107 protein-coding genes (2 of these 107 cut by a window edge) are annotated in these 110,583 nt (G+C 68.7%); 41 read left to right on the top strand and 66 right to left on the bottom strand.

The features are described 5' to 3' along the window. From FB547_RS13430 to hpaR, 14 genes are all read right to left on the bottom strand, one after another. Positions 1-816: the 5' portion of a 2-dehydropantoate 2-reductase gene (locus tag FB547_RS13430; protein WP_145742937.1), read on the bottom strand. 162 nt of this gene lie to the left of the window's left edge; the window shows 816 of its 978 coding nt (coding positions 1-816); its start codon is at positions 814-816; its stop codon lies beyond the left edge, outside the window. 1 nt (position 817) lies between these two features. Then, positions 818-1,615: a class II aldolase/adducin family protein gene (locus FB547_RS13425; RefSeq protein ID WP_145742936.1), complete on the bottom strand. Its 798-nt coding sequence runs from the start codon at positions 1,613-1,615 to the stop codon at positions 818-820. Between the two features lie 138 nt (positions 1,616-1,753). Then, positions 1,754-2,743 carry a Bug family tripartite tricarboxylate transporter substrate binding protein gene (locus FB547_RS13420; RefSeq protein ID WP_145742935.1) on the bottom strand — a complete coding sequence of 330 codons (990 nt, stop codon included), beginning with the start codon at positions 2,741-2,743 and terminating at the stop codon, positions 1,754-1,756. Positions 2,744-2,778: 35 nt separating this feature from the next. After that, a complete protein-coding gene (gene ilvD, locus FB547_RS13415) occupies positions 2,779-4,509 on the bottom strand; it encodes a dihydroxy-acid dehydratase (RefSeq protein WP_145742934.1) in 1,731 nt (576 codons plus the stop codon). Positions 4,510-4,523: 14 nt separating this feature from the next. Beyond that, complete coding sequence (gene hpaI, locus FB547_RS13410; RefSeq protein ID WP_145742932.1) at positions 4,524-5,345, bottom strand: 4-hydroxy-2-oxoheptanedioate aldolase; 822 nt, start codon at positions 5,343-5,345, stop codon at positions 4,524-4,526. Between the two features lie 10 nt (positions 5,346-5,355). After that, complete coding sequence (hpaH, locus tag FB547_RS13405; RefSeq protein WP_145742930.1) at positions 5,356-6,159, bottom strand: 2-oxo-hept-4-ene-1,7-dioate hydratase; 804 nt, start codon at positions 6,157-6,159, stop codon at positions 5,356-5,358. A 5-nt stretch (positions 6,160-6,164) separates the two neighbouring features. Next, on the bottom strand, positions 6,165-6,569 hold the full coding sequence (locus FB547_RS13400) for a 5-carboxymethyl-2-hydroxymuconate Delta-isomerase (protein ID WP_145742928.1): 405 nt from the start codon (positions 6,567-6,569) through the stop codon (positions 6,165-6,167). Between the two features lie 9 nt (positions 6,570-6,578). Beyond that, complete coding sequence (gene hpaD, locus FB547_RS13395) at positions 6,579-7,442, bottom strand: 3,4-dihydroxyphenylacetate 2,3-dioxygenase (protein ID WP_145742927.1); 864 nt, start codon at positions 7,440-7,442, stop codon at positions 6,579-6,581. Between the two features lie 21 nt (positions 7,443-7,463). Then, a complete protein-coding gene (locus FB547_RS13390; protein WP_145742925.1) occupies positions 7,464-8,438 on the bottom strand; it encodes a tripartite tricarboxylate transporter substrate binding protein in 975 nt (324 codons plus the stop codon). After that, positions 8,435-9,901, bottom strand: coding sequence for a 5-carboxymethyl-2-hydroxymuconate semialdehyde dehydrogenase (hpaE, locus tag FB547_RS13385; RefSeq protein ID WP_145742923.1), 1,467 nt, complete (start codon positions 9,899-9,901; stop codon positions 8,435-8,437). The genes FB547_RS13390 and hpaE overlap by 4 nt, the downstream gene beginning before the upstream one ends. Positions 9,902-9,921: 20 nt before the next feature. Continuing rightward, positions 9,922-10,914 (bottom strand): Bug family tripartite tricarboxylate transporter substrate binding protein, encoded by a 993-nt coding sequence (locus FB547_RS13380; RefSeq protein ID WP_145742921.1) that lies wholly within the window; start codon positions 10,912-10,914, stop codon positions 9,922-9,924. Between the two features lie 41 nt (positions 10,915-10,955). Further along, a complete protein-coding gene (locus tag FB547_RS13375) occupies positions 10,956-11,726 on the bottom strand; it encodes a fumarylacetoacetate hydrolase family protein (RefSeq protein WP_145742920.1) in 771 nt (256 codons plus the stop codon). Beyond that, complete coding sequence (locus tag FB547_RS13370) at positions 11,723-12,358, bottom strand: fumarylacetoacetate hydrolase family protein (RefSeq protein ID WP_145742918.1); 636 nt, start codon at positions 12,356-12,358, stop codon at positions 11,723-11,725. Before FB547_RS13370 ends, FB547_RS13375 begins: the two co-directional genes overlap by 4 nt. Continuing rightward, complete coding sequence (hpaR, locus tag FB547_RS13365; RefSeq protein WP_145742916.1) at positions 12,355-12,789, bottom strand: homoprotocatechuate degradation operon regulator HpaR; 435 nt, start codon at positions 12,787-12,789, stop codon at positions 12,355-12,357. The genes FB547_RS13370 and hpaR overlap by 4 nt, the downstream gene beginning before the upstream one ends. A 99-nt stretch (positions 12,790-12,888) precedes the next feature. Between hpaR and radA the strand changes: the two genes are divergently transcribed. Together radA and FB547_RS13355 are read left to right on the top strand one after the other, a co-directional pair. Beyond that, on the top strand, positions 12,889-14,277 hold the full coding sequence (radA, locus tag FB547_RS13360; protein WP_145742915.1) for a DNA repair protein RadA: 1,389 nt from the start codon (positions 12,889-12,891) through the stop codon (positions 14,275-14,277). Positions 14,278-14,527: 250 nt separating this feature from the next. After that, entirely contained in the window at positions 14,528-14,971 is a 444-nt protein-coding gene (locus FB547_RS13355; RefSeq protein WP_145742913.1) for a glycerate kinase, read from the top strand. A 24-nt stretch (positions 14,972-14,995) separates the two neighbouring features. Here FB547_RS13355 and FB547_RS13350 read toward each other — a convergent pair whose 3' ends face one another. Further along, positions 14,996-16,000, bottom strand: coding sequence for a recombination-associated protein RdgC (locus tag FB547_RS13350; RefSeq protein WP_145742911.1), 1,005 nt, complete (start codon positions 15,998-16,000; stop codon positions 14,996-14,998). Positions 16,001-16,130: 130 nt separating this feature from the next. Here FB547_RS13350 and FB547_RS13345 point away from each other — a divergent pair, with 130 nt between their 5' ends. Genes FB547_RS13345 through FB547_RS13335 form a run of 3 tightly spaced genes read left to right on the top strand, consistent with a single transcriptional unit; the run spans position 16,131 to position 17,720 of the window. Next, positions 16,131-17,084, top strand: coding sequence for a branched-chain amino acid transaminase (locus FB547_RS13345; protein ID WP_124958353.1), 954 nt, complete (start codon positions 16,131-16,133; stop codon positions 17,082-17,084). Positions 17,085-17,091: 7 nt separating this feature from the next. After that, positions 17,092-17,301, top strand: a complete 210-nt coding sequence (locus FB547_RS13340; RefSeq protein ID WP_012745419.1) for a zinc-finger domain-containing protein — start codon at positions 17,092-17,094, stop codon at positions 17,299-17,301. Beyond that, positions 17,298-17,720 carry an ABZJ_00895 family protein gene (locus FB547_RS13335; protein WP_145742909.1) on the top strand — a complete coding sequence of 141 codons (423 nt, stop codon included), beginning with the start codon at positions 17,298-17,300 and terminating at the stop codon, positions 17,718-17,720. The genes FB547_RS13340 and FB547_RS13335 overlap by 4 nt, the downstream gene beginning before the upstream one ends. Here the strand turns inward: FB547_RS13335 and FB547_RS13330 are convergent, their stop codons facing one another. From FB547_RS13330 to FB547_RS13300, 7 genes are all read right to left on the bottom strand, one after another. Next, entirely contained in the window at positions 17,721-18,980 is a 1,260-nt protein-coding gene (locus FB547_RS13330) for an O-antigen ligase family protein (protein ID WP_145742907.1), read from the bottom strand. Between the two features lie 70 nt (positions 18,981-19,050). Next, complete coding sequence (locus FB547_RS13325) at positions 19,051-20,250, bottom strand: ATP-binding protein (protein WP_145742906.1); 1,200 nt, start codon at positions 20,248-20,250, stop codon at positions 19,051-19,053. Between the two features lie 7 nt (positions 20,251-20,257). Then, positions 20,258-20,980, bottom strand: coding sequence for a response regulator transcription factor (locus FB547_RS13320; RefSeq protein WP_012745423.1), 723 nt, complete (start codon positions 20,978-20,980; stop codon positions 20,258-20,260). Continuing rightward, on the bottom strand, positions 20,977-22,683 hold the full coding sequence (locus FB547_RS13315) for an NAD(P)/FAD-dependent oxidoreductase (protein WP_145742904.1): 1,707 nt from the start codon (positions 22,681-22,683) through the stop codon (positions 20,977-20,979). The genes FB547_RS13320 and FB547_RS13315 overlap by 4 nt, the downstream gene beginning before the upstream one ends. 6 nt (positions 22,684-22,689) lie before the next feature. Continuing rightward, the gene (locus tag FB547_RS13310) at positions 22,690-23,520 is read right to left on the bottom strand and encodes a beta-ketoacyl synthase chain length factor (RefSeq protein WP_145742902.1); all 831 of its coding nucleotides are present in this window, start codon (positions 23,518-23,520) and stop codon (positions 22,690-22,692) included. Further along, positions 23,517-24,719 carry a beta-ketoacyl-[acyl-carrier-protein] synthase family protein gene (locus FB547_RS13305; protein ID WP_186454154.1) on the bottom strand — a complete coding sequence of 401 codons (1,203 nt, stop codon included), beginning with the start codon at positions 24,717-24,719 and terminating at the stop codon, positions 23,517-23,519. The genes FB547_RS13310 and FB547_RS13305 overlap by 4 nt, the downstream gene beginning before the upstream one ends. 129 nt (positions 24,720-24,848) lie before the next feature. Beyond that, positions 24,849-26,216: an AmpG family muropeptide MFS transporter gene (locus tag FB547_RS13300; RefSeq protein WP_261380273.1), complete on the bottom strand. Its 1,368-nt coding sequence runs from the start codon at positions 26,214-26,216 to the stop codon at positions 24,849-24,851. A 76-nt stretch (positions 26,217-26,292) separates the two neighbouring features. Between FB547_RS13300 and FB547_RS13295 the strand changes: the two genes are divergently transcribed. From FB547_RS13295 to FB547_RS13235, 13 genes are all read left to right on the top strand, one after another. Further along, on the top strand, positions 26,293-27,159 hold the full coding sequence (locus tag FB547_RS13295; RefSeq protein ID WP_145742899.1) for a M48 family metallopeptidase: 867 nt from the start codon (positions 26,293-26,295) through the stop codon (positions 27,157-27,159). Positions 27,160-27,297: 138 nt separating this feature from the next. Next, on the top strand, positions 27,298-29,007 hold the full coding sequence (gene atzF / locus FB547_RS13290) for an allophanate hydrolase (protein WP_145742898.1): 1,710 nt from the start codon (positions 27,298-27,300) through the stop codon (positions 29,005-29,007). Positions 29,008-29,024: 17 nt separating this feature from the next. Next, on the top strand, positions 29,025-30,029 hold the full coding sequence (locus tag FB547_RS13285) for an ABC transporter substrate-binding protein (RefSeq protein ID WP_145742896.1): 1,005 nt from the start codon (positions 29,025-29,027) through the stop codon (positions 30,027-30,029). Between the two features lie 2 nt (positions 30,030-30,031). Beyond that, on the top strand, positions 30,032-30,862 hold the full coding sequence (locus FB547_RS13280; RefSeq protein WP_145742895.1) for an ABC transporter permease: 831 nt from the start codon (positions 30,032-30,034) through the stop codon (positions 30,860-30,862). A 123-nt stretch (positions 30,863-30,985) separates the two neighbouring features. Beyond that, positions 30,986-31,819 carry an ABC transporter ATP-binding protein gene (locus FB547_RS13275; RefSeq protein ID WP_145742893.1) on the top strand — a complete coding sequence of 278 codons (834 nt, stop codon included), beginning with the start codon at positions 30,986-30,988 and terminating at the stop codon, positions 31,817-31,819. After that, the gene (gene hpxZ / locus FB547_RS13270) at positions 31,816-32,196 is read left to right on the top strand and encodes an oxalurate catabolism protein HpxZ (protein WP_145742891.1); all 381 of its coding nucleotides are present in this window, start codon (positions 31,816-31,818) and stop codon (positions 32,194-32,196) included. Before FB547_RS13275 ends, hpxZ begins: the two co-directional genes overlap by 4 nt. A 48-nt stretch (positions 32,197-32,244) precedes the next feature. Next, on the top strand, positions 32,245-33,363 hold the full coding sequence (locus FB547_RS13265; protein ID WP_145742889.1) for a BMP family ABC transporter substrate-binding protein: 1,119 nt from the start codon (positions 32,245-32,247) through the stop codon (positions 33,361-33,363). A 25-nt stretch (positions 33,364-33,388) separates the two neighbouring features. Continuing rightward, the gene (locus FB547_RS13260; RefSeq protein WP_145742887.1) at positions 33,389-34,450 is read left to right on the top strand and encodes an ABC transporter permease; all 1,062 of its coding nucleotides are present in this window, start codon (positions 33,389-33,391) and stop codon (positions 34,448-34,450) included. Then, positions 34,447-35,370, top strand: coding sequence for an ABC transporter permease (locus FB547_RS13255; RefSeq protein WP_145742885.1), 924 nt, complete (start codon positions 34,447-34,449; stop codon positions 35,368-35,370). The genes FB547_RS13260 and FB547_RS13255 overlap by 4 nt, the downstream gene beginning before the upstream one ends. Before the next feature lie 5 nt (positions 35,371-35,375). After that, complete coding sequence (locus FB547_RS13250; RefSeq protein ID WP_145742883.1) at positions 35,376-36,080, top strand: cysteine hydrolase family protein; 705 nt, start codon at positions 35,376-35,378, stop codon at positions 36,078-36,080. A 7-nt stretch (positions 36,081-36,087) separates the two neighbouring features. Beyond that, the gene (locus tag FB547_RS13245) at positions 36,088-37,683 is read left to right on the top strand and encodes an ABC transporter ATP-binding protein (RefSeq protein ID WP_145742881.1); all 1,596 of its coding nucleotides are present in this window, start codon (positions 36,088-36,090) and stop codon (positions 37,681-37,683) included. A 67-nt stretch (positions 37,684-37,750) separates the two neighbouring features. Next, positions 37,751-38,422, top strand: a complete 672-nt coding sequence (locus tag FB547_RS13240) for a cysteine hydrolase family protein (RefSeq protein ID WP_145742880.1) — start codon at positions 37,751-37,753, stop codon at positions 38,420-38,422. Further along, positions 38,419-39,183 carry a GntR family transcriptional regulator gene (locus FB547_RS13235; protein ID WP_145742878.1) on the top strand — a complete coding sequence of 255 codons (765 nt, stop codon included), beginning with the start codon at positions 38,419-38,421 and terminating at the stop codon, positions 39,181-39,183. The genes FB547_RS13240 and FB547_RS13235 overlap by 4 nt, the downstream gene beginning before the upstream one ends. A gap of 26 nt (positions 39,184-39,209) precedes the next feature. On the opposite strand, the gene FB547_RS13230 is transcribed toward FB547_RS13235, so the two are convergent. Genes FB547_RS13230 through FB547_RS13215 form a run of 4 tightly spaced genes read right to left on the bottom strand, consistent with a single transcriptional unit; the run spans position 39,210 to position 44,070 of the window. Continuing rightward, positions 39,210-41,195 carry a DUF4034 domain-containing protein gene (locus FB547_RS13230; RefSeq protein ID WP_145742876.1) on the bottom strand — a complete coding sequence of 662 codons (1,986 nt, stop codon included), beginning with the start codon at positions 41,193-41,195 and terminating at the stop codon, positions 39,210-39,212. A 35-nt stretch (positions 41,196-41,230) separates the two neighbouring features. Continuing rightward, on the bottom strand, positions 41,231-42,016 hold the full coding sequence (locus tag FB547_RS13225) for a DUF1266 domain-containing protein (protein WP_145742874.1): 786 nt from the start codon (positions 42,014-42,016) through the stop codon (positions 41,231-41,233). Continuing rightward, entirely contained in the window at positions 42,010-43,254 is a 1,245-nt protein-coding gene (locus FB547_RS13220) for a hypothetical protein (RefSeq protein WP_145742873.1), read from the bottom strand. The genes FB547_RS13225 and FB547_RS13220 overlap by 7 nt, the downstream gene beginning before the upstream one ends. Before the next feature lie 12 nt (positions 43,255-43,266). Further along, the gene (locus FB547_RS13215) at positions 43,267-44,070 is read right to left on the bottom strand and encodes an exodeoxyribonuclease III (RefSeq protein ID WP_145742871.1); all 804 of its coding nucleotides are present in this window, start codon (positions 44,068-44,070) and stop codon (positions 43,267-43,269) included. A 12-nt stretch (positions 44,071-44,082) separates the two neighbouring features. On the opposite strand from FB547_RS13215, the gene pyrE reads away from it, so the two are divergent. Together pyrE and FB547_RS13205 are read left to right on the top strand one after the other, a co-directional pair. After that, complete coding sequence (gene pyrE, locus FB547_RS13210) at positions 44,083-44,766, top strand: orotate phosphoribosyltransferase (RefSeq protein WP_124958378.1); 684 nt, start codon at positions 44,083-44,085, stop codon at positions 44,764-44,766. A 16-nt stretch (positions 44,767-44,782) separates the two neighbouring features. Further along, on the top strand, positions 44,783-45,460 hold the full coding sequence (locus FB547_RS13205) for a DUF4124 domain-containing protein (RefSeq protein WP_225612855.1): 678 nt from the start codon (positions 44,783-44,785) through the stop codon (positions 45,458-45,460). Between the two features lie 9 nt (positions 45,461-45,469). Here the strand turns inward: FB547_RS13205 and gatB are convergent, their stop codons facing one another. Genes gatB through gatC form a run of 3 tightly spaced genes read right to left on the bottom strand, consistent with a single transcriptional unit; the run spans position 45,470 to position 48,748 of the window. Continuing rightward, positions 45,470-46,960 (bottom strand): Asp-tRNA(Asn)/Glu-tRNA(Gln) amidotransferase subunit GatB, encoded by a 1,491-nt coding sequence (gene gatB / locus FB547_RS13200; protein ID WP_145742867.1) that lies wholly within the window; start codon positions 46,958-46,960, stop codon positions 45,470-45,472. Position 46,961: 1 nt separating this feature from the next. After that, positions 46,962-48,452 (bottom strand): Asp-tRNA(Asn)/Glu-tRNA(Gln) amidotransferase subunit GatA, encoded by a 1,491-nt coding sequence (gene gatA, locus FB547_RS13195; RefSeq protein WP_145742865.1) that lies wholly within the window; start codon positions 48,450-48,452, stop codon positions 46,962-46,964. Continuing rightward, the gene (gene gatC, locus FB547_RS13190; protein WP_145742864.1) at positions 48,449-48,748 is read right to left on the bottom strand and encodes an Asp-tRNA(Asn)/Glu-tRNA(Gln) amidotransferase subunit GatC; all 300 of its coding nucleotides are present in this window, start codon (positions 48,746-48,748) and stop codon (positions 48,449-48,451) included. Before gatC ends, gatA begins: the two co-directional genes overlap by 4 nt. A gap of 215 nt (positions 48,749-48,963) precedes the next feature. Between gatC and FB547_RS13185 the strand changes: the two genes are divergently transcribed. The 4 genes from FB547_RS13185 to mrdA all read left to right on the top strand — a co-directional run bounded on the left by FB547_RS13185 (position 48,964) and on the right by mrdA (position 53,627). Continuing rightward, positions 48,964-50,007 (top strand): rod shape-determining protein, encoded by a 1,044-nt coding sequence (locus tag FB547_RS13185; protein ID WP_007833435.1) that lies wholly within the window; start codon positions 48,964-48,966, stop codon positions 50,005-50,007. Positions 50,008-50,092: 85 nt separating this feature from the next. Next, positions 50,093-51,064 carry a rod shape-determining protein MreC gene (gene mreC, locus FB547_RS13180; protein WP_145742862.1) on the top strand — a complete coding sequence of 324 codons (972 nt, stop codon included), beginning with the start codon at positions 50,093-50,095 and terminating at the stop codon, positions 51,062-51,064. Beyond that, a complete protein-coding gene (gene mreD / locus FB547_RS13175; protein WP_145742860.1) occupies positions 51,061-51,582 on the top strand; it encodes a rod shape-determining protein MreD in 522 nt (173 codons plus the stop codon). Before mreC ends, mreD begins: the two co-directional genes overlap by 4 nt. A 77-nt stretch (positions 51,583-51,659) precedes the next feature. After that, complete coding sequence (gene mrdA / locus FB547_RS13170; protein WP_145742858.1) at positions 51,660-53,627, top strand: penicillin-binding protein 2; 1,968 nt, start codon at positions 51,660-51,662, stop codon at positions 53,625-53,627. A gap of 8 nt (positions 53,628-53,635) precedes the next feature. Here mrdA and fahA read toward each other — a convergent pair whose 3' ends face one another. From fahA to FB547_RS13140, 6 genes are all read right to left on the bottom strand, one after another. Further along, complete coding sequence (gene fahA, locus FB547_RS13165; protein WP_145742856.1) at positions 53,636-54,910, bottom strand: fumarylacetoacetase; 1,275 nt, start codon at positions 54,908-54,910, stop codon at positions 53,636-53,638. Positions 54,911-54,935: 25 nt separating this feature from the next. Then, on the bottom strand, positions 54,936-55,913 hold the full coding sequence (locus tag FB547_RS13160; RefSeq protein WP_145742854.1) for a Bug family tripartite tricarboxylate transporter substrate binding protein: 978 nt from the start codon (positions 55,911-55,913) through the stop codon (positions 54,936-54,938). Further along, positions 55,910-57,223 (bottom strand): homogentisate 1,2-dioxygenase, encoded by a 1,314-nt coding sequence (gene hmgA / locus FB547_RS13155; protein ID WP_145742852.1) that lies wholly within the window; start codon positions 57,221-57,223, stop codon positions 55,910-55,912. The genes FB547_RS13160 and hmgA overlap by 4 nt, the downstream gene beginning before the upstream one ends. Positions 57,224-57,271: 48 nt before the next feature. Beyond that, positions 57,272-57,472, bottom strand: a complete 201-nt coding sequence (locus FB547_RS13150) for a DUF2783 domain-containing protein (protein ID WP_145742851.1) — start codon at positions 57,470-57,472, stop codon at positions 57,272-57,274. Between the two features lie 8 nt (positions 57,473-57,480). Beyond that, a complete protein-coding gene (locus FB547_RS13145; protein ID WP_145742849.1) occupies positions 57,481-59,118 on the bottom strand; it encodes an FAD-dependent oxidoreductase in 1,638 nt (545 codons plus the stop codon). Between the two features lie 135 nt (positions 59,119-59,253). Then, positions 59,254-60,213, bottom strand: coding sequence for an MBL fold metallo-hydrolase (locus FB547_RS13140; protein WP_145742847.1), 960 nt, complete (start codon positions 60,211-60,213; stop codon positions 59,254-59,256). 145 nt (positions 60,214-60,358) lie between these two features. Here FB547_RS13140 and FB547_RS13135 point away from each other — a divergent pair, with 145 nt between their 5' ends. Together FB547_RS13135 and FB547_RS13130 are read left to right on the top strand one after the other, a co-directional pair. Beyond that, entirely contained in the window at positions 60,359-61,222 is an 864-nt protein-coding gene (locus FB547_RS13135) for an IclR family transcriptional regulator (protein WP_145742846.1), read from the top strand. After that, positions 61,219-61,965, top strand: coding sequence for an SIR2 family NAD-dependent protein deacylase (locus FB547_RS13130; RefSeq protein WP_145742844.1), 747 nt, complete (start codon positions 61,219-61,221; stop codon positions 61,963-61,965). The genes FB547_RS13135 and FB547_RS13130 overlap by 4 nt, the downstream gene beginning before the upstream one ends. Here the strand turns inward: FB547_RS13130 and FB547_RS13125 are convergent. The 7 genes from FB547_RS13125 to FB547_RS13095 all read right to left on the bottom strand — a co-directional run bounded on the left by FB547_RS13125 (position 61,962) and on the right by FB547_RS13095 (position 67,532). Then, a complete protein-coding gene (locus FB547_RS13125; protein WP_145742842.1) occupies positions 61,962-62,474 on the bottom strand; it encodes a GFA family protein in 513 nt (170 codons plus the stop codon). The two genes, FB547_RS13130 and FB547_RS13125, sit on opposite strands and share 4 nt — an antisense overlap. Positions 62,475-62,494: 20 nt before the next feature. After that, positions 62,495-62,716, bottom strand: a complete 222-nt coding sequence (locus FB547_RS13120; protein WP_012745458.1) for a hypothetical protein — start codon at positions 62,714-62,716, stop codon at positions 62,495-62,497. Between the two features lie 51 nt (positions 62,717-62,767). After that, positions 62,768-63,442: an ABC-type transport auxiliary lipoprotein family protein gene (locus FB547_RS13115; protein WP_145742840.1), complete on the bottom strand. Its 675-nt coding sequence runs from the start codon at positions 63,440-63,442 to the stop codon at positions 62,768-62,770. Positions 63,443-63,452: 10 nt separating this feature from the next. Then, the gene (locus FB547_RS13110) at positions 63,453-64,424 is read right to left on the bottom strand and encodes an MlaD family protein (RefSeq protein ID WP_145742838.1); all 972 of its coding nucleotides are present in this window, start codon (positions 64,422-64,424) and stop codon (positions 63,453-63,455) included. A gap of 14 nt (positions 64,425-64,438) precedes the next feature. Then, complete coding sequence (locus tag FB547_RS13105; RefSeq protein WP_145742836.1) at positions 64,439-65,257, bottom strand: ABC transporter ATP-binding protein; 819 nt, start codon at positions 65,255-65,257, stop codon at positions 64,439-64,441. Between the two features lie 55 nt (positions 65,258-65,312). Then, complete coding sequence (locus FB547_RS13100; RefSeq protein WP_145742835.1) at positions 65,313-66,479, bottom strand: MlaE family ABC transporter permease; 1,167 nt, start codon at positions 66,477-66,479, stop codon at positions 65,313-65,315. Between the two features lie 147 nt (positions 66,480-66,626). After that, positions 66,627-67,532, bottom strand: a complete 906-nt coding sequence (locus FB547_RS13095) for a LysR family transcriptional regulator (RefSeq protein WP_145742833.1) — start codon at positions 67,530-67,532, stop codon at positions 66,627-66,629. A 138-nt stretch (positions 67,533-67,670) separates the two neighbouring features. Between FB547_RS13095 and FB547_RS13090 the strand changes: the two genes are divergently transcribed. Further along, positions 67,671-69,299 (top strand): GMC family oxidoreductase, encoded by a 1,629-nt coding sequence (locus FB547_RS13090; protein WP_145742831.1) that lies wholly within the window; start codon positions 67,671-67,673, stop codon positions 69,297-69,299. Positions 69,300-69,415: 116 nt separating this feature from the next. Here FB547_RS13090 and FB547_RS13085 read toward each other — a convergent pair whose 3' ends face one another. Genes FB547_RS13085 through FB547_RS13055 form a run of 7 tightly spaced genes read right to left on the bottom strand, consistent with a single transcriptional unit; the run spans position 69,416 to position 76,067 of the window. Beyond that, a complete protein-coding gene (locus FB547_RS13085) occupies positions 69,416-70,489 on the bottom strand; it encodes an ABC transporter substrate-binding protein (protein ID WP_145742829.1) in 1,074 nt (357 codons plus the stop codon). A gap of 12 nt (positions 70,490-70,501) precedes the next feature. Then, entirely contained in the window at positions 70,502-71,632 is a 1,131-nt protein-coding gene (locus FB547_RS13080; protein WP_145742827.1) for an NAD(P)/FAD-dependent oxidoreductase, read from the bottom strand. Further along, complete coding sequence (locus tag FB547_RS13075; RefSeq protein WP_145742826.1) at positions 71,629-73,044, bottom strand: NAD(P)/FAD-dependent oxidoreductase; 1,416 nt, start codon at positions 73,042-73,044, stop codon at positions 71,629-71,631. The genes FB547_RS13080 and FB547_RS13075 overlap by 4 nt, the downstream gene beginning before the upstream one ends. Beyond that, the gene (locus FB547_RS13070; protein WP_145742825.1) at positions 73,041-73,349 is read right to left on the bottom strand and encodes a (2Fe-2S)-binding protein; all 309 of its coding nucleotides are present in this window, start codon (positions 73,347-73,349) and stop codon (positions 73,041-73,043) included. Before FB547_RS13070 ends, FB547_RS13075 begins: the two co-directional genes overlap by 4 nt. Further along, positions 73,350-74,144, bottom strand: coding sequence for an ABC transporter permease (locus tag FB547_RS13065; RefSeq protein ID WP_145742824.1), 795 nt, complete (start codon positions 74,142-74,144; stop codon positions 73,350-73,352). It lies immediately after the preceding gene. Positions 74,145-74,148: 4 nt separating this feature from the next. Further along, complete coding sequence (locus FB547_RS13060; protein ID WP_145742823.1) at positions 74,149-75,000, bottom strand: ABC transporter permease; 852 nt, start codon at positions 74,998-75,000, stop codon at positions 74,149-74,151. Further along, entirely contained in the window at positions 74,997-76,067 is a 1,071-nt protein-coding gene (locus FB547_RS13055) for an ABC transporter ATP-binding protein (RefSeq protein WP_145742821.1), read from the bottom strand. The genes FB547_RS13060 and FB547_RS13055 overlap by 4 nt, the downstream gene beginning before the upstream one ends. A 203-nt stretch (positions 76,068-76,270) precedes the next feature. Here FB547_RS13055 and FB547_RS13050 point away from each other — a divergent pair, with 203 nt between their 5' ends. From FB547_RS13050 to FB547_RS13030, 5 genes are all read left to right on the top strand, one after another. Then, positions 76,271-77,131, top strand: a complete 861-nt coding sequence (locus FB547_RS13050) for an IclR family transcriptional regulator (RefSeq protein WP_018903905.1) — start codon at positions 76,271-76,273, stop codon at positions 77,129-77,131. Between the two features lie 169 nt (positions 77,132-77,300). After that, positions 77,301-78,839 (top strand): aldehyde dehydrogenase family protein, encoded by a 1,539-nt coding sequence (locus tag FB547_RS13045; RefSeq protein ID WP_145742819.1) that lies wholly within the window; start codon positions 77,301-77,303, stop codon positions 78,837-78,839. A 93-nt stretch (positions 78,840-78,932) separates the two neighbouring features. Next, positions 78,933-79,835: an amino acid ABC transporter substrate-binding protein gene (locus FB547_RS13040; RefSeq protein WP_145742817.1), complete on the top strand. Its 903-nt coding sequence runs from the start codon at positions 78,933-78,935 to the stop codon at positions 79,833-79,835. After that, complete coding sequence (locus FB547_RS13035) at positions 79,832-81,061, top strand: pyridoxal phosphate-dependent aminotransferase (protein WP_145742815.1); 1,230 nt, start codon at positions 79,832-79,834, stop codon at positions 81,059-81,061. Before FB547_RS13040 ends, FB547_RS13035 begins: the two co-directional genes overlap by 4 nt. Before the next feature lie 157 nt (positions 81,062-81,218). Beyond that, positions 81,219-82,892 carry a thiamine pyrophosphate-binding protein gene (locus FB547_RS13030; RefSeq protein ID WP_145742813.1) on the top strand — a complete coding sequence of 558 codons (1,674 nt, stop codon included), beginning with the start codon at positions 81,219-81,221 and terminating at the stop codon, positions 82,890-82,892. A 5-nt stretch (positions 82,893-82,897) separates the two neighbouring features. On the opposite strand, the gene FB547_RS13025 is transcribed toward FB547_RS13030, so the two are convergent. After that, complete coding sequence (locus tag FB547_RS13025; RefSeq protein ID WP_370878894.1) at positions 82,898-83,197, bottom strand: hypothetical protein; 300 nt, start codon at positions 83,195-83,197, stop codon at positions 82,898-82,900. A gap of 409 nt (positions 83,198-83,606) precedes the next feature. Here FB547_RS13025 and FB547_RS13020 point away from each other — a divergent pair, with 409 nt between their 5' ends. Both FB547_RS13020 and chrA read left to right on the top strand, forming a co-directional pair. Next, the gene (locus tag FB547_RS13020) at positions 83,607-84,365 is read left to right on the top strand and encodes a TSUP family transporter (RefSeq protein WP_145742810.1); all 759 of its coding nucleotides are present in this window, start codon (positions 83,607-83,609) and stop codon (positions 84,363-84,365) included. Between the two features lie 20 nt (positions 84,366-84,385). Beyond that, on the top strand, positions 84,386-85,732 hold the full coding sequence (gene chrA, locus FB547_RS13015) for a chromate efflux transporter (protein WP_145742808.1): 1,347 nt from the start codon (positions 84,386-84,388) through the stop codon (positions 85,730-85,732). Positions 85,733-85,941: 209 nt separating this feature from the next. Here the strand turns inward: chrA and FB547_RS13010 are convergent, their stop codons facing one another. The 5 genes from FB547_RS13010 to FB547_RS12990 all read right to left on the bottom strand — a co-directional run bounded on the left by FB547_RS13010 (position 85,942) and on the right by FB547_RS12990 (position 89,355). Continuing rightward, positions 85,942-87,453: a tripartite tricarboxylate transporter permease gene (locus FB547_RS13010; RefSeq protein WP_145742806.1), complete on the bottom strand. Its 1,512-nt coding sequence runs from the start codon at positions 87,451-87,453 to the stop codon at positions 85,942-85,944. A gap of 13 nt (positions 87,454-87,466) precedes the next feature. Beyond that, the gene (locus tag FB547_RS13005) at positions 87,467-87,955 is read right to left on the bottom strand and encodes a tripartite tricarboxylate transporter TctB family protein (protein ID WP_145742804.1); all 489 of its coding nucleotides are present in this window, start codon (positions 87,953-87,955) and stop codon (positions 87,467-87,469) included. A gap of 194 nt (positions 87,956-88,149) precedes the next feature. Continuing rightward, the gene (locus FB547_RS13000) at positions 88,150-88,560 is read right to left on the bottom strand and encodes an RNA recognition motif domain-containing protein (RefSeq protein ID WP_145742802.1); all 411 of its coding nucleotides are present in this window, start codon (positions 88,558-88,560) and stop codon (positions 88,150-88,152) included. A gap of 180 nt (positions 88,561-88,740) precedes the next feature. After that, on the bottom strand, positions 88,741-88,974 hold the full coding sequence (locus FB547_RS12995) for a DUF3820 family protein (protein ID WP_021005079.1): 234 nt from the start codon (positions 88,972-88,974) through the stop codon (positions 88,741-88,743). Positions 88,975-88,980: 6 nt separating this feature from the next. Then, positions 88,981-89,355, bottom strand: a complete 375-nt coding sequence (locus FB547_RS12990) for a translation initiation factor Sui1 (protein ID WP_145742800.1) — start codon at positions 89,353-89,355, stop codon at positions 88,981-88,983. 64 nt (positions 89,356-89,419) lie between these two features. On the opposite strand from FB547_RS12990, the gene FB547_RS12985 reads away from it, so the two are divergent. Next, positions 89,420-90,691 carry a DEAD/DEAH box helicase gene (locus FB547_RS12985; RefSeq protein ID WP_145742798.1) on the top strand — a complete coding sequence of 424 codons (1,272 nt, stop codon included), beginning with the start codon at positions 89,420-89,422 and terminating at the stop codon, positions 90,689-90,691. Positions 90,692-90,732: 41 nt separating this feature from the next. Here the strand turns inward: FB547_RS12985 and FB547_RS12980 are convergent, their stop codons facing one another. From FB547_RS12980 to argE, 6 genes are all read right to left on the bottom strand, one after another. Beyond that, positions 90,733-91,458 (bottom strand): slipin family protein, encoded by a 726-nt coding sequence (locus FB547_RS12980; RefSeq protein WP_370878901.1) that lies wholly within the window; start codon positions 91,456-91,458, stop codon positions 90,733-90,735. 179 nt (positions 91,459-91,637) lie between these two features. Then, positions 91,638-92,798 (bottom strand): acyl-CoA dehydrogenase family protein, encoded by a 1,161-nt coding sequence (locus FB547_RS12975; RefSeq protein WP_145742794.1) that lies wholly within the window; start codon positions 92,796-92,798, stop codon positions 91,638-91,640. A gap of 158 nt (positions 92,799-92,956) precedes the next feature. Next, complete coding sequence (locus tag FB547_RS12970) at positions 92,957-93,730, bottom strand: MHYT domain-containing protein (RefSeq protein ID WP_145742792.1); 774 nt, start codon at positions 93,728-93,730, stop codon at positions 92,957-92,959. Between the two features lie 106 nt (positions 93,731-93,836). Further along, on the bottom strand, positions 93,837-95,501 hold the full coding sequence (locus FB547_RS12965; RefSeq protein ID WP_145742790.1) for a hypothetical protein: 1,665 nt from the start codon (positions 95,499-95,501) through the stop codon (positions 93,837-93,839). A gap of 99 nt (positions 95,502-95,600) precedes the next feature. Further along, positions 95,601-96,863 carry a DUF445 domain-containing protein gene (locus FB547_RS12960; protein WP_261380272.1) on the bottom strand — a complete coding sequence of 421 codons (1,263 nt, stop codon included), beginning with the start codon at positions 96,861-96,863 and terminating at the stop codon, positions 95,601-95,603. Beyond that, positions 96,856-98,022, bottom strand: a complete 1,167-nt coding sequence (gene argE / locus FB547_RS12955; protein WP_145742788.1) for an acetylornithine deacetylase — start codon at positions 98,020-98,022, stop codon at positions 96,856-96,858. Before argE ends, FB547_RS12960 begins: the two co-directional genes overlap by 8 nt. Positions 98,023-98,122: 100 nt before the next feature. On the opposite strand from argE, the gene FB547_RS12950 reads away from it, so the two are divergent. The 3 genes from FB547_RS12950 to FB547_RS12940 all read left to right on the top strand — a co-directional run bounded on the left by FB547_RS12950 (position 98,123) and on the right by FB547_RS12940 (position 101,714). Beyond that, on the top strand, positions 98,123-99,310 hold the full coding sequence (locus tag FB547_RS12950) for a glycerophosphodiester phosphodiesterase (RefSeq protein ID WP_145742786.1): 1,188 nt from the start codon (positions 98,123-98,125) through the stop codon (positions 99,308-99,310). Positions 99,311-99,420: 110 nt separating this feature from the next. Then, a complete protein-coding gene (locus FB547_RS12945) occupies positions 99,421-100,623 on the top strand; it encodes a M20 aminoacylase family protein (protein WP_145742784.1) in 1,203 nt (400 codons plus the stop codon). Then, positions 100,620-101,714 carry a M14 family metallopeptidase gene (locus FB547_RS12940; RefSeq protein WP_145742782.1) on the top strand — a complete coding sequence of 365 codons (1,095 nt, stop codon included), beginning with the start codon at positions 100,620-100,622 and terminating at the stop codon, positions 101,712-101,714. Before FB547_RS12945 ends, FB547_RS12940 begins: the two co-directional genes overlap by 4 nt. Here FB547_RS12940 and FB547_RS12935 read toward each other — a convergent pair. Then, the gene (locus FB547_RS12935) at positions 101,711-102,835 is read right to left on the bottom strand and encodes an ABC transporter substrate-binding protein (protein WP_145742780.1); all 1,125 of its coding nucleotides are present in this window, start codon (positions 102,833-102,835) and stop codon (positions 101,711-101,713) included. The two genes, FB547_RS12940 and FB547_RS12935, sit on opposite strands and share 4 nt — an antisense overlap. A 56-nt stretch (positions 102,836-102,891) precedes the next feature. Between FB547_RS12935 and FB547_RS12930 the strand changes: the two genes are divergently transcribed. The 3 genes from FB547_RS12930 to FB547_RS12920 are packed head-to-tail and all read left to right on the top strand — an operon-like array spanning position 102,892 to position 106,404. Further along, positions 102,892-104,973 carry a molybdopterin-dependent oxidoreductase gene (locus FB547_RS12930; protein ID WP_145742778.1) on the top strand — a complete coding sequence of 694 codons (2,082 nt, stop codon included), beginning with the start codon at positions 102,892-102,894 and terminating at the stop codon, positions 104,971-104,973. After that, complete coding sequence (locus FB547_RS12925) at positions 104,970-106,100, top strand: aminopeptidase (RefSeq protein ID WP_145742777.1); 1,131 nt, start codon at positions 104,970-104,972, stop codon at positions 106,098-106,100. The genes FB547_RS12930 and FB547_RS12925 overlap by 4 nt, the downstream gene beginning before the upstream one ends. Beyond that, positions 106,093-106,404: a polyhydroxyalkanoic acid system family protein gene (locus tag FB547_RS12920; protein WP_145742775.1), complete on the top strand. Its 312-nt coding sequence runs from the start codon at positions 106,093-106,095 to the stop codon at positions 106,402-106,404. Before FB547_RS12925 ends, FB547_RS12920 begins: the two co-directional genes overlap by 8 nt. 11 nt (positions 106,405-106,415) lie before the next feature. Here the strand turns inward: FB547_RS12920 and FB547_RS12915 are convergent, their stop codons facing one another. From FB547_RS12915 to FB547_RS12900, 4 genes are all read right to left on the bottom strand, one after another. After that, positions 106,416-107,153 (bottom strand): SDR family oxidoreductase, encoded by a 738-nt coding sequence (locus FB547_RS12915; protein ID WP_145742773.1) that lies wholly within the window; start codon positions 107,151-107,153, stop codon positions 106,416-106,418. A gap of 109 nt (positions 107,154-107,262) precedes the next feature. Further along, positions 107,263-108,789, bottom strand: coding sequence for an FGGY-family carbohydrate kinase (locus tag FB547_RS12910; protein WP_145742771.1), 1,527 nt, complete (start codon positions 108,787-108,789; stop codon positions 107,263-107,265). Next, positions 108,786-109,922, bottom strand: coding sequence for an alcohol dehydrogenase catalytic domain-containing protein (locus FB547_RS12905; RefSeq protein ID WP_145742770.1), 1,137 nt, complete (start codon positions 109,920-109,922; stop codon positions 108,786-108,788). The genes FB547_RS12910 and FB547_RS12905 overlap by 4 nt, the downstream gene beginning before the upstream one ends. 70 nt (positions 109,923-109,992) lie before the next feature. Next, positions 109,993-110,583: the 3' portion of an ABC transporter permease gene (locus FB547_RS12900; protein WP_145742768.1), read on the bottom strand. The gene runs 390 nt beyond the window's last position; 591 of the gene's 981 nt are visible here — the last part of the coding sequence; its start codon lies beyond the right edge, outside the window; the stop codon is at positions 109,993-109,995.

The following is a 110,583-nucleotide window of genomic DNA, read 5'->3' as shown; positions in this document are numbered from 1 at the left end:
CTTGAACGCGCCGAGCTTCATCGTCACCGCATGCCGGTCTTCGGGGCTCTGGGTGATCTCGATGCCGATGCGCTGTCCGATCTCCTTGGCCTCGAGCATCACGGCCGAGATGAAGCCGCGCACGTAGTCGTCGCCCATGATCAGGTCGGTGGTGACGCCCGTGAGCGCGCTGATCGGGTTCACCGTCATGTTGCCCCAGAGCTTGAACCACACGTCCTTCTGGATCTGCGGCGACAGCGTGGCGTCCAGGCCCGCGCGCTGCAGCAGCGCGACCAGCTTCTGCACGCGCGGCGTGGCTTCGCCCGAAGGCTCGCCCACGATCAGCCCGTTGCCGAAGTGATGCCGCACCACGCCGGGCCCGTCGAGCGAACAGCTCGCGTGCACCACGCAGCCGATCACGTTGCGCGAGGGAATGGCCCTTGCGATTGCGCCGTCGGGGTCCACGGCCGCCAGGCGGTGGCCGGTGATGGCGCCGCCGAAGCCGCCTTCGAGGAACCACCACGGCACGCCGTTCATCGCCACCAGCACCAGGGTGTCGGGCCCGATCAGCGGTCCGATGCGTTCGGCCACGCCGGCCAGCGCCGGCGCCTTCACGGCGATGACCACGAGGTCCTGCGTGCCGAGCGCTTCGGGGTCGGCCACTGCGTTGACCGGCACGCGCGTGCGCACGTCGCCGCGCATCAGCGAAAGGCCGCCTTGCTGCAGTGCCTCGAGCGTGGCGCCGCGCGCCACCACGTTGAGCCGCTCGCCGGCCTGCGCCAGGCTGGCGCCGATCCATCCGCCGATCGCGCCGGCGCCGTAGATGCAGATCTTCATGTCAGTTCTTGTAGCTGGCGTCGATGCGGTCGATCTGGCGCACCAGCGCGTCGAACACGTCCTGCCCCGCGCCATGCTCGGGGCTGAACTGCAGCGCATCGCGCGTGCAGCGCTGCGCGATCTCCTCGCTCACCGGAATGGCCGCGCCCATCGAGAAGGTGGCCATCTGGATCTCGCAGGCGCGCTGCAGGGTCCAGAGGATCGCGAAGGTCTGCGGCAGCGTCTGCCCCCAGGCCAGCAGGCCGTGGTTGCGCAGGATCACGGCGTTGCGGTCGCCGATGCTCCTGAGCAGGCGCGGGCCCTCGTCGGCGTGGATGGTGATGCCCTCGAAGTCGTGGTAGGCCACCATGCCGTGCAGCTGCGCGGTATAGAAATTGGTCTGCTGCAGGCCGCCCTGCAGGCAGGCCACAGCCACGCCGGCCGTGGTGTGCGTGTGCATCACGCAATGCGCACCGGGCAGGCCGTCGTGGATGGCGGCGTGCACCGTGAAGCCGGCCGGGTTCACCGGATGCGTCGAGCCGTCGAGCACCTTGCCGTGCAGGTCGATCTTCACCAGGTTGCTGGCCGTGACCTCGCTGTAGTGCAGGCCGAAGGGGTTGATGAGGAACTGCTTCTCCCCGCCCGTCACGCTGTCGGGCAGCCGAAGGGTGATGTGGTTGTAGATCATTTCCGTCCACCCAAGCATCGCAAAGATGCGGTAGCAGGCCGCGAGCTGTTCGCGCGCGGCGCGCTCGTCGGGATGGATCGAGGGATGGACCGGCGCCGACGGCGGCACGCGGGTGGCGAGTGTGGTGTTCATTGCAGTTCCTTTCAGATGACGCTTGTCTTGTCCCCGAGCTCTTTGCGGGGAACACCGCGGAACCGGCTTTGCCGGGCCGCCGGTGTTGCCCCCTTGAGGGGGAGGCGGCTACACGCAGTGAGCCGCTTCGGGGGTGGGCTAGCCCTCCGCGGTGAAGCCGACCTCTTTCACGATCGGCGCCCACTTGGCGGTGTCTTTCTTGAGCAGATCGGTCAGCTCGGCGGGCGTGGAGGACATGGCTTCCAGGCCGAAGGTGCCGAGGCCGTCGATCACGTCCTTCTGCGCCAGCGCGTTCTTCATCGAGGTGTTGAGCTTTGCGACCAGCTCCGGCGAGGCCTTGGCGGGCAGGAAGAAGGCGAACCATTCGCTGTGCGCCATGTCCTGGATGCCCTGTTCGCCGAAGGTTGGCACCTCGGGCGCGAAGCGGCTGCGCTTGGCGCCCGAGATGCCCAGGATGCGCACCTTGCCCGAGGCCAGGTGCTGCGTGATGTCGCCGATCGGGCCCGAGACGGCCGAGATGTTGCTGCCCAGCAGGTCCAGCATGGCCGGCTGCGTGCCGCGGTAGGCCGCGTGCTTGAGCTCGACGCCGCCCTTCTTGCCCAAGAGCGCGCCGATGAAGTGCGGCGTGGAGCCCGCGGCCGGCGAGCCGAAGTTGGCGCCGGCCGGGTTGGCCTTGGCCCAGGCCAGGAACTCGGGCACCGTCTTCACGCTGGCGGGCACTGCGGGGCCGACTGCAAAGCCGAAGTCGAAGATGCAGGCGATGCTGACCGGCGTGAGGTCGACCATCGGGTCGTACGGCAGCTTCTTGTAGATGTGCGGGTAGATCGTGAGGATGGAGGTGGGCGTCTGCAGGATGGTGGCGCCGTCGGCGGGCCGGCCCTTCACGTAGCTCACGGCGATCTGGCCGCCCGCGCCGGTGCGGTTTTCGACCACGGCGGCCTTGGCGTAGTCGGGGCTGAGCTTCTGCGCGATGCGCCGGCAGGTGGTGTCCGAGGTGCCGCCGGCCGCAAAGCCGGTGACGATGGTGGCGGTTTCGAGCGAGGCCTGCGCGAAGGCGCGCTGGCCCAGGCTGGCGAGCAGCGCCGAGGCGCCGGTGGTCTGCAGCAGCTGGCGGCGGGTGAAGGTCATGGTCTGTCTCCGGGGTGTTGTGGGTTGCGTTTCACTCAAGACTCGTCGCGCAGCCAGGTGACTGCGCCCGAATGGGTCACGGCGCCCTGGTGAGCGGGCCGCACGGTGAGCGCGTATTTTTCCAGCAAGCCGCGGTGCGGGACCCCCGCGTTTACCTGACGTCGGGAGAGCCGCAGTGCAATCTCTTCCGCCGTCAGTTCCACCGAAATGGCGCGCGCTTCGGCCCGCGCGTCGATGGCGATCATGTCGCCGTCCTGCAGCGCCGCAATCGGCCCGCCGTCGGCCGCTTCGGGCCCCGCATAGCCGATGCACAGGCCGCGCGTGGCGCCCGAGAAGCGCCCGTCGGTCAAAAGCGCCACCTTGTCGCCCATGCCCTGGCCGTAGAGCAGCGCGGTGATGCCCAGCATCTCGCGCATGCCGGGACTGCCCTTCGGGCCCTCGTTGCGGATCACGATCACGTCGCCGGGCTGGTAGCGGCGGTTCTGCACGGCGGCCTGCGCTTGTTCCTCCGAATCGAAGACGCGCGCCGGGCCGCGGTGCACCAGCGTCTGAAGGCCCGCGGTCTTGAGCAGCGCGCCGTCGGGACAGAGGTTGCCCTTGAGCACGGCCAGGCCGCCGTCGCGCGTGATCGGATCGCCTGGCGCGCGCACCACGCGGCCGTCGGGCGCGGCGGCATCGGCCAGTTCCTCTGCCAGCGTGCGGCCGGTGAAGCTGAGCGCATCGCCGTGCACGAAACCCTGCTCCATCAGCGTGCGAAGGATGACGCCCGCGCCGCCGATGTAGAACACGTCGCGTGCCAGGTACTGCCCGCCCGGGCGCAGGTCGGCGATGAGCGGCGTGCGCGCGAACACCTCGGCCACGTCGTCGAGGTGGAACCTGATGCCGGCCTCGTGCGCGATGGCCGGCAGGTGCAGCGCGGCGTTGGTCGAGCCCCCGGTGGCCGACACCACGGCGCAGGCGTTCTCGAGCGCCTTGCGCGTGACGATGTCGCGCGGCAGCGGGCTGTCTCCCAGCACCGCCTTCATGAGGTTCTTCGCGGCGCGGCGCATCAGTGGTGCGCGTTCGCTGAACACCGCCGGCACCATGCTCGAGCCGATGGGCGCGAGGCCCAGCGCTTCCGACACCATGCCCATGGTGTTGGCCGTGAACTGGCCCGCGCAGGCGCCGGCCGTGGGCAGGCAGGCGCGGCTCATGGCGTCGAGCTCGCCGTGTGTGGCGGTGCCGGCCAGCACCTTGCCGATGGTTTCGTAGGTATCGACCACATTGAGGTCGCGGCCGTCCGGGCCCGGCATCTGCCCCGGCAGCGCCGAGCCGCCATGCACGAACACGCTCGGCACGTTGCAGCGCACCATGCCCATCATCAGGCCCGGCAGGTTCTTGTCGCAGGCGCCGATGGCGAAGATGCCGTCCCACTGGTGGCCGCGCGTCGAGGCCTCGACGCTGTCGGCAATCAGCTCGCGCGAGATCAGCGAGAAGCGCATGCCCGAATGCGCCATGGTGAGCCCGTCGCTCACCGACACCACCGGGCATTCGTGCGGCGTGCCGCCGCCGGCGTAGATGCCGGTCTTGGCGTGCTGCGCCTGTTCGCGCAGGTTGAGGTTGCACGGGCTCATCTCGCCGCCGGTGTGGAACACGCCGATGTGCGGGCGCTCGATGTCCTCGTCGTCCTGCCCCAGCGCATGCAGGAAGCTGCGCGTGGTCGCGCGGATCGTGCCTTCGCGGATGGTGGCGGAGCGGAATCGCTTGGGATCGGTCGGGGAGGTCATGGCGCGAAGGAGCGTCAGTAGCCGCTGGGCGTTACGGCGCTCGCGGCGCTCTTGTACCGGGACGACAGCTGCCTGGCCGCCGCCGTGAGCAGGATGGTGTCCACGCCCACCGCCACGAACTGCGCGCCGGCGGCCAGCCACTTGCGCGCCTGCTCCTCGGTGGTCGACAGGATGCCCGGCGCCTTGCCGGCCTTGCGGATGCGCGCGATGGCGTCGGCGATCATGGCCTGCACCTCGGGATGGTTCGGCTGGCCGACGAAGCCCATCGAGGCCGACAGGTCGGCCGGCCCGATGAACACGCCGTCCACGCCCGGCGTGGCCGCGATGGCGTCGAGGTTCTTCATGGCTTCCACGGTCTCGGCCTGCACCAACAGGCAGGTTTGCGCGTTGGCCTCGTGCAGGTAGCGCGGATAGGCCTGCCAGCGCGAGGCGCGCGCCAGGGCGCTGCCCATGCCGCGGATGCCTTCGGGCGGATAGCGCATGCCCTGCACCATGCGCGCCGCCTGCTCGGCGGTGTCGACCATCGGCACCAGGATGGTCTGCGCGCCGATGTCCAGGTACTGCTTGAGCAGCGTGACGTCGCCCACCGGCACCCGCACCACGGGATGCGAGCGTTCCGAATCGGGCTGTGCCGACCAGGCGCTGGAGATGCCCTGCAGCTGCGCGAGCACCGAGCGCACGTCGTTGGGCGCGTGCTCGCCGTCGACCAGCAGCCAGTCGAAGCCGGTGCCGGCCAGGATCTCGGCCGCATAGCCGTCGGCCAGGCCGACCCAGAGGCCGATCTTCTGTTCGCCGGCCTGCATGGCCTGCTTGAAGGTGTTCAGGGGTGTTTGCATGGTGTGTCTTTTAGATGAGACGAAAGGCAATGCTGCCCAGAGGGCCGTAGTCGGCATGGAAGGTGTCGCCGGGCAGGGCGGTGGTGGGCCGCGTGAACGAGCCGCCCAGCACCACTTCGCCGGCTTCGAGGCATTCGTCCCACGGCGCGAGCTTGTTCGCGAGCCAGGCCACGCCCGTGGCCGGGTGGTTGAGCACGGCCGCGGCCACGCCCGACTCCTCGATCACGCCGTTCTTGTAGAGCAGCGCGCTCACCCAGCGCAGGTCGACCGCGTCGGGCTTGACCGGCCGGCCGCCCATCACGATGCCGGCGTTGGCCGCGTTGTCGGCAATGGTGTCGAACACCTTGCGCGGCGCCTTGGTGTGGCGGTCGAACTGCTCGATGCGCGCGTCGATGATCTCGATGGCCGGCACCACGTAGTCGGTGGCGGCCAGCACGTCGAAGATGCTCACGTTCGGCCCCTGCAGCTTCCTGCCGAGGACGAAGGCCAGCTCCACCTCGATGCGCGGCGCGATGAAGCGCTTGAACGGAATGTCGCCGCCCTGCTCGAAGAACATGTCATCGAGCAAGGTGCCGTAGTCGGGTTCGTCGATCTGGCTGGACTGCTGCATGGCACGCGAGGTCAGGCCGATCTTGTGGCCCTTCACGACGCGGCCCTCGGCGATCTTCTGCCTGACCCATTCGCGCGAGATGGCGTAGCCGTCCTCGAGGGTCATTTCCGGAAAGCGCTTGGAGAAATGCTCGACCTGCACGCGCGACCTTTCGCTTTCGTGCAGTTCGGCGGCCAGCTGGGCGATGGTGTCGGCGGTGAGCATGGTTTCTACTTGTTGAAGAGCGGATGCAGGTTGCTGTGCTTGCCGTCGTACACCTGGCCCGGGCTTTCGTCGATCTGCAGTGTGATGCCGATGTGGCGCTTGTCGAAGATCGGTTCGAAATGCGTGCGCACGGCGGCCAGAAGTTCGTCGCCGGCTTTTTTCTTCACGGCCTCCGAGCGCCCCGCGGCCATGCGGATGTTGAGGTACACGAAGGCATAGTCGGCCTTGCCGTCGGCCACCGCGCAGTGCGCAGCGGGATAGGCCAGCACGCGCGTGCCGCCGATGGGGAACACCGGTTTGCCGGTCTCGTCCTGCTGCGCGAGCATGGTGTCGGCCAGCGTGCGGCACAGCGCCGACATGTCGGTCTCGGCTTCGATGTTGGGCGTGTAGAGAATGACGAGGTGGGGCATGGTGCGTGCTCAGACGGGAAGGGGTGTGACCGGGAAGATCGCATTGATCTGCCCCGTGCCCGAGCTGCCGAAGTAGGGCGTGACCACCTCCACCGGCGCGGTGTAGCGGTCCCAGCCCAGCAGGCCCAGCAGCATCGCGGTGTCGTGCATGTCGCCTTCGCCCCAGCACTTGTCGGCGTACATCGGCAGCATGCCGACGAAGGTCTGCCAGTCGCCGGCCTTCCACAGTTCGACCACGCGGCGGTCCACCTGCTCGAGGAAGGGATCGTAGACCTTGTGCATGAATTCGGGGGCGCGGCCGTTGTCCGCGAAGTGGTGCGAGAGCGAGCCGCTCGCGAACACCGCCACCGTGCCCTCGTAGCGCTCCTCGATCGCGCGGCGCACCGCGAGGCCGAAGCGGCCCGACTCGGTGAGGTCGTGCCAGTCGCACCAGCCGCTGATGCTGATCACCTTGTAGTGCTGGTCGGGGTTCATGTAGCGCATCGGCACCAGCGTGCCGTACTCCAGTTCGAGCGTGGTGTCGCTGTGCGCGCGGCTCTTCACGCCCATCTCGTTGGCCATGTCGGCGATCAGGTGGCCCAGCGCCGGGTTGCCGGGGTAGGCGTAGGGCATGTTCTTGATGAAGTGCGGCAGTTCGTTGCTGGTGTAGGTACCGCCGAACTTCGGGCCGCAGTTGATGTGGTATTCGCTGTTGACCTGCCAGTGCACGTCGAACACCACGATGGTGTCCACGCCCAGCGCGCGGCAGCGCCGGTCGATTTCCTTGTGCCCGTTGATCGCGGCGTCGCGGCAGCCGAAGTTCGGTCCCGGGAATTCCGAGAGGTACATCGACGGCACGTGCGTGATCTTGGCGGCGAGAGCGAGTTGGCCCATGTCCGTATCTCCTTGTTCCGTTCAGGCTTCGAGCTGGATGTTGGCCTTGCGGATCACGTCGCCGTACTTCGCGATCTCGCTCTGGATGAAGGCCGCGAAGCGCTCCGGCGTGCCTGGCAGCGGCGCGATGCCGCCCTTCTGGAAGGCTTCGGCCACCGCGGGGCTCGCGAGCGCGCGGTTCACCTCGGCGTTCATGCGCTGCACGATGGCATCGGGCGTGCCAGCGGGCGCCAGCAGTCCGTTCCACGAATTGGACTCGATGGGCACGCCCTGTTCCGCCAGTGTGGGTATGGCGCTCGCGTATTGCGAGCGCTGCGCGGTCGCCATGCCCAGCGCCACCAGCTTGCCGCCCTGCACGTGGCTGCGGAACTCGGGCCAGTTGCCGAACATCATCGTCACCTGCCCGCCGAGCAGGTCGGTGAGTGCGGGGCCCTGGCCCTTGTAGGGCACGTGCATGATGTCCAGGCCCATCTGCAGCTTGAGCATCTCGCCCGACAGGTGGGCCGAGGTGCCGTTGCCGAAGGAGGCGAAGCTCAGCGTGCCGGGCTTGGCCGTGGCGGCGTTGCGCAGGTCGGCCAGCGTCTTCAGGCCGCTCGCGGGATGCGTGGCCAGCACATGCTCCGACATGCCCATGAGCGCGACGGGGCGCAGGTCTTTCTGCGTGTCGTAGGGCAGCTTGCGGACCAGCGTCTGGTTGGCCGTGAAGCTGTTGGCCACGCAGACGAAGGTATAGCCGTCGGGCGCGGCCTTGGCCGCCGAGTCGACGCCGATCACCGTGCCCGCGCCGGGCTTGTTCTCGACGATCACCGGCTGGCCCAGCGCCTTCGCCACCTCGGTGCCTACGAGGCGCGCGACGAAGTCGGTGGTGCCGCCGGGCGGGAAGGGCACGATCACGCGGACCGGCTTGTGGGGCCAGGCGGTCTGTGCCCGCGCGAGCGAGGGCAGCGCGGCGAGTGCGGCCGCGCCCTGCAGCAGCGTGCGGCGCCGCGTGTTCATGCCATGCCCCAATGCGGGATGTGGTGCGAGCCCATCGATACCGCAATGTTCTTCGGCTCGCAGAACACTTCGTAGCTCCACGTGCCGCCCTCGCGCCCCGTGCCCGAGGCCTTGGTGCCACCGAAGGGCTGGCGAAGGTCTCTGACGTTCTGGCTGTTGACGAAGCACATGCCGGCCTCCACCGCAGCGGCCACGCGGTGGGCCTTGCCGATGTTCTCGGTCCACACGTAGCTGCTGAGGCCGTAGGCGATGTCGTTGGCGAGTTCGATTGCGTGCGCCTCGTCCTTGAACGGAATCAGGCAGGCGACCGGCCCGAAGATCTCGTCCTGAGCGATCTTCATGCGGTTGTCGACATCGGCGAACACGGTGGGCATCACGTAGTTGCCCTTCTTCACGCGGTCGGGCAGGTTCGCTGGCGCCTCGAGGCCACCGCACAGCAGCGTCGCGCCTTCCTTCGGCCCCAGCTCGATGTAGCTGCGCACCTTGGCCAGGTGCGCCTGCGAGATCATCGGGCCCACGATGGTCTTCTCGTCGAGCGGGTCGCCCACGGTGATGCGCCTGGCGCGCTCGGCGAACCTGGCGGCAAAGCCGGCGTAGATCGACTGCTGCACCAGGATGCGCGAGCCGGCCGTGCAGCGCTCGCCGTTGTTGCTGAAGATCATGAACACGGCCGCGTCGAGCGCGCGGTCGAGGTCGGCGTCGTCGAAGATCACGAACGGGCTCTTGCCGCCGAGTTCCATGCTGAACTTTTTCAGGCCCGCGCTCTTCACGATGCGGTTGCCCGTGGCGGTGGAGCCGGTGAACGAGATCGCGCGCACATCGGGGTGCGCCACGAGCGGCTCGCCGGCTTCCTTGCCGTAGCCGTGCACCAGGTTCAGCACGCCGGCGGGAATGCCCGCTTCGAGCGCGAGTTCGCCCAGGCGCGCAGCTGTCAGCGGCGAGAGCTCGCTCATCTTCAGTACCGCGGTGTTGCCGAAGGCCAGGCAGGGCGCGACCTTCCAGGTGGCCGTCATGAACGGCACGTTCCACGGGCTGATGAGTGCGCACACGCCCACCGGATGGAACAGCGTGTAGTTCAGGTGCGTGGGCGTGGGATAGGTGTGGCCGTCCACGCGCGTGCACATCTCGGCGAAGTAATAGAAGTTGTCGGCCGCGCGGGGGATCAACTGCTTGCCCGTTTGCGAAATGACCTGGCCGCAGTCGTTGGTCTCGGTCTGCGCGATTTCGGGCACGTGCCGGGCGATCAGGTCTCCGAGCTTGCGGATGAGCTTGGCGCGCTCGGGCGCGGGCAGGCCGGCCCACTTCGGGAAGGCCTCCTTGGCGGCGGCCACGGCCGCATTCACTTCGGCCTCGCCGCCCGAGGCGACTTCGGCCAGCACCTCCTGCGTGGCGGGGTTGACGGTTTCGAAGTAGTCGCTGCCGGCGACGGACTTGCCGCCGATGAGATGGTCGATCTGTTGCATGGAGAAATGTCCGGTCCGGTTCAATCGAGTTTGATGTCGCGCGCCTTGATCAGGGCATGCCACTTCTTGCGCTCGGCGTCGGTGTAGCGCGTCATTTCGGCGGCGTCTGCAGGGCGGGCTTCCCAGCCCGCGTCGTAGAGCTTCTGGCGCACGCCGCCATCGGCCATGGCCTTCTGCAGCTCCGCGCCCAGCTTCGCCTGCACTTCCTTCGGCGTGGCGGCGGGTGCGACGAGGCCTTGCCAGGTGTAGGCCTCGACGTTGGCGTAGCCCAGTTCCTTGGCGGTGGGCACGTTGGGCAGTTGCGCAATGCGCTCGGCCGACATCGCGAGCAGCGGCACCACCTTGCCGGCCTTCACGGCGCTCACACCGCTGGGCAGGTCGAGCATCATCAGCGGCACCTGCCCGCCCATCAGGTCCTGCAGCGCCGGCGCGCCGCCCTTGTAAGGCACGTGCAGCATCGACACGCCGGCCTCGCGCTGGAACAGTTCCATCGCCAGGTGGTGCGGACTGCCGGTACCCGGCGTCGCGATGCTGTACTTGCCGGGCGATGCCTTGAGCGCGGCGAGCAGCGCCTTCGCATCGGCGATGCCGGCATTGGGCGCGGCCGTGATGATGAGCGGCGAGCGGCCCATCATGCCGACGAGCGCGAAGTCTTTCTCGGCGTCGTAGGGCAGTTTCCTGTAGAGCGCGGGGTTGTAGATCAGCACGCCGTTGTCGGCCGAGAACACGGTGTAGCCGTCGCCGGGCGAGCGCGCCACGTTCTCCGACGCGATGATCGCGCCCGCGCCGGGCTTGTTGTCGACCAGCACCGGCTGGCCCATCTGCTGCGACACCTGCGCGCCGACCGTGCGTGCGAGAAAATCGGTGCCACCGCCGGCCGGGTAGCCCACCACCCAGCGCACGGGCTTGGCCGGGTAGGCTGCGGTTTGCGCGGACGCGCCGAGCGCGAGCACCGAGGCGCTCAGCGCCACGAGCATGGCTGCCACGCCGGGCATTTTCTTTCTGGCTTTCATGGTGCTTGTCTCCGCTTTTTTTGTGTGTGACAGGAAAAAATTCAGGCCGCGTCGATGGTGTTGACCAGGGCCCCGATGCCTTCGATCGCGCAGACGACCACATCGCCCGGCTTGCAGTCGACCACGCCGTCGGGCGTGCCCGTGAGGATCAGGTCGCCCGGCGACAGCGTCATGAAGCGGCTGAAATACTCGATGAGGAAGGGCGCGTCGAAGATCATGTCGCGCGTGCTGCCCTGCTGCGTGACGGTGCCGTTCACCGTGGTCTTCAATGCGAGCGCCATCGGATCGGGCACGTCGGCCGCATCGACGAACCACGGGCCCAGCGGCGTACAGGTGTCGCGGTTCTTCACGCGCAGGTTGGGGCGGTACCAGTTCTCCAGGTAGTCGCGGATCGCGTAGTCATTGGCCACGGTGTAGCCGCCGATGAAGTCGCAGGCGTCATCGCGCTTCACGTGCTTTGCGGTCTTGCCGATCACGATGGCGAGCTCGCACTCGTAGTGCATGAACTGCACGCCAGCCGGCCGGTGCGTGAACTGCCGGTGGCCGATCAGCGTGCTCTGGCCCTTGATGAACACCAGCGGCTCCTCGGGCGCCTTGAACTCGAGTTCCTTCGCGTGATCGGCGTAGTTGAGGCCGAGCGCGAGGATGGTGCGCGGGCGCGGCGTGGGCGCGAGCGGCGGCAGCCAGACGAGCTGTTCCTGCGGCACGACGCGGCCGTCGTCCAGCCGCACGGCGGCGTCGGCCTGGCCGTTGAAGTCGTGTGCGGTGCCGGTGTGCTCGCGGCCTTCGAAGATGACGCGTGCGTGCTTCATGCGGCGGCCTCCTGCACGAGCGTGTTGCAGAGGCTCTCGAACCCCGGCGCGGAAATCTCGATGCGGTCGCCCGCACGCGCCAGCGGCCGGCCGGCGTCGCAGCCGAGCATCAGCACGTCGCCATGCGCGAGCGTCATGAACTCGCCCACGTCGGTGAGCAGCTGCTGCGCCGGCCGCACGAGCTGCGAGAAATCGATCGATTGCTTCAACTCCCCATTGATGCGCACCTCGACGTGGAAGTGCGCGGGGTCGGCCACCTCCTGCGCATCGCGCAGCACCGGGCCGATGCCCAGGAACCCATCGACGCACTTGAACTTCACGGGCGGGCGGAAGAAGCTCGCATGCGGAATCGAGAGGTCGTTCATCAGCACGAAGCCCTCGACGTCGCCCTCGGCACCGATCACCATGCCGATGCTCGCGCCGATCTCCACTTCTGGCACGGACGAAGGCACCGCGATGGCGCTGCCGTGCGGGCTCCAGGTGTTGGCCGTCTTCACATAGAGCACCGGCGCCTTCGGCGGTGCCTTGTAGGGTGGCTGCGTCATCTGCGGCGCGAGCGCATCGAGCTCGGCGCGGAAGTTCAGCAGCGTGCCGTACACGGTGCCGGTCGGCAGGAAAGGGGAGGAGGTCATTCGGGTTGCTCCAGCGCGATCAGTTCGTCCAGCAGCCCATACAGCTGCGTCAGCTTGGTCTTGCCCAGCGACTGCTCCAGCCACTGGTAGTGCGACTCGATGCTCGAGGACAGCTTCTTCACCAGCTTCATTCCGTGCGCCGTCGCCTCGACCACGGTGCGGCGCTGGTCCTCGGGGTCGCGGCTGCGGGTGATGAGGTCGTCTCGCTCCATGCGCGCGAGCACGCCCGTGAGGCTGGGGCCGAGGATGAAGGCCTCGCGCGCCACGCGGCCGGTTTCGACCGCACCGTTCTCGCCGAGCACGCGCAGCACGCGCCACTGCTGGTCGGACAGCGCGTGCTCGCGCAGGCTGGGCCGCGTGTGGGCCATGACGGCTTCGCGCGCCTGCAGCAGCAGACGCGGGAGGTTGCGGTGGGCGAAGGTGGTGCTCAAGCGCGGTGCCTTTCCAAATTACTTAACATGTTAAATGATTGGCAAACGCTTTCCAAGCCGTTCGGCATCAGGGTTTGTGCGGACACCTAAACTCGCTGCATGGCCAAGGACAAAACAACTTTCGTCTGCAGCGAATGCGGCGGCACCAGCCCCAAGTGGCTCGGCAAGTGCCCGAGCTGCGGCGCCTGGAACACTCTCATCGAACAGGTGGCGGGCGGCAGCGGCCCGGCCAACAACCGCTTCGGCACGCAGTACGCCGCGCTCGCGGGCGTGTCCGAACTCGCGACCCTCTCCGAAATAGAAGCGACCGACGTCGCGCGCACGCCCACCGGGCTCGACGAGCTCGACCGCGTGCTGGGCGGCGGCATCGTCTCGGGGGGCGTCACGCTGATCGGCGGCGATCCGGGCATCGGCAAGTCGACGCTGCTGCTGCAGGCGGTCGATGCGCTGCAGCGCGCGGGGCAGAACGCGCTCTACGTCACCGGCGAGGAAAGCGGCGCGCAGGTGGCGCTGCGTTCCAGGCGCCTCGGCCTGGACCACTCGCAGGTGCAGGTGCTGGCCGAGATCCAGCTCGAGAAGATCATCGCCACGCTCGACGCCACGCGTCCGGCCATCGCGGTGATCGACTCGATCCAGACGGTGTATTCCGACCAGCTCACCTCCGCGCCAGGCTCGGTGGCCCAGGTGCGCGAATGCGCGGCCCACCTCACGCGCTTTGCCAAGACCAGCGGCACGGCCGTGGTGCTGGTGGGCCACGTCACCAAGGAGGGTGCGCTCGCGGGACCGCGCGTGCTCGAGCACATGGTCGACACGGTGCTGTATTTCGAAGGCGACACGCATTCGAGCTTCCGCCTCGTGCGCGCCATCAAGAACCGCTTCGGCGCCGTCAACGAGATCGGCGTGTTCGCGATGACCGAGCGCGGCCTGAAGGGCGTGGCCAACCCGAGCGCGATCTTCCTGAGCCAGCATGCCGAGCCGGTGCCCGGCAGCGTGGTGCTGGTCACGCTCGAAGGCACGCGGCCGATGCTGGTGGAGATCCAGGCGCTGGTCGACAACGGCGGGCCGAGCCCGCGCCGCCTGTCGGTGGGCCTGGACCGCGACCGCCTCGCGATGCTGCTGGCCGTGCTGCACCGCCACGCCGGCGTGGCCTGCATGGACCAGGACGTGTTCGTGAACGCGGTGGGCGGCGTACGCATCAGCGAGCCGGCGGCCGACCTGGCCGTGATGCTCGCCATCACCTCGAGCCTGCGCGGCAAGCCGCTGCCCAAGGGCTTCATCGCCTTCGGCGAGGTCGGGCTGGCCGGCGAAGTGCGCCCCGCGCCGCGCGGCCAGGAGCGCCTGCGCGAAGCGGCCAAGCTCGGCTTCAGCGTGGCCGTGGTGCCCAAGGCCAACGCGCCGCGCAAGGGCGCGAAGGAGATCGAGGGCCTGACCATCCATGCCGTCGAGCGCATCGAGGAGGCGATGGAGATCGTGCGCCGCCTCGACTGACCGAGGGATCGATTGCGCAAAAAAATGCCCGGCGCACCACTGATGCGCCGGGCGATCCTCCCTGTCCCCCCGATATGTGTGACGTGTCTTCTTGTTGTGCTGGCAACCTCGGTTGCCTCTCCCTGAAGCCGGTGGCGTTGGCCCGTGCGGCGAAATGTGCCCGCTGGCGCCGCCGCGCGGGTCGCTTTTGGGGGCGAGTACCGTCCTGCGCGCCTGGCGGTAGCCGCGCCGGCTACCGCGCGAGGCGACAATGCGGCCCATGAATTTCCAGAAAATACTGGTGCCCGTGGGCGGCATCGTCCTGCTCGGGCTCGCATGGCGCAGCTATGGCTGGGCCGGCGTGGCGCTGACCGGCGGCGCCATCGTGATGTTCCTGCTGCTGCACTTCAACCGCGCCATGCAGGTGCTCAAGCGCGCGGCCGACCGGCCGGTGGGCTATGTCGCGAGCGCGGTGATGCTCAACGCCAAGCTCAAGCCGGGCGTGACGCTGATGCACGTCATTGCGATGACGCGCGCCCTGGGCGAACTGCGCTCGCCCAAGGACGAGCAGCCCGAGCTCTACCGCTGGACCGACACCGGCGGCTCGTACGTCGACGCCGTGTTCAACGGCGGCAAGCTGCAGAGCTGGACGCTGACGCGGCCCGAAGCCGCGCCCGACGACGCGCCGTCTTCCGAAGAGAACAACGCGGGCTAGGAAGAAGCCAGGAAGCGCCGGCCGTCAGAACGGCGCGTCTTCTTCCTCGGCTTCGGCATCGGCCGGTGTGGTGGTCGCAGGCACTTGCGCGGCAGCCTTCGGCGCTGCTGCGTCCGTTGGGGCGCCGCTGAAGGCCGCCTCGCCGCCCAGCGCGTCGAGCAGCGCCGGCACCAGCTGGCCGAGTTCGCCGGTGGCAATGGCCACGTCGGCGTCGAAGTTGTCTTCCTTCTTGCCGCCGGCCGCGCCGTCGCCCGTGCCTTCGAGGAACACGATCTTGCGGATCAGCATGCCGTGCGTCAGCTCGAAGGACACGCGGTCGTCCCAGGTGAGCGCCAGGCGCGTCGGGCGCTTGCCGTCGGTGATGTGCTTCTGCACCTCCTCGATGTCGAGCGGGTGCTTGGCGTAGCGCACCACGGCCTTGGAGTCGTCCGAGGCCTTGAGTTCGCACTCGCGGTCGATGGTGAAGCCGGCCGGCGGCTCCTGCGTCAGCAGCCAGTTGGCCATGGCGGCGGCGGGCTCGATCTGCGTGTTGATGAGGGCCACCGCAAAGCCGTCGAGCGACTTCACGAGGCTGGTGACCACTTCGTCGGCGCGCGCGGCGTTGCCGCTGTTGATCACGAGGCGGTGCTCGGCCTTGTCGATCCACACGGCCACGCGGGCGCTGCGCGTGAAGGCCATCGGCAGCAGCTCGAGGGTGATGTCCTCCTTGAGCTCCTTCTTTTCCTTCTTGCCGGGCTTGCGGCCGGTGGCGGCCTCGATCTGCGCGCAGCGCTCGTCGAGCTTGCGGCGCACCACGGAGCCGGGCACCGCCTTGCTCTCGATCATGTATTCGACCAGCCATTGGCCGTCGATGGATTCGACCAGCGGGCCATTGGCCTCGCCGCGGGGTTCGATCCAGCCGGCGGATTTTTCCTGCGAGGGGCCGCAGGGCTCGAAACGCGCCTTGGCGAGCGCTTCTTCGGCCTCGGCCAGTGTTTGGGACCAGGCAGGTTCGATGCGATAGACGATGACGTTCTTGAATACGGACACGGAAACCCTTTTTTCCACTGGTTTGGACAACCGGCCATTGTCGGGCACGGCGTTGCGGGCTCGGCCGTAAAATCGAAAGCTTTTGCGACTTCCCCTGTCGCACCCCCACAGCTCCCAAAGGAATCAGGAAATGAGCTCGATCCCCCCCTCGCTGGACGACCGTGACGGCAAGATCTGGATGGACGGCGAACTCGTGGACTGGCGCGACGCCAAGATCCACGTGCTGAGCCACACGCTGCACTACGGCTGCGGCGCCTTCGAGGGCGTGCGCGCCTACAAGACGGCCGACGGCAGCACCGCCATCTTCCGCCTGGCCGAGCACACCGAGCGCCTGTTCAACAGCGCCAAGATCCTGCGCATGAAGATCCCGTTCACGCAGGAACAGCTCAACGAAGCCCAGAAGCAGGTGGTGCGCGAGAACAAGCTCGAAAGCTGCTACCTGCGCCCGCTGATCTGGATCGGCTCCGAAAAGCTCGGCGTGAGCCCCAAGGGCAACCGGATCCACGCCATGGTCGCGGCCTGGTCCTGGGGCGCCTACCTGGGCGAAGAAGGCATGAAGCGCGGCATCCGCGTGAAGACCTCGAGCTTCACCCGCCACCACGTCAACATCACGATGACGCAGGCCAAGACGGTGAGCAACTACACCAACTCGATCCTCGCCAACATGGAAGCGCTGGACGACGGCTACGACGAGGCGCTGCTGCTCGACGCGAGCGGCTTCGTCTCCGAAGGCGCGGGCGAGAACATCTTCGTGGTCAAGGGCGGCGTGGTCTACACGCCCGACCTCTCGGCCGGCGCGCTCAACGGCATCACGCGCAACACCATCCTGCACGTGTGCAAGGACCTGGGGCTCGAGCTGGTGCAAAAGCGCATCACGCGCGACGAGGTCTACATTGCCGACGAAGCCTTCTTCACCGGCACGGCCGCTGAAGTGACGCCCATCCGCGAGCTCGACCGCATCGAGATCGGCAACCGCGGCGACGGCGGATCGCGCGGTCCCGTCACCGAAAAGATCCAGGCTGCCTTCTTCGACATCGTGAACGGCAAGAACCCCAAATACGCCCACTGGCTCACGAAAGTCTGAGAAAACCATGCCTACCAACGCAGTCGTCGAACTCCTGGCCAGGGAGCTCAACCATCAGGGCGGCGTGTTCTGCCCCAGCCCCAAGGCCGACATGAAGCTCTGGGACACCCATCCCAAGGTCTACCTGGACGTGGCGCGCACCGGTGAAGCCAAGTGCCCGTACTGCGGCACCGTCTACCGCCTGAAGGCGGGCGAGACGGTGTCGTCGCGGCATTGACCGTTCGCGGCCTGCTCGGGCGCTTCGGCGCCGCCTACCTGCTCCTGCTGCTCATCCTGGGCCTGGCGCTGAACATGTTCGGCGTCAAGGCCAACGCGGGCGTCAATACGGCCGCGCTGCTGGGCGCCGTGATGTGGGTGTGCCTGGCCTTCGGCAAGAAGAACGGCCGGTACCTCGCACGCGATGAAAAGACCCGTGCCGTGCTCGGCATGATCGCGATCGACCTGGCGATCCAGGCCGCGGTCTCGGTGGCGGCGGCGCTGGCGGCCGGTGCCTCGGTCCTGCAACTGGGGCCGATGCTGCTGGTGCTGCTTTTCGTGGGCGCGCTGCACGCCGCGGTGATCTACTTTTTCGTCGGCATGGCGGGCCGGCAGTTCGCGGCCGCTGAAGCCAAACGCAGCAGCAATAGCCGCAGATAGCTATCGGGATTGCGGCGGGACCTCGAGCGCCGCCGCGATGCGGCGCGTCGGCCAGAGGTCGCGCCAGGGCTGCGTGTCCCGCGGCTCCTGCGCGAGCCGCAGGTAGACCATCGCGATCCACAGCAGCGCGAGCCCGATCTGGGCGTCGCGCACGGCAGAGTTCACGCTCGACGCGATCAGCGCGATCAGCGTGGCCGCCAGCGCATAGCGCCCCGCGATGTCGGGCCGTTTCCATGCCTGCCAGACGGCGCCCGCCATGATGGCCAGCAGGCTCAGCAAGGCCGGCAGCCCGCCCTGCGCGCCGACCCAGAGGAAGTCGTTGTGCGGCATGTTCGAGTCGGCGAAGAGCGCCGGTCCGCGCTTGTGCCACTGGTCGGTCCAGCCGCCGATGCCCCAGCCGGCGAGCGGCCGGTCGGCGATCATGCGGCCGGTGTCGCGGTACATGTAGTAGCGGATGACCCAGCTGCCCTTGAAGATCTCGCCGGCCTGCGCCTTCTCGATTTCTTCCACGCCGGTCTCGACCTTGTGCTGCAGCTGCGGCAGCTGGTAGAGCCCCGCCGCCAGCACCACGGCGCCCAGCACCAGCGCGCTCACCAGCATCTTCAGGTGGCTGCGCCACTGGTGGATGCACACCACCGGGATCACCAGCAGCAGCGCGAGCACCGAGGTGCGCGAGGTCAGCGGCAGCGCCACCACCAGCCCCAGCCCGAGCATCAGCACGAAGGCGGGAATGGCGCGCAGCGGCCGGCGCGCGGCGATCTGCGCAATGCCCCAGACGGCCGCCGTGGACGCCACCACGCTGAACAGCAGCGCATTGCTGATCGACTTGTTGCCCACTTCCATGACCACCGCGCGCAGCGGCGCCCAGATCGGAAAGCCGATGGCGTAATAGGCCACGACCAGCAGGATGTTCAGCGCCGCGATCAGCAGGAAGCCGCGCAGCGCCCAGACCGCTTCCTCGCGCGCGAGCGCCATCGCCATCAGGATGGTGAGGCCGATGCGCAGGCCATGGAACAGGTTCGAGCCGGTCTCGGGGTAGTGCGGGCCGATGGCCAGCACGATGAAGGTCCAGGCCAGGTACGCCACCAGCGGCCACCACAGCGGATTGGCGCGCAGCCGCGCGAAGCGCTCGCGCAGCCCGCCGGCCAGCAGCATGGTGGCGAGCAGCAGCAGGGCCGAAAGGTAGGTGACGCCGACGGGCATGAACACCACCAGCCCCCAGAACATGGCCGCGGGCCTGACGATGTGCGATCTCTGCATAGGGGCGGGATTTTAGGTGGGGCCGGCGGACCCAGCCTGACTTGCCCCGGCGCACCCCCGGGGCGCGGGTTCAGTGCGCAGGTGCGCTCGCCGGCAGGCGGATCACGAAGCTCGCGCCGCCCTCCGGGCCGTCTTCGCAGCGCACGCTGCCGCCATGCCGCTCGGCGATCGACTTCACCAGCGCGAGCCCGAGGCCGACGCCGCCGTTGCGCTCGCTGGCGCCGGGCAGCCGGTAGAAGGGCTCGAAGATGCGTTCGCGCAGGGCCGGCGGCACGCCCGGGCCGCGGTCGGTGACGCGCACGGTGGCAAAGCCGTTGGCGCTGCCGAGCTCCACACTGATCTCGCCGGCGCCGTAGCGGCGCGCGTTCTCGAGCAGGTTGCGGATCGCGCGGCGCAACAGGCGCGGGACGCCGGGCACGGTGAGCCTGGCATTGTCGGTGCCTGCTACCAGGTCGAGCTCGGCATTCACCTGCGAGCATTCCTCGGCCGCGAGCCCCGTGAGGTCGACGGCCTCGATGGTGCCCATGTCGGCCTCGCTCGCGTCGAGCCGGCTGGCCAGCAGGATCTCGTCGATGAGCTGGTCGAGCTCGCCGATGTTGCGCGAGATTTCCTCGCGCGCCTTGGGGCTCGGGCGTTCGCCCATCAGCTCCAGGCCCATGCGGATGCGGGTGAGCGGCGAGCGCAGCTCGTGCGATGCGTTGGCCAGCAGCGACTTGTGCGAACGCACCAGCTGTTCGATGCGCTCGGCCGACGCGTTGAAACGTTTGGAGAGATCAGCCACTTCGTCCTGCCCTTCTTCGGTCACGCGCACCGAGAGATCGCCCTCGCCCCAGCGCTGCACGCCGCGCTGCAGTGCCTCCAGTCGCTGGGTGAGCCGCCGCACGATCGGATACACGCCCAGCGCCACCGCCATGCCCACCAGCGCAATCATCCAGCCCAGCCCGAACGGCGTGCGCCAGGGCGCGAACCCGCCGGTGCCCGAGGGCCGGTCGCGCGGCGCCACGCGCAGCGTGATGGCCTTGCCGTCGCTGAGCGTCACGTCGAACTCCAGCCCCTGGCCCGGCACGCGCAGCGCCTTGCCGCTGCCGATGGTGCGGTCCTGCGCATCGAGCACCACCACGTTGCGCGGCACCGGCGCCAGCCGTTCGCGCTCGGCCTCGGCCGCCTCGCGCACGATCCAGTTGGCCATCAGCGTGAGGATGACGACGCCACCCACCACCGCGAGCCAGATGCGCACGTAGAGGTGGCGGGAGTACAGGCCGCGCAGCATCGGCCGGTCAGTCCTGCTGCTTGGCGAACACGTAGCCCACGCCGCGCACGGTGAGGATGCGCTTGGGGTTCTTGGCATCGACCTCGATGGCGGCGCGGATGCGGCCCATGTGCACGTCGATCGAACGGTCGAAGGCCTCCAGCTCGCGGCCGCGCACGGCCTCCATGATCTGGTCGCGCGTGAGCACACGGCCGGCGCGCTCGGCCATGGCCACCAGGAGGTCGAACTGGTAGGAGGTGAGGTCGGCCAGCGCGCCGCCCACCGACACGGTGCGCGCGTTGCGGTCGATCTCGAGCGTGCCGAAGCGCATCACCGTGCTGGCTTCGGTGTCGGCATTGTTCTCGCTGCGCCGGCGCAGCACCGCGCGGATGCGCGCGAGCAGCTCGCGCGGCTCGAAGGGCTTGGGCAGGTAGTCGTCGGCGCCGATCTCCAGGCCGATGATGCGGTCCATCGGATCGCCCTTGGCGGTGAGCATCAGCACCGACACCTTGGAAGCCGGAGGCGGCAGCGAGCGGATGCGGCGGCAGATCTCCAGGCCGTCGGTGTCGGGCAGCATCAGGTCGAGGATCACGAGGTCGGGCGCGTGCTGCTGCAGCTGCTCGAGGCCGCTGGCGCCGTCGCCGGCATGCGTGAAGAGGAAACCCGACTGCGTCAGGTATTCGCCCACCATCTGTGCCAGGCGGGCATCGTCTTCGATCATCAGGAGCTGGGGGGTACTCATGCGCTTCATGGTCGTGCACCGGGGGCAACGGGGCTTGAACGCTCCGTAAAGTTGGGTAAACGCGGCTTCCGGCTGTCCTCCGGAAGTGCTGCGAAAAGCATAGCGCCGTCTTGCGCGCCGGCGGGCAGGCCGGCGATGTTTTCCGCGAGCAGCGCGGGCAGGCCGCAGCCGCGCAGGTCCGCATTGTCTGCCTGCGCGCGCGCGAGGATCTCGCCGGCCAGCTGGCGCAGCTGCGCGGCCGAGGCCCGGATGCGCGCCCTGAACTCGGCGTCGCCCAGCCGCGGATCCTTCAGGCTGCGGTTGAGCTCGGCGAACCAGGGCATGGCGGCCTGGTCGAGCATCACCGGGGTGTTGCGCCTGGCGCTGGCGGCGGACCATGCGCGCAGCAGCTGCTGCACCGCGAGGTTCAGGCGCTGGCAATGCTGCAGCTCGTCCTTCAGGCTGCCCAGCAGCATCAGGTCGGTGAGCCGCTGCTGGAAGAAGATCTGCGACAGCACGCCCCAGTAGTAGGCGTAGTCCCAGATCACCTTCACCGGCAGCACCTCGGGGTCGCCGAACAGCGGGTACTGGTCCTGGTAGAGCGCCAGCGTGCTGTCGTAGAACGAGTGGTAGATCTGGTCGTAGAGCTGCGCGCGGGCTTCCACCGAGCGGCCCGCGCGGTCGTGCGCCACCAGGTCGGTGATGTAGGTGTTGCTGATCGCGATGAAGTCGCTGCCCGGCGAATAGAAGGGGTCGAGGAACAGCCCGGCCTCGCCCGTCAGGGCCCACCGCTGGCCCGAGAACACCTGCCTGCAGCCATGCGAGAAGTGCTTGAGGAACGCGAAGTCCTGCAGCAGGTGCCGCTTGCCGTCGAGCGCGTCGTACAGCCGCGGCTGGTAGGTGGCGAACCACCGCATCGCCTTCTCGAAGGTGTCGATGGTGTCGAGCGGATGCAGCTTCGGGTCGGCCACGATGCCCACCGAGTGCGAGCCCGAGGCCAGCGGAATCAGCCAGGCCCAGTAGCCCGCGCCCACCAAGTGGTTGGTCGAGAGCCAGCGCGCCTGTGGATCGCAGCGTTCGCGCCAGGCGGTGCTGTCGCTCCACTCGTCGATGGCAATGCGCTCGCCGATGCGGAACCACACGGCGTTGACGTCGTGCGCGTTGGCCTCGGCCAGGCCCAGCTTGCGCTTGAGCAGGCCGGCGCGGCCGCAGGCATCGACCAGCCAGCGCGCCTCGGCGCTGTGGGTTTGGCTGCCGCGCGTCCATTCGAGGCGGTGCGGTGCCTCGGCGTCGGAGGCCAGGTCGACGCGGCGCACCAGCGCGGCATCGTCGAAGCGCACGCCGCGTCGCACGGCCTCCTCGGCCAGGTAGTTCTCGAAGATGCCGCGGTCGATCTGGTAGCTGGGCACCGCCAGGTAGCGGCTGGCCCCGATCTCGGTGACCTGGTCGATGTCGCGCCGGCCCTCGCTGAAGAAGAAGCGGAAGCCGAACTTGCGCAGCTGCGCGCCGTCCATGTGGGGCTTGAGGCCGAGCACCGTGTCGAAGTAGTGCGCGCCGATCTCGACCGAAGACTCGCCCACCTTGTGCGCCGCATGCGGCACCGGGTGCCTGCGCCGCTCCAGCACCAGCACGTCGAGGTCCTGGAAGCGCTGCTTCAGCTGCAGCGCCAAGGTGAGGCCCGCGAGCCCGCCGCCCATGATCACTGCGTCACATCGTTGCGCAGTGCCGGTCATGGAACTTCAGTCCCGGACCTGCCGCAGCTGCAGCCGCAGCGACAGGGTGGAAGAAAGCGGCAGGCCGATGGGCGGCGGATCGTCTTCCAGCCGCGCCAGCGCTTCGAACAGGCCGAGCGCATGGGCCATCGGGTTGATGTGCGCCAGCGTTTTCGCGGCATCGGAAAGCGGCGCCGGCACGGTGCTGCCGCCGTTGTCCTGCACCGACCAATCGAGCGCGGCCACGGTGCGTTCCGTGCGCTCGGGCGCGATCACCAGCGCCACGGCCAGCAGGCCCTGGCTGTCGGTCACCGAAGTCAGCGGGCCCACCGTGGGCGTGTCGTAGCCCACCAGCAGCACCGGTGACTGGTCGGCCGCGCATTGCACGGCCGCTTCGAGCAGGCCGGCGGCAAAGCTGTTCTCGTAGGCCGAGACCGAGTTGCTGGCCGCCATGCAGCCGGTGCCGATGGTCCAGTAGCCCACGGCCGCGTTGTGCACCGAGTTGTGAAAGCGCGTGGGCGACAGCACCGTGGGATCGGTGGCCAGCGTGCTGCACATGTAGTCGTTGATCGACAGGTCGCCATGCGCCGAGACGAACACGCAGGGCACGTCGGCCGCGTTGCGGCCCGCGCCCGCCATCGACGCGGCGGCCACTTCGAGCGCCAGCGCCACGGTGTCGGGCGCGCGGCGGCGCTCGGCCGGTGCCAGCACCTGCGGCGACGGCCGCTTGGCCGGCGGATCGGCGAGCCCGCCTTCGCCGCGGAAGGCGGCGCGCGCGGCGTCCCAGCCCGGCAGGGTGGGCGTCCAGAAGGCCGGGCCTTCGATATAGAGAGTAGGTGGCACGGGCGTGGGCTTCATGCGGTTGCCTTGCCGAAGACGAGCGAGCAGTTGTTGCCGCCGAAGCCGAAGGAATTGGTCAGCGCGTAGCGCACCTCGCCATGCGCGGGTTCGAGCCTGATCTGCGGCCCGAAGCCTTCGTCGAGCTGGTTCGTGTTGACCGTGCCCGGCATCAGGCCGCGCTCGATCGCGAGCAGGCTGATCACCGATTCGACGATGCCCGCCGCGCCCAGCGTGTGGCCCATGAAGCCCTTGGTCGAGCTGGCGTGGGTGCGCGCCGGAAAGCGCCGCGCCACCAGCGCGCCTTCGACCTCGTCGTTCTTCTGGCTCGCGGTGCCGTGCATGTTGATGTAGTCGATCGCCTCGGGCGCGAGGCCCGCGCGCGCCAGCGCCTCGTCGAGCGCGCGTTCGGCGCCCAGCCCTTCGGGGTGCGGCGTCGACATATGGTGCGCATCGCTGGCTTCGCCGTAGCCCAGGAGCCGCAGCGGCGCGGCTGCGTCGTCCTGCACGCGTTCCACCAGCGCGAAGCCGGCCGCCTCGCCCAGGCTGATGCCCTTGCGGCTCGCGTCGAACGGCCGGCACGGCTCGCTCGACACCAGTTCGAGCGAGTTGAAGCCGAACAGCACGCTGCCGCACAACGTGTCGACCCCGCCGACCACGGCGGCATCGGCCAGGCCGAGGCGGATCAGCCGCTCGGCCGAGGCGAACACCTTGGCGCTCGACGAGCAGGCGGTGGAAATCGTCTCGCTCGGCCCGGTGAGCCCGAGCACCTGCTGCACGAACATGGCCAGCGAGTGCGGCGTGTGCACGGCCGCACGGCGCTGGTCCATGGGAAAGAGGCCGTCGGCGTCGAGCTGGGTGTAGGCCAGCTCGGTTTCGCCGATGCTGGAGGTCGAGGTGCCGAGGATCAGCGCGATGCGCGAGGGGCCGTACCTGGCCCGCGCGGCCGCCACGGCCTCGGGAAAGCCGTCCGCATGCAGGCCCAGCCAGGCCAGCCGGTTGTTGCGGCAGTCCCACGAGGCCAGCGCCTCGGGCAGGCGGATGTCCTCGAGCCCGTCGACGCGGCCGATCCAGGTGGGCAGCGGCGCATCGCCGAAATCGTTGGCGCGCAGGCCGCTGCGCGAATGCTCGAGCGCCTCGGCGAGCGGCTCCTTGCCGACGCCGACGGCCGAAGTGGCCGTGTAGGCGCTGATCTGAAGGGGAGAAATGCGGGGCGGCACGTTGCTTGTGGGTTGGCAGGCGGAAGATGAATGATCGCTCTGGGAGCGAAGCGGAGGTAACCGGAAAGTGACAGCCTACCAGTTGCGCGGGCCCCGCAGCGTCAGCTGTTTTCCTATAGGGCCCGTGCCCTATTGACGCCCGGCCGGCGCCTTGGTGGTGGTGATGCGGGCGGCCAGCGCCACCAGCAGCAGCACTGGCAGGCCCAGCAGGGCGGTGGCGGTGAAGAACTGGGCGTAGCCGTGGGCGTCGACAAAAGCGCCCGAATAGCCGGCAATGAACTTGGGCAGCAGCAGCATCAGCGAGCTGAACAAGGCGTACTGCGTGGCCGAATAGCTGATGTTCGTGAGGCTCGACAGGTAGGCGATGAAGGCCGCCGAGGCAATGCCGCCGGCCAGGTTGTCGGCCGACACCACCGCGATCAGCGCCGTCAGGTCGTGCCCGCGCGAGGCCAGCCAGGCGAAGAGCAGGTTGCTCGCGGCGCTGAGCACCGCGCCCAGCATCAGCACGCGCATCACGCCCAGGCGCATCGACAGCACGCCGCCCACGAAGGCGCCGGCCAGGGTCATGACCACCCCGTAGATCTTGCTGACGGTGGCCACTTCGTCCTTGGTGAAGCCCATGTCCACGTAGAAGGGGTTGGCCATGATGCCCATCACCACGTCGCTGATGCGGTAGATGGCAATCAGCGAGAGGATCAGCGCGGCCTGCCACTTGTAGCGGCGGATGAAGTCGGCAAAAGGTTCGATCAGCACGCCTTGCAGCCATTCGGCCGCGTTCTTCGGCTTGGGCAGCACGCGGCGCACCGGCTCGGGCGACAGCAGCACGGTGAGCACGCCCACCGCCATCGAGGCCGCCATCACCAGGTAGGCCGTCTTCCAGGCGCCGTTCTGGTAGGCCGCCGCGCCCGTGGCCGCCGCAGCCGGCGCCACCTCGGCCCAGGCCGCCACCCACAGCACGCCGGCGCCGGCCCAGATCATCGCCAGGCGGTAGCCCGTTTGATAGGCGGCGGCGAGCGCGGCCTGCTTGCGCGTTTCGGCCGACTCGATGCGGAAGGCGTCCAGCGCGATGTCCTGCGTGGCCGAGCCGAAGGCCACCAGCAGCGCGCACCAGATCAGCGGCGCGAGGCCCTGGCGCGGATCGTTGAGCGCCATGCCGACCAGCCCCGCAACCACCATCCCCTGCGCCAGCAGCAGCCAGCCGCGCCGCCGCCCGAGCAGCGTGGTCAGCGGCGGCAGCGGCAGCCGGTCGACCAGCGGCGCCCACACCCACTTGAAGCCATAGGCCAGGCCCACCCAGCTCAGGTAGCCGATGGTGGTGCGATCGATGCCCGCCTCGCGCAGGCGAAAGCTCAGCGTGCCCAGCACCAGCAGCAGCGGCAGGCCGGCGGAAAAGCCCAGCGCCAGCATGCGCAGCGTGGCGGGCTCGAGGTAGACCTTCAGCGCATCGCGCCAGGGCAGGGAGGGGGCGGTGGAGGTTTCGGCGGGCTGGGCAGACATGAGCTTCGGATTGTCCATGAGCGCGCGCCGCCTGCCGAGCCGTCTTTTTGTCGGCAATTGTTCCTATGATCCGCGCATGTGCACACGATGCGAGCTCTTCCTTCCTTCCGTGGCTTCTTCGGCTTCCCGCGCCACGGCCTGGCAGCCGCGGCGGGCCTTCCTGCTGGCGGCGGCCGGCGCCGCGCTGGCCGGGCCGGCCCTGGCGCAGGTGAACGTGGGCAATGCCTCGGTGGCGCGCAACCTCGTGCCGGCCGACCGGATCGAGGCCGCCGGCGTGCAGCAGTACGGCCAGCTGCTCGAGCAGGCGCGCGCCAAGCGTGCGCTCGCGGGCGACGGCAATGCGCAGCTGCAGCGGCTGCGCACCATCGCGAACCGGCTGATTCCCTTTGCCACGCCGTGGAATTCGCGCGCGCGCGACTGGAAGTGGGAGGTCAACCTGATCGGCAGCAAGCAGATCAATGCCTTCTGCATGCCCGGCGGCAAGATCGCCTTCTTCACCGGCATCCTCGAACAGCTCAAGCTCAATGACGATGAAGTCGCCATGGTGATGGGACACGAAATGGCCCATGCGCTGCGCGAGCATGCGCGTGCCCGCATGGCCAAGAGCGCGGGCACCGGCGCGGCGCTTTCCATCGGCGCGCAACTGCTGGGCCTGGGCCAGATGGGCGACCTGGCGGCGCGCGCCGGCACGCAGCTGCTCACCCTCAAGTTCAGCCGCAGCGACGAGACCGAGGCCGACCTCGTCGGGCTCGAACTCGCGGCGCGCGCGGGCTATGACCCGAAGGCCTCGATCACGCTCTGGAACAAGATGGCCACCGCCTCGAAGAACCAGGGCGGCCTGAGCTTTCTATCGACCCACCCGAGCGGTCCGGACCGCATCCAGAAGCTCGAGGCCAACCTGCCGAAGGTCGAAGGGCTTTACCGGGAAGCCAAGCGCAGCTGAGGTCTGAGCCACCTCTTCCTCTGAAAGAGGGCTGCGTCTGACTCCCTCTCCCGCCGGGAGAGGTCGCAAATCCATTACGGCCTGTTTTCGCCTGGCACATTGCTTGCATCTCGACTTGTACACAAGTTTGGATGCCTGATGATGGTGCATGAAGAAAACGGATCGGCCGCCGCAGCGTGGATTGCCCGCTTTCCCCGGCCTGTGCCCGGTGCGGGCGCAGGCCGCCTCGCCGGCCTTCGCTTCGCGGTCAAGGACAACATCGACGTGGCCGGCGTGCCCACCACGGCCGCCTGTCCGGCCTTCGACCGACGGCCCGCGCAGCATTCGGCCGTGGTGCAGAAGCTGCTCGATGCCGGTGCATCGCTGATCGGGAAGACCAACCTCGACCAGTTCGCCTGCGGCCTGAACGGTACGCGCTCGCCGTATGGCGAAGTGCCCAATGCCTTCGATGCGCGCTACGTCTCGGGCGGCTCCAGCTCCGGATCGGCCTACGTGGTGGCCGCCGGCGAGGCCGACTTCGCACTCGGCACCGACACCGCCGGCTCGGGCCGCGTGCCCGCCGGACTCAACAACATCGTCGGGCTCAAGCCCTCGCGCGGCCTGCTGAGTGCCTTCGGCGTGGTGCCGGCCGCCCAGAGCGCGGACTGCGTGTCGATCTTTGCGCGCACCGTCGGCCTGGCCGTCGAGGTGCTTCTTGCGGCCGCCGGACCCGACGCACGCGATCCCTACTCAAGGGACGTGGCGCTGCGCCGCGAGGCACTTCCAGCCGCCTTCCGTTTCGGTGTGCCCGACACGCCGAGCTTCTTCGGCGATGCCGCGGCCGAAGAGGCCTTTCGCGATGCACAGGTGCGGCTCGCCGCCCTCGGCGGCACGGCCGTGGCGATTCCCTTTGCGCCGCTGGCGGAGGCCGCCGCGCTGCTCTACGAAAGCGCGCTCGTGGCCGAGCGCTATGCGGCGGTGCGCGGGTTCTTCGATGCGCATGGCGCTGAAGTGATCGAGCCGGTGCGCGGCATCCTCGAAAGCGGCCGCGGCTACAGCGCCGCCGACGTGTTCGAGGCGCAGACCAGGCTTCGCGCGATCGCACAGCAGGTCGAACCGATGTGGCGCGGCATCGACCTGCTGCTGGTGCCGACCGCGCCCACGCACTACACGCGCGAACAGATGCGCGCCGACCCCGTGGTGCTCAACCGCAACCTCGGCGCGTACACCAACTTCGTCAACCTGCTGGACTACGCCGCGATCTCGGTGCCGAGCTCGCTGCGCGCCGACGGCCTGCCCTTCGGCATCACGCTGATCGGCCCGTGCGGCAGCGATCTTGCGCTGGCCGAGCTGGGCCAGCGCTATCACCACGCCACCGGCCTGCCGCAGGGCGCCATAGGCTTGCCGCTGCCCGAGCCGCGCTCCATTCCGGGCCTGGGCGCTCCGCCAGTGCAGACCATGCCCATCGCCGTCGTCGGCGCGCATCTCTCGGGCATGCCGCTCAACGACCAGCTCACCGAACGCGGCGCCACGCTGCTGCGCGCCACCACCACCTCGCCGCGCTACCGCCTGCATGCCTTGCCGGGCACCGTGCCGCCCAAGCCGGGGCTGCAGCGCAGCACGGCCGGCGGAGCAGCCATCGCGCTCGAAGTGTGGTCCGTGCCCGTGGCCGAGGTCGGCAGCTTCCTGGCCCTGATCCCGCCCCCGCTGGGCCTGGGCAGCGTCGAGCTCGCCGACGGCAGCTGGGTGCACGGCTTCATCTGCGAAGGCCATGCGCTCGCAGGCGCCGAAGACGTGAGCCACCACGGTGGCTGGCGTGCCTACATCGCAAGCCGCACGACCGCCTCTTCCCAAGCCATTCCAACCTGACCGATCGAGGAGTCTTCATGAGCATCCCTGAAAAATCGCCCGCCGCCGCGTCGCGCCGCCAGTTGCTGCAGGCCGGCGCCGCGGGGCTGGCCGTGCTGGCCGCGCCCGCCATCGTGCGCGCGCAGGCCGTGCCGAAGATCCGCATCGGCTTCTGGCCCGTGGCCGCGGGCCTGCCTTTCTTTGCCGCGGTCGACCGCGGCTACTTCAAGGAAGCCGGCCTCGACGTGGAGCCGCTCAGGTTCGCGGGCGCGCAGCAGGTCATGGAAGGCATGCTCGCGGGCCGCTGCGACGGCAGCTCCAACGGCACGGGCTCGGCCAACCTCGCCATCGGCGAGATCGCGCAGCCGGGGCTCTTCAAGATCTTCTGCACCAACCCGAGCAACGCGAAGTTCGTGCTCGACGAATTCATCGTCGCCAAGGACAGCCCGATCAAGACCATGGCCGAGCTGGCCGGCAGGAAGATCGCGTCCGGCCCCGGCATCCAGAACGTGACCCTGTGCAAGACCATGCTGGAGCGCGCGGGCGCCAAGGGCGCCACCGTGAGCGAGCTTCCGATCGGCCAGCACGTGGCCGCGCTCGTGGCGGGGCAGGTCGACGCCTGCTACACGCTCGAGCCCACCGGCACCGTGGGCCGCATGAACGGCACCACGCGCGTCCTCGAGGCCGGCGTGGTCGCCAAATACATCCTCGGCGATCCGATGGCGCCCTGGCACGGCGGCGCGGCCAGCCTCACCAGCGAGTTCATCAAGAAGAACCCCGAAGCGGCGAAGAAGTACATCGCCGCCTATGCACGCGGCGTGGAGCTGGTGCGCAGCAAGCCCGACGACGCGCGCCAGCACATGAAGGGCTACACCGCCATCGAAGGCAGCCTCACGGCCGAAGTGCCGCTCGCCTCGTACATGCTCTACAACGAGTTCAAGCCGAGCGACGTCGCGTACTTCCAGAAGTTCTACGACCTGTTCACCGAGAAAGGCATCTTCGAGAAGAAGGTGCCGGTGGACGGCCTGCTCTACAAGGCCTGACCATGGCCGACGCAAGCACGACCACGGCCGCGCCGTGGACACCGCCGGCCGCCGGCGCGGCGGCGGTGGCACCGAAGCCCCCGTTGCGCGACCGGCTGCTGCCCTTCGTCGGCCCCGTGGTGCTGTTCATCGTGTGGGACCTGGCGGTGCGGCTCGGCTTCATCAAGCCGATCCTGCTGCCCACGCCCGCCGACACGGTCGCGGCGCTCATCACGGGGCTCGCGGGCGGACCGCTGCTCACCGACTTCGCGATGACCGTGTGGCGCACGCTGCAGGCCTTCGCGATTGCGGCGGTGGTCGGCGTGCCGCTGGGCGTGCTGCTCGGCAGCAATGAGCGCGCGTACCGCAGCGTCGAGTTCCTGATCGACTTCTTCCGCTCCACGCCATCGTCCGCGCTGATCCCGCTGTTCCTCCTGATCTTCGGGGTGTCGGACGTCAACAAGGTGGCCATCGCGGCGTTCGGCGCGCTGCTGATCGTGGTGTTCAACAGCGCCTATGGCGTGATCAACGCGCGCAAGCAGCGCGTGATGGCGGCGCGCGTCATGGGCGCCTCGCGCTGGCAGATCTTCAAGGACGTGCTGGTGTGGGAAAGCCTGCAGCCCAGCTTCGTGGGCCTGCGCTCGGCGGTGTCGATGGCGCTGGTGATCGTCATCGTGGCCGAGATGTTCATCGGCTCCGACACGGGTCTCGGCCACCGGATCATCGATGCGCAGCAGGTGCTCAACGTGAAGAGCATGTATGCGGCGATTCTGGCCGCGGGTGCGCTGGGCTATGCGCTGAACATTCTCTTTCTCATTGCCGAGCGTCGCATCGTGCACTGGAGCGGAAGATGATGGACCACCCCCAGGCTTGCTCGCTTCGCGTAGCCGCCACCCCCCTGCGAGGGGGCGCAGCCTGCGGCCCGGCGAAGCCGGTTCCGCGGCAGCTCACGCACAAACCGGAACAGGAACGCAACCATGCGAGCTTCAACTGAAACCGTGTTGAACGGCCCCGTGTATGCCGACGTGCCCAGGCCCGTCTTCAAGCCCGGCCCGGCCGGCACGCACATCACCATCCGCGGCCTCACCAAGTACTTCGCGGGCTGGCCGCTGTACGAGAACTTCGACCTCGACATTCCCAAGCACCGGATCGTCTCGGTGTTCGGGCCCAACGGCTGCGGCAAGTCCACGCTCATCAACATGATCGCGGGGCTCGTTCCCATCGATGCGGGCGAGATCCTGTTCGACGGAAAGCAGCGCAAGGACACCAAGATCGGCTACGTGTTCCAGAACTACCGCGAGGCGATGTTCCCGTGGATGCGCACCATCGACAACATCGCCTACCCGCTGAAGCTCGAAGGGCGCAGCAAGGCCGAGGTCGACCGCCGCATGGAAGAGTTGGTGGCGTCGTTCGACGTGAAGTTCGATCTCAAGCGGTTTCCGTACGAGCTTTCGGGCGGCCAGCAGCAGACCGCATCGATCATGCGCGCGCTCGCGCCCAAGCCCGAGGTGCTGTTTCTCGACGAGCCCTTTTCGGCGCTCGACTTCGAGATGACGCTCTTCATCCGCGAGAAGCTGCAGGAGGTGTTCATGCAGACCGGCACCACCATGCTGCTGGTCTCGCACGACCTCGAAGAGGCCGTGTACCTTGCCGACGAGGTGCTGCTGCTGACCAAGCGGCCCACCCGGGTGGCTGAGATCCTGCGCTATGGCGACGCGCGCCCGCGCACGGTCGAGACGCTGAGCACCGAGAGCTTCGTCGCAACCAAGAAGCTCAGCCTCGACATCTTCCAGCGCGAGGTCCGCCGGTGACGCCCGAGATCAACATCCCCGAGGTGCTTGCCGAAGTGACGGCCGTGTTCGCGCGCTACGAGGAAGCGCTCATGGCCAACCAGCCCGCAGTGCTCGACGCGCTGTTCTGGAACAGCCCGCACACGCTGCGCTACGGCTTCTCCGAGAACCACTACGGCCATGCCGCCATCAGCGCCTTCCGCGCATCGCTGCGGGTGCAGAGCCCGCCGCGCGAGCTGCTGCGCACGGTCATCACCACCTATGGCCGCGACTTTGCCACGGCCAACTGCGAGTTCCGGCGCGAAGGCGCCACCGCTATCGGCCGGCAAAGCCAGACCTGGCTGCGCACGGCCGACGGCTGGCGCGTGGTCGCCGCCCACGTGAGCCTGCCGGGCTGAGCGCGGGGCACATTTTTTGCACTCCCTTCAACCTCTGGAAAGAACGCCATGACAAGCCAAATCAATCGCCGCGATTCCCTCAAGTCCCTGGCCGCGCTGGGCGCCGCCGGCACCCTCGGAGGCTGGAGCGCCCTTGCGAGTGCGCAGGCCAAGCCGCTGACCGTCGGCGTGATCTACGTCGGCGCGCGCGACGACTATGGCTACAATCAGGCGCACGCCATGGCAGCCGCAGAAATCAAGAAGCTGCCCGGCATCAAGGTGGTCGAGGAAGAGAACGTGCCCGAGACCGCCGCCGTGCAGAAGACCATGGCCGGCATGATCTCGCAGGACGGTGCCAAGCTCCTGTTCCCCACCTCGTTCGGCTACTTCGATCCGCACATCCTGGCCATGGCGCCCAAAAATCCCGACGTGCGCTTCTCGCACTGCGGCGGCCTCTGGACCGAGGGCAAGCACCCGAAGAACGCGGGCAGCTTCTTCGGCTACATCGACGAGTGCCAGTTCCTGAACGGCGTGATCGCCGCGCACATGACGAAGAGCAACAAGATCGCCTTCGTCGCCGCCAAGCCGATCCCGCAGGTGCTGCGCAACATCAACGCCTTCACGCTGGGTGCGCGCTCGGTCAAGCCCGGCATCACCTGCAGCGTGATCTTCACCGGCGACTGGTCGATGGCCGTGAAGGAGGCCGAAGCCACCAACAGCCTGGCCGACCAGGGCTGCGATGTCTTCACCATGCACGTCGACGGCCCCAAGGTGGTGGTGGAGACGGCGGCCAAGCGCGGCAAGATGGTCTGCGGCTACCACGCGAGCCAGGCCAAACTCGCGCCCAACGCGTACCTCACCGGTGCCGAATGGAACTGGCTCACGGCCTACAAGACCGCCATCGAGGCCGCGCAGGCCGGCAAGCCGCATCCGAACTTCCTGCGCGGCGGCCTGAAGGAAGGCTACGTGAAGATGTCGGCCTACGGCCCGATGGTGCCCGACGCCGCGAAGAAGCAGGCCGACGAGATCAAGGCGAAGATGATCGCGGGCAGCTTCGACATCTTCAAGGACGGCATCAAGGACAACAAGGGCGCGGTCGTGGTGCCGGCCGGCAAGGTGCTCAAGCAGACCGACCTGGAGCTCGAAAAGATGAACTACCTGGTCGAAGGCGTGATCGGCCAGGCCTGATCGCAGCAGCACAGGCCCGCACGCCATGCGCCAAGCGCTCAAGGAATTCGCGCTGCCGGTGTTCGCCATTGCGGCGGCGCTGCTGCTGTTCGGCGTGCTCGCGGCCTTTGCGGGCGTCGATCCGGTGGAGGTCTGGGCGACGCTCTTCAAGGGCGCGTTCGGCGACTGGTTCTCCTGGCAGAACACCCTGCAGCGCGCCGCGCCGCTGATGCTCACCGCGCTGTGCGTGGCGCTGCCGGCGCGCGCGGGGCTGATCGTCATCGGCGCAGAGGGCGCGCTGGTGCTCGGTGGCCTGGCCTCTGCCGCGCTCGCGCATGCGGTGCCGCTGCCGGGCAATGCCGCGGGCACGGTGGTGGTCTGCCTCGCGGGCGCATTGGCCGGCGCGCTGTGGATCGCCCTTGCGGGCTGGCTGCGCCAGTACCGCGGCATCAACGAAACCATCAGCAGCCTGCTGCTGGCCTACATCGCCGTCGGCATCTTCAAGCACCTGGTCGAAGGGCCGCTGCGCGATCCGGCGAGTCTCAACAAGCCATCGACCCATGCGCTCGCCGACGGGCTGCTGATCGGCGGCATCGGCGGCTCGGACGTGCACTGGGGCTTCGTGATCGGCGTGGTCGCCTGCCTGGCGCTCGGGTGGTGGCTGCGCGCCACCGCCTCGGGCTTCTCGGTACGCGTGGTGGGCGGCAATCCGCGCACCGCGCAGCTCGTGGGGCTGCCGGCGACGCGGCTCATCCTCGGGGCCTGCGGGCTCGGCGGCGCCTGCGCGGGGCTCGCGGGCGCGGTCGAGGTGGCGGCGGTGCATACCAACGCCAATGCCTCGCTGATCGCGGGCTACGGCTATGCGGGCATCCTGGTGTCGTTCATCGCGCGGCACAACCCGGTGGCCATCGTGCCGGTGGCGATCCTGTTTGGCGGCTTCGGTGCGGCGGGCAGCCTGTTGCAGCGGCGGCTCGGGCTGCCCGATGCCTCGGTGCTGGTGCTGCAGGGCATGGCCTTTGTGCTGATCCTTGCGAGCGAGGGGTTGCGCATGGTCGACTGGAACGCCCTGCGCGCGCGCGTTCCGCGCGGCGCGGGGGCGGTGCGATGACCGCGGACCAGTGGATCGCGCTCGCCGCCGGCATCGTCGGCGGTGCGCTGCGCGTGGGCGCGCCGTTTCTCTTCGTGAGCCTCGGTGAATGCCTCACCGAGAAGTCGGGCCGCATCAACCTCGGGCTCGAAGGCGTGCTGGTGCTCTCGGCCATGGCCGCCTTCGGCGGTGCGTACCTCACCGATTCCGCCTGGCTGGGCGTGCTGATCGGCGCGGTGGCGGGGGCGGCGCTCGCGCTGCTGCATGGCCTCCTGTGCTCGCTCGACCGCGTGAACGATGTGGCGACCGGCATCGCGCTGATGCTGCTCGGCACGGGGCTCGCGTTCTATCTTGGCAAGCCGCTGATCCAGCCGCAGGCGCCGCAGATCCCCGCGATACCGCTGGGCTTCTGGAGCGACAACACGGTGGTGCGTTCGGCGTTGCAGCTCAATGCGCTGGTGCCTGTCGGCGTGGCATTGGCGGTGCTGCTCTGGTGGGGCTTTGCGCGCACGCGGGCCGGCCTGCTGGTGCGCATGGCCGGCGACTCGGCGCAGGCGACGCGCGCGCTCGGCTACTCCGTCTCGGGCCTGCGCATTGCGGCGACCACGGCCGGCGGTTTCATCGCCGGGCTCGGCGGCGCATCGCTCACGCTGTTCTATCCGGGCAGCTGGAACGAGGGCATCTCCAGCGGCCAGGGCCTGATCGCAGTGGCGCTCGTGATCTTCGCGCGCTGGAGCCCGCTGCGCTGCGTGGGTGCGGCGCTGCTCTTCGGCGGGGCGGGGGCCATCGGGCCGGCGCTGCAATCCATCGGCATCGGCTGGGGCTATCACCTGTTCAACACCGTGCCTTACGTGCTCACGCTGATGATCCTGGTGCTGACCTGCAGACCCGGCACGGCAGCTGCCGGCGCGCCGGGCGAACTTTCATCGACAAGGAGCTGAATCCCATGGCGAACACCCCATCTTCCCGCCACGTGGCTGCCGAGCCCTATGCCTGGCCCTACAACGGCGCGCTGCGGCCCGGCAACACCGCGCTCATCGTGATCGACATGCAGACCGACTTCTGCGGCAAGGGCGGCTACGTCGACGTGATGGGCTACGACCTCTCGCTGGTGCAGGCGCCGATCCAGCCGATCGCGCGCACGCTCTCGGCGCTGCGGCCGCTGGGCTTTCACGTCATCCATACGCGCGAAGGCCACCGGCCCGACCTGGCGGACCTGCCGGCCAACAAGCGCTGGCGCTCGCGCCAGATCGGCGCCAACGGCGTGGGCATCGGCGACGACGGGCCGTGCGGGCGCATCCTGGTGCGCGGCGAGCCGGGCTGGGAGATCATTCCCGAACTCGCGCCGCTGCCGGGCGAGGTGGTGATCGACAAGCCCGGCAAGGGCTCGTTCTATGCCACCGACCTGGAGCTGATCCTGCGCACGCGCGGCATCGAGAACCTGATCCTCGCGGGCATCACCACCGACGTGTGCGTGCACACCACGATGCGCGACGCCAACGACCGCGGCTTCGAATGCCTGCTGCTGTCGGACTGCACGGCCGCCACCGACCATGGCAACCATCTGGCGGCGCTGAAGATGATCACCATGCAGGGCGGCGTGTTCGGCGCGCACGCCACATCGCAGGCGCTGCTGTCTGCACTGGACTGACGAACGCATGGCCGCCACGCCCCATGCCATCGGCGCGCTGCCTGCGGGCAGCGGCGCGCTCGCGCTCGACACCTACGAACTGACCAAGCGCTTCGGCGCCTTCACCGCGATGGACCGTGTGACGATGCGCGTCGAGCCCGGCACGGTGCATGCGCTGCTGGGCGAGAACGGCGCGGGCAAGAGCACGCTGGTGAAATGCGTGGCGGGCTTCCAGCGTGCGGAAGAGGGCAGCATCCTGATCGACGGGCGCGAGCAGGACATTGCCAACCCCATCGTGGCGCGCGCACTCGGCATCGGCATGGTCTACCAGCACTTCACGCTGGCGCCGGGCATGACGGTGGCCGAGAACCTGCTGCTCGCGGGCGGCAAGACGCCGGCGCTGATCGACTGGAAGGCGAAGCGCGCGGAGCTCAAGGAATTTCTTGCGACCACGCCCTTCAGCCTCGACCTCGACGTGCGGCCATCTGAACTCGCGGCGGGCGAGAAGCAGAAGCTCGAACTGCTCAAGCAGCTGTATCTGAAGCCGCGCCTGCTGATCCTCGACGAGCCGACCTCGGTGCTCACGCCGCAGGAGGCCGACGAGGTGCTGGGCCACGTGCGCGAATTCGCGAAGAGCGGCCTGTGCACCGTGCTTGTCATCACGCACAAGTTCCGCGAGGTGATGGCCTATGCCGACAGCGTGACGGTGCTGCGCCGCGGCAAGGCGGTGCACCACTGCCGCGTGGCGGACACGAACCCGGCGCAGCTGGCGCAGGCGATGATGGGCGGCGAGGGTGCTTCGGCGCCTGCGCCGGCTTCATCGCCTGTCGCGAGAAAACCGGTGCCCGATGCGGCGCCCGTCGCCTTGCACGTCGAAGGCCTCGAGGCGCAGGGTGATCGCGGCACGCTCGCGCTGCACGGGCTGAGCCTGTCGGTGCGCGCCGGCGAGATCCTCGGCGTGGCGGGCGTCTCGGGCAACGGGCAGCGCGAACTGGTCGAGGCGCTGGTCGGGCAACGCGCGCGGCTGGCCGGCAAGGTGAGCGTGATGGGCCAGCCCTACAGCGCGCGCCGCGCAGAGAACCGCAGCCTCAAGGTCCGCAGCCTGCCCGAGGAGCCGCTGCGCAACGCCTGCGTGGGTGACCTCAGCGTGGCGGAGAACATGGCGCTGCGCGATTTCGACCGGCCGCCGCTGTCGCGCGGCGGCGTGCTGAACTTCCTGTTCTGGCGCAACCGGGCGCGCGAGTGGATTGCCGAATACGGCGTGAAGACGCAGGGCGAGGGCGCACCGATCCGCAGCCTGTCTGGCGGCAACGTGCAGCGCGCGGTGCTGGCGCGCGAACTCGCCGGCGACATCAACGTGCTGATCGCGGCCAACCCCGTGTTCGGCCTCGACTTCGCGGCCGTTGCCGAGATCCACGAGCGCATCGTGCAGGTGCGGGAAAAGGGCGGGGCGGTGCTGCTGATCAGCGAAGACCTTGACGAACTTCTGGAGTTGGCGGACCGCATCGTCGTGATGAGCGAAGGGCGGATTGTTTTCGAGACTTCGGCTGAAGGCGCCGAGCGGCATGTGATCGGGGCACACATGGGTGGCGGGCATCACGAGCCGTTGAAGGCTGCGGCATGAGTGACCTGACTGCTTTTGCTGGGCCGCGCATCGCAGCCCCCCGTCCTGGAAAACAGCGAGAACAACCATGCGCATAGAAACCGCCAACCCATTTCCCTATGACTTCGAACTGAAGAACACCGCGCTGGTCCTCATCGACATGCAGCGCGACTTCATCGAACCCGGAGGCTTTGGCGAAACGTTGGGCAACGACGTGTCGCTGCTCGAAGCCATCGTGCCCGCAACCCAGGCGGCCCTTGTTGCGTGGCGAAAGGCCGGCGGCCTCGTGGTCCATACGCGCGAGGCGCACAAGGCGGACCTCTCCGATTGCCCGCCGGCCAAGCGCAACCGCGGCAACCCGAGCCTGCGCATCGGCGACGAAGGCCCGATGGGCCGCATCCTCGTGGCCGGCGAACCGGGCAACCAGATCATCGACGCACTGGCGCCCGTCGACGGCGAAATCGTCATCGACAAGCCCGGCAAGGGCGCGTTCTACGCCACCGGCCTGAATGAACTGCTGCAGACGCGCGGCATCACGCACCTGCTGTTCGGCGGCGTCACCACCGAGGTCTGCGTGCAGACCAGCATGCGCGAAGCCAACGACCGGGGCTACGACAGCCTGCTGCTCGAAGACTGCACCGAAAGCTACTTTCCGGCCTTCAAGGCGGCCACGCTCGACATGGTTCGCGCCCAGGGCGCGATCGTCGGCTGGACCGCGCCGAGCAGCGCGCTTCTGGCGGCGCTCGGGCAGGGGCAATGACTGCGACTACCATTCCCTACGTGTCTACCGTCCGACCCCGCTCCGCTTCGTCCGCCCCTGCTTCCGACGCCACCGTTTTCCGCACGCGGGCCGACGAGGTCTACGCGCAGCTCAAGCGCGACGTGGCCGATTTCATCCTCGTGCCCGGCGACCGTTTCACCGAGAACGAGATCAGCGACCGGCTCGGCGTCTCGCGCACGCCCGTTCGGCAGGCGCTGTTCCGCCTGCAGCAGGAGGGCTTCGTCGAGGTGCTGTTCCGCAGCGGCTGGCGCGTGCTGCCCTTCGACTTCGACCAGTTCGAGCAGCTCTACGACCTGCGCATGGTGCTCGAGACCACCGCCGTGCACCGCCTCTGCGAAGCCGACCGCCGCGTCGACCGCAGCCTGCTCGACGCGCTGGCCGATATCTGGCTCGTGCCCGCGGCCCAGCGCAGCAGCGACACCGCGCAGGTGGCGCAGTGGGACGAGGCCTTTCACTGCGCGCTCGTGGCCGCCGCAGGCAACGCCGAGATGGCGCGGGTGCACGGCGACGTGACCGACCGCATCCGCATCATCCGCCGGCTCGACTTCACCCAGCAGCCGCGCATCGACGCCACCTACGAGGAGCACGGCAAGATCCTCAAGGCCGTTCGCGCCAACCGCGGCGACCAGGCCGCGATGCTGCTGCGCGCGCACATCGAGACCAGCCAGGCGGAGGTGCGCAAGATCACGCTGCACCAGGTGCACCTGGCGCGGCACGCGGGCAGGGCGGCGCCGCGCTGAAGCGGCCGGCGGCGCGTTCCCGCGCCTCAGACCATCGCGTTGTCGGCGCCCGGGATCTCGTGCGCCTTGATGCCCTTGCGATGCAGCTTGAAGTTGAGCTTGGCGATGAGGCCGTCCTCGTGGTGGATGCGCGTCATGTTCTTCACATAACCGTCGTCGGGCGCCACCGCCTGCGCGCCGAGGATCCAGCGCACGCTCTCGCGGTAGTCGTAGAGCTGCTTGTCGGCGGGGTCGGCCAGCAGGCCGGACAGCGCCGCCATGGCCGCCGGGTGGCCCCGCTGCGCGTGCTCGCGCACAAGGTCCACGTAGCGATGCCGCGCCGGAATCTCGTTCAGGTCGCCGATGAACATCAGCATGCCTTCGAGGCCGTCGGTGTGCCCCATCTCGTGCGCCTTGCGCATCGCCTCCACGGCCTCCTGCATCAGCTGCCCGCGCTCGGCGGGGTCCTTCGCGGCGAGCGAGAGGTTGTAGCAGGCGTAGCCCAGCTTGTAGGCCCCCATGTTGCCGCCGTCCTCGGCGGTCTTGCGGTAGTAGGGAACGGCCTGGCTCAGGTCGGGCGCGACATGCACGCCGTCTTCATGGAACAGTCCGAGCAGGTAGTCGCAGGAGTCTCCGCCCGCCGCCTGGCCCATCGTTGCCAGCGCGAAGGCGTCGGCCTCGCGCCCGCCGTACCGGAGGGCGGACGCCAGCTTGTTCCATGCCAGCGTGCCCGGGGCGCGCGTGCGGGCGAGTTCGAGCCAGGCCTGGCCCGCGGGCTCGTTGGGCACGAATCCCAGCACGCCCTTCAGGCTGCAGTAGCCGTGCAGGATCATCGCGGCCGGGCATTCCCCGGCATTGGCGCTGCGCACGACGGCCTGGCCCAGCCAGGACGGGTCCTGCGGCTCGAGCTGGCAGGCCAGCAGCACCGCGAGGGACATCGCGTGGTCGTCGTCGATGGGCGCGTGGACCTCGGCTTCCTTCAGGCAGGCGAGCGCCTGCGGCCGCTCGTCGCGGCCGTAGTGGCTCTTGGCGATCCAGTACAGCGTTTCCCAGCGGTGATACGGGTGCAGCGCCTCGCCCGCGCGCTGGCGGGTGGCGGCCATCCACTGGCGCACGTCCTCGGGGTCGTCGTCGCCGTCGACCTCGTTCTCCAGGTAGTCGTCGCGCCAGATCTCGTGCCGCAGGCGGTCTTTCTCGACCTCGTCGAGGTGCGCGCAGGCCGGCGATGCGATGAAGGCGCGCACCCGGTCGTGGCTGCCGCCCCAGCGCGGCTGCATGAACCAGATGCACTGGCGCAAGAAGAAGAACAGCCGCGGATGGATCTGCATCGTGGCGTGCATCCAGTACTGCTTGCCGGTCAGCATCTTCTTGCCCTGCATCGGCGACGGCAGCGCCGCGGGCGCGCTGGACGGACAGGCGATGCGTTCGTCCGCCTGCAGGCCGGAGCGCGCGAGCATGGCCAGCAGTTCCTCGCGCGCCTCGGGGGACATGCCGTCGAGCGGCAGGTCGTGCACGAGCGGGGCTTCGGGGCCGCGTCCGCTGCGCACGAGCTCCGTGAGCCAGTCCGGCTCATTGAAGGCCGACACGCTCTGCATCATCAGTGCGGTGGCGTTCCACAGGGTAGGCTCGCGCTCGAGCGCACGCATCGCCGACACGGCCGCATGCGTGGCGCAGGCGTGGGCGCAGGTCCATCCCAGGTCGGTCACCGAACCGGCCCAGCCCGAGCCGCGGTATTCGTAGGCCCAGTGGAACCAGTAGTGCGCCTCGCACAGCCATGCGTGGGCCGATTGCGGGCGCGCGGCCTGCCAGGCGCGCAGCCGCGCCAGGCCTTCGGCACCGGCCCCGGTGCAGCCCAGGAGGTCGGCGGGCAGCGCGGCGTGGTAGCGCTCTTCGGCGGCGCGGTCGTGAAAGCTCGCGGCCAGCGCTTCGTCGAACAGGCGGTCGAGCGCGGCGTGCTCGCCTGCGCGCAGCAGCGCATCGACGTCGCAGATCTTCCATGGCGAGGGAATGGACAGGATCGGGTTCGTGGTCATGGTGTGCAGCGAAAGATCAAGGGGCACCGGCCGTCTCAGGCTGGCAGCGTTTGCGGATCGAAGATGCGGTAGCGTTTCCAGGGCAGCATGAGCCAGCTGCCCTCGACGTTGTGCAGGTGCTCGCGCACCTCCATGGCGGCGCGCGTAGAGGCGGGGCCGTCCTGGGTGCTGATGCGCAGCCAGTGCTCGCGCGCCCGTGCGTAGGCCAGGCCGAAATCCTCCCAGCCGTCGAAGCTGTCCTGCGCGCGCTGGGCGTTGAGGAACAGCACGGGCCACGCCTGCGCCTCGGGCACCCAGCCGAGCAGTGCGATGCAGCGCACCAGGAAGGCGGTGCGCGCGCAGTCGAAGGCCAGCGCATCGCGCACACGGCCCTGGGCCGCAAGCTGCTCGTAGAAGCCATCGTGCGAACGGCCGAGGCCGCCGACCCAGCCGGTGAGCGCGGCCTGCATGCGCGCGGGAATGGCGGCGGCGGGCAGGTCGGCGGGGAAGTTCATTTCCCTCAGCACCTGGCGCGCGAGTTGCTCACTTTTTTCGGCAGGCAGTTCGAGCGCGAGCGTGTCGCCGTTGCACGGCAGGCCATTGCGAATCAGCAGGATGTCCGCGAGCGCAAGGGCCCAGCGGCGCCTGTTGGGCGCCGCGTTGTCGGCTGCGGCGCGGGCGGCGCGCAGTGCCGGGTCTTCCCTGGCGGGGGCGGCAGCGCCCTGGCTGCCGGGAGCGGTGGTTTCGCGGTCCTCGCGCATCAGGCCGGACAGCACGACGGCCACGCGCCACGCGAAGAACAGCAGGCCCAGCCCCACGAGCCACAGCAGCAGCTTCAGCATGGCAGCGCGCCCGGGACGATGGCCGTGAGCGGAATGCCTTCGATCTCGCAGGCGGCGGTCGGCAGGTCGCGCAGCATGGGTGGCAGGGATTTTTCGGGCAGGGTCAGGCGCGCGGCCGCGGCGACGGCCGGATCGACGTACCGCAGCCGGTCCAGTTCGTGGGGCGCAATGCGCAGCAGCAGCCATTGCAGTGCCGCCGGCGGGCGTTCGAAGTGTTCGATCAGGTGGAAGTTGGCACTCATCACGCTGAGCAGGAAGCCGGCGTCGGCCACGTCGGTCACGAATTTCCACTGGCCGGCCGCGGCGCCTCCGGCCGGCGCGGACGCATCGGGCTCGAACACCAGGCCCATGCCTTCGCAATCGGCATGGCGTTCGCCGCGCGGCGGCAGGGTGCGCAGGAACTGAAGCACGTCGTCGGCGTACTTGCGCACCGGGTGGCGGTTCTGCTTGCCCTTGATCTGGTCCACCCGCAGGCCGTCGGCGGCCACGCCGAAGCTGATCGTCACATGCGGCAGGTTGCCCGCGCTGCGCAAGGTGAAAAGACGCAGCCGGCCGTCCTGCGCGGCCTGCGCGTACTGCTCGCCATAGCCGCCGCTGAGCTTCTTCAGGCTCGCGAACTGTCCGAGGCAGTGCTGCATGTGGTAGGACTCGTAGGCCATCTCTTCGCGCAGCGCTGAATGGCTGCCATCGAACTCGAAGAAGGTGCCGTTGGGCGTGCGCAGCACTTCGCGCAGCGCGAGCCCGCTGCTGGGCACCCAGCCCTTGCTGCGCCGCGCCTGCATGCGCTGGTGCTCCCGCTCCCACATCGCCAGGGCCATGAAGCAGGTGATGCGCTGCAGCTTCTGCTCGAGCCGCGTGCCGCGCCGCGCGCGCAGGAACTCCACCAGCACGCGCTCGCGCTCGATCAGCAGCAGATGGTCGGGGTCGAGGTAGTGGCAGGCCGGGGGCTGCGCATCGGCGCGCGGCTGCAATCGCCTGGCCAGCCAGTCGGGCACCGGCTTTGCGGGGCCTGCGGCCGCGAGGTAATCGGCCATCGAGTGCACCGTCAGCACGTGCTCGAAGCTGCCGATGGCCCAGCGAAAGAAATGATTGCGCAGCCAGGCCGCCATGTCGGCGTCGTCGCCGCGCTCGCTGCTGCGGCGTGCGATGGCCGCCTTGACCTCGGGCGCGTTCACGACGTCGCGCGGCAGGTAGGCTGCCGGTGGCGCGGGATCGGCGACGGGCGTGGTCAGCGGCATCGGCCGGCGCGGCTACAGCGTGAAGTCGTAGTCCACCGTGATCGGCGCATGGTCGCTGAACTTGATGGTCTTGTAGATCTGCTCGCTGCGCGCCAGCGCGCCCAGGGCCGGCGTGGCCAGGTGGTAGTCCAGCCGCCATCCCACGTTGTTCGCGTAGGCCTGGCCGCGGTTGCTCCACCAGGTGTAGGCCTCGGCCGTGGTGTCGGGCTTGAGCAGGCGGTAGACGTCCACCAGGCCCGCGCCGTCGGCGCCGGCGTCCAGCAGCCGGGTCATCCAGGCGCGCTCCTCGGGCAGGAAGCCGCTGTTCTTCTGGTTGCCGCGCCAGTTCTTGAGGTCGATTTCCTTGTGGGCGATGTTGATGTCGCCGCAAAGGATGAATTCGCGCTCCTTCTTGAGCGCGATGAGGTGCGGGAAGAAGCCCTTCAGGAAGCGGAACTTGGCTTCCTGCCGCTCCTCGCCCGAACTGCCGCTCGGGAAGTAGCAGCTGATGATCGAGAGCTTGCGTTTGGGCGTGTCGAAGCGCAGTTCGAGGTAGCGGCCCTCGGCATCGAATTCGGCGTCTCCCCAGCCCACCACCACGGCGCTCGGCGCGTGCCTGGTGTAGATCGCGGTGCCGGCGTAGCCTTTTTTCTCGGCGAAGTGGAAATGGCCCTTGAGGCCGGCCATTTCCTCGAATCGGCCTTCGATGTCGCTCGCCTGCACCCGGATCTCCTGCATGCAAATACAATCCGGCGCAAGTTCGGCCACCCAGTCCGCCACCCCCTTCGTGGCGGCCGAACGCAGGCCATTGAGATTGAGGCTGGTCAGTTTGAACACAAGGAATTCCCGATGGCTGTAGATGGTGTGCAAGGCAGTGCGGTGGCGCAGGATTTCGTCCAGTTCGCGCTCGACGCAGGGGTGCTGCGCTTCGGCGAGTTCAAGACCAAGGCCGGTCGCATGAGTCCTTATTTCTTCAATTCGGGGCTCTTCGACGACGGCGCCAAGATCGCGCGGCTCGCCGGATTCTATGCAGACCGGCTGATCGAGAGCGGCGTCGAGTTCGACATGATCTTCGGCCCCGCCTACAAGGGCATTCCGCTGGGCGCCACGGTGGCGGCCGAACTGGCCCGGCGCGGGCGCAACCATCCCTTTGCCTACAACCGCAAGGAAGCCAAGGCGCACGGCGAGGGTGGCAACCTGGTCGGCGCGCCGCTCAAGGGCCGCGTGCTGATCGTCGACGACGTGATGTCGGCCGGCACCGCGGTGCGCGAATCCATTGCCGCCATCGAAGCCGCGGGCGCCACGCCGCACGCCGTGGCCATTGCGCTCGACCGGCAGGAAAAAGCCACCGAGAACGGCGTCGACGTGGACCACAGCGCCGTGCAGTACGTGCGCAACCAGCTGGGCCTGCAGGTGGTGGCCATTGCCACGCTCGACGACCTGCTGAACTATCTCTCGGGCAGCGCCGCCGCCGACCTCGGCGTGCATCGCGAGCGGGTGCTCGCCTACCGGGCGCGCTACGGCGCCAGCTGAGACCGACGCCGTGCCCATGCGCAAACTCGACCTGGCGGCCCGGCCGTTCGCAGCCCCGTGGGTGCTGCTGCTGATGGCACTGTGGGCCGGCGCGGCCCCGGCGCAGCCCGCACCGGCGCCGGCCGCGGGCATCTATTCGTGCACCGATGCACGCGGCCGCACCCTCACGGCCGACCGCCCGATTGCCGAATGCATCGACCGCGAGCAGCGCGAACTGAGCCCGAGCGGCACCACGCGCCGCCGCATCGAGCCCACGTACACCGCCCGAGAACTGGCCGAGCGCGAAGACCGCGCCCGCGAGGCCGCATTGCAGGCCGCGCGCCTGACCGACGAGCGCCGCCGCGAGCGCGCGCTGCTGGTGCGCTATCCCAACGCCGAGGTGCATGACCGCGAGCGCGCCGAGGCGCTGGTGCAGATCGATGCGGTGATCCAGGCCGCGAAGAAGCGCCTCGTCGAGCTGGCCGAAGACCGGAAGCGAATCGACGAGGAGCTGGAGTTCTACAAGCACGACGTGAGCAAGGCGCCCGGCGCCGTGCGCCGCAAGCTCGAGGACAACGCGCAGAGCGTGGCGGTGCAGAACCGCTTCATCGGCGAGCAGGAAGACGAGAAGAAGCGCGTCAACGCGCGCTTCGACGAGGAGCGCGCGCGCCTCAAGCAGCTCTGGTCTCCCCAGAACGGCGTCAGCAAACGCTGAGGGCCGGCGTCAGCCCAGCTTTGCCTTGAGCAGTCCGGTCACCTGGGCCGGGTTCGCCTTGCCGCCGCTGGCCTTCATCACCTGGCCCACGAGGCCGTTGAGGGCCTTTTCCTTGCCGCCGCGGTACTCCTCGACGTTCTTCGCGTTCTTTGCGATCACCTCGTCCAGGATCCTGTCGAGCGCGCCGGTGTCGCTCATGGGCTTCAGGTCCTTGGCCTCGATGATGGCGTCGACATCGCTGCCTTCGCCGGTCCAGAGCGCGTCGAACACCTGGCGCGCCGCATTGTTGGGCAGCGTGCCGTCGGCAATGCGCCCGACCAGCTGCGCCAGTTGCTGCGCCGTGACCGGCGCGGCGTCGATGCCGATCTCCTGCGCATTCAGGCGGCGCGCCATTTCGCCGGTGATCCAGTTGCTCGCGAGCTTGGGCGTGGCACCCGCCTTCACCGCGTCGTCGAAATAGCGTGCGAGCGCCGGGCTCTGCGTGAGCTGCGCCGCGTCGTATTCGGACATGCCGTGGTCGCGCACATAGCGCTCGGCCATGGCGCGCGGCAGCTCGGGCATGGTGGCGCGCACGCGCTCGATCCACTCGGCCTCGATGGCGAGCGGCGGCAGGTCCGGGTCGGGGAAGTAGCGGTAGTCGGCCGCGTCTTCCTTGGTGCGCATGGTGCGCGTCTCGCCGGTGTCGGGGTCGAACAGCACCGTGGCCTGCTCGATCTTGCGGCCGTCTTCCAGCTCGTTGATCTGCGAGTTGATCTCGTAGTCGATCGCCTGCTGCATGAACTTGAAGCTGTTCAGGTTCTTGATCTCGCGCCGCGTGCCGAGCTTCTCACCGGGCTTGCGCACCGACACGTTGGCGTCGCAGCGGAAGCTTCCTTCCTGCATGTTGCCGTCGCAGATGCCGATCCAGGTGACGATCTTGTGCAGCTCGCGCGCATAGGCCACGGCCTCGGCGGTGGAGCGCATGTCGGGCTCGGTCACGATCTCCAGGAGCGGCGTGCCCGCGCGGTTCAGGTCGATGCCGCTCTGGCCGATGAAGTTCTCGTGCAGCGACTTGCCCGCGTCTTCCTCGAGGTGGGCGCGCACCAGGCGCACGGTCTTCTTTTCCTGGCCGAGGAAGAACGAGACGGCGCCGCCCTGCACGACCGGGATCTCGTACTGGCTGATCTGGTAGCCCTTGGGCAGGTCGGGGTAGAAGTAGTTCTTGCGCGCGAACACGCTGCGCGGCGCAATGTGCGAGCCGAGCGCGAGGCCCAGCTTGATGGCGCGCTCGACCGCGCCCTTGTTCATCACGGGCAGCGTGCCGGGCAGCGCCAGGTCGACCGCGCAGGCCTGCGTGTTGGGCTCGGCGCCGAAGGCGGTGGAGGCGCGGCTGAAGATCTTGCTCGCGGTCGAGAGCTGGGCGTGCGTCTCGAAGCCGATGATGACTTCATAGCCGCGCACCAGCGGGCCGGTCGGGCGGCCTTCTTGCTGTGCTTCGAAAGTGTTCACGGGTTCGCTCATTTCAGAATCCCTCCGGCGTGCGCGTGTGCCAGTCGGTGGCCTGCTGGAAGCGGTGCGCCGCGTTCAGCAGCTTCGCTTCGCCGAAGTAGTTGCCGATCATTTGCAGGCCCACGGGCATGCCGTTTTCATCGAAGCCCGCGGGCACGCTCATGCCGGGCAGGCCGGCCAGCGAGGCGGGCAGCGTGAAGATGTCGGCCAGGTAGTCGGCCACCGGGTCGCCGCCGTGCTCGCCGATCTTCCAGGCGGTGGTCGGCGCGGCCGGTCCGGCGATCACGTCGCACTGCCTGAAGGCCTGCTGGAAGTCGTCGGCGATCATGCGGCGCACCTTCTGCGCCTGCAGGTAGTAGGCGTCGTAGTAGCCGTGGCTCAGCACGTAGGTGCCGATCATGATGCGGCGCTTCACCTCGTCGCCGAAGCCTTCGGCGCGCGTGCGCTCGTACATCTCGGCCAGGTCCTTGTACTGTTTCGCGCGGTGGCCGAACTTGACGCCGTCGAAGCGGCTCAGGTTGCTCGAGGCCTCGGCCGCGGCCAGGATGTAGTACACGGGTATCGAGAGCTCCGTGAGCGGCAGCGACACCTCGACGCGCTTCGCGCCGAGCTTCTCGTACTGCGCGAGCGCGGCATCGACGGCCGCGCGCACGCCGGGCGCCACGCCTGCGCCGAAGAATTCCTTGGGCACGCCGATGCGCAGGCCGTCGAGCGAGTCGCCGAGCGAGCGGCCGAAGTCTTCGGCGGGCTTGTCGAGCGAGGTCGAGTCGCGGTCGAGGTCGGGGCCGCAGAAGGCCGACAGCAGCAGCGCGCAGTCCTCGGCCGAACGGGCCATCGGGCCGGCCTGGTCGAGGCTGGACGCGAAGGCCACCATGCCGTAGCGCGAGGCGCGGCCGTAGGTCGGTTTGATGCCGGTGATGCCGCAGAACGAGGCCGGCTGGCGGATCGAGCCGCCGGTATCGGTGCCGGTGGCCGCGGGGGCCAGGCGCGCCGCGACTGCAGCCGCGCTGGCGCCGGACGAGCCGCCCGGAATGCGCTCGCGGTTCCACGGGTTCTGCACGGGCACGGCCCTGTCGTGGCCCACGGCGGGCACGGCGACATTCTCGTTGGCCGAGCCCATCGCGAACTCGTCGCAGCTGAGCTTGCCCAGCGTGACGGCGCCGGCCTCGGCCAGGCGCTTGACCACGGTGGCGTCGAAGGGCGAGCGGTAGCCCGCGAGCATCTTCGAGCCGGCGGTGGTGGCGAAGTCGGTGGTGGTGAAGATGTCCTTGTGCGCGATCGGCACGCCGGCCAGCGCGGGCGCATTGCCGGCCGCGATCAGCGCGTCGGCCGCGCGGGCCTGGGCCAGCGTGACCTCTTCGTTCACGTCGACGAAGGTGCCGAGCGATTCGTGGGCCTTCATGCGGCCAAGGAAGACCTGCGAGGCCTCGACGGCCGAAACCTTGCGCTCGGCCAGGGCCTTGGCAAGGGCGGCCACGCCCATCTGGTGCAGTTCGCCGCTCATTCGATCACCTTCGGCACGAGGAACAGGCCGGCTTCGACGGCCGGGGCGCTCTTCTGGTTGGCTTCGCGGTTGTCGGGTTCGCTCGCCACGTCGTCGCGCAGGCGCAGCGTGATGTCCTCGACGGCGGCCACCGGATGGGCCAGCGGCTCCACCCCGGTGGTGTCGACCGAACGCATGCGTTCGACCAGGTCAAAAAAGCCGTTGATCTGGCTGAGCATGCGCTCGCTTTCGTCGGAGGCAAGCTGCAGCCGCGCCAGGGAGGCGATGCGTGCAATATCTGAAGCGGAAAGTGACATGGGTCGGACCGGTCGAAAAAACCGGAAGTAATCGCACGCCGGAGAGGGTGCTAACACGGGATTCAGAGGGGATTCGGGTATTATCCCGCCTTTGCCGCAACCCCCGCGAACGCGCCGGCTTTTGCGCCAAAAACGATCAATTCACCCCGTCATACGACCCAAAAAACAGAGCGACGACCTGCCGACGCGCAGGCGTGCTCCAGAGGATTCCGCACATGTTTGGAGCTTTCCGTCGGTACTTTTCCACCGACCTGGCGATTGACCTCGGCACCGCCAACACCCTGATCTTCGCTCGCAACAAGGGCATCGTGCTGGACGAACCCTCGGTGGTCGCCATCCGCCACGAAGGCGGCCCCCACGGCAAGAAGGTGATCCAGGCAGTCGGCCGCGAGGCCAAGGCCATGCTGGGCAAGGTGCCCGGCAACATCGAGGCGATCCGCCCGATGAAGGACGGCGTGATTGCCGACTTCGTGATCACCGAGCAGATGATCAAGCAGTTCATCAAGATGGTGCACCCGCGCACGCTGCTCACGCCGAGCCCGCGCATCATCATCTGCGTGCCCTGCGGCTCCACCCAGGTCGAGCGCCGCGCCATCAAGGACGCGGCCGAGGCGGCGGGCGCCACGTCGGTCTACCTGATCGAGGAACCCATGGCCGCGGCCATCGGCGCGGGCCTGCCGGTCAGCGAGGCCTCGGGCTCGATGGTGGTCGACATCGGCGGCGGCACCACCGAAGTGGGCGTCATCAGCCTGGGCGGCATGGTCTACAAGGGCTCGGTCCGCGTGGGCGGCGACCGCTTCGACGAAGCCATCATCAACTACATCCGCCGCAACTACGGCATGCTGATCGGCGAGCCGACGGCCGAAGTCATCAAGAAGAACATCGGCTCGGCCTTCCCGGGCTCCGAGGTCAAGGAGATGGAAGTCAAGGGCCGCAACCTCTCCGAAGGCGTGCCGCGCAGCTTCACCATCAGCAGCAACGAAGTGCTGGAAGCCCTGACCGACCCGCTCAACAACATCGTCTCGGCCGTGAAGAACGCGCTGGAGCAGACGCCCCCCGAGCTGGGCGCCGACATCGCCGAACGCGGCATGATGCTGACCGGCGGCGGCGCGCTGCTGCGCGACCTGGACCGCCTGCTGGCCGAGGAAACCGGCCTGCCGGTGCTGGTGGCCGAAGACCCGCTGACCTGCGTGGTGCGCGGCTGCGGCATTGCGCTGGAACGCATGGACCGCCTGGGCAGCATTTTCACGAGCGAGTAAGAGGCGCAAGCCATCATCGGCCGGCCTCTGCTTGCGCAGGCCGGCTTTTTTGCCATCTGACGTTGCACACAGCCAGGTCCGAACCATGCCCTTGGGCACGCTCGATCGCACAGCCCCACCCCTGTTCAACCAGGGGCAGTCGGCGCTCAGCAAGCTGATCTTCTTCGGCGCGCTCTCGCTGTTCCTGATGGTGGCCGACGCGCGCTTCCACCTGGTGCAGCCGCTGCGCGCGGCCGTGGGCGCGGTGCTCTATCCGGTGCAGTGGCTGGCGCTCAAGCCGGTGCAGCTGGTGGTGGGCGGCGGCCGCTATTTCGAAGACCTGCAGGCGGCCCAGCGCAACGAGGACGAGGCGCGCAAGGCGCTCATGCTGCAGGCCGAGCGCGCGAGCCAGGCCGACACGCTCGCGCAGGACAACGCGCGGCTGCGCGCGCTGCTCGAGCTGCGCCAGACCACCCAGGCCCCGGGCCGCGCGGCCGAGGTGCTGTACGACGCGGCCGACCCCTACACGCGCAAGATCGTCATCGACCAGGGGCTCACCCAGGGCGTGGCCGCCGGCTCGCCCGTGATCGACGCGCACGGCGTGCTGGGACAGGTGACGCAGGTGCAGCCCTTCACGAGCGAGGTCACGCTGGTGATCGACCGCGATCTTTCCATTCCCGTGCAGAACACCCGCACCGGCGTGCGCAGCGTGGCCTTCGGCGACGCGTCGGCGCATGGCGGCGGACTGGAACTGCGCTTCATGGCCGCCAATGCCGACCTGCAGGAGGGCGACCTGCTGTCCACCAGCGGCGTCGACGGCGTCTACCCGCCCGGCCTGCCGGTGGCGAAGATCGAGCGCATCGAGCGCCGCGCCGATTCGGCCTTTGCGCGCATCTACTGCGTGCCGCTGGCCCGCGTGACGGCCGCGCGCTACGTGCTGGTGCTCGCGCCCACGGGGGCGCCGTCGGCGCCGCCGGCCCCGGCGCCCGCCGCCGCGGTGCGCAAGAAGCCCGAGGCCAAGCCGGCCGGCAAGACAACGGACAAGGCCGACAAGAAAGCCGCGGAGCGCGCCCGATGATCAAGCGTCCAGGACAACAGCAGCTCCTGCTGCCCGTGAGCCCGCTGTTCATGTGGGCGAGCCTGGTGGCGGCGCTGCTCATCAACATGATCCCGATCGGCCGCGCCGCCTGGATGCCCGACCTGCTCGCGCTGGCCATCGTGTTCTGGGGCGTGCACCAGCCGATGCGCGTGGGCATTGGCGCGGCCTTCGTCTTCGGGCTGTGCATGGACGTGCACCAGTCGTCGATGCTGGGCCAGCATGCGCTGTCCTACACCACGCTGGGCTTCTTCGCGATCACCATCCACCGGCGCCTGCTCTGGTACCCGGTGGCCTCGCAGGCGCTGCAGGTGCTGCCGCTCTTTGCGCTGTCGCAGCTGATCGAGGTGATCACGCGGATGGTCGGCGGCGGCGTGTTCCCGGGCTGGAGCGTGCTGATCTCGCCGGCGCTGGAGGCTGCGCTGTGGCCGCTGGCCACCGCCTTGCTGCTCGCGCCGCAGCTTCGCACGCCGGACCCCGACGAGAATCGTCCGCTGTAGCCATGGCGCACCCCGGTCTTTCATTCCCGGCATTTGCCATGGCCACGGCCGGCGCCTAAGCTCGCAGCTCCGCCGCCATGACCGAAATCCGCAACGTCGCCGCCGACCTCGCGCGCTTCAAGCGCCGCGTGGTCGTGATCGGCTTGGCCGTGCTGTTCGCCTTCAGCCTGCTGTGCGCGCGCCTGATCTACCTCCAGGTGGTGCGGCACGAAGACCTCGCGGAACAGGCCGAGAGCAACCGCACGGCCATCGTGCCGGTGGTGCCCAACCGCGGCCTGATCCTCGACCGCAACGGCATCGTGCTGGCGTCGAACTATTCGGCCTACACGCTGGAGATCACGCCGTCGAAGGTGGGCGACGTCGAGGAGACCATCGAGAGCCTCACCCAGGTGCTCGAGATCTCGCCGCGCGACCGCCGCCGCTTCAAGCGCCTGCGGGAAGACTCGCGCAGCTTCGACTCCATTCCGATCCGCACTCGCCTGAGCGACGAGGAAGTCGCGCGCTTCGCCGCGCAGCGCTACCGCTTTCCGGGCGTGGAGATCAAGGCCCGGCTGTTCCGCAACTATCCGCACGCCGAGCTGGCCTCGCACGTGCTCGGCTACATCGGCCGCATCAACCAGCGCGAGAAGACCGCGATGGAAGACTGGGCCGAGGAAGACCAGGCCAACTACAAGGGCACCGACTACATCGGCAAGCTCGGCATCGAGCAGAGCTACGAGAAGACGCTGCATGGCCAGACCGGCGTCGAGCAGATGGAAACCTCGGCCGGCGGCCGCGCGGTGCGCCGGCTCGCCAGCCACCCGGCCACGCCCGGCAACACCGTGATGTTGTCGCTCGACATCAAGCTGCAGAAGCTGGTGGAAGACATGTTCGGCGACCGCCGCGGCGCGCTGGTGGCCATCGACCCCAAGACCGGCGAGGTGCTGGCCTTCGTGAGCAAGCCCACCTTCGACCCGAACCTGTTCGTCGAAGGCATCGACACCGAGAGCTGGCAGGCGCTGACCGAATCGCTCGACAAGCCGCTCTTGAACCGCGCGCTGCGCGGCACCTATCCGCCCGGCTCCACCTACAAGCCCTTCATGGCGCTGGCGGCGCTGCAGACCGGCAAGCGCGGCCCCAACGTGGTGGTGAACGATCCCGGCTACTTCAACTTCGGCGGCCACCGCTTCGGCAGTCCCGAAGGCAACATCGGCGGTGTCGACATGCGCCGTTCGATCCAGCTGTCGAGCAACATCTACTACTACTCGCTGGCCAACGAAATGGGCGTGGACCTGATCCACGACTTCATGAAGCCGCTGGGCTTCGGCCAGATCACCGGCATCGACCTCGGCGGCGAGGTGCGCGGCGTGCTGCCGAGCACCGAATGGAAGCGCAACGCCTACAAGCGGCCCGAGCAGAAGAAGTGGTATGCGGGCGAGACCATTTCGCTGGGCATCGGGCAGGGCTACAACGCCTTCACGATGCTGCAGCTCGCGCAGGCCACGGCCATCGTGGCCGACGGTGGCCGCAAGCACAAGCCGCACCTCGTGCTGGCCACGCGCAACACCGTGAGCGGGCAGGTGGTGCCGCTGCCCCAGCCGCCGGCCGAGAACCTGGGCTACACCGCGGCCAACGTCGCGGTGGTCCGCGAGGGCCTGACCAGCGTGGTCACCAGCGGCACCGCGCGCGGCGTGTTCGCCGGCGCGGGCTACCAGGCGGCGGGCAAGACCGGGACCGCGCAGGCCGTGACGCAGGCGCAGAACACCAAGTACAACGCCAAGGCGCTCGAGGAGCACCAGCGCGACCACGCTCTCTTCATGGCCTTCGCGCCGGCCACCGATCCGAAGATCGCGCTGGCGGTGATCGTCGAGAACGCAGGCTGGGGCGCAGGCGCGGCGGCGCCCATTGCCCGCCGTGTGTTCGACTACTGGCTGATGGACCAGTACCCGAGCGAGGCCGACATGGCCGCCATCAAGGTCGGCAAGGCCACCGCGCCGATCGGCAAGCCGCGCGTGGCCAGCGAAGTGGCGTGGCCGGCGGCGGCCTCTGCCGCGACCGCGCCCTGAGTCTTGCCCTAAGCCACCACGGTCCCGCTGACCTCCCCCAGCCCGATGCGCACCGCGCCCGCGCGCTCGCACCAGCCGCGGATCACCAGCGTGTCGCCGTCCTCGAGGAAGGTGCGCTTCTCGCCGTTGGGCAGCGTGATCGGCTGCTTGCCGCCCTGCGTGAGCTCGATCAGCGAGCCGGCCTCGTCGGGCTTGGGGCCCGAGAGCGTGCCCGAGCCCAGCAGGTCGCCGGGTTGCAGGTTGCAGCCGTTCACCGTGTGGTGCGCGACCAGCTGCGCGGCGGTCCAGTAGGCGGCCTCGGTGGTGTTGCCGCGCGTGAGGCGCGCGGGCGCCAGGCCTTCGGCGCGCATCTTCGCGGTCTGCAGCAGCACCTCGAGCGTGATGTCGAGCGCGCCGCCTTCGCGGTTCGAGGGCGCGTCCAGATAGGGCAGCGGCTGCGGATCTCCCGCGGGCCGCTCGAAGCGGGCGCGGAACGGCGCCAGCGCCTCCATCGTCACGATCCACGGCGACAGCGCGCTTGCGAAATTCTTTGAAAGGAAAGGGCCCAGCGGCTGGTACTCCCAGGCCTGGATATCGCGCGCCGACCAGTCGTTGAGCAGCGCCACGCCGAACAGGTGGTCTTCGGCCTCGGCGATGGCAATCGGCTCGCCGAGCGCATTGCCGCGGCCGACGAAGAAACCCAGTTCCAGTTCGTAGTCGAGCCGCTTCGAAGGACCGAAGCCGGGCTCGGCCGCATCCGGCGCCTTGGTCTGCCCATGCGGGCGCTTGAAGATCTGCCCGCTCACGCCGATCGACGAGGCACGGCCGTGATAGCCGATCGGCACCCATTTGTAGTTGGGCATCAGCGGCTGGTCGGGGCGGAACAGCTTGCCGATGGTGGTGGCGTGGTGGATGCCGGTGTAGAAGTCGGTGTAGTCGCCGATGCGGCAGGGCACGGTCATTTCGGCGCTGGCCTGCGGCAGCAGCGCCTTGGACCATGCGGCCTGCTGGCTGCTGCCTTCGGCCAGGCCCGCAGAAATGGCCGTGCGCAGGGCCTGGCGCTCCCTCACGCTCGCGTTCATCAGCACGTTCATGTCGTCGGTATCGACCAGGCCGACAGCCTTCAGGTCGAGCACCTGGTCGCCGATGGCCACGCCGATGCGGAAAGCTTCACTGCTGCCGGCTGTGCGAAAGCGGCCGAAGGGCAGGTTCTGGATCGGGAAGTCGCAGCCGGCTTCGTTGGCGGAGGCGACCCAGCTGCGCAGCTTCGGGTCGTGGGTGGCGTTCAGTACGGTGGTGCTCATGGCATGTCTTTCTTTGAGATTCGGTTCAGTCGGCGGTCATGCCGGCTTTCCTGGCGACGTCGCCGAGGCGCTGGTATTCGGTTTGCGTGAGCGTGGCCAGCTCCTGCGCGGTCGAGCCGCGCGGCGAGAAACCGGCCTGCTGCAGCCTGGCCTTCACCTCGGGCATCGCGAGCGCCTCGACGAAGGCTTCGTTCAGCGCCTTCACGATGGGCGCCGGCAGGTTCGCGGGACCGTACACGCCGAACCATGGGTCCAGCGCATAGCCCTTGAGCCCGGCCTCGGCCATCGTCGGCACCTCGGGCAGCGAGGGCGAGCGCGCCGGCCCCGCCACCGCCAGCGCGCGCAGCTTGCCGGCCTGGATGTGCGGCAGCGACGCCGGCAGGTTGTCGAACATCAGGCCGATGTTGTTGCCCAGCATGTCGGTGATGGCCGGGCCGCTGCCCTTGTAGGCCACGTGCACGAGCTCGGTGCCGGTCATCTGCGCGAACATCACGCCCGCCAGGTTCATCGAGGTGCCGGCGCCAGCCGTGGCGTAGGGCAGGCCGGGGTTCTTCTTCGCGGCCGCGATCAGGTCGGACACCGACTTGATCGGCGAGCTCGCGGGGACTTCGAGCACGATGGTCGAGGTGCCCAGCAGGCTGATCGCGGTGAAGTCGCGGCGCGGATCGAAGGCCATGGCCTTGTAGATGTGCGGGTTGAGCGCATTGGTCGAGATGGCGCCGAAGCCGATGGTGTAGCCATCGGGCGCAGCCTTGGCCACGGCATCCATGCCGATGTTGCCGCCCGCACCGCCGCGGTTGTCGATCAGCACCGGCTGGCCCAGCTTCTGCGAGACCTGGTGGCCCACGGTGCGCGCCACCAGGTCGGTGGTGCCGCCGGGCGTGTAGGGCACGATGAAGCGGATGGGCTTCGACGGGAAGTCCGCCGCGTGCGCCGCGAGCAAGGGCACGGCGAGCAGGGCGATGGCGGCCGTGCGGCGCGTGATGGCGAATGCGTTCTTCATGGCTTGAACTGGTCCTTGAGACCCGCCCAGCAGTCGGCGTAGTCGGTGTCGAGCGCGGGGCTCTTGAGCGCGAAGTCCGTCGGAATGAAGCGCAAGCGGCTCTCGAACATGAAGGCCAGCGTGTTGTCCAGCTTGTGCGGCCTGAGGTCGGCATGCGTGGCCTTGTCGAAGGCTTCCTCGTCGGGGCCGTGCGGCACCATGCAGTTGTGCAGGCTCGCGCCGCCGGGCTTGAAGCCGCCCGGCTTGGCGTCGTATTCGCCGAGCACCAGGCCCATGAATTCGCTCATGAGGTTGCGATGGAACCATGGCGGACGGAAGGTGTTCTCCATCACCATCCAGCGCGGCGGGAAGATCACGAAATCGCAGTTGGCGGTACCGGGCGTGTCGCTCGGCGAGGTCAGCACGGTGAAGATCGACGGATCGGGATGGTCGAAGCTGATGGAGCCGATCACCATGAAGTTGGCGGTGTCGTACTTCACCGGCGCCAGGTTGCCGTGCCAGGCGACCACGTTGAAAGGCGACTGCTTGGCCGGCGCCTTCCAGAAGCGGCCGCCGAATTTCTTCACCAGCTCGTAGGCGCCGCCGTCTTCCTCGAAGGCCGCCACGGGGGCCTGGAAGTCGCGCGCGTTGGCCAGGCCGTTGGAGCCGATCGGGCCGAGCTCGGGCAGGCGGAATTGCGCGCCGTAGTTCTCGCAGACGTAGCCGCGCGAGAGACCGTCGGGCAAGGCCACCTTGAACGCCATGCCGCGCGGCAGCAGCGCGATTTCGCCGGGCTTCACGTCGAGCACGCCGAGTTCGGTGGTGATGACGAGGCGGCCCTGCTGCGGCACGATGAGCATCTCGCCGTCGGCGTTGACGAAGGCGCGGCGCTCCATCGATCGGCCCGCGAGGTACATGAGCGAGCCGATGCCCACCTGCGATTCCGCATCGCCGTTGGCCGCGATGGTGCGCATGCCGTCGATGAAGTCCGCCTCGGCCGCCCCGCCGTCGAGCGGCATCGGGTGCCAGCGCAGCGGCTCGGGCGGCAGCGCGATCTCGCGGTCGGCGCCGGTGGTCCAGTGTGCTTGCGCATACGGCTGGTAGCGGCCCGACACCACCGAAGGCTGCCGGCGATACAGCCAGGTGCGGCGGTTCTCATGGCGCGGCGCGGTGAAGGCGGTGCCCGAGAGCAGCTCGGTGTAGAGGTCGAAGGGCGCGCGCTGCGGGTTGTTGCGGCCCTGCGGCAGGGCACCGGCAACGGCTTCCGAGGCGTACTCGTTGCCGAAGCCGCTCTGGTAGCGCCGTTCGGTATCGTCGATGGGGTTCGTCATGGGGTTCTCTTTCGAAAAGCGCGATGAATGAGGTTGGAGTGCGCGGGTTCAGCTGCCGCGTGCGGCCTCGAAGGCTTCGCGCAGCACGGCCAGCGAGCCGATGTGGTTGGCCAGCACCAGCACGAGCCGCGCATTGAAGGCGTGGCTCTCCTCGGTGGAAAGCCCCTGGTGCGCCTCGATCAGCGCCTCGTAGAAATCGTCGGGCGCATCGAGGTTCGGTGCGGTGATCAGTTGTCGTTGCTGTTGCATGGTGGTCCTCATGCCTTGGCCAGTGCGCGGCCGATGGCTGCGCGGATGTTTTCTGCCGTGGGTTGCCGCCAGCGCGCGCACACATGCTGGTCGGGCCGCAGCAGGTAGACGGTGCCGGGCTGCGCGTCGTAGCGCTGCACGGCGAGCTCGCCTGCGGGCGTTGCGCCTTGCACGCGCACGACGTGCAGCGGAAGGTCGCAAGCCTTCAGCGCCTGCAGGCTGCGCTCGACCGCCCCGCCGGTGCCGAACAGCAGCGCCGTGAACTGCGCCACGTGGCATTCGCGCAGCAGCCAGCCGCTGCCGCCGTCGGCGCGCACGATGGGCGCATCGGCCGCCGCGGCGCCGGGCACCATCGCACCCGCAAACACATCGGCATCGGGCGTGTTGAGCGGCGAGTCGCGCAGCACCGCAGGCACCGAGAGCCGCCCGCTGTTGACCAGCGTGCGCGCGAAGGCGTGGCGCTTGGTGAGCTCCAGCACCGCGTCGCGGAACAGCCGGCTCACCTCGCTCTTGGGCGTGATGAAGTCGGTGGCGCGCGTGGAGTTGCGGATGTTCTCGTCGGCCGCGTATTCGCGCTCGCTCGCATAGCTGTCGAGCAGCGCGTCGGGCGCCTCGCCCTGGAGCACGGCCGCGAGCTTCCAGCCCAGGTTGTCGGCGTCCTGCACGCCCGAGTTGGCGCCGCGCGCGCCGAAGGGCGACACGCCATGCGCCGAGTCGCCCGCGAACAGCACGCGGCCGTGGCGAAAGCGCTCCATGCGCTGGCACGCAAAGGTGTAGACGCTGGCCCAGCCGATCTGGAACTGCACGCCCTCGAAGCCGATGCTGTCGAGCAGCGCGCGTACGCGCGGCGTGATGTTCTCGGGCTTGCGTTCTTCCACCGGGTCGGCGTCCCAGCCGAGCTGGAAGTCCACGCGCCACATGGCATCGGCCTGCTTGTGCAGCAGCACGCTCTGGCCGGGATGGAACGGCGGGTCGAACCAGAAGCGCCGCTCCGTCGGCAGGTCCGCATCCATCGTGATGTCGGCGATCAGGAAGCGGTCGCGGAAGGTGCGGCCCTTGGCTTCGAGGCCCATCAATTGCCGCAGGTTGGAGCGCGAGCCGTCGCAGGCGCCGACGTAATCGGCGGCCAGCCGGTAGCTGCCCTCGGGCGTTTCGATGGTGAGCAGCGCGCTGTCGCCGCGCTGCTCGATGCCCGTGACCTTGTGGTTCCAGCGCAGGTCGATCAGCGGCAGCGTGGCGACACGCTCGACGAGGTAGCCCTCGACGTAGTACTGCTGCAGGTTGATGAAGGCCGGGCGCTCGTGGCCGGGCTCGGGCAGCAGGTCGAAGCGGTAGACCTGCTCGTCGTGGAAGAACACCTTGCCCACGTGCCACGACACGCCCTTGTCGACCATGCGGTCGCCGCAGCCGAGGCGGTCGAAGATCTCGAGCGTGCGCTTGGCGAAGCAGATCGCGCGCGAGCCGCTGGAAAGAGTGTTGTCGTTGTCGAGCAGCACCACGGGAATCCCGCGCAGCGCCAGGTCGATGGCCAGCGCGAGGCCGACCGGGCCGGCGCCGACGACCACGACCGGGTGATGGGCGGGCGTGGAAGCGTCCTGATCGGCGTGGCGCCTGTAGTCGAAGCGCAGGCTTTGATAGTCGATCACGTGTTGTCTCCGTGTCTTTGTATTGCTCCTTCCCCCGCTGGGGGAAGGCTGGGATGGGGGCTGGCGGCGCTCGAAATTGGCGCTCTGCGTGCCCCCACCCCAGCCCTCCCCCGGAAGGGGAGGGAGCAGGACAGGTCAGCCTTCCAGCGCCTTCCACATCTCGACGTCCCGCTCGGCCGTCCACACGCGCGGATCGGCATGGCCCGAGGCCTCGTCGTACGCGCGGCTCACGTCGAAGGGCATGCAGTGGTCGAAGATCACCCACTGGCTGTACTTGGGCTTGAGCCTGGCGTAGGTGTCCTTGTAGACCGTGTTCAGGTCGCGCCCGGCCTTCACGCCTTCCTGCACGCTCGCGTACACGTCGGAGATGAAGTTGCGTGTGCCGGTCAGGCCCTCGGCCACTTCGGCCGGCGTGGTGAGCGCGGCGCCGCGGCCCGGCACCAGCGCGGCGGGCTTGAGCGCCGCGATGTTGTCCAGCGTCTGCGGCCAGTCCTTGAAGTAGGCGTCGCCCGCGTACGGCGTCGCGCCGAACTCGACCAGGTCGCCCGACAGCAGCGTGCGCTCCTCGGGCAACCAGACCACCGTGTCGCCCTTGGTGTGGCCGCGGCCCAGCTGGATCAGCTGCACCTCGAGCTTGCCGAGCCACAGCGTCATCTTGCCCGTGAAGGTCATGGTGGGCCAGGTCAGGCCCGGCGGCACGGTCTCGACGTTCTGGAACAGGCGCGGGAAGCGGCCGATCTCGCTGGCCTTGTCCTGCTCGCCACGCTCCACGATCAGGTCGCGCGTGTCCTGGCTGGCCAGGATGTGCTCGGCACCGTAGCCGGCCGCGCCCAGCACGCGCACCGCGTGGTAGTGGGTGAGCACCACGTACTTGATGGGCTTGTCGGTCACTTCGCGGATGCGGCGCACCACGTCGGCCGCCATGGCGGGCGTGGCCTGGGTGTCGGCCACCAACACACAGTCGTCGCCGATCACGATGCCGGTGTTGGGATCGCCCTCGGCGGTGTAGGCCCAGGCGTGTTCCGAGATCTGGCTGAAGGTGATCTTCTTCTCTTCCATGTCGGCCTGGCTGGCGAATTTCTTGGCTTGGCTCATCGTGTGTCTCCGTCGGTTGGATCGAAATTTAGATTCGTCTAAAACAAATGAATTTGCGGTTAGCGAATTCCGAGAGTGTAAGCCCGAGATCAGTTCATGTCTAATCCCTTCTTCATGAACGAACAACCAGACGCCGAGGCGGGCCATGGCAGCCAGTGACACCGACCGCGCCGCCCAGCGCGGCATCCAGAGCATCGAAGTGGGTGGACAGCTGCTGCGTGCACTGGTGCACCACGGCCGGCCGATGGCGCTGAAAGACCTGGCGCGCGAAGCCGACATGACGGCCGCCAAGGCCCATCCCTACATGGTGAGCTTCGGGCGGCTGGGCCTGATCGAGCAGGACCGCGCCAGCGGCCACTATCTGCTCGGCCCGCTGGCCTTGCAACTGGGGCTCATCAGCCTGCAGCAGGCCGACCCGGTGCATATTGCGACGCCGCTGATCGCCGAGGTGGCGCAGCGCATCGGCCACACGGTGGCGCTCGCGGTCTGGGGGGCGCGCGGCGCCACCATCGTGCGCACGGCCGAATCGCCTTCGCCGGTGCATGTGAACATGCGGCACGGCACGGTGTTCTCGCTCACCAACACCGCTTCGGGCCGCGTCTTTGCCGCCTACCTGGAGGCCGATGCGGTCCGGCAGCTGCTCGACGCCGAGCGCCAGCGGCACAAGCTGCGCAAGGCCGGCGAAGAGCCGCCCGCGGCCGGCATGCCGCCGCAGCGGCCGCTGCCCTCGTGGAGCGAATTCGAGCGCCAGCTGCAGGAAGTGCGCGCGCACGGCATCAGCCGCTCCGAGGGCGAGGTGATCGAGGGCGTCAGCGCGATGGCGGCGCCGGTGTTCGACCACACCGGCGCCATCGTGCTGTCGGTCACGGCCATCGGCCCGGCCGCCATCTTCGACACCGCCTGGGACGGCGAAATCGCACGCGCGCTCAAGGCCTGCGCGGGCACGGTCTCCGCGCGGCTGGGCGCAACGTCTGCCGGAAGAAAGGCTTCCGCACCACTGGATCCATGAGCCTGGGCACCGCTTCTTCCCCCGCGTCTCCCGTCGAATCCGCCATCGCCCTGCTGGGTGCCGCCCGGCGCATCGCCGTGCTCTCCGGCGCGGGACTGTCCAGGGCTTCGGGCATTCCGACCTACCGCGACGCCGACGGCCTCTGGATGAACCAGAACGCACTGCAGTTCTCCCACGCCGAAGACCTGCAGCGCGATCCCAAGGGCTTCACCCGCTTCTGGGCCCGGCGGCTCGACACGGTCGAGGCCGCCCAGCCGAACCCCGGGCACGCGGCGCTCGCGCTGCTGCAGCGGCTGCGCCCCGCCACGCGCCTGATCACGCAGAACGTCGACGGCCTGCTCTCGATCGCGGGCGGGCTGGACGTGCTCGAACTGCACGGTTCGCTGCGCCGTTGGCGTTGCGACCACTGCGGCAACCGCCGCGGCCCCTGGCCCTTTCACCGCTGCATGCGCTGCGCCTCGCGCGCCCGGCCCGACGTCGTGATGTTCGGCGAGATGCTGAACCACGGCGTGCTGCACGACGCCCAGGTGGCCGCGCAGGAGTCGGACGTGTTCATGGTGGTCGGCAGCACCGCCGTGGTCTATCCGGCGGCCGAGTTGCCGCAGCTCGCGATGTCGCGCGGCGCCCGGCTGATCACGCTCAACATGGAGCCGCTGCCGCATCTGGACGAGGCAGCCTCGGTGGTCCTGCGCGGCGCGGCGGAGCTGCTGCTGCCGCAGCTGGTGGCGGGGATGGGCGGCTAGCTTTCGGAAGCCCTGGCCTCGCGCAGCGCACGCCAACGCGCGAGGCTTGCGGCAGGCCAGTATGCCTCGCGCTCGTAGTATTCGGTCACCGCGGGCGCGCCGGGCGGCAGCACCACCCAGGGCTGCTTCGACATCGTGAAAATGTGCAGGTCCGGCGGCAGCTGGTCGGGCGTATCGAGCGTGCCCACGCGGACGAAGCACACCGCATCGCCCGCACCGGCGTAGTGGCTCCAGAGTGCGACACGGCAATGGGGGCAGCGAACGTACTTCTGGCCGCGTCCGCTGGCCGAAGGCGTCAGCACCACATCGACGGTGCCTTGCAGCAGTTGCATGTGCGCGGGTTCGATCAAGGCGTTGAGCGCGAAGGACGAGCCCGTTTCGCGTTGGCACCAGCGGCAATGGCAGCAGTGCACGAACAGCGGCGCAGCCATCATGCGGTAGCGCACGGCGCCGCAAGTGCAGCCCCCGTCGAGGGGCACGAAGGCATTGCCGTCAACAGCGGCGGCCATGGCGCTTCCTGGAAGGGCGCTCAGCCCTTCTTGCCACCCAGCAGCACCAGCGCCCCGCCCACCACGATGGCGGCCACGCTGGCCCAGGCCGGGAAATTGACCTGCTGCTTCTCCTTCACCGAGAACTCCAGCGGCCCCAGCTTGGCCTGGTGCGTTTCCTTCGTGAAGCTGAAGCCGCCGAGCCCGAGGCCCGCGATGCCTGCGACGATGAGCAGGATGCCGATGATGCGTGTGGCGTTCATGGTGAGGTCTCCTCCGTGGATGAAAAAAGCGGGCCGGGGCCGAAGCCGAGCTTACTGCCGCGGCTGCTGGTCCACCCACTGCACGACCTCGGCCACCGCCGCATCGGTGGCCGCGGCCAGCGCCTTGACGCCGCCGGGCGCATCGGCGCTCGGGGCCGGGCGGCGCACGGTGAAGGTGCGCTGGCCCAGCACGCGGTCGCCGCCGGTGGTGCCGCGGATCAGCGTGGCGCGCAGGCGGACCAGCCCGACGCTGCTGCTGGCCGAATCGAAGTAGTGGCTGAACTCGTCGAGCGAGATGCGCAGCGTGTCGGGCACCTTGCCCTCGGCGCGCGCGATGGTCGCGCTTTCTTCCGGACCGAGCACGGTACGCCGCTCGGAGAGCGCGTCGCGCAGCCGCTGGCGCAGCAGTTGCGCCGGCGGCAGGCTCCAGCGCGACTGGCCGTAGGGGCGCAGTTCGTTGGCATCGGCATAGCCGAGCCGGTAGAGGATCTGCGTGCCGTCGAGCCGCGTGTTGCTCTCGATCTCGGCCAGCGCCAGCGTGGGCAATGCGGCCGCGGGCGGGTTGGCGGCGGCGGCGGCCGAGGCGGCCAGGCCGGGTCCGAAGTCGTACAGCGTGGCGCGCGCGGGCTTGTCGGGCAGCGCGCCGCAGCCGGCGAGCAGCAGCAGCGCGAGGCCGGCACCGGCGCAGGCGGCGAGGCGCGGACGGGAGTGGGTGGTGTTCTTCATGGTCGTCACTTCAGGGGCGTCCGAGGGACGTGGTGGCGGGCGGCGCGGAGAACCCGGGCTCGCCGGGCCCGGCAGCGGTGCCGCCATTGCCGAACAGCAGCGACTGCGGGTTGTCGTTGATGCTGTCGGCCGCGCGGCCGAGCCGGCGCACCGCGCGCGAGGTGTCGTCGGCCACGCGGTTCACGCGCGGCAGCGTGGCGGCGTTGAACGAATCGACCGACTGCGCCAGCGCCTTGGTGCCGTCGCTCAGCCGCTCGATCGGGCCGTCGGGCGCGTTGAGCCGGCCCACGGTGGTGTTGAAGTTGTTGGCCACGCGCGAGACGTCGCCGGCGGCCGTCTTCACCGACGACAGCGTGTTCGGCAGCGCTGCGAGCGCCGGGTTCAGCCCGGTCTTCACCGTGTTGTCGAGCTGCTTGAGCAGCGTGTTGGCGCTGGCCGAGGCCGCCGCGATGTTCTCGAGCGCATCGGCCGCGCGCTTCTGGTTCTCGTCGCCCAGCAGCTGGTTGGCGCGCTTGGTGGCCTCGTCGACCTGGTTGACGATGGCTTCGCCGCGGTCCTGCAGCTGCGCCAGCATCGAGGGCTTGAGCGGAATGCGCGGCGGATCGTCGTTGTTGGGCGCGAGCGCCACGTTCGATTCGCCCTTGTCGTCCAGCGCGATGAAGGCCAGGCCGGTCACGCCCTGGTAGCTCAGCGTGGCAAAGCTCGAGGTGGTGAGCGGCACGCGCTGGTCGACCGTGATGCGCACGCGCACGTTGCCCTTCGTCTTGGGGTCGAAGTCGATCGAGGTCACCTTGCCGACCGCGATGCCGCGGTAGCGCACCATGGCCTGCGGCTGCAGGCCGCTGACCGGGTCGCGCGTGGAGAGTTCGTAGATGTTGCGCACGGTGTTGTCGCGCGTGAACCAGACCACCAGCCCTACGAGCACGGCGATGAGGCCGAGCACGAAGGCGCCGGCGGCGATGGCATGGGCTTTGTTTTCCATGGTGTGGCTACCTTTCAGCGGGCCGCGCCGGCAGGGGCCGGCGGGGCTTTGGCGGGTTTGTCATGCAGGGCCTCCAGCGCGCGCTGGCCGCGCCCGCCCAGAAAATATTCGTGGATGAACGGATGCGGATACGCGATCACCTCGCGCGCCGAGCCGCTGACGATGACCTTGTGGTCGGCCAGCACCGCGATGCGGGTGCTCAGGTCGAACAGGGTGTCCAGGTCGTGCGTGACCATCACCACCGTCAGGCCCAGCTCGCGGTGCAGGCCGCGCAGCAGGTCGCAGAAGCTGTCGGAGGCCTCGGGGTCGAGGCCGGCCGTGGGCTCGTCCAGCAGCAGCAGCGGCGGGTCCATGATGAGCGCGCGCGCCAGCGCCACGCGCTTGATCATGCCGCCCGACAGGTCGGCCGGGCTCATGTTGGCATGCCGCGGTTCCAGGCCCACCATCTGCAGCTTGACCAGCGCCGCATTGCGGATCAGCTCGTCGGGCAGCAGCTTGAGCTCGCGCAGCGGAAAGGCAATGTTCTCGAGCACGCTGAAGGCCGAGAACAGCGCGCCGTGCTGGAACAGCATGCCCACGTTGGCCGCGCCCTTGGCGCTGAGCTCGCCCGGCGCCCGGCCCAGCACCTCGACCGTGCCCTTGGTCGGCTTCTCGAGCCCGAGGATCTGGCGCAGCAGCACCGTCTTGCCGGTGCCCGAGCCACCCACCAGCGACAGCACCTCGCCGCGCTCGATGCGCAGCTCGAGGTCGCGGTGCACCACGACCTCGCCGTCGGCGCTCTTGAACACCGTCCAGAGCTTGCGGATGTCGACGACGGTGTTTGAATCGCTCATTCGAATGCCTCCGCGCTACGCGCTGCGGTATTCGCCTTGGGAACGGCCCGGCGGCTCATGCCCGGAACCCCACGCCCTTGAACAGCACCGCGAACAGTGCGTCGACCAGGATCACCGCGGTGATCGAGGTCACCACCGACGAGGTGGTGCCGCGCCCCAGGCTCTCGGTGTTTGGCTTGACCTTCATGCCGAAGTAGCAGCCGATCAGCGCAATCAGGATGCCGAACACCGCCGATTTCGCCAGCGCGAGCCAGAGGTTCGAGATCGGCACCGCGCGCGGCAGCGCCGAGAGAAAGTAGGCCGGCGAAATGTCGAGCGCGGCGTCGGCCGCGAGCATGCCGCCCGCGAGCGCCGCGATCGAGGTCCAGAGGCTGATCAGCGGCATCGCGATGGCCAGCGCCATCACGCGCGGCATCACCAGCCGGAAGCCGTGCGGAATGCCCATCACGCGCATGGCGTCGAGTTCCTCGGTCACGCGCATCACGCCGATCTGCGCCGTGATGGCCGAGCCCGAGCGGCCCGCGATCAGCACCGCGGCCAGCACCGGTCCGAGCTCGCGGATCAGCGACAGCCCGAGGATGTTGACCACGAAGGCCTCGGCCCCGTACTGGCGCAGCTGCTGCGAGATCAGGTAGGCCAGCACCACGCCGATCAACAGGCCCACCAGCGCCGTGATGTGCAGCGCCGTCGCGCCGAACTGGTAGAGATGCCCCGAGAAATCGCGCCACGGCCCGCGGTGCGGCGCGCGCAGCAGCGTGAAGGCGTCGAGCGCGAGCTGGCCGATCAGCCCCACGAAATCGCGCACCACTTCCAGCCCGCGCGCGCCGGTGTGCGAGAAATGATGCAGCCGCTCGGCCAGCGTGGGCGGCGGTTCCTCGGGCGTGCCCACGGTGAACTGCGCGACCTGGTCGAGCACCGCCTTGTGCTGCGGCGACATCTCGAGCGTGGCGGGCCAGTCGTGGCGCCAGTGGTCCCACAGCAACTGCGCGCCGATGTGGTCGAGCTGCTCGATCGGGCGCAGGTCCCAGGCGCGGTCCTCGGCCGGCGGCGCGCCTGCCAGGTCCCTGGAAAGCGCCTGCCACGCACTGCGCGACGACATGGCCAGCGTGGTCCAGCGGCCGCTGGCCACGGTCCAGCTGCGGCCGTCCTGCTCGCGCTCGTCGATGCGGGGCAACACGCTGTCGGCGGCGGGTGCGTCGGCAGGCGGGGTTGCTAGGGACATGATGCGGCGGTAGGGGGCGAAGTAAGAAGAAAGAGGCGGTCTGGAAGGGCGCATCGTAACCGGATGAGTCGGCTTTTCCGGTGCGCCGCGGCGCCGCTTTGCGTAGGGCGGAACGCCGTTTCGCGGGTCATTCGTGGCCGTTTGCGCTCAGTTCCAGGCCCGCGCGAGCGCGTTCCATGCGCTCGCGATCACCGGCTCGTTGCGCCGCGCCGCCAGCGACACGAAGCGCAGCGCGCAGTCCAGCTGCACGCGGTCGGCCATCACCAGGCCGTGCGACTGGCTCTCGCGGATGGCGATCGAGTCGCGCAAGAGGCTCAGGCCCACGCCCGATTTCAGCAGGTCGAGCATCGAGGCTTCCTGGTCCACCAGCGCCACGCGGCGCGGCGACAGCCCGAGCGGGCCGAACACTTTCTCCAGCAGCCGGTGGTGCGCCGACTCCGGCGGCGTGGCCAGCCAGGGCAGCGCGGCCAGCGCCTTCCAGTCGCGGCCCAGCACCTGCGGGCCCCAGCCCGCGGGCGCGACCACGCGGTAGGTGAAGCGCGTGAGCGTGCGCGCCGCGAGCGGCGCCGGCGCAGCGGCATCGCCCCCGTCCGCATCGAGGTGAAACCCCACGTCGAGTTCGCCGCGCAGCACCTGGGCCAGCACCGTGCCGCTCATGCCGTGGCGCAGTTCGGTCTCGATCTGCGGGGCCGACTCCACCAGCTCGCGCAGGAACACGCCGAGCCGGGTGAACTCCGGGTCGAGGATGGTGCCGATGCGCAGCGCCCCGCGCACCGTGCCCTGCAGGTTGCGCGCGGCCTGCTGCAGGTCGCCCACGGCCGCGAGCACGCGCTCGGCTTGCGGCAGCAGCGCGGCGCCGTCGGCCGTGAGCGCCAGCCCGTGCGGCGTGCGCGTGAAGAGCTGCAGCCCGGTTTCCTCCGCCAGGCGCTTGAGCTGCAGGCTCACCGCCGGCTGCGTCAGGTGCAGCCGCTCGGCCGCGCGCGACACATTGCCCTCGCGCGCCGCCAGGACGAAGGCACGCAGAATCTGGAGGTCCAAGGCGGCGGCAGTCATATAAGAACGATTTATATGCCAACTGCGCCGAAATCATTGGCTTTTTGCGCATGGCTTGAGAGAAACTGCCCGCCGAAGCCCTTTGCCGGGCCCATGAGCACAAGAAATACCGTTGACCCCCGGAGACAAGCCAGCGCCATGAGCGACAACACTTTCGACTACATCGTCATCGGCGGCGGCACGGCCGGCGCCCTGATGTGCAACCGGCTGACCCGCCAATCGCAGCAGCGCACGCTGCTGATCGAGGCGGGCCGCAAGGACGACTACCACTGGATCCACATTCCGGTGGGCTATCTCTACTGCATCGGCAATCCGCGCACCGACTGGCTCTACAGCACCGAGCCCGACGCGGGCCTCAACGGCCGCGTGCTGCGCTATCCGCGCGGCAAGACGCTGGGCGGCTGCTCCAGCATCAACGGCATGATCTACATGCGCGGCCAGTCGCGCGACTACGACCAGTGGGCGCAGCTCACCGGCGACGACGCCTGGCGCTGGCAGAACGTGCTGCCCGACTTCAAGAAGCACGAGGACTACTACCTCGGCGCCGACGAGATGCACGGCGCCGGCGGCGAATGGCGCGTGGAGAAGCAGCGCCTGCGCTGGGACATCCTCGACGCCTTTGCCGAGGCCGCCGTGCAAGCCGGCGTGCCGCACAGCACCGACTTCAACCGCGGCAGCAACGAAGGCGTCGGCTACTTCCAGGTCAACCAGAAGAACGGCTGGCGCTGGAACACCGCCAAGGCCTTCCTGCGGCCGGTCTGCTATGGCCGGCCCAACTTCGAGATGTGGGTCAACGCGCATGTCACCAGGCTGATCGTCGAGACCCAGCCCGACGGCAGCCGGCGCTGCACCGGCGTGCAGGTGTGGGACGGCCACGAGATGGTCATCGCCCATGCCACGCGCGAGGTGGTGCTGTGCGCCGGCAGCATCGGCTCGCCGCAGATCCTGCAGCTCTCGGGCATCGGCCCGGCCGAGCTGCTGCGCCAGCACGGCATCGAGGTGGTGGTCGACGCGCCCGGCGTCGGCGCCAACCTGCAGGACCACCTGCAGATCCGCGCGGTCTACAAGATCAACGGCGCGCCCACGCTCAACGTGCTGGCCTCCTCGATGTACGGCAAGGCGAAGATCGGCCTCGAATACCTGATGAAGCGCAGCGGGCCCATGAGCATGGCGCCTTCGCAGCTCGGCGCCTTCACGCGCAGTTCGCCCGAACATGAGTGGCCCAACCTCGAATACCACGTGCAGCCGCTGTCGCTCGATGCCTTCGGCGAGCCGCTGCACAGCTTTCCGGCCTTTACCGCGAGCGTGTGCAACCTCAACCCCACGAGCCGCGGCAGCGTGCGCATCAAGAGCCCGCGCTTCCAGGATGCGCCCGCGATCGCGCCCAACTACCTGAGCACGGATGAAGACCGGAAGGTGGCGGCCGATTCGCTGCGCGTGACGCGCCGCATCGCATCGCAGCCCGCGCTCGCCAAATACAAGCCGGAGGAATGGAAGCCCGGCGTTCAATACCAGAGCGACGAGGACCTGGCGCGCCTGGCCGGCGACATCGCGACCACCATCTTCCATCCGGTCGGCACGACCAAGATGGGTGCCGACGGCGACCCGATGGCGGTGCTCGATTCGAAGCTGCGCGTGCGCGGCGTGCAGGGGCTGCGCGTGGTCGATGCGGGCGCGATGCCGACCATCACGAGCGGCAACACCAACAGTCCGACCTTGATGATGGCCGAGAAGGCGGCGGGGTGGGTTCTCGAAGACAACCGCTGAGTTTGTGCCCTGCGTTTTCGTGGGATGCCGCGGAACCGGCTTTGCCGGGCCGCTGGCGTCGCCCCCGGAAGGGGGTGGGCGAAGCGACACGAAGTGCGCGCAGACTGGGGGTGAGCCTATTTCTCGATCGTCTTGTTCCACCGCGCATTCCACGCTGGACGGTTCGCGTTGATGCTGTCCCAGTCGATCGTGACCGCCGTCTTCATCCACTTGTTGATGTCGGCCACCTGCTGCACCCCGTCGCCCACGGCCGGAGCCTTGGGGTTGGTGGGAATCTGCGCGCCGTACTGCAGCACGTTGGCCTGGGCCAGCGGGCTCAGCAGGAACTCGGCGAGCTTCTGCGACAGCTCGGGCTCGCTGTTGTTGGCGATCACGCACTGGCCCACCATCAGCACCACCGCGCCTTCCTTCGGCGGTGCGTACTCCACCGGAATGCCCTTGGTCTTGAGCGCCGCCACGGCCGTGGGCGTGAGCGGGAAGATCGCGGCCTCGCCGGTCTGCACCATTTCCGACAGCTTGGCCGAGCTCGGGATGTACTCGAGCACGTTCGGGCCGATGGTGGTGGGCCAGGCCTTGAAGCCGGGCTCCACGTTCTTGTCGTTGCCGCCCTGGATGCGGTTGAACATCAGGAAGCCGTGCAGCCCGAAGGACGATGAGGACATCGACTGGAACACCACCTTGCCCTTGTACTTGGGATCGGCCAGGTCCATCCACGAGGTGGGCGGCGCCCAGCCCTTTTCCTTGAACATCTTCGCGTTGTAGGCCAGGCCCGTCATGCCCAGGCTCACGCCGCTGGCCATGTCGTCCTTGAAGCGCGCGGCCGGGTAGATCTCGGCGAGCGACGGGTTGGGCCGCTGCTTCTGGCACAGGCCCATGCCGATGGCGCGCACCATGATGCCGTCGTCCAGGAACATCACGTGCATCTGCGGGCGGTCCTTGTTGGCCTGCGCCTTCGCGAGGATGTCGGACGAGGTCCCCGGCACCACCACCACCTTGGCGCCGTAGAGCTTCTCGAAGGCCGGGAACACGTACTGCGTGTACGCCTTCTCCATGGTGCCGCCGTTCATGCCGATGTAGAGGGTCTTGGTCTGCGCGCCGGCCGCGCCGCCGGCCGCGAGCGCGGCCACCGCCGCCGCACCGGTCAAGGTCCGGCGGAGAGAGAAGAAGGAAATCTTCTGGAAACGGGACATGGTGTTTTCCTTTCAGGGTGGGGTGGGGGTGAAGCGTTCGATCGAGAAGCTCTCGATCGGCGTGCTGCTGCGGCCGTCGCGCACGAGTTCGGCCAGCACTTCGCCGGCGGCCGGGCCGATCTGGAAGCCCGCGCCCGAAAATCCGAAACCGTGGAACAGGCCGGGCGTGGTGCGGCTCGGGCCGAGCACCGGCTGGCGGTCGGGCAGGTAGCCTTCGGTGCCGCTCCAGGTGCGGATGAAATGCGCATGGCGCAGCGCGGGCAGCAGCTCGACGGCCTGGGCGGAGAGCGAGGCGATGGCGTCGCGGTCGGAGCGGGCGCGGTCGGCATCGAGCGCGATGCCCTTGCCGCCGCCGCCCAGCACGAGGTTGCCGCGCGCCACCTGGCGGCAGTAGATGCCGCCGCCCTCCACGCCGAGGCTCCAGTCCATGAAGAAGGGCAGCGGCTCTGTCACTGCCATTGCGGGATGGCCCGATTGCAGCGGCACCTCTTCGCCGAACTCCGTGGCGATCGGCCCGGCCCATGCGCCCGCGCAGTTGAGCAGCGCCGGCGCATGCACTTCGAGCGCATTGCCCGAGCGCAGCATGAAGGCCTGGCCGTCGTGCGCCACCTCGTCGACCTTGTGGCGCTCGAAGACCTGCGCGCCCGCGCGCTGCGCCGCGAGCGCGAAGGCCGGCGACACCAGCCGCGGATTGGCCTGCCCGTCTTCCGCGCACAGCGAGCCGCCGACGGCGCGCGTGCCGAGCCAGGGGCAGCGCTCGCGCAGGCGGGCATCGGAGATCAGCTCGAGGCCCAGGTCGAAGTCGCGGCTCTGCGCACGGTAGCGTTCCAGCGACGCCATGTCGGCCTCGCTGCGCGCGATCTTGAAGTGGCCCGAGCGCAGGTATTCGCCGTCGGTGCCGATGGTTTCGCGCAGGCGGCCCCAGATGCGGTGCGCGCGCTGTGCGAGCGGCAACTGGTCGATCGGACGGCCCTGGCGCCGCACGCCGCCGTAGTTCACGCCGCTCGACCGCGAGCCGCACAGGTCGCGCTCCAGCAGCACCACGCCGATGCCCATCTGCCGCAAGGCCAGCGCGGCAGACGCGCCGACGATGCCGCCGCCGACGATCGCGACGTCGGTGCGCAAGGTCTTGCGCCCGCTCATTCGCCGGCTCCTTCGGCGGATGGCGCGGCGGCCAGGTGGATCGGAATCGGCTTGATCGGGGCCTGGCCGCGCAGCCGGCCCACCTGCTGCAGCGGCAGTCCCGTGGCATGTGCGAGGATCTCGGCCGCCGCCGCGCCGCACATGCGGCCCTGGCAGCGGCCCATGCCGACGCGCGACAGCGCCTTCAGGCGGTTCATCTCGTCGGCGCCGGCGGCGGCGACGGTCCGGCGCAAGGTGCCGGCCGTGATGTTCTCGCAGCGGCAGACCACGAGTTCGTCGCTGGCATGCGCGGCCCAGTCCTGCGGCACGGGGAAAGCGCGCTCCAGGCCGCGGCGGAATCCGCCGAGCTTGTGGAGCTTGCGTTCGAGTTCGGCGGCGCGCATCGCATCGACCGCCACGCCGTTGTCGGCCAGCAGCGCGAGCGCCGCGCGTTCGCCCGCCCACTCGGCCGCGTCGGCGCCCATGATGCCGGCGCCGTCGCCCGCAAGGTACACGCCCCGCACGCTGGAGCGGCCGGCCGCGTCGCGCACCGGCAGATGGGCGCGGTGCAGCGGCGCGAATTCGAAGCGGCAGCCGAGCAAGTCGGCCAACTGCGTTTCGGAGCGCAGCGCATGGCCGAAGCCGACGGCATCGCAGGCCAGCGTGCGTTCTTCGCGGCCGTCGTGCCACGCCACGCCGGCCACGCGGCTCTCCTGCGCATCGCCGAGCACGTGCAAGATCCGCACGCCGGTGTGCAGCGCCACGCCGTGCGCACGCAGCCAGGCCACGTAGTACACGCCCTTCGCGAAGACGGCGGGCTGCCGCAGCATCGCGGGCGTGGCGGCCAACTGGTCGGCGAGCCGCGCCGTGTCGAGCACCGCGGCCACCTTCGCGCCGGCCTTGGCGTACTGATACGCCACCAGATAAAGCAGGGGCCCGGTGCCCATGAACACCACGCGCTCGCCGATGGCGCAGCCCTGGAACTTGAGCGCCACCTGCGCGCCGCCCAGCGTGTAGACGCCGGGCAGTGTCCAGCCCGGCACCGGCAGCACGCGGTCGGTGGCACCGGTGGCGACGATCAGCTGGCCGTACGGAAGGCTGGACGTGCTGCGTGTCGGGCCGTGCAGCACGTCGAGCCGGCCGCCTTGCGCATTCCACACCAGGCTGTCGGGACGGTAGTCGATGCGTTCGCGCAGCGCGTCGAAAGCGGCATGCACCGCATCGGCGCGGCCGGCCTCGAAGCCATAGAGCGCCTGCGCGCTGCGCTGGGCCAGGCTCGCGGGCGGCCGCCGGTAGATCTGTCCGCCGGCGCGCGGAGCCTCGTCGATCACCACCGGCCGCAGGCCGTGCGCCACCAGCGCCTGCGCGGCGCGCACGCCGGCCGGCCCGGCGCCGACGATCACCGGCTGCACTGCGGCAGAAGAAGCCGTCATGCGCCGCTCCTTCCCGTGACCAGCGCCATGCCCGGCGCGATGAAGGTGGAGCAGGCGCGCAGGCGCTCGCCCTGCTCGGTGGCGATCCAGCAATCCTGGCAGGCGCCCATCATGCAGAAGCCTGCGCGCGGCGCACCGCTGAATTCATTGCGCCGCAACTGCGCGGCCTGCGTGAGCACGGCCGTCAGCACCGTGTCGCCGACGAGGGCGGAGGCGGGCTGGCCGTCGAGCGTGAAGGGCACCGCGGCGCGGCCGGTCTCGGCCACGCGATGCAGCAGCGGTTGGAGGGGCGGCAGGCTCGTCATCTATCGGCGCCCCACCAGCACGCGGTCCAGCCCGTAGACGCGGTCGAGCACCACCATCGCGACGGCCGTCACCGCCACCATCAGCGCCGACACCGCCGCCATCAGCGGATCGATCGACTCGGTGGCGTACATGTACATGCGCACCGGCAGCGTCACGGTGCTGGGCGAGGTGACGAAGATCGACATCGTCACTTCGTCGAAGCTGTTGATGAAGGACAGCAGCCAGCCGCCCGTGACGCCCGGAAGGATCATCGGCAGCGTGATGCGCCGGAACACCGTGGCCTGGCTCGCGCCCAGCGAGAGCGCGGCCTGCTCGGCGCTGCGGTCGAAGCCCACCAGCGCGGCCACCACGAGCCGCAGCGTGTAGGGCGTGACGATCAGCGCATGCGCCATCACCAGCCAGCCGAAGCTGCCCGTGCCGCCCACCAGCGCGAACAGGCGCAGTAAGGCCACGCCCAGCACCAGGTGCGGAATGATCAGCGGCGAGAGGAACAGACCGTTGAGGAAGTCGCGCCCCGGAAATTGGTAGCGCGTGATCGCCATGCCCGCCGGCACCGCGAGCAGCGTGGCGATGGTGGCCGAGCTCAGCGCGAGCCACAGGCTGTTCCAGAACGACTGCATGAAGTCAGGATGCGCGAACACCGCCTGGAACCAGCGCAGCGAGAAGTGCGTGGTCGGGATCGTCAGCGTGTTCTCGGGCGTGAACGCGACGATGCACACCACCACCAGCGGCGCCAGCATGAAGGCGATGACGAGTGCGTTGAACGCGAGGGCGAGGGGGCCGTTCTTGGTCATCGGATCACCCGAGCGCCTTCTTGTAGCGGCCTTCGACGAGGCGGTTGTAGCTCAGCATCACGACCAGGTTCGCAGCGAGCAGGGTGAGCGCGACGGCGGCGCCGAGCGGCCAGTTGAGTTCGCTCAGGTATTCGTCGTAGACGATGGTCGCGACCATCTTCAGGCGTCGTCCGCCCAAGAGCCCCGGAATCGCGAACGAACTCGCAGCCAGGCCGAACACGATCAGGCTGCCCGAGAGAATGCCCGGCATCACCTGCGGCAGCACGATGCGGCGCAGCGTGGTGAACGGCGAGGCCTTGAGCGAAAGCGCGGCGTTCTCCACGCCCGCATCGAGCTTCTGCAGCGAGGTCCAGACCGGAATCACCATGAAGGGCAGCATCACGTGCACCAGCGCGACGATCACCGCGGTCTCGGTGTAGAGCATCTTCACCGGCCCGATGCCCACCAGCCGCAGCAGCCCGTTCACCGCGCCCTCGGGTCCGAGCAGCATGCTCCAGCCGAAGGCGCGCACCACCACCGACACCAGGAGCGGCGCCAGCACCACCAGCAGCAGCACCGAGCGCCACGGGTTGCGCATGCGGCTCAGCACATAGGCCTCGGGCGCGCCGACCAGCACGCAGATCAAGGTGACGAGGCCCGAGATCCAGAAGGTGCGCCAGAAGATGCCGTGGTAGTACGAGTCGGTGAACACCTGCGCGTAGTGCGCGAGCGTGAACTCGCCGGCCTTCGGCCCGGTGGCCGGGTCGTAGACGTTGAACGACAGCACCGCGGTGAGCGCGAGCGGCACCACCAGCAAGGCCGCGAACAGCAGCAGCGCGGGCCCCGACAGCCACCAGGGCGTGGCCTTGTTCTTCATGCCGCCACCGCCTCGCCGGCCGGCAACAGCCGCGTGCAATGCGCAGGCCAGTCGATGCCGGCGGCATGGCCCTCATCGAGCGCGTCGCGGCCGTCGTTGGGGCTCAGCACCATCAGGTCGCCGGCGGGCGTGCCCAGGCGATAGAGCCACTGGCTGCCGAGGAAGAAGCGCTCCAGCACCTGGCCGTCGAGGCGGCCGCGGCCGGCCTCCACCAGCTGCAGCTTTTCGGGGCGCACGCTCATCAGCACCGCATCGCCCGGCTTGTAGGCGGTGTCGTCGACCTCGACCGCGAGCGCGCCCACCGCCACATGGCAGCTGCGCGCGCCGCTGGCCGTGACGCGCCCGTCCAGCAGGTTGGCCTTGCCCACGAAGGTGGAGATGAAGCGCGTGCTCGGGTGCTCGTAGACGCGGTGCGGGTGGTCGATCTGCGTGGCGCAGCCGCCTTCCATCACCACCACGCGGTCGCTGATCGACATGGCCTCGCTCTGGTCGTGCGTGACCATCACCGTGGTGGTGCCGACCTTGCGCTGGATCTGGCGCAGCTCGAACTGCATCTCCTCGCGCAGCTTGGCGTCCAGGTTGGAGAGCGGCTCGTCCAGCAGCAGCACCGGCGGCTCGATCACGAGTGCGCGGGCCAGTGCCACGCGCTGGCGCTGCCCGCCCGAGAGCTCGCGCGGGTAGCGCGCGGCATGCGCTTCCAGGTGCACCAGCGCCAGCGCCTGCCTGACGCGCTCGGCGCGTTCGGACTTCGGCATCTTGCGCATCTCGAGGCCGAAGCTCACGTTGTCGGCCACCGTCATGTGCGGGAACAGCGCGTAGGTCTGGAACACGATGCCCAGGCCGCGCGTGTTGGCCTTGGCATGCGTGATGTCCTTGCCCGCGAGCTCGATGCGCCCGCTCGACACCGCCTCGAAGCCCGCGATCATCTGCAGCGTCGTGGTCTTGCCGCAGCCCGAGGGGCCGAGCAGCGAGACGAACTCGCCCTTTTCCACCGCGAGGTTCATGGCCGACACGGCGCGCGTGGCGCCGTAGAACTTGGTCAGGTCGGTGAGCCGTAGGAATGACATGGAAGGGCCTTTCTGCGGGGTCTTGATGGCGTGCAGCACCTTGGTGCACGCCGCGGACAAGAGAGAACTTTCAATTCACTCTATTGCAACGATCACGCCAGATCGCCCCGGGTATTCCATTAATCAGAATCTTTTTCTAATTTATTCCAATCAATGGAATATCATGCGAAAAATCGAACGCAAGAATTCCACAGGAGCAAGCCATGGAAACCCCCTCGGCCGCCAGCGGCGGCGTGCCGCGTGTCTTTTCGGTGATCCGCGCGCTCGGCGCGGTGCAGGCCGAGGGCGGCCGCGTGACCCAGATCGCACGGTCCGTGGGCCTCACGCAGGCCACCACGCACCGCCTGCTGCAATCGCTCATGGCCGAGGGCATGGTCGAGCAGGACGAGCGCAGCAAGCTCTACCGGCTGAGCATCGATTTCTTCGCGCTCGCGGCCAGCGCCGGCAATCCGGGCGACCTGCGCTCCATCTGCCGCCCGGTGCTGCTGCGCCTGTGCGCGAGCCTGGGCGACAGCATCTTTCTGCTGGCGCGCAGCGGCTTCGACGCCATCTGCCTCGACCGCAGCGAAGGGCCGTTCCCGATCCGCTCGTTCACGGGCGACATCGGCGGGCGCATCGCGCTGGGGGTGGGGCAGGGCGCGCTCGCGATCCTGGCCTTCCTGCCCGAGGCGGAGCGCGAGGAAGTGATCCGCTTCAATCTTTCGCGCGTGCGCGAGTACGGCGTGTACGACGAGGTCTACCTGCGCACCGAGATCGAGCGCGTGCGCCAGGCCGGCTATGCGGGGCGCAACACCGGCCTGCTCGAAGGCATGGCCGGCGTGGCGGTGCCCATCCTCGACCGCGAGGGCCGCGCGGTGGCTGCGCTCAGCGTGGGCACCATCGCCGACCGGCTCAATGCCGACCGCATGCCCACGGTGGTGGAACTGCTCAAGCGCGAGGCGGCGGCCATCGGGCCGAAGATCAATCCCTTCGATGCCACCTTGCGGCGGCCGGCGCAGAGCCTGGCGGGCTCGCCGGCGGGGCAGCGCATCAGCCTGCCCGAGCCGCCAGGGCCTGCCGCTTAGGTGCGAGCTGTGCGCTGAATGCACGAACGCTGTGGTAGTTCATTCATGGAACGCACCAAGTCCTTCCGTTTTTTCGCTATGCAAGCAGGCCCTGTTCGCAGATATTGAGCTGTTGCCGCACCCCCGCTGCCCTTCGTTCCTGTTCTCTTTTCTCCCTGCCGGAGCCTCCATGCCAGAAGCCCAAGCCCTCCTTCCTGTCGCCACCGAAATCGCGCAGCTGCTGCAGCGCCTCGGCGTTCCGGATGCCGCCCATGCCGGCGGCGAACTCACGGTGCGCTCGCCGGTCACCGGCGAGGTGGTCGCGCAAGTGCGGCAGACCACCGCCGCCGAAGCGACCGCGACCATCGGCCAGGCGCACGAAGCCTTCAAGGCCTGGCGCAGTGTACCCGCGCCGCGCCGCGGCGAGCTGGTGCGCCTGCTGGGCGAGGAACTGCGCGCGGCCAAGGCCGACCTCGGCCGTCTCGTCACGCTCGAGGCCGGCAAGATCCCGTCCGAAGGCGCGGGCGAGGTGCAGGAGATGATCGACATCTGCGACTTCGCGGTCGGCCTCTCGCGCCAGCTCTACGGCCTCACGCTCGCCACCGAGCGCGCCGAGCACCGCATGATGGAAACCTGGCATCCGCTGGGCGTGTGCGGCGTGATCTCGGCCTTCAACTTCCCGGTGGCCGTGTGGTCGTGGAATGCGGCGCTGGCGCTGGTGTGCGGCGACTCGGTGGTGTGGAAGCCGTCGGAAAAAACACCGCTCACGGCGCTGGCCGTGCATGCCATCGCGCAGCGCGCTCTCGCGCGTTTCGGCGATGCGCCCGAAGGCCTGCTCGGCCTGCTGCTGGGCCAGCGCGACATCGGCGAAGTGCTGGTCGACGACCACCGCGTGCCGATTCTCTCGGCCACCGGCTCGACCGCGATGGGCCGGCAGGTGGGGCCGAAGCTGGCCGCACGCTTCGCGCGCGCCATCCTCGAACTCGGCGGCAACAACGCGGCCATCGTCACGCCCTCGGCCGACCTCGACCTCACGCTGCGCGCCATCGCGTTCTCGGCCATGGGCACGGCCGGCCAGCGCTGCACCACGCTGCGCCGGCTGTTCGTGCACGACAGCGTGTACGACGCGCTGGTGCCCAAGCTCGCCAGGGTTTACGGCAACGTGCAGGTGGGCGATCCACGCGGGGCCGGCACGCTGGTTGGGCCGCTGATCGACCGCGCCGCCTTCGACGGCATGCAGAAGGCCTTGGGCGAAAGCCGCGAGATCGGCGCCACGGTGCATGGCGGCCAGCGCGTGGAGGGCATCGGCACCCAAGACGCCTTCTACGTGCGTCCGGCGCTGGTCGAACTGAAGTCGCACGACGGCCCGGTGCTGCGCGAAACCTTCGCGCCCATCCTCTATGTGGTGCGCTACACCTCGCTGGACGACGCCATCGGATGGCACAACGCGGTGGGCGCAGGCCTGTCGTCGTCGATCTTCACGCTCAACGTACGCGAGGCCGAGCGCTTCCTGTCGAGCGCGGGCTCGGACTGCGGCATTGCCAACGTCAACATCGGCCCGAGCGGCGCCGAGATCGGCGGCGCCTTCGGCGGCGAGAAGGAAACCGGCGGCGGCCGCGAAGCCGGCTCCGACAGCTGGAAGGCGTACATGCGCCGCGCGACCAACACCATCAACTACTCGACCGCATTGCCGCTTGCCCAGGGCGTGACCTTCGAGATCAACGACTGACCGACTCCGGCCTTGTGTTCTTGCCGCGCGGCGTTTCGCTGCGGCGGCGGGGCGGCGGCCGTGCCCAAGAACAACAACCAGGAGACAGAGAACATGAAGATGCAACTGAAGACCATCACCGCTGCGGCGCTGCTCGCGCTCGCATTCGGCGCCGCCGCGCAGCAGGCCCCGGCCGGCGGCACGCTCGACAAGATCAGGAGCAGCGGCAAGGCCGTGCTCGGCGTGCGCGAAGCCTCGCCGCCCATGGCCTACATGCTGGGCGCGAACGACAAATACGTGGGCTACCACGTCGAGCTGTGCGAGCGCGTGCTCAAGGACATCGCGCCTTCGGCCCGGCTCGAATACATGGCCGTGACCGCGCAGAACACCATCCCGCTGGTGCAGAACGGCACGCTCGACATCGGCTGCGGCCCCACCACCAACAACACCGCGCGCCAGCAGCAGGTGGCGTTCGCACTCACCACCTACGTGAGCGAGGTGCGCATGGCCACGCGCGTCGATTCGGGCATCAGCTCGCTCGACCAATTGGCGGGCCGCACCGTGTCGGCTTCCACCGGCACCACCGCCGTGCAGCTGCTGCGCAAGCGCGAGCGCGCGCAGAACACCACCATCACCACCATGCTCGGCAAGGACCACCTCGAAAGCTTCCTGCTGATGGAGTCGGGCCGCGCCGATGCCTTCGTGCTCGACGACAACCTGCTCGCGGGCATCATCGCGAACGCGAAGAACCCGTCGGCCTACCGCATCGTCGGCGATGCGCTGGGCTCCGAGCCCATCGCGCTGCTGTTCCGCAAGGACGACCCGGCCTTCAAGGCCGCGGTGGACGACGCGCTGCGCCGCCTCATGAAGAGCGGCGAGCTCGAGAAGATCTACACCAGGTGGTTCGTCGCGCCGATTCCGCCGAAGAACACCAGCCTGAACCTGCCGATGAGCGCGGCGCTGAAGCAGCTCATTGCCGAACCCAACGACAAGCCGCTGGAGGCCTACGCGAAGTGACATCCGCCGATTCAGCGCCTTGCGCATTCGAGCCCGCGCAGCGCGTGCGCGCCATCGGGGTTTCGGAAATCCTGCGCATCACCGACCATGCCAACGCGCTCAAGCGCGCCGGCCGGCCGGTGATCGTGCTGGGCGCGGGCGAGCCGGACTTCGACACGCCCGAGCCGATTCGCGCCGCCGCGGCCCGCGCCATGGAACGCGGCGACACGCGCTACACCGTGCTCGACGGCAGCCCGGCCATGAAGGCCGCGGTGCAGCTCAAGTTCAGGCGCGACAACGCGCTGGACTTTGCGCTCGACGAGATCAGCGTGGGCGCGGGCGCCAAGCAGGTGATCTTCAATGCGCTGATGGCCAGCCTGAACCCGGGCGACGAGGTGATCCTGCCCGCACCGTACTGGACTTCCTACGCCGACATCGTGCAGATCTGCGGCGGCGTGCCGGTGAGCGTGCCCTGCGGCGAGGCCAACGGCTTCAGGCTCGATGCCGCGCAGCTCGAGGCGGCCAGCACGCCGCGCACGCGCTGGCTGTTCCTGAATTCGCCCTCGAACCCGAGCGGCGCGGCCTACAGCGCGGCGCAGCTTGCGCCGCTGTGCGAGGTGCTGCTGCGGCATCCAGCGGTGTGGGTGCTGGCCGACGACATCTACGAGCACATCCTCTACGACGGCCACGCGTTCGCCACGCCGGCAGCGGTGGAGCCGCGGCTGCGCGAGCGCACGCTCACCGTGAACGGCGTCTCGAAGGCGTACGCGATGACCGGCTGGCGCGTGGGCTACGGCGCCGGGCCGCGCGCGCTGATCGCGGCCATGGCGGTGGTGCAGAGCCAGTCGACCTCGTGCCCGTCGTCGGTGAGCCAGGCCGCCGCGATCGAGGCGCTGACAGGGCCGCAACACGTGGTGGCCGAGCGGTGCGACGAGTTCCAGGCGCGGCGCGACTTCGTGGTGGCCGCCTTGAACCGCGCGCCGGGCCTGCATTGCCGCGTGCCCGAGGGCGCCTTCTATACCTTTGCGAGCTGCGCGGGCGTGCTCGGGCGGCGCACCCGCGGCGGCGCGCTGCTGCAGACCGACAGCGACTTCTGCGGCTACCTGCTGCAGGATTTCGAAGTGGCGGTGGTGCCGGGCAGCGTGTTCGGCCTCGCGCCGTACTTCCGAATTTCGTATGCCACGTCGATGGCGCAGCTGGAAGAGGCGTGTGCACGCATTGCCGCGGCATGCGAAGCTCTCGAATGACCCCGCTTTTCTCCCTCCCCTCCCGGGGGAGGGCGGGGGTGGGGGCTCGCGGCATGTCAATTGCCGCCGGCGTATCCAGCGCCGCCTGCCCCCATCCCAACCTTCCCCCGGAAGGGGAAGGCGCAAATACCAACACCTTCATTGCATTGGACTCAGCATGACCTCTCCCCGCACCGGCGGCCAGATCCTGGTCGACCAACTCATCACCCACGGCGTCAGGCAGCTGTTCTGCGTGCCTGGCGAAAGCTTTCTGGCGGTGCTCGATGCGCTGCACGACGCTTCCATCGACGTGACGGTGTGCCGCCAGGAAGGCGGCGCCACGATGATGGCCGAGGCGCAGGGCAAGCTCACGGGCCGGCCCGGCGTCTGCTTCGTCACGCGCGGGCCGGGCGCCACCAACGCGGCGGCCGGCGTGCACATCGCGCACCAGGATTCGACGCCGCTGCTGCTGTTCGTGGGCCAGGTGGCGCGCGAGGCGCTGGGCCGCGAAGCCTTCCAGGAGCTGGACTACGGCGCGGTGTTCGGCACCATGGCCAAGTGGGTGGTGCAGATCGATGACCCCGCCCGCGTGCCCGAGCTGGTCTCGCGCGCCTTCCACGTCGCCACCTCGGGCCGGCCCGGGCCGGTGGTGATCGCGCTGCCCGAGGACATGCTGACCGAAGCCGCCGCCGTGGCCGACGCGCAGCCCTATGCAGTGGTCGAAACCCATCCGGGCGCAGCGCAGATCGCCGAGTTGCGGCAGCGCCTGTCGCGGGCCGAGCGGCCGGTCGCCATCCTGGGCGGCAGCCGCTGGTCCGAGGCCGCGACGCAGCAGTTCGCGGCTTTCGCCGAGGCGTTCTCGCTGCCGGTGTACTGCTCGTTCCGCCGCCAGATGCTGCTGTCGGCCGAGCATCCCTGCTACGCGGGCGACCTGGGCCTGGGCGCGAATCCGCGCATGCTCGAGCGCATCCGCCAGGCGGACCTGGTGCTGCTGGTGGGCGGGCGCCTGTCGGAAGTGCCCTCGCAGGGTTATGAACTGCTCGCCATTCCGCAGCCGAAGCAGGCGCTGGTGCATGTGCATGCCGACGCCGACGAGCTCGGCAAGCTCTACCGCCCGGCCCAGGGCATCCATGCCACGCCGCAGGCCTTTGCCGAGGCGGTGTCCGCGCTGCGCCCGGCCTCGCCGCCCGCCTGGCAGGCCGAGACGAAGACTGCGCGCGAAGACTTCCTGCGCTGGAGCGATCCGGCCCCGATCCGCATTCCGGGCCCGCTGCAGATGGGCGAGGTCATGCAGCACCTGCGCGAGGTGCTGCCGGCCGACACCATCTTCTGCAATGGCGCGGGCAATTTCGCGACCTGGGTGCACCGCTTCTGGCCATTCCGCGCGTTCGCGAGCCAGCTGGCGCCCACCAGCGGATCGATGGGCTACGGCCTGCCGGCCGGCGTGGGCGCCAAGCGGCTTTGGCCGCAGCGCGAGGTAGTGGTGTTCGCGGGCGACGGCGACTTCATGATGCACGGCCAGGAGTTCGCCACCGCGGTGCAGTACGGCCTGCCGATCCTCGTGGTGCTGCTCGACAACGCCATGTACGGCACCATCCGCATGCACCAGGAAAAGCACTACCCGGGCCGCGTGAGCGCCACGCAGCTGAAGAACCCCGACTTCCGCGGCTATGCCGAGGTGTTCGGCGGCCACGGCGAGCGCGTGGCCAGCACCGCGGAGTTCGGTCCCGCGCTGGCGCGGGCGCGTGCCAGCGGCAAGCCCGCGATCCTGCATTGCCTGCTCGACCCCGAAGCCATCACGCCGGCCAGCACGCTGCAGTCGATCCGCAAGGCCGCTCTCGCCGCGGGCTGAAGAAATCAGCCCAGCCCGTCCGCATAGCGCGGCAGCGGGTTCGGCAGATGGCCGTCGGGCGCGCGCGCCGCCAGCCGCGCGGCGCGCGCCAGCGGTTCCATCGCCTGCTCCAGCCGGGTGGCGAGCAGGTACAGGTCTTCGTCCTTGGTCTCGACCGCATGCGCGCGCGTCATGCGCACGATCTCCGCGGCGTATTCGGCATTGGTGGCCATCCATTCGGTGTCCGTCACGCGCCCGTGCTTTCGCCTGAGCGCCACGTGCAGGCGCGCGGCCAGCGCAATGCGTTCGCTTTCGGACATGGACATGACGGCCTCCATGGATGGATCAAGCACTTGCGTGCACAAGTCATGCCATACCGTTAACGGTCCGAAACACTTTGGTTTGCGAACCGCCCCACAGCGCTAAGGCAAAGCGGGTAATTCCCAATGCACTGGGCCGGTGCACCGCCTAAAGTCTGCCCACTCGCGAACGGGCCCAGCTCGTACTGCCGAGGGTCCGAGGAGACAAATTCGGTCTACAACAAAAATTCTTCAAGGCTTCCGCTCGAGAAGCCGTGCTGAACTTGAAAAGGCGTCGCTGGTCGGCGTCTTTTTTTTTGCCTGCCGCCACCCTCCCGCTGAGGCATTTGCTTCTCGCCGAAGAGCGCTCTCGCGCCCGTCCCACTTCTGGTTGAAGCTCCTTTTTTGATAGCAATCCGGGTGCGACAATCCCGCCATGGAAATGCTGGTGGTCACGGGCGCCTCGCTGCTCGCGGGTTTTGTCGATTCGATCGTGGGGGGCGGAGGGCTGATCCTCGTGCCGGCGCTCTTTGCCGTCTTTCCGGGCGCACCGCCGGCCACCTTGCTGGGCACCAACAAGAGCGCGTCCATTTGGGGCACGGCGGCCGCGGCGGCCCAGTTCAGCCAGCGCGTCCAGATGCGCTGGGGCGCCCTGTGGCCGGCCGCGCTGCTCGGTTTCGCGGGTTCGATGCTCGGCGCCTGGGGCGTCACGGTGTTCCCGGGCGACTTCCTGCGCCGCGCGCTGCCCATCGTGCTGCTGGGCGTACTGCTCTACACGCTGGCGCGCAAGGACCTGGGCCGCAACCATGCGCCGCGCTTCAGCGGACGGGCCGAAACCCTGGCGGCCTGCACCATCGGGCTCTCGATCGGCTTCTACGACGGCTTCTTCGGCCCCGGCGCGGGCAGCTTCCTGGTGTTCCTGTTCGTGCGCTGGATGGGCTACGACTTCCTGAACGCCTCGGCCTCGGCCAAGATCATCAACACGCTCACCAACGCCGCGGCCCTGCTGCTGCTCGCGCTCAAGGGGCACGTCTGGTGGCACTATGGGCTGGTGATGGCGGTGGCCAACGTGGCCGGCAGCCTGGCGGGCACGCGTGTTGCGCTGAAACACGGGGCCGGCTTCGTGCGGGTGGTGTTCATCGTCGTGGTGAGCGCGCTGATCCTGAAGACCGCCTACGACGCATTCCTGAAATAGCCAGACCCGAAAGTCCCTGCATGCCGCCGCCAGAGCCTCTCGAACCCCCCCCTCCCGTCAGCTTCTGGCAGGCCTTCGCCTACTGGCTCAAGCTCGGCTTCATCAGCTTCGGCGGGCCGGCCGGGCAGATCGCGCTGATGCACCAGGAACTGGTCGAGCGCCGGCGCTGGATCTCGGAGAAGCGCTTCCTGCATGCGCTGAACTACTGCATGCTGCTGCCCGGCCCCGAAGCCCAGCAGCTGGCCACCTACATCGGCTGGCTCATGCACCGCACCTGGGGCGGCCTCGCGGCGGGCGTGCTCTTCGTGCTGCCGTCGCTCTTCATCCTGATCGCGCTGTCGTGGGCCTACATGGCCTACGGCCACGTGCCGGCCGTGGCGGGCCTGCTCTACGGCGTGAAGCCCGCAGTGACGGCCATCGTGCTGTTCGCCGCCTGGCGCATCGGCTCGCGGGTGCTCAAGAACGCATGGCTCTGGGCGATTGCCGTGGCGGCCTTCGTGGCGATCTTCGCGCTGCGCCTGCCGTTCCCGCTGATCGTGCTGGCCGCCGGGGCCATCGGCTACTTCGGCAGCCGCTTCGCGCCGGCGTACTTTGCGGCGGGCGGCGGGCACGGCAGCGCCGCGTCGTCGGCCGGGCCGGCGCTGATCGACGACGGCACGCCGACGCCGCCGCACGCCCTTTTCGGCTGGGGCCGTTTCGTGCGCGTGCTGGCGGTGTTCCTTGCGCTGTGGCTCGGGGCCCTCGGCGCCCTCGCGGCGCTGTACGGCTGGAACGGCGCGCTCACGCAGATGGCCTGGTTCTTCACCAAGGCGGCGCTTTTGACCTTCGGCGGCGCGTATGCGGTGCTGCCCTATGTGTTCCAGGGCGCGGTCGACCACTACCACTGGCTCAGCGCCACGCAGATGATCGACGGACTGGCGCTCGGGGAAACCACGCCCGGCCCGCTGATCATGGTGGTCTCGTTCGTGGGCTTCGTGGGCGGCTGGGGCCAGGCGCTGTTCGGCCCGCAGGCGCTGTTCGCGGCGGGCGCGGCGGCGGCGGCGGTGGTGACCTTCTTCACCTTCCTGCCGTCGTTCCTGTTCATCCTGTTGGGCGGACCCTTCATCGAATCGACCCACGGCAACCTGAAATTCACGGCGCCGCTCACCGCCATCACCGCGGCCGTGGTCGGCGTGATCGTCAATCTGGCGGTCTTCTTCGCCTACCACGTGCTCTGGCCTGCGGGGTTGTCCGGGCCCTTCGAGGCCCCCTCCGCCGTGATCGGCGTCCTCGCGGCCATCGCGCTCTTCCGCGTCAAGGCCGGCGTGATCCCGGTGGTGCTCGCCTCCGCGCTCGCGGGCATGGCCTGGCAACTGCTTGCGCGCTGACCGCCGCAAGCGGAGTCGAGTCCAGGAACACCGCGGAACCGGCTTTGCCGGGCCGCCGGTGTTGCCCCCTTGAGGGGGAGGCGGCTACACGAAGTGAGCCGTTTCGGGGGTGGGCCAGGAACACCGCGGAACCGGCTTTGCCGGGCCGCCGGTGTTGCCCCCTTGAGGGGGAGTCGAGCTACACGAAGTGAGCGAGGGACGGGGGTGGGTTATTCCTCGACGAAGGCTTCTTCGCGCTTGGCCTTGATCGACGGCAGCAGCACGATGCCCAGCAGCAGCGCCGCCGCCACCAGCAGGCCGGCCGACAGCGGCCGCGTGACGAACACGCTCCAGGCGCCGCGCGACAGCAGCAGCGCGCGCCGCAGGTTCTCTTCCATCATCGGCCCGAGGATGAAGCCCAGCAGCAACGGAGCCGGCTCGGTGCGCAGCTTCAGGAACAGGTAGCCGATGAAGCCGAAGATCGCGACCATCCACACGTCGAAGGTGTTGTTGTTGGTCGAGTACACGCCAATCGCGCAGAACAGCACGATCGCCGGGAACAGGAACTTGTAGGGCACCGTCAAGAGCTTGATCCACATGCCGATCAGCGGCAGGTTCAGGATGATCAGCATCGCGTTGCCGATCCACATCGAGGCGATCAGGCCCCAGAACAGCTCGGGGTTGCTGGTCATCACCTGCGGGCCGGGCTGGATGTTGTGGATGGTCATCGCACCCACCATCAGCGCCATCACCGCGTTGGGCGGAATGCCCAGCGTCAGGAGCGGGATGAAGGAGGTCTGCGCGCCGGCATTGTTGGCCGATTCGGGCGAGGCCACGCCGCGGATGTTGCCCTTGCCGAAGGCCACTTCGCCGGGGCGCATCTTGATCTTCTTCTCCAGCGCGTAGGCCGCAAAAGCCGCCAGCAGCGCGCCGCCGCCCGGCAGGATGCCGAGCGCCGAACCCAGCGCCGTGCCGCGCAGCACCGCGGGCGTCATGCGCTTGAAGTCTTCCTTGGTGGGCCACAGGCCCTTGACCTTGTGCGTGAACACCTCGCGCTCGTCGTCGGGCTGCGAGAGGTTGCCGATGATTTCGCCGTAGCCGAACACGCCCATGGCGATCACCACGAAGCCGATGCCGTCGGTGAGTTCCGGAATGTCGAAGCTGTAGCGCGCCACGCCGGAATTCACATCGGTGCCCACGATGCCGAGCAGGAGGCCCAGCACGATCATGGCCACCGCCTTGAGCAGCGAGCCCGAAGCCAGCACCACGGCGCCGATCAGGCCCAGCACCATCAGCGAGAAGTATTCGGCCGGACCGAACTTGAAGGCCAGCTCGGTCAGCGGCGGCGCAAAGGCTGCGAGGATCAGCGTGCCGACGCAGCCGGCAAAGAACGAGCCCAGGCCCGCCGCGGCCAGCGCCGGGCCCGCGCGGCCCTGCCTTGCCATCTGGTAGCCGTCGATGCAGGTGACCACCGAGGACGACTCCCCGGGCAGGTTCACCAGGATCGCGGTGGTCGAGCCGCCGTACTGCGCGCCGTAGTAGATGCCGGCCAGCATGATCAGCGCCGACACAGGCGGCAGTGCGTAGGTGGCGGGCAGCAGCATCGCGATGGTCGCGACCGGGCCGATGCCCGGCAGCACGCCGATCAAGGTGCCCAGGATGCAGCCGACCAGGCAGTACAGCAGGTTGGTGAAAGTGAAGGCGACGCCGAAGCCGGTCGCGAGGTTGTGGAACAGTTCCATGGCGGTGTGCTCCTCAACCCGAGATGAAAGTAGGCCAGACCTGGATCTGGAGCTTGAGCGCCCAGATGAAGGCCACATAGCTGCCGGCCGCCAGGATGGTGGACAGCACCAGCACGTCGCGCAGCTTGAAATGTTCACCGGCCATGCTCGAGATGATGGTGAGCGCGTAGATCGCGACGATCATCCCCATGGCGGGCACGCCGATGCTCGGCAGGCCGCCCAGCAGCACGCCGAACGCCAGGTTGGCGCCGAGCACGAAGGCCAGCGGCTTCCAGGCCCATTTGCCGATCTTGTCGCCGCCGGCGGTTTCGACCACCATCGCCTGGAACATGATGAACGCCCCGAGCACGGCCAGCAGGATGCCCAGCATGAGCGGGAAATAACCGGGTCCCATGCGGGCACCGTCGCCGATGTTGTAGGTGGTGGCGCCTATGGCGAAAGCGCCGCCCACGGCTGTGAACATGACTCCTGAAAAGAAGTCAGCCTGACTCTTTATACGCATTGTCTCGACCCTCTTGATTGGAGGAGTGAGGGTCGTCGCCCACGGCTGACCGCTGGCTGACCGGCCCGGTAGGGACAAATGCGTACAAGGGTTCTCCCGCGAGCCCGGCGCAAGCGGGCAAAGGAAGAAGGCGGAAACGAAAAAAGCTCCCGAAGGAGCTTTTTTACTTGAGAGCGAGGTCTCGGTGGGAGGGCTTAGTAGCCGCCGCGGCCGCCGCCGCCGCCGCCGTAGCCGCCGCCACCACCGCTGCGGCCACCGCCGCCACCACCGTAGCCGCCGCCGCCACCACCACCGCCGTAACCACCACCACCGCCGCCGCCGCCGTAGCCGCCGCCACCGGTACGGGGGGGACGGGCTTCCATCGGACGTGCTTCGTTCACGGTCAGGGCACGGCCCTGGAGCGAATGGCCGTTCATGGCTTCAACGGCTGCCAGCGCTTCAGCGTCGGTGCCCATTTCCACGAAACCGAAGCCCTTGGAGCGGCCGGTGTCGCGTTCCATCATGACCTTGGCGCTGACGATCGAGCCGAACTCGCCGAAAGCCTGTTCCAGGTCGTTGTCACGCACGGAGTAGGCGAGGTTGCCTACGTAGAGTTTCTTGCCCATTGAGGGACTCCTAATTCAAACCAACAAGACAAAGCGATGGAGTCCCAGAATCACAACAAACAAATGCGCTGTGGCGCGAAACTGACCGATCACCGAATTACGTGCACGGGAGCAAGCTCACAGACACGTAGGCCGGATTATCAAGCCGTTCCGGAAAAAGCGTACCGAAATCAGCGCTTATTACGAAACATCACGTCCTGACGGGCGGTTTCGCAACGGTTGCAGCAGGCCGGAGAGGCCGTTGTGGTCTATTTCATGCATCAAATGGAGCAGCCGGCCAATTTCGCCCGCGGGAAAACCCTCACGTGCGAACCAATTGAGGTAATTTCCGGGCAAATCGGCAATCAGCGTGCCCTTGTGCTTGCCGAAGGGCATTTCGAGCGTGACGAGGCGCTGCAGGTCTTCGGGTTTCATTGAAATTCAGCCTCCTGCGCGCCTGACGGTGTGGCCCTGCTTCGAGAGCGCGGCGATCACCAGTTCGCGGTGGTCCCCCTGGATCTCGATGATGCCGTCCTTCACCGTGCCGCCCGAGCCGCAGGCCGTCTTGAGCTGCTTGCCCAGCGCCGCGAGTGCCGCCGCATCGAGCGCGAGGCCCTTGACCACGGTCACGCCCTTGCCCTTGCGGCCCTTGGTCTCGTGGGATACACGCACAATGCCGTCGGTGGCCGGCGCGCGCGCCTTGATCTGCCTGCAGCGGCACTGCGCCGCCGGCGCGCCGCAGTCGGGGCACATGCGGCCGCCCGCCTCGGTGGAGTACACCAGGGCGCTGGCCTGACTGCTTTTCATCGTTGCCATTCGATCGATCTCTTCTTTTTCTTCACTTCTTCACTGTCCCCGGTTCATCCCTCTGTCTGCTCACATGCCATTCGACTCACTGGGCCTGGCCCCCGCGCTCGTGCAGGCTGCCGCCGAAAGCGGCTACGCCGCGCCGACCGCCATCCAGGCTGCGGCCATTCCCGCCATTCTGCAAGGCCGCGACGTGCGGGGCTCGGCGCAGACCGGTTCCGGCAAGACCGCCGCATTTTCCCTCCCGCTGCTGCAGCGCCTGGCCGCCGAGCGTGCACAGGCGCCGCGGCGCGTGCGCGCGCTGGTGCTCGTGCCCACGCGCGAGCTCGCGGCCCAGGTCGGCGAAGCCATGCGCAGCCTTGCGCAGCACCTGCCCGAGCGGCTCAAGATCGCAATTGCCTTCGGCGGCGTGTCGATCAACCCGCAGATGATGAGCCTGCGCGGCGGCGCCGACATCGTGGTGGCCACGCCGGGCCGCCTGCTCGACCTGGTGGAGCACAACGCGCTGAAGCTCGGCGCCGTGTCCATGCTCGTGCTCGACGAGGCCGACCGCCTGTTCGACCTCGGCTTTGCCGAGGAGCTGGGCCGCATCCTCGCGCTGCTGCCGGCGCGGCGCCAGAACCTGCTGTTCTCGGCCACTTTCCCGCCCGCCATCCAGGCGCTGGCCGACGGCACGCTGCACGACCCCGCGGTGATCGACGTGCAGGGCGAGCCCGGCACCGAGCCCGCCATCGTGCAGCGCGTGATCGAGGTCGACGCGAACCGCCGCACGCAGCTGCTGCGCCATCTGCTGAAGGAAAACGACTGGGACCGCGTGCTGGTCTTCGTCGCCACGCAGCATGCGGCGCAGACCGTGGCCGAGAAGCTGTACAAGAACGGCGTGTATGCCGTGCCCTTCCACGGCGACATCGCGCAGGGCACGCGCACCGGCATCCTCGCGCAGTTCAAGGAGAGCCGCTGGGACGTGGTGATTGCCACCGACCTGGCCGCGCGCGGCATCGACATTGCACAGCTGCCCGTGGTGATCAACTACGACCTGCCGCGCTCGCCCACCGACTACATCCACCGCATCGGCCGCACGGGCCGCGCCGGCGAGAGCGGGCTGGCGATCAGCTTCGTGAGCGCAGCCACCGAGGCGCACTTCCGCCTGATCGAGAAGCGCCAGGGCCTGCACCTGCCGCGCGAGCGCATCGAGGGCTTCGAGCCGGCCGAGGCCGCCGTGCCGATGGCCGATGCCTCCGGCACCGGCGGCATCAAGGGCAAGCGGCCGAGCAAGAAGGACAAGCTGCGCGCGGCCGCCGCGCTCGCTGCCGCGCAGCATGATGCGGGTGAAAAGAGCGACTGACCGGCGCCGCTCGGTCCGGCGCGCAGTTCATCGGATGCGCGCTACGCGGGCTTGTGCAGGAAGCTCGCGAGCAGGTCCACCGGCAGCGGGAAGACGATGGTGGTGTTCTTGTCCGCGCCGATCACCGTCAGCGTTTCCAGGTAGCGCAGCTGGATCGCCTGCGGCTCCTGCGCCAGCACGCGCGCGGCCTGGAACAGCTTCTCGGAGGCCTGCAGCTCGCCTTCGGCATGGATCACCTTGGCACGCCGCTCACGCTCCGCCTCGGCCTGCCGCGCAATGGCGCGGACCATCGATTCGGTGAGGTCGATCTGCTTGATCTCCACGTTGGAGACCTTGATGCCCCATGAAGCCGTCTGCACGTCGAGCGACTCGCGCACATCCAGGTTGAGTTTTTCCCGCTCGGCCAGCATGTCGTCCAGCTGGTGCTTGCCCAGCACCGAGCGCAGCGTGGTCTGCGCCAGCTGGCTGGTCGCATTGAAGAAATCCTTGACCTCGATGATGGCCTTTTCGGCGTCGACGATGCGGAAGTAGACGACCGCGCTGACCTTCACCGACACGTTGTCGCGCGAGATCACGTCCTGGGTCGGAACCTCGAGCACCACGGTGCGCAGATCGACCCGCACGACCTGCTGGATGGCGGGAATCACCATCACCAGTCCGGGCCCCGCGACTTTCGAGAATCGCCCCAGGGTGAACACGATGCCGCGCTCGTATTCGCGGAAGATCCAGATCGCGGAAAAGAGCAGCACCACCAGCAGGACGAACATGAGGGTGCCGATGCCGGAAGTGAAAGAGAACATGGCGGCCTCCTGCGACTCAGCGACAGCGCTGGACTGTTGGACCTTCGGTGCGCGCGGGCGTTCCGCGACGGGGCCGATACATGAAGCCCAGGCGCGGCGATCTTCTCGCCGCGCGGTCGGCCCGAGGTCCGGCGTCCACGTGCGCTTCAGCCGCGCGGCGGCCGCTTGGCGATGCCCATGGTCTTGGCGAGGATGCCGAGCATCACTTCGTCTGCGCCGCCGCCGATGGAGCCGAGCCGCCCGTCGCGGTACAGCCGCGAGACGCGGTTCTCGAGCGTGAAGCCCATGCCGCCCCAGAACTGCAGGCAGGTATCGGCCACCTGGCGCGTGAGCCGGCCGGTCTTGAGCTTGGCCATCGAGGCCAGTTCGAGCACGTCCCGGCCCTGCACATGCAGGTCGCAGGCGCGGTAGGCGAGGGCGCGCAGCGCCTCCACCTCGGTCTTGAGTTCGGCCAGCTTGAACTGCACCCACTGCTGGTCGGCCAGCGTGGCGCCGAACATCCGGCGCTGCTGCGCCCATTCGATGGTCTGTGCGATGCAGTCCTCCATCGGTTCGAGCGAACTTGCCGCGGCCCACAGGCGCTCTTCCTGGAACTGCTGCATCTGGTAGACGAAGCCCTGGCCCTCTTCGCCGATGCGATAGCGCTGCGGCACGCGCACCTCGTCGAAATGGATCAGGCCCGTGTCGCTCGAATGCATGCCGATCTTGCGGATCTTCTTCGCCTTCTCGATGCCGGGGCTGTCCATCGGCACGATCACGAGCGACTTGTTGCGGTGCACCGGGCCCTCGCTGGTGTTGACCAGCATGCACATCCAGTCGGCCTGCAGGCTGTTGGTGATCCACATCTTCTGGCCGCTGATGAGGTAGTCGCCGCCGTCCTTGCGCGCATGGCTCCTGAGGCCCGCCACGTCGCTGCCCGCACCGGGCTCGCTCACGCCGATGCAGCCGACCGTCTCTCCCGCGATCGCGGGCGCGAGGAACTCGCGGCGCAGTTCGTCGCTGCCGAAGCGCGCGAGCGCGGGCGTGCACATGTCGGTCTGCACGCCGATGGCCATCGGCACGCCGCCGCAGCTGATGTGGCCCAAGGCCTCGGCCATCGCCATCGCATACGAATAGTCGAGCCCGGCGCCGCCGAAGGCCTCGGGCTTGTTGAGGCCCAGCATGCCCAGCCGGCCGAGCTTCCCGAAGACCTCGTGCGCGGGAAAGATCTCGGCCTCCTCCCATTCGTCGACATGCGGATTGATCTCGTCGTCGATGAAGCGGCGCAGCGTGTTCTGGATCTCGAGATGTTCGTGGGTGTACTGCATGCGGTTGTCTCCAATCGGTGGTTCGTCTCGCCGCCGTCCTGGAACACGCGTGGCGTCTGTGCAGGATGGAAGCCGTCGAAACACCGCAACGCCGCGCACGCACACCCGTGCGAGCTGCACCGACTCTAGGGCGCTGATGCGCGCCCGGCTTGCGCCAATTAGCTGGTGCGGACCCGCCGTGGCGCAGCGGGCGCGTCCATGCTGGTGCCCGTGATCACCCAGTAGATGAAGATCAGCACCGCACCGGCCGTGCCGAACACCGTCAGGCCCATGTAGTTGCCGCCGATGGCCAGCGCGTCGGTGGGGGCGGCCGCGATGCAGATCATGCTGGCCGCGCTCATGCCCACGTAGTGCATGGTGCAGACCGCCACGCCCATCACGGCCGCCGCGGCGATCTGGTGTGTCAGCCGGCGCAGGTTGAAGGCCAGCCAGAGGGCCGCGCCGGCGGCGGTGATGGCAATGGCCACGGACAGCGCCACGATGGTGGGGTCGAAATCCATCGAGGCGCGCATGTTCATCGCGAACATGCCCATGTAATGCATCACGCACACGCCCAGCCCCGCGAGCAGGCTTCCGGCCAGCCAGCCGGCCCGGCTGAACTTGCGCCGCCCGCCCGCCATGTACAGCGCAATGCCCGAGATCAGGATGGCCGCCACCAGCGAGACCACCGTGAGCGGCACGTTGTAGGAAATGCCCACCGGCAGGCGGTACGCCAGCATGCCGATGAAGTGCATCGACCAGATGCCGATACCGCCCAGCGCCACCGCAGCGCACGCGACGACCGCGAGATTGGGTTTGCCATCGGCGCCGACCATGCGCCCCGCGCAGATCAGCGCCACCAGGGAGCCCGCGAACGAGATGAGGAACGAGAGCGCCACCAGCCCCGGCGAATACTCGGGCGACAGCAGTTGGCCAACGACGAGGGGAGTCATGTCTTTTCTTCTCCTAAAAAGGAACGCCCGCCGCCGCCGGCCACCCGGCCGAAGATGTAACGAGACGTCCGTTCAGGAGTTTGTAATAGTTGTTTTCAAAAGTAAATCACTTATTCATGGGACGGATGCGGTAGATCGCGTTGTTCCGGTCGGCCGCCATATAGATGCTCCCGTCGCTGCCCACCGCGACACCCGTGACCACGTAGGGCGGCGGCAGGCCCGGCCCCGCGGCCAGTCCGACCGGCAGGTTGTCCGCCACGGTGCGGCGCGAGCCGCTGACCGGATCGATCTCCACCAGCCGGCGCGCCGCGCTCTCGGCCACGATGAAGCTGCCCCAGGGCGTCTCGGCCACGCCTTCGGGCAGCGCCAGGCCTTCGGCAATGGCGCGCAGCGGGGCGCTGGCATCGAGCGGAATGCGGGTCAGCTTGCCTGCGGCTTCGGTGACGTAGAGCGCGCCGTCGCGGCCGACGATCATCTGCACCGGGCCGCCCAGCCCGCTGGCGAGCACTTGCTTCTCGGCAAAATGAGGGCCGCTCGCGCGGGTGATGCTGCCGGTGGCGATCTCGGCATAGATCACGCTGCCGTCGGCCATGGGAATGGCATCGAACGGCGCCTTCAGTCCGTGGATGGTTTCGACGGTCCGAAGCGTCTGGCGGTCCACCAGCTGAACGGTGCCCGTGAACCATGAGGTCAGCGCGAAGCGCGTGCCCGACAGGCCGACGGCGAACGGATAGTCGAGTTCCGGATCGCGCTGCATGCGGAACACGTCGCGCACTTCGCCGGTGCGCACGTCCACCTGCCGGAAGCCGAACACATCGGCCACCCAGAGCGTTCGGCCTTCGATCTTGAGCCCCGCCGGCGCCGCGAGCTTGCCGCTGGTGAGCGTGCGCAGCACTCCGGTGGCAGGGTCGAAGGACTGCACTTCGTTGTTGGCCATGTTCGACACGTAGATCGTGCCGTCCGGGGCAATGGCCAGGTTGTCGAGCGACGGACGCAATTGCCTGGCGACGGTCTTGCGGCCCGTGGCAAGGTCCACCCTGACCAGTTCGCCGCTGCGCGCATCGACCACCCAGAGATTGCCCTTGCCGTCGAGGTTGGCGGCCGCGGGAATCTTGAAACCGTCGGCGATCACGGCCATGCTGCCGTTCGCCGGATCGATCTTCACCACCTGGCCCTTGAACCACAGCGGCCCGTAGAGCATGCCGTCGGGGCCGACCTCGAAGCCGTTGAAGCCGCCCATGTCCTTCTTGATGAGCCGCGGCGGCTTCTGGCCCGTGCGGTCGATCTCCCACAGCGCGTCGCCCAGGAACACCTGCGAGGCGTAGAGCTTGCCGCTGCTGCGGTCGAAGTCCAGCGAATTGAGGCCGGGCAGGTCCTTGGCGAGCACGCGCATCGGCGCGCCGTCGCTTTCGCGGTAGCGCAGCATGCCCATGAGGTAGTTGGTCCACGCCAGCTCGCCCCTGGGGCCGACCGCGATGTCGTCGGCCTGGCCTTCGGGCGCGTCGATCAGGACCTTGGCCGCGCCGGTGCCGCGGTCGACCTCCCACAGCGTGTTGCCGAGCACCGAGCCCGCGAGCAGGCGGCCCTTCTGGTCGATGGCCAGGCCGTGGACGCCCGCGAAGGAGGAGGGCGCGACCAGCACTTCGGGCTCGGACCACGCGGCGGGGCGGGTGGGTGATGGCGGCGGCGGCGGCGCGATGCTGCCGCAGCCGGCCAGCAGGGCGAAGATGGCGATGAGTGCGGCGGCACGGATGAACGGGCGGCAGGGCATGTCTTCTCTCCTTCTTTTGGATGCGCGCGAGCAGTCTAGAAGGAAGGAGGGGAGGCGGGGCAGTCTCTCCCGGGACATGCGGCCTTTCGTCCGCGCGGCTCACCCGCGCAGCAGCTGCGTCGCCGTGTGGATCGAGAGCCCCACCAGCCCGCCCACCAGCGTGCCGTTGATGCGGATGAATTGCAGGTCGCGTCCGATGTGGCGCTCCAGCTCGCTGGTCATCTCGCTGGCGTTCCAGTCGGCAACGCGCTCCTCGATGTAGCGGCGGATGTCCTCGCGGTAGCGCTCGATGGCCAGCGGCGCGGCCGCCTCGATCTGCTCGTTGATCCAGCGGCGGATCGCCTCGTCGGCCTGCAGCCGCGTGCCGAGCGCGCCCGCCATCGATGCGATGCGCTGGCGGATGGTGGAGTCGCCCCGGCCGAGGTCGTCGTGCAGCCAGGCCAGCAGCTCGCCCCAGATGCCGTGCAGGTAGTCGCCGAGTGCGGGATGCGCCATCAGCTCGGCGCGGATCTGCTCGCCGCGCTGCTGGAACTCGGGGTCGAGCTTGAGCCGCACCACGAAGTCGTCGACGAAGTGGTCGAAGCGCCGGCGCATCGGATGCCCGGGCTCGGCCGCCAGTTCGGCGATGGTGCGTGCCACGGCTGCCACGATCTTGCGCGTGGCGAGCTTGGCCGCCACCTGGTCCAGGCCCACGTAGCGCAGCGTCTTGATCTCGCGCGCAATGGCTTCGGTGATGTGCGCCTGCACCTCCTCGCCCTCGAGCAGGCCGGCCACCTGCTGCAGCACGTCGTCGAGCAGCGCCTGGTGGCGCCCGCCGGCCGTGAGTGCATCCAGCGCCTGGCCCATCAGCCGCGAGAGATCGATCTTCCGGAGGCCGGCCGCCGCGGCGCGTCCCATGAAGGCGCGCACGCGCTCGTCGTCGAATGCAGCGAGTCCGTAGCGGGCGGCCGCCACGCCCCATTCGCCGAGCTTTTGGCCGCTCGCGGGCCGCGCCAGCCAATCGGCGATGCGCCCGGCCGCGTCGAACTCGCGCAGCTTGGCGAGCACCTGCTCGGTGCCGAGGAAGTTGTTGCAGATGAAGCCGGCCAGCTTGGCGCCGATGCGGTCCTTGTTGCTCGGGATGATCGCGGTGTGCGGGATCGGCAGGCCCAGCGGATGGCGGAACAGCGCCACCACCGCAAACCAGTCGGCCATGGCGCCGACCATCGCGGCTTCGGCAAAGGCCGCCACGTAGCCCCAGGCCGGATGCTCGCCGTGCAGCGCGCTGGCCAGCGCATAGAGCAGCGCCGCGGCGCACAGCAGGCCGAGCGCGACCCGCTTCATGCGCCGCAGCGCGCCGCTGCCGTGGCTGTCTTCAGCCAATGGTCGGCGTGGCGGCAAGGCGTTCCATGAACAGTTCGCAGCGCGCCAGCTGCTCCAGGCTCACGAATTCGTCGGGCTGGTGCGCCTGCTCGATGCTGCCCGGGCCGCACACCACGGTGGGGATGCCGGCGTTCTTGAACAGGCCCGCTTCGGTGCCGAAGGCCACCAGCGTGGTGCGCTCCTCGCCCGCAAGGCGCTGCGCGAGCAGCGTGACCGGATCCGTGGCCGCACCGAGGAAGCTCGGAATCTCGCAGATGGTCTCGAAGCGGAAGCCCGCATCGGGCGCCACCTTCTTCATCGACGCCTCGAGGCTGCCGGCATAGGAGACGACCTCGTCCTGCATCTTCCTGGCGTCGGCGGTCGGCAGGTCGCGGAATTCATAGCGGAACTCGGCGTCGCGCGGCACCACGTTGTCGGCGATGCCGCCGTGGAACTGGCCCACGCTCGCGGTGCTGAAGGGCACGTCGAAGCCTTCGTAGCGCGGTTCGCTGCGCTCGAAGCCTTCGGCCATGTCGCGCACCTTGCCGACCACGCGCGCCGCCATCTCGATGGCATTGACCGACTGCGGCGTGAGCGACGAATGCGCCTCCTTGCCGCGCACGCAGCAGCGGTAGCGGTATACGCCCTTGTGGGCGATGGCCGGCACCATGCTGGTGGGCTCGCCCACGATGCAGGCGAGCGGCTTGATGCCGGCGTCGCGCATATCGGCGATCAGTTCCTTCACGCCGAAGCAGCCGATCTCCTCTTCATAACTGAAGGCGAAGTGCACCGCGAAGGGCGAGTCGCTTTCCAAGAAGCGCTTGGCATTGGACAAGGCGATGGCAATGAAGCTCTTCATGTCGGCCGAGCCGCGCCCGTAGAGGCGCTCGTTGCGCAGCGTGGCGGAGAGCGGGTCGACGCTCCAGTCCTGCCCGTCCCACGGCACCGTGTCGGTGTGGCCCGAGATGATGACGCCGGCCGGCTTGCCCTCGCCGAGGGTGGCGAACAGGTTGGCCTTGGTGCGTTCGGCGTTGTAGGTGATGCGGCTCTTCACGCCCAGGGCGGCGAGGTGGCTCTGGGCCAGGTCGATCAGCTGGAGGTTGCTGTTCTCGCTGACGGTGTTCATGCGCACCAGCGACTGGGCCAGCGCGAGGCTTTGGGGGGAAAGCGTAGGGGACATGCAACACATTGTCCAAGAAGTCGGCGCCGAACGCCGACGAGCGCCCGGTCTGTCACGCGCAGCGGGTACCCTGCGCCTCTTTTGGATGGAGAAAAAGACGATGCGCACCGCTCACTTCGCCCTTGCCGCGACCGCCGTCCTTGGCCTGGCCGCCTGCAGCACCACCGGTCCCGCCAACAAGCTGCTCACGCTCGACGGCAACCCGCCGCTGGTCATCGCGCACCGCGGCGCCTCGGGCTACCTGCCCGAAGAGACGCTCGAAGCCTATGCGCGCGCCATCGAACTGGGCGCCGACGTGATCGAGATGGACCTGGTCTCCACCAAGGACGGCGTGCTCATCGCCCGCCACGACCCCAACCTGGCCATCAGCACCGACGTGGCGAAGCACCCGCGCTTCGCCTCGCGCAAGAAGACCATCAAGGTCGACGGCGAAACCCAGACCGGCTGGTTCAGCAACGACTTCACGCTGGCCGAGATCAAGACGCTGGGCGGCATCTCGACCGACCCCGAGCGCCCGCAGGAATTCAACGGCAAGTTCAAGGTCCCCACCTTCCAGGAGATCATCGACTTTGCCAAGGCCAAGTCGAAGGAAACCGGCCGCACCATCGCGATCTACCCCGAGACCAAGAACCCGACCTACTTCCGCGACCTCGGGCTGCCGCTGGAAGACAAGGTGATCGCCGCCATCAACGCCGCCGGCTGGAACAGCAAGACCGCGCCCATCTACGTGCAGTCCTTCGAGCCCGGGAGCCTCAAGTACATGAAGGCCAAGGGCCTGAACACCCGGCTCATCCAGCTGATCGACGGCGACAGCGTCGACCTGAAGACCGGCGCCGTGACCTTCGCCGTGCCGAGCGACCGCCCCTACGACTGGACCAAGGCCGGCGACAAGCGCAACTTCGACGCCATGGTCACGCCCGCGGGCCTGGCCGAAATCAAGACCTATGCCGACGGCATCGGCCCGTGGAAGCGCTACATCGTGAGCATCAAGGGCAGCATCGGCGCCGACGGCAAGCCGCTCGACGTCAACAAGGACGGCAAGATCAACGACGCCGACGCGACCTCGGTCTCGCCGACCACGCTGATTGCCGATGCGCACAAGGCCGGCCTCTTCGTGCACCCGTTTACGTTCCGCAACGAATCGCGCCGACTGGCGGCCGACTACAGCAAGGACGGCAGGAACGAGTACGCGGTCTACTACAAGCTGGGCGTGGACGGCGTGTTCACCGACTTCACCGACACGGCGCTGGCCGCTCGCGCCGACTACCTGAAGAGCCTCGGCCGCTGAGTTTCTGTTCGTGAAACACCGCGGAACCGGCTTTGCCGGGCCGCTGGTGTTGCCCCCGGTAGGGGGAAGGCGTAGCCTCGGGGGCGTGCTTATTGCATAGACTGTGCCCCATGAAACTCATCGATTCGCTCGTCACGCAGGCGGCCGGCATCGCCGCCGTGCGGCGTGACCTCCACGCCCATCCCGAACTCTGCTTCGAAGAAGTCCGCACCGCCGACGTGGTGGCAGGCAAGCTCACCGAATGGGGCATTCCCATCCACCGGGGCCTGGGCACCACCGGCGTGGTGGGCATCGTCAAGAACGGCACCAGCAACCGCGCCGTCGGCCTGCGCGCCGACATGGACGCGCTGCCCGTCACCGAGCTCAACACCTTCGCGCACGCCAGCCAGCACCACGGCAAGATGCACGCCTGCGGGCACGACGGCCACACCGCCATGCTGCTGGCCGCGGCGCAGCATCTCGCGAAGAACCGCAATTTCGACGGCACCGTCTACCTGATCTTCCAGCCGGCCGAAGAGGGCGGCGGCGGCGCGCGCGAGATGATCAAGGAAGGGCTGTTCGAGCAGTTCCCGATGGACGCCGTGTTCGGCATGCACAACTGGCCCGGCATGAAGGCCGGCCAGTTCGCGGTGAGCCCGGGGCCGGTGATGGCATCGGGCAACAAGTTCTACGTCAACGTGATCGGCAAGGGCGGCCATGCCGCGCTGCCGCAGACCGGCATCGACCCGGTGCCGATCGCCTGCGAGATCGTGCAGGCGTTCCAGACCATCCTCACGCGCAAGATGAAGCCGACCGACTCGGCCGTGATCTCGGTCACCACCATCCATGCGGGCGAGACCAACAACGTGATCCCCGACAACTGCGAGCTGACGGGCACGGTGCGCACCTTCTCGATCGAAGTGCTCGACATGATCGAATCGCGCATGCGCAAGATCGCCGAGCACATCTGCGCGGCGCACGATGCCACCTGCGACTTCCGCTTCGAGCGCTACTACCCGCCCACCATCAACACCGAGGCCGAGGCCAACTTCGCGCGCCGCGTGATGGGCGAGATCGTCGGCCCCGAGAACGTGCTGAAGCAGGAAGCCGCGATGACCTCGGAAGACTTCGCCTTCATGCTGCAGGCCAAGCCCGGCGCCTATGCCTTCATCGGCAACGGCGACGGCTCGCACCGCGACGTGCACCACGGCGAAGGGCCCTGCACGCTGCACAACGCGAGCTACGACTTCAACGACGAGCTCATTCCCCTGGGCGCCACCTGCTGGGTGCAACTGGCCGAGCAGTTCCTGAAGCCCGGGGGAGCCGCGCCTTGATCGGCGTCGGCGAGGCGTTTTCGCCGCGCTACGCCCAGGCACGCCAGAAGTTCCTGCAGGCCTGCGTGAGCGCGGGCCTCGCGGCCCTGCCGCATGCGCATCCGGGCAAGGGGCGGGATGGCGAGGAGCTTTCGATGGACGTGGCGCTCGACGGCGCCGCGGACGCCGAGCGCCTGCTGATCGTCTCCAGCGGCTGCCACGGCGTGGAGGGCCACTGCGGCAGCGGCGTGCAGGTGTTCGCCCTGCACGACGCCGAATGGCGCGAGAAGGCCAGGGCGCAGGGTGTCGCGGTGCTCTATGTGCATGCGCTCAATCCGCACGGCTTTTCGTACGGCCGGCGCGTCACGCAGGAGGGCGTCGACCTGAACCGCAACTTCGTCGATTTCTCGAAGCCGATGCCGGCCAACGATGCCTATGCCAAGCTGCATCCGCTGCTGGTGCCCGACACCTGGCCGCCCCCGCCCGAGACCGAGGCCGCCATCGAGAAGTGGATCGGCAAGCATGGCGCCGAGGCCTACCAGGCGGCCGTCACCGGCGGCCAGTACCAGTTCGAGGACGGCCTGTTCTTCGGCGGCAAGGCGCCGACCTGGAGCAACAAGACCTTGCGCGGCGTGTTGCGCCGGCATGCCGCCGGCGCGCGCCGGCTGGCCTGGATCGACCTGCACACGGGGCTCGGTCCGAACGGCCTCGGCGAGCGCATCTTTGCCTGCCGCGACGACAAGGCCGCCTACGCGCGCGCCAGCGCCTGGTGGGGCACGCCCGCGGCACCCGTCACCTCGATCTACGACGGTTCCTCGAGTTCGGCGCTGCTGCGCGGCCTGATGGGGGAGGCCGCCTACGAGGAGTGCCCGCAGGCCGAATACACCGGCATCGCGCTCGAATACGGCACGCTGCCCATGCTCGACGTGCTGGCCGCGCTGCGCGCCGACCACTGGCTGCACAAGCACCCCGAGGCGCCGGCCGACCTGGCCGCCGGCATCCGCGCGCGCATGCTCGAAGCCTTCTATACCGACACCGACGCCTGGCGCGGCCAGATCGTCAGCCAGGCGCGGCAGGCGATGTTCCAGGCCGTGGACGGCCTCTGCAGCTAGGTCCGGACGCGCCCGTCGCCCGTCAGCATCGACAGCTCGACGAACTTCGAGCCCACGTGGTTCTTGGCCGAGAAAGACACCTCGAAGCCGCCGAACTGCTGGCGGTCGATGCTTTCGAGCCCCGCGATGAGGCCGTCGCGCGAGGCCTTGCCCGGCGCGCGGCGCAGGCCCTCGGTCAACACCTTGGCGGCGATGTAGCCCTCCATGCTCGAGAAGTTGGCGCTCGTGCCGGCCCCGGCCTTCTTCACCGCCTCGCTGAATTCGCGCGTGATCGCATTGGCCGGGTTGTACGGCGAGGGCACCACCTGGGTCACCATCACGCCCGCGCCCTCCTTGCCGAGCTCGTCGGCCAGCGCCTGCGTGCCCACGAAGGACACGTTGAAGAAGGTGCCGCCGTAACCCGCCTTGCGCGCCTGGCGGATGAAGGCCGCGCAGGCCTTGTAGGCGCCCACCTGGACCACCGCGTCGGGCCGCGCCGCCGTGATGCTTTTCACCGCCGCGGCCACGTCGACCGAATTGCGCTCCACCGTGGCCAGCGCCACCGGCTTGAGCTCCTGCTGCGAGAGCGCCAGGGTCACACCGTCGAGCCCGGCCTTGCCGTAGGCGTCGTTCTGGTAGAAGACCGCGATCTTCTTCAGGCCCAGGTGCGTGAGCTGCTTCACGATCAGCGCGGTCTCGTCGTTGTACGAGGCGCGCAGGTGGAACACGTTCCTATGGAAGGGGTCGCGCAGCGACATCGCACCGGTGAAGGGCGCGACGAAAGGCACCTTCTCCTTCACCGCGAGCGGCAGCGCCGCCATGCTGGTGGGCGTGCCGATGTAGCCGAAGAGCGCGAACACGTCTTCTTCGATCAGCTTTTGCGTGTTGGCGGCGCAGCGGTCGGGCTCGTAGCCGTCGTCCAGGTTCTTGATGACCACGTTGCGCCGGCCGGCCTGGGCGTTGTACTGGTCCAGGAACAGCTTGGCGCCCTGGTGGAACTGGATGCCCAGCTGCGCGGCCGGGCCGGTGAAAGGCGCCGACTGGCCCAGCACCAGCGGCACATCGCCCTGCGCCCGGGCCAGCTGGAAGCCGCCGAGCGCCGCCACGCCGGTCGCCAGCGAAAAATGTCTGCGATTGATCATGTGAAACCTCCTTTGCGCCTGCCGCGCCACTGCCTGGAAAACTTTAGACTTGCCGGATGGTCGATACCCCGGTCTCTGCAACTGTTGTCCCCCCCACCAACACTTCCACGGTCCTGGGCGCCTGTCCGCACGACTGTCCGGACACCTGCGCCCTGGTCACCACCGTCAGGGACGGCGTGGCCGTGAAGCTGCAGGGCAATCCGGCCCATTCGCACACCGCTGGCGTTCTCTGCACCAAGGTTTCGCGCTACATCGAACGCAACGACCACGCCGAAAGGCTCGTCCAGCCCCTGAAGCGGACCGGGCCCAAGGGCAGCGGCCAGTTCGAATCCGTGAGCTGGGAGGCCGCTCTTGACGACATCGCCACGCATCTCCGTGCATTGCAGACGGATCCGGAAACAATTGTGCCTTATAGTTACGCAGGCACGATGGGCCTGGTGCAGGGCGAGTCGATGGATCGACGTTTTTTCCACAAAATGGGCGCCACGCTGCTGGACCGCACGATCTGCTCCATGGCCGGCGGCGAGGCCATGGTCCATACCCTGGGTGCCAAGGCCGGCATGCGGATCGAATTCTTCGCCGAGGCGAAGCTGATCCTGATCTGGGGCAGCAACTCCATTGCCAGCAACCTGCACTTCTGGCGCCACGCCCAGGCCGCCCGGCGCGCTGGGGCGCGGCTGGTGTGCATCGACCCGCGCAAGACCGAAACCGCCGACAAGTGCGACGAGCACATCGCCCTGCTGCCCGGCACCGATGCCGCGCTCGCCCTGGCGCTGATGCACGAACTCATCGTGCACGGCTGGCTCGACCACGATTTCATCGCCAACCACACGCTCGGCTGGGAGCAGCTGAAAGAGCGCGCACTGCAATGGCCGCCTTCGCGCGCGGCCGCCGTGTGCGGCGTGCCCGAGGCGCAGATCGTGGCGCTGGCGCAGGCCTACGGCACCACCCGGCCGGCCGCGATCCGCCTGAACTACGGCATGCAGCGTGTGCGCGGCGGCGGCAACGCGGCGCGCGCCATCGCCTGCCTGCCCGCGCTGGTGGGGGCCTGGCGCGACCGCGCGGGCGGGCTTCTGTTGAGCAGCTCGGGCCACTTTCCGGTCGACCGCGCCGCGCTGCAGCGCCCCGACCTGCTCGCGGGCCGCCAGCCGCGCACCATCAACATGAGCACCATCGGCGACGCGCTGCTCGACCAGGCCAGGCCGGTGAAGGCCATCGTGGTCTACAACAGCAACCCGGTCGCGGTGGCGCCGGAGTCGGGCAAGGTGGTGGCGGGCTTCGCGCGCGAAGACCTCTTCACCGTGGTGCTCGAGCAGTTCCGCACCGACACCGCCGACTACGCCGACTACCTGTTGCCCGCCACCACCCAGCTCGAGCACTGGGACATCCACACCAGCTACGGCCACACCGACGTGCTGCTGAACCGGCCCGCGGTGACGCCGCGCGGCGAGGCGCGCAGCAATGCCTGGGTGTTCCGCGAGCTCGCGCGCCGCATGGGCTTTGACGAGCCCTGCTTCTCGGACGACGACGAGGCACTGTGCCGCAGCGCCTTTGCGCCAGGCGCCATCGACTGCGCGCAGCTGCTGGAACAAGGCTTCACCAGCCTCAAGCTGCCCGAAGCGCCCTTTGCCGAAGGCCGCTTCCCGACGCCTTCGGGCCGCTGCGAATTCTTCAGCGCGCGACTGCAGGCGCAAGGCATGGACGGCCTGCCCGACCACGTGCCCAACTATGAAGCGGCCGGCAGCTCGACCGAGTTTCCGCTGGCCATGATCTCGCCGCCGGCGCGCAATTTCCTCAATTCGACTTTCGTCAACGTGACCAGCCTGCGCGCCATCGAGGGCGAGCCGCTGCTCGAGATCCACGAGGCCGATGCGGCCGCCCGCGGCATCGAGGACGGCGCCATCGTCCGCGTCTTCAACAAGCGCGGCGAGCACCGCTGCCGCGCCGAGGTGTCGCGCCGCGCGCGGCCGGGCGTGGTGCACGGCATGGGCATCTGGTGGCGCAAGCTCGGCCTGGACGGCACCAACGTCAACCAGCTCACCAGCCAGCGCCTGACCGACATCGGCCGCGGGCCGACCTTCTACGACTGCCTGGTCGAGGTCGAGCGCCTTGCTCCCTCTGGGAGAGGGTTGGGGTGAGGGCTGTCCCCGCATCCGCCCTGGCCGCCGCACTGCTGCTGCTCGGTGGCTGCGCCGACCTCGGCTACTACTGGCAGTCGGCCAGCGGGCACCTGAGCATCCTGCGGGTGGCCAAGCCGGTGCCCGCATGGCTCGCGGACCCCGCCGTTTCCGCGCCGCTGAAGGCCAAGCTCGAACTCGCGCAGCGCATCCGCCGCTTCGCCGTGGCCGAACTGGCGCTGCCCGACAACGCCAGCTACACCGCGTATGCCGATCTGCACCGCCCCGCGGCGGTGTGGAACGTGGTGGCTGCGCCGCCGTATTCGCTCACGCTCAAGAGCTGGTGCTTTCCGGTGGCCGGCTGCGTGGGCTACCGCGGCTACTACGACGAGGCCGCCGCCAAGGCCGAGGCCGAGGCGCAGCGCGCCAAGGGCCTGGAAACGGCCGTGTACCCCGTGCCGGCGTATTCCACGCTGGGCTGGATGAACTGGGCTGGCGGCGATCCGCTGCTTTCCACCTTCATCGGCTACCCCGAAGGCGAACTGGCGCGCATCGTGTTCCACGAGCTTGCGCACCAGGTGCTCTACGTACCCGGCGACATCGTCTTCAACGAGTCGTATGCCACCGCGGTGGAACGCATCGGCGGCGCGATGTGGCTGCAGCGCGAGGCCAGCGAGGCGGCGCGCAGCGAGTACGCGCGCTTCGACGGGCAGCGCCAGCAGTTCCGCGCGCTGGCCCTCGAGACCCGCCGCGCGCTCAACCAGGTGTATGAATCCGCCCAGGCCAAGGCCGGCGACTGGAGCGCGGTCGATGCCATGAAGAAGGCCGCGATGGACACCTTTCGCGAGCGCTACGCGAGCCTGCGTGCGCAATGGCAGGGCCCGCGCCAGGGCGCCTACGACCTGTGGGTGGCGCGCGCCAACAATGCGACTTTCGGGGCCCAGGGCGCCTACGACGACCTGGTACCGGGCTTCGAGGCCCTGTTCGCGCGCGAGAACCGCAACTGGCCGCGCTTCTACAAGGAAGTCCGCCGCATCGCCGCGCTGCCGACCATGGAAGAGCGGCGCAACGCATTGCAGACGGCCACGGGATTGCTGCAGACCAATTCCAGCCACGACGACAACAACAACGGAGGGCACGGTGCCTGACATCCATATCGAAAGAAACCACGCACTCGGCATTGCCGGCGCCCGCGAAGTCGCACGCCAGTGGATCGAGCAGGTGGGGCAGGACTACGGCCTGGAATGCACCTACACCGAAGGCGAGGCCTGCGACGTCGCGCAGTTCAGCCGCGCGGGCATCGACGGCACGGTGGAGGTCACGGCCGACACGCTGACGCTGGAGGCGACGCTGGGCTTCCTGTTCAGCAGCTTCAGCGAGCAGATCGAGCAGAAGATCGCGCGCAAGCTCGATGCCTTGCTGGAATCGCCCGGCGGTGCCCGCTTCGCCTGAGCGGCCGGCGATCAGGCGATGGTGTAGCCGCCGTCGACCGGCAGCGCCACGCCGCTGACCATCGATGCGCCATCGGAGAGCAGGAACAGGATCGGTGCCACCACCTCTTCGACCTGGGCGAACCTTCCGAGCGGAATGTTCCCGAGCGCCGCCGCGCTCTTGGCCGGATCGGCCCAGGCCCGCTCGGCCATCGGCGTGAGCGTGACGGTCGGGTTCACGCTGTTCACGCGAATGCCATGCGGCCCGAATTCGAGGCACAGCGAGCGTGTGACCGCATCCATCGCGGCCTTCGATGCGCAATAGCAGAGGTGCGCGTCGAGCGCGACCAGCGCCGCCTGGCTCGACACGTTGACGATGCTGCCGCGCACGCCGGCGGCGATCATCGCCCTGCCGCAGCGCGTGGCGACCAAGGCCGCGGCGCGCGCGTTGACGGCCATCACGGCGTCGAAGCTCTCGGCTTGCAGGTCGAGTGCCGATTCGAGCAGCGCGATGCCGGCGCAGTTCACTACCAGGTCGAAGGCTGGCAGCGTTGCGAACGTGCGTTCCAGTTCAACTGCGTTGGCCACGTCGACCATCAGTGGTGCGCAGCCGGCTTCTGCTTGCAGTGCGTCGAGCGCGGCGGCATTGCGGCCCACGGCCGTCACGGCTGCGCCCGATTGCGCGAGCCGCACGGCGACTGCGCGGCCGATACCGCTGCTTGCACCGGTGACCAGTGCGCGTCGTCCGGAAAAATCGAAAGTTGTCGTCATGGTGCTGCTGTCATGGATTGCGGCTTGTGTTCGGGGCGCGTGCCCAGGCCACCGGGTACTCCCCTCCGCGAATGTCCCCGGACGGCGGGAGCGCGCTGAATGAATGTGTTCATCTCAGCCGATGCATCGCATCGCGCAATGCCGGGTAAAGCAATCTGTAGATATCGAAGCGCTCGCGATAAACAGCCCGCGCCGCAGGCTCGGGCCGCGCGCGTTCCACCAGCGTGACCCAGCCGCGCTCGGCGGTCGCCGCATCGACCAGCCCGGCACCGAGCGCCGCGAGCATTGCCGCACCCAATGCCGCCTCGACCTCTTCCTCGATGGTGAACACCCGGTAGCCCGTAACGTCCGCCACGATCTGCATCCACAGGTCCGAGTGCGCCGCACCGCCGACCACGATCAGCCGATCGTCCAGCGGCTGGCCGCTTTGCCGCCCGGCCTCGATGTTGTGCTGCAGCGCAAAGCTCACGCCCTCGAGCACCGCGCGGTACAGATGAGCGCGGCTGTGCGCGAGCGAAAGGCCGATGAAGGCGCCCTTGGCCTGCGCATCCCAGATCGGGCTGCGCTCGCCCATCAGGTAGGGCAGGAAGACCAGGCCCTCGGCGCCGGGCGGCACCTCGATGGCCTGGCGTTCGATCAGCGCATGCGCGTCCTCGCCGGTGCGCGCGGCCTCGGCCATCTCGGCCTGGCAGAAGGCCTCGCGAAACCAGGTGACGGCCGCACCGGCCGTGATCGCGCCGCCGAACACATAGCTGCGGTCCGCGCCGCGGTAGACATGCGGCATCGTGATGAGCCGGTGGCGCGCATCCACCGTCGGGCTCACGAAGCCCCAGCACATGCTGGTGCCGATCATCGCGACGTGGTCGCCGCTGCCGGTGACGCCCGCACAGAAGGTGGCGACCGCCGCATCGACGCCGCCGGCCATCAGCGGCATGCCCTCGGCGAGGCCGAGCTTCGCGGCCCATTCGGCGTTCAGGCCGCCCACCACGTCGCTCGACTCGACCAGGCGCGGTGGCATCATGCGCGCCGGAATGCCCAGCATGCCGAGCGCCTCGTGGGACCAGCTGCGCTGCGCTGCGTCGTACACGCCGCCGATGTTGCCGGCCGAGCTGTGGTCCACCGCGAGTTCGCCGCTCAGGCGCCAGTTGACGTAGCTGTTGGGCGGCAGGAAGTAGCGCGTCTTCGCCCACACCTCGGGCAGGTGCTCGCGGATCCACAGCATCTTGGTGAAGCCGTAGTAGCTGTCGACGCCATTGCCGGTGATGGCCTGCAGGCGCGCGGCATCGATGTTCGCATTCACCGCATCGACCTCGGCGGTGGCCCGCCGGTCCATCCAGATCAGGCAGGGGTGCAGCGGCTGCATCGCCTCGTCGACCGGAATGCCTGCGCCGCCATAGAGGCTGCTCACGCACATCGCCGCAATGTCCGCTGCAGCGACGCCGCTCTTCGCGACGCAGGCGCGCACGCTCTCGCAGACCGCGCTGAACCACACATCGCAGTCCTGCTGCGCCCACAGCGGCTTCGGCGTGTCGGGCTGGTAGGCCACGCTCGCCTGCGCATGCACCTTGCCGTTGGTGGAGGCCAGCAGGCACTTGGTGCTCTGCGTGCCGATGTCGACGCCGATCACGTATTTCATGTTGCCGTGCGGGGCTGCGGCTTGAGCAGCACCTTGATGGAATCGAGCGAGTTGGCCAGTGTGAAGGCGCGCTCCCACTCGGTCAACGGAAAGTCGTGCGTCACGATGCCCTTCGAGGTGACGAGCCCGCGCGCCAGCAGGTCGATGGCAATCGGATAGCAGTAGGGCCCCAGGTGCGCGCCGCGCACGTCGAGCTCCTTGCGGTCGCCGATGATCGACCAGTCGGCGCTGGTTTCCGAGCCGAATACGCTGAACTCGACGAAGCGGCCGAGCTTGCGGATCATCTCCAGCCCCTGCGTCACGCCGATGGGCGCGCCGGTGGTCTCGATGTAGACGTCGCAGCCGTAGCCTTCGGTCAGGCCCTTGACGATGGCGTCGGCATTCTCGGTCTTGGGGTTGATCGTCACGTCGGCGCCGAACTGCTTGGCCAGTGCGAGGCGCTCGGGCACGAGGTCGATCACGATCAGCTTCTTCGGCGTCTTCAGCGCGGCCACCTGCACCATCATCAAGCCCAGCGGGCCGGCGCCGGCAATCACCACCACGTCGTCCAGCTGGATGTCGCCGCGGTTCACCGTGTGGATCGCGCAGGAGAGCGGCTCGATGATGGCCGCGTCTTCCAGCGAGATCCCGTCGGGGATCTTGTGCACGCGCGAGGTCGGCGGCAGCCGCATGTAGTCGGCCATGCCGCCGTCGGCCACGATGCGCTGGAAGCCGAAGATGTTGTGCACCTCGCACATCCAGTATTTGCCCGAGGTGCAGAAGCGACACTTGCCGCAGGGCACGATCTGTTCGGCGATCACGCGGTCGCCTTTCTCCACGCCGAAGTGCCCGGCCGCGCCTTCGCCGAGCGCCTCGACATAGCCGAAGAATTCATGGCCGGGGATGACCGGCGCCTTGACCCACGAAGGCTGGCCGTCGCCGCCCCAGAACATCTTCGCGCCCGAGTGGCACTTGCAGTCGGAGGCGCAGATGCCGCAGGCCGCGATGGAGATCAGCAGTTCGTTCGGGCCGATGCTGGGCATCGCGACGGTTTCGAGGCGGTAGTCCTTGGGACCGTGGCAGACGACGGCCTGCATGGCGGCGAGTTGGCCGATGGCGCCCGATGCGCCGGGCTGGAGCTTTTGATAAGACATGGGTTCCTTGTGGTCAGAGGGCGTTGGAGATTTCTCCTTCCCCTGGGAGGGGAAGGAGCAAGACAAGGGGTCAGCGTTTGGCTTCCCGGCTGATGAAGATCGCGAGCAGCACGATCCCGCCCTTGATGATCAGTTGCAGATACGGCGACACGCCGATCATGTTGAGCCCGTTGTTCAGCACACCCAGCAGCAGCGCACCGACCAGCGTGCCCACGATCGCGCCGCGCCCGCCGGCAATCGACGTACCGCCCATCACCACCGCCGCGATCGCGTCGAGTTCGAAGCCCACGCCCACGCCGGGCTGGCCGCTGGTCACGCGCGCTGCCTGCACGATGCCGGCGACGGCGGCGGTGAAGCCGCTCAGCGCATACACCAGCAGCTTGTAGCGCGACACGCGCACGCCCGAGAGCCGCGTCGCTTCCTCGTTGCCGCCGATGGCATACACGTAGCGGCCGAAGGGTGCCATGTTGAGCAGCACGTACGCCACGAGGTAGGTGGCCAGCATGATCAGGATCGGCACCTTGATGCCCGCGAGCACGCCGCCGCCGAGGAAGGCGAACGAGTCGGGCAATCCATCGATCGGATAGCCGCCGGTATAGATCAGCGCAATGCCGCGCGCGATGCCCATGGTGGCCAGCGTCACGATGATCGGCGGCATGCG

Origin of the sequence: Variovorax beijingensis (assembly GCF_007828835.1) — a bacterium.
GTDB lineage: Bacteria > Pseudomonadota > Gammaproteobacteria > Burkholderiales > Burkholderiaceae_C > Variovorax > Variovorax beijingensis_A.
This window is presented reverse-complemented; position numbering and strand designations above follow the sequence as displayed.

Excerpts from the sequence above, each read along its gene's own strand:
- FB547_RS13425 (WP_145742936.1), bottom strand. The coding sequence starts at position 1,615 with ATGAACACCACACTCGCCACCCGCGTGCCGCCGTCGGCGCCGGTCCAT.
- FB547_RS13420 (WP_145742935.1), bottom strand. The coding sequence starts at position 2,743 with ATGACCTTCACCCGCCGCCAGCTGCTGCAGACCACCGGCGCCTCGGCG.
- ilvD (WP_145742934.1), bottom strand. The coding sequence starts at position 4,509 with ATGACCTCCCCGACCGATCCCAAGCGATTCCGCTCCGCCACCATCCGC.
- hpaI (WP_145742932.1), bottom strand. The coding sequence starts at position 5,345 with ATGCAAACACCCCTGAACACCTTCAAGCAGGCCATGCAGGCCGGCGAA.
- hpaH (WP_145742930.1), bottom strand. The coding sequence starts at position 6,159 with ATGCTCACCGCCGACACCATCGCCCAGCTGGCCGCCGAACTGCACGAA.
- FB547_RS13400 (WP_145742928.1), bottom strand. The coding sequence starts at position 6,569 with ATGCCCCACCTCGTCATTCTCTACACGCCCAACATCGAAGCCGAGACC.
- hpaD (WP_145742927.1), bottom strand. The coding sequence starts at position 7,442 with ATGGGCCAACTCGCTCTCGCCGCCAAGATCACGCACGTGCCGTCGATG.
- FB547_RS13390 (WP_145742925.1), bottom strand. The coding sequence starts at position 8,438 with ATGAACACGCGGCGCCGCACGCTGCTGCAGGGCGCGGCCGCACTCGCC.
- hpaE (WP_145742923.1), bottom strand. The coding sequence starts at position 9,901 with ATGCAACAGATCGACCATCTCATCGGCGGCAAGTCCGTCGCCGGCAGC.
- FB547_RS13380 (WP_145742921.1), bottom strand. The coding sequence starts at position 10,914 with ATGAAAGCCAGAAAGAAAATGCCCGGCGTGGCAGCCATGCTCGTGGCG.
- FB547_RS13375 (WP_145742920.1), bottom strand. The coding sequence starts at position 11,726 with ATGAAGCACGCACGCGTCATCTTCGAAGGCCGCGAGCACACCGGCACC.
- FB547_RS13370 (WP_145742918.1), bottom strand. The coding sequence starts at position 12,358 with ATGACCTCCTCCCCTTTCCTGCCGACCGGCACCGTGTACGGCACGCTG.
- radA (WP_145742915.1), top strand. The coding sequence starts at position 12,889 with ATGGCCAAGGACAAAACAACTTTCGTCTGCAGCGAATGCGGCGGCACC.
- FB547_RS13355 (WP_145742913.1), top strand. The coding sequence starts at position 14,528 with ATGCGGCCCATGAATTTCCAGAAAATACTGGTGCCCGTGGGCGGCATC.
- FB547_RS13345 (WP_124958353.1), top strand. The coding sequence starts at position 16,131 with ATGAGCTCGATCCCCCCCTCGCTGGACGACCGTGACGGCAAGATCTGG.
- FB547_RS13340 (WP_012745419.1), top strand. The coding sequence starts at position 17,092 with ATGCCTACCAACGCAGTCGTCGAACTCCTGGCCAGGGAGCTCAACCAT.
- FB547_RS13330 (WP_145742907.1), bottom strand. The coding sequence starts at position 18,980 with ATGCAGAGATCGCACATCGTCAGGCCCGCGGCCATGTTCTGGGGGCTG.
- FB547_RS13325 (WP_145742906.1), bottom strand. The coding sequence starts at position 20,250 with ATGCTGCGCGGCCTGTACTCCCGCCACCTCTACGTGCGCATCTGGCTC.
- FB547_RS13320 (WP_012745423.1), bottom strand. The coding sequence starts at position 20,980 with ATGAAGCGCATGAGTACCCCCCAGCTCCTGATGATCGAAGACGATGCC.
- FB547_RS13315 (WP_145742904.1), bottom strand. The coding sequence starts at position 22,683 with ATGACCGGCACTGCGCAACGATGTGACGCAGTGATCATGGGCGGCGGG.
- FB547_RS13310 (WP_145742902.1), bottom strand. The coding sequence starts at position 23,520 with ATGAAGCCCACGCCCGTGCCACCTACTCTCTATATCGAAGGCCCGGCC.
- FB547_RS13300 (WP_261380273.1), bottom strand. The coding sequence starts at position 26,216 with ATGTCTGCCCAGCCCGCCGAAACCTCCACCGCCCCCTCCCTGCCCTGG.
- FB547_RS13295 (WP_145742899.1), top strand. The coding sequence starts at position 26,293 with ATGTGCACACGATGCGAGCTCTTCCTTCCTTCCGTGGCTTCTTCGGCT.
- atzF (WP_145742898.1), top strand. The coding sequence starts at position 27,298 with ATGATGGTGCATGAAGAAAACGGATCGGCCGCCGCAGCGTGGATTGCC.
- FB547_RS13285 (WP_145742896.1), top strand. The coding sequence starts at position 29,025 with ATGAGCATCCCTGAAAAATCGCCCGCCGCCGCGTCGCGCCGCCAGTTG.
- FB547_RS13280 (WP_145742895.1), top strand. The coding sequence starts at position 30,032 with ATGGCCGACGCAAGCACGACCACGGCCGCGCCGTGGACACCGCCGGCC.
- FB547_RS13275 (WP_145742893.1), top strand. The coding sequence starts at position 30,986 with ATGCGAGCTTCAACTGAAACCGTGTTGAACGGCCCCGTGTATGCCGAC.
- FB547_RS13265 (WP_145742889.1), top strand. The coding sequence starts at position 32,245 with ATGACAAGCCAAATCAATCGCCGCGATTCCCTCAAGTCCCTGGCCGCG.
- FB547_RS13260 (WP_145742887.1), top strand. The coding sequence starts at position 33,389 with ATGCGCCAAGCGCTCAAGGAATTCGCGCTGCCGGTGTTCGCCATTGCG.
- FB547_RS13255 (WP_145742885.1), top strand. The coding sequence starts at position 34,447 with ATGACCGCGGACCAGTGGATCGCGCTCGCCGCCGGCATCGTCGGCGGT.
- FB547_RS13250 (WP_145742883.1), top strand. The coding sequence starts at position 35,376 with ATGGCGAACACCCCATCTTCCCGCCACGTGGCTGCCGAGCCCTATGCC.
- FB547_RS13245 (WP_145742881.1), top strand. The coding sequence starts at position 36,088 with ATGGCCGCCACGCCCCATGCCATCGGCGCGCTGCCTGCGGGCAGCGGC.
- FB547_RS13240 (WP_145742880.1), top strand. The coding sequence starts at position 37,751 with ATGCGCATAGAAACCGCCAACCCATTTCCCTATGACTTCGAACTGAAG.
- FB547_RS13235 (WP_145742878.1), top strand. The coding sequence starts at position 38,419 with ATGACTGCGACTACCATTCCCTACGTGTCTACCGTCCGACCCCGCTCC.
- FB547_RS13230 (WP_145742876.1), bottom strand. The coding sequence starts at position 41,195 with ATGACCACGAACCCGATCCTGTCCATTCCCTCGCCATGGAAGATCTGC.
- FB547_RS13225 (WP_145742874.1), bottom strand. The coding sequence starts at position 42,016 with ATGCTGAAGCTGCTGCTGTGGCTCGTGGGGCTGGGCCTGCTGTTCTTC.
- FB547_RS13220 (WP_145742873.1), bottom strand. The coding sequence starts at position 43,254 with ATGCCGCTGACCACGCCCGTCGCCGATCCCGCGCCACCGGCAGCCTAC.
- pyrE (WP_124958378.1), top strand. The coding sequence starts at position 44,083 with ATGGCTGTAGATGGTGTGCAAGGCAGTGCGGTGGCGCAGGATTTCGTC.
- FB547_RS13205 (WP_225612855.1), top strand. The coding sequence starts at position 44,783 with ATGCGCAAACTCGACCTGGCGGCCCGGCCGTTCGCAGCCCCGTGGGTG.
- gatB (WP_145742867.1), bottom strand. The coding sequence starts at position 46,960 with ATGAGCGAACCCGTGAACACTTTCGAAGCACAGCAAGAAGGCCGCCCG.
- gatA (WP_145742865.1), bottom strand. The coding sequence starts at position 48,452 with ATGAGCGGCGAACTGCACCAGATGGGCGTGGCCGCCCTTGCCAAGGCC.
- gatC (WP_145742864.1), bottom strand. The coding sequence starts at position 48,748 with ATGTCACTTTCCGCTTCAGATATTGCACGCATCGCCTCCCTGGCGCGG.
- FB547_RS13185 (WP_007833435.1), top strand. The coding sequence starts at position 48,964 with ATGTTTGGAGCTTTCCGTCGGTACTTTTCCACCGACCTGGCGATTGAC.
- mreC (WP_145742862.1), top strand. The coding sequence starts at position 50,093 with ATGCCCTTGGGCACGCTCGATCGCACAGCCCCACCCCTGTTCAACCAG.
- mreD (WP_145742860.1), top strand. The coding sequence starts at position 51,061 with ATGATCAAGCGTCCAGGACAACAGCAGCTCCTGCTGCCCGTGAGCCCG.
- mrdA (WP_145742858.1), top strand. The coding sequence starts at position 51,660 with ATGACCGAAATCCGCAACGTCGCCGCCGACCTCGCGCGCTTCAAGCGC.
- fahA (WP_145742856.1), bottom strand. The coding sequence starts at position 54,910 with ATGAGCACCACCGTACTGAACGCCACCCACGACCCGAAGCTGCGCAGC.
- FB547_RS13160 (WP_145742854.1), bottom strand. The coding sequence starts at position 55,913 with ATGAAGAACGCATTCGCCATCACGCGCCGCACGGCCGCCATCGCCCTG.
- hmgA (WP_145742852.1), bottom strand. The coding sequence starts at position 57,223 with ATGACGAACCCCATCGACGATACCGAACGGCGCTACCAGAGCGGCTTC.
- FB547_RS13150 (WP_145742851.1), bottom strand. The coding sequence starts at position 57,472 with ATGCAACAGCAACGACAACTGATCACCGCACCGAACCTCGATGCGCCC.
- FB547_RS13140 (WP_145742847.1), bottom strand. The coding sequence starts at position 60,213 with ATGAGCCAAGCCAAGAAATTCGCCAGCCAGGCCGACATGGAAGAGAAG.
- FB547_RS13135 (WP_145742846.1), top strand. The coding sequence starts at position 60,359 with ATGGCAGCCAGTGACACCGACCGCGCCGCCCAGCGCGGCATCCAGAGC.
- FB547_RS13130 (WP_145742844.1), top strand. The coding sequence starts at position 61,219 with ATGAGCCTGGGCACCGCTTCTTCCCCCGCGTCTCCCGTCGAATCCGCC.
- FB547_RS13125 (WP_145742842.1), bottom strand. The coding sequence starts at position 62,474 with ATGGCCGCCGCTGTTGACGGCAATGCCTTCGTGCCCCTCGACGGGGGC.
- FB547_RS13120 (WP_012745458.1), bottom strand. The coding sequence starts at position 62,716 with ATGAACGCCACACGCATCATCGGCATCCTGCTCATCGTCGCAGGCATC.
- FB547_RS13115 (WP_145742840.1), bottom strand. The coding sequence starts at position 63,442 with ATGAAGAACACCACCCACTCCCGTCCGCGCCTCGCCGCCTGCGCCGGT.
- FB547_RS13110 (WP_145742838.1), bottom strand. The coding sequence starts at position 64,424 with ATGGAAAACAAAGCCCATGCCATCGCCGCCGGCGCCTTCGTGCTCGGC.
- FB547_RS13105 (WP_145742836.1), bottom strand. The coding sequence starts at position 65,257 with ATGAGCGATTCAAACACCGTCGTCGACATCCGCAAGCTCTGGACGGTG.
- FB547_RS13100 (WP_145742835.1), bottom strand. The coding sequence starts at position 66,479 with ATGTCCCTAGCAACCCCGCCTGCCGACGCACCCGCCGCCGACAGCGTG.
- FB547_RS13095 (WP_145742833.1), bottom strand. The coding sequence starts at position 67,532 with ATGACTGCCGCCGCCTTGGACCTCCAGATTCTGCGTGCCTTCGTCCTG.
- FB547_RS13090 (WP_145742831.1), top strand. The coding sequence starts at position 67,671 with ATGAGCGACAACACTTTCGACTACATCGTCATCGGCGGCGGCACGGCC.
- FB547_RS13085 (WP_145742829.1), bottom strand. The coding sequence starts at position 70,489 with ATGTCCCGTTTCCAGAAGATTTCCTTCTTCTCTCTCCGCCGGACCTTG.
- FB547_RS13080 (WP_145742827.1), bottom strand. The coding sequence starts at position 71,632 with ATGAGCGGGCGCAAGACCTTGCGCACCGACGTCGCGATCGTCGGCGGC.
- FB547_RS13075 (WP_145742826.1), bottom strand. The coding sequence starts at position 73,044 with ATGACGGCTTCTTCTGCCGCAGTGCAGCCGGTGATCGTCGGCGCCGGG.
- FB547_RS13070 (WP_145742825.1), bottom strand. The coding sequence starts at position 73,349 with ATGACGAGCCTGCCGCCCCTCCAACCGCTGCTGCATCGCGTGGCCGAG.
- FB547_RS13065 (WP_145742824.1), bottom strand. The coding sequence starts at position 74,144 with ATGACCAAGAACGGCCCCCTCGCCCTCGCGTTCAACGCACTCGTCATC.
- FB547_RS13060 (WP_145742823.1), bottom strand. The coding sequence starts at position 75,000 with ATGAAGAACAAGGCCACGCCCTGGTGGCTGTCGGGGCCCGCGCTGCTG.
- FB547_RS13055 (WP_145742821.1), bottom strand. The coding sequence starts at position 76,067 with ATGTCATTCCTACGGCTCACCGACCTGACCAAGTTCTACGGCGCCACG.
- FB547_RS13050 (WP_018903905.1), top strand. The coding sequence starts at position 76,271 with ATGGAAACCCCCTCGGCCGCCAGCGGCGGCGTGCCGCGTGTCTTTTCG.
- FB547_RS13045 (WP_145742819.1), top strand. The coding sequence starts at position 77,301 with ATGCCAGAAGCCCAAGCCCTCCTTCCTGTCGCCACCGAAATCGCGCAG.
- FB547_RS13040 (WP_145742817.1), top strand. The coding sequence starts at position 78,933 with ATGAAGATGCAACTGAAGACCATCACCGCTGCGGCGCTGCTCGCGCTC.
- FB547_RS13030 (WP_145742813.1), top strand. The coding sequence starts at position 81,219 with ATGACCTCTCCCCGCACCGGCGGCCAGATCCTGGTCGACCAACTCATC.
- FB547_RS13025 (WP_370878894.1), bottom strand. The coding sequence starts at position 83,197 with ATGTCCATGTCCGAAAGCGAACGCATTGCGCTGGCCGCGCGCCTGCAC.
- FB547_RS13020 (WP_145742810.1), top strand. The coding sequence starts at position 83,607 with ATGGAAATGCTGGTGGTCACGGGCGCCTCGCTGCTCGCGGGTTTTGTC.
- chrA (WP_145742808.1), top strand. The coding sequence starts at position 84,386 with ATGCCGCCGCCAGAGCCTCTCGAACCCCCCCCTCCCGTCAGCTTCTGG.
- FB547_RS13010 (WP_145742806.1), bottom strand. The coding sequence starts at position 87,453 with ATGGAACTGTTCCACAACCTCGCGACCGGCTTCGGCGTCGCCTTCACT.
- FB547_RS13005 (WP_145742804.1), bottom strand. The coding sequence starts at position 87,955 with ATGCGTATAAAGAGTCAGGCTGACTTCTTTTCAGGAGTCATGTTCACA.
- FB547_RS13000 (WP_145742802.1), bottom strand. The coding sequence starts at position 88,560 with ATGGGCAAGAAACTCTACGTAGGCAACCTCGCCTACTCCGTGCGTGAC.
- FB547_RS12995 (WP_021005079.1), bottom strand. The coding sequence starts at position 88,974 with ATGAAACCCGAAGACCTGCAGCGCCTCGTCACGCTCGAAATGCCCTTC.
- FB547_RS12990 (WP_145742800.1), bottom strand. The coding sequence starts at position 89,355 with ATGGCAACGATGAAAAGCAGTCAGGCCAGCGCCCTGGTGTACTCCACC.
- FB547_RS12985 (WP_145742798.1), top strand. The coding sequence starts at position 89,420 with ATGCCATTCGACTCACTGGGCCTGGCCCCCGCGCTCGTGCAGGCTGCC.
- FB547_RS12980 (WP_370878901.1), bottom strand. The coding sequence starts at position 91,458 with ATGTTCGTCCTGCTGGTGGTGCTGCTCTTTTCCGCGATCTGGATCTTC.
- FB547_RS12975 (WP_145742794.1), bottom strand. The coding sequence starts at position 92,798 with ATGCAGTACACCCACGAACATCTCGAGATCCAGAACACGCTGCGCCGC.
- FB547_RS12970 (WP_145742792.1), bottom strand. The coding sequence starts at position 93,730 with ATGACTCCCCTCGTCGTTGGCCAACTGCTGTCGCCCGAGTATTCGCCG.
- FB547_RS12965 (WP_145742790.1), bottom strand. The coding sequence starts at position 95,501 with ATGCCCTGCCGCCCGTTCATCCGTGCCGCCGCACTCATCGCCATCTTC.
- argE (WP_145742788.1), bottom strand. The coding sequence starts at position 98,022 with ATGTCCCCTACGCTTTCCCCCCAAAGCCTCGCGCTGGCCCAGTCGCTG.
- FB547_RS12950 (WP_145742786.1), top strand. The coding sequence starts at position 98,123 with ATGCGCACCGCTCACTTCGCCCTTGCCGCGACCGCCGTCCTTGGCCTG.
- FB547_RS12945 (WP_145742784.1), top strand. The coding sequence starts at position 99,421 with ATGAAACTCATCGATTCGCTCGTCACGCAGGCGGCCGGCATCGCCGCC.
- FB547_RS12935 (WP_145742780.1), bottom strand. The coding sequence starts at position 102,835 with ATGATCAATCGCAGACATTTTTCGCTGGCGACCGGCGTGGCGGCGCTC.
- FB547_RS12930 (WP_145742778.1), top strand. The coding sequence starts at position 102,892 with ATGGTCGATACCCCGGTCTCTGCAACTGTTGTCCCCCCCACCAACACT.
- FB547_RS12915 (WP_145742773.1), bottom strand. The coding sequence starts at position 107,153 with ATGACGACAACTTTCGATTTTTCCGGACGACGCGCACTGGTCACCGGT.
- FB547_RS12910 (WP_145742771.1), bottom strand. The coding sequence starts at position 108,789 with ATGAAATACGTGATCGGCGTCGACATCGGCACGCAGAGCACCAAGTGC.
- FB547_RS12905 (WP_145742770.1), bottom strand. The coding sequence starts at position 109,922 with ATGTCTTATCAAAAGCTCCAGCCCGGCGCATCGGGCGCCATCGGCCAA.